Annotated in this window: 91 protein-coding genes, 1 pseudogene and 1 riboswitch (1 of these 93 running past the window's edge); of the genes and pseudogenes, 56 read left to right on the forward strand and 36 right to left on the reverse strand. The window is 67.7% G+C overall.

What is annotated here, in order from left to right; translation table 11 throughout:
* Positions 1-187 precede the first annotated feature (187 nt).
* The gene (locus IMX13_RS16235; protein ID WP_053518946.1) at positions 188-736 is read right to left on the reverse strand and encodes a Dps family protein; all 549 of its coding nucleotides are present in this window, start codon (positions 734-736) and stop codon (positions 188-190) included.
* Positions 737-823: 87 nt separating this feature from the next.
* Here IMX13_RS16235 and hrpA point away from each other — a divergent pair, with 87 nt between their 5' ends.
* Entirely contained in the window at positions 824-4906 is a 4083-nt protein-coding gene (hrpA, locus tag IMX13_RS16240; RefSeq protein WP_193396737.1) for an ATP-dependent RNA helicase HrpA, read from the forward strand.
* Between the two features lie 46 nt (positions 4907-4952).
* On the opposite strand, the gene IMX13_RS16245 is transcribed toward hrpA, so the two are convergent.
* Complete coding sequence (locus IMX13_RS16245; RefSeq protein WP_193396738.1) at positions 4953-5489, reverse strand: hypothetical protein; 537 nt, start codon at positions 5487-5489, stop codon at positions 4953-4955.
* A gap of 129 nt (positions 5490-5618) precedes the next feature.
* On the opposite strand from IMX13_RS16245, the gene IMX13_RS16250 reads away from it, so the two are divergent.
* From IMX13_RS16250 to tsaB, 8 genes are all read left to right on the forward strand, one after another.
* The gene (locus tag IMX13_RS16250) at positions 5619-7775 is read left to right on the forward strand and encodes a bifunctional (p)ppGpp synthetase/guanosine-3',5'-bis(diphosphate) 3'-pyrophosphohydrolase (RefSeq protein ID WP_193396739.1); all 2157 of its coding nucleotides are present in this window, start codon (positions 5619-5621) and stop codon (positions 7773-7775) included.
* Between the two features lie 30 nt (positions 7776-7805).
* Positions 7806-9377, forward strand: coding sequence for a hypothetical protein (locus IMX13_RS16255; protein ID WP_193396740.1), 1572 nt, complete (start codon positions 7806-7808; stop codon positions 9375-9377).
* Positions 9378-9445: 68 nt separating this feature from the next.
* Positions 9446-10438 carry a glycosyltransferase gene (locus tag IMX13_RS16260; protein ID WP_193396741.1) on the forward strand — a complete coding sequence of 331 codons (993 nt, stop codon included), beginning with the start codon at positions 9446-9448 and terminating at the stop codon, positions 10436-10438.
* The gene (locus IMX13_RS16265; RefSeq protein ID WP_074899585.1) at positions 10435-11379 is read left to right on the forward strand and encodes a glycosyltransferase family 2 protein; all 945 of its coding nucleotides are present in this window, start codon (positions 10435-10437) and stop codon (positions 11377-11379) included. Before IMX13_RS16260 ends, IMX13_RS16265 begins: the two co-directional genes overlap by 4 nt.
* Before the next feature lie 75 nt (positions 11380-11454).
* On the forward strand, positions 11455-13896 hold the full coding sequence (gene mrcB / locus IMX13_RS16270; RefSeq protein WP_065174782.1) for a penicillin-binding protein 1B: 2442 nt from the start codon (positions 11455-11457) through the stop codon (positions 13894-13896).
* Complete coding sequence (locus IMX13_RS16275) at positions 13893-14432, forward strand: hypothetical protein (protein ID WP_065174783.1); 540 nt, start codon at positions 13893-13895, stop codon at positions 14430-14432. Before mrcB ends, IMX13_RS16275 begins: the two co-directional genes overlap by 4 nt.
* Positions 14433-14634: 202 nt before the next feature.
* Complete coding sequence (locus tag IMX13_RS16280; protein WP_053518932.1) at positions 14635-16677, forward strand: ATP-dependent DNA helicase; 2043 nt, start codon at positions 14635-14637, stop codon at positions 16675-16677.
* Positions 16678-16686: 9 nt separating this feature from the next.
* Positions 16687-17400 carry a tRNA (adenosine(37)-N6)-threonylcarbamoyltransferase complex dimerization subunit type 1 TsaB gene (gene tsaB / locus IMX13_RS16285; protein WP_193396742.1) on the forward strand — a complete coding sequence of 238 codons (714 nt, stop codon included), beginning with the start codon at positions 16687-16689 and terminating at the stop codon, positions 17398-17400.
* A gap of 143 nt (positions 17401-17543) precedes the next feature.
* Here the strand turns inward: tsaB and IMX13_RS16290 are convergent, their stop codons facing one another.
* Positions 17544-18428 carry an energy transducer TonB gene (locus tag IMX13_RS16290; protein ID WP_193396743.1) on the reverse strand — a complete coding sequence of 295 codons (885 nt, stop codon included), beginning with the start codon at positions 18426-18428 and terminating at the stop codon, positions 17544-17546.
* Positions 18428-19375, reverse strand: a complete 948-nt coding sequence (gshB, locus tag IMX13_RS16295; protein ID WP_053518927.1) for a glutathione synthase — start codon at positions 19373-19375, stop codon at positions 18428-18430. Before gshB ends, IMX13_RS16290 begins: the two co-directional genes overlap by 1 nt.
* A gap of 241 nt (positions 19376-19616) precedes the next feature.
* Between gshB and pilG the strand changes: the two genes are divergently transcribed.
* From pilG to IMX13_RS16330, 7 genes are all read left to right on the forward strand, one after another.
* Positions 19617-20018, forward strand: a complete 402-nt coding sequence (pilG, locus tag IMX13_RS16300; RefSeq protein ID WP_005418455.1) for a twitching motility response regulator PilG — start codon at positions 19617-19619, stop codon at positions 20016-20018.
* A gap of 18 nt (positions 20019-20036) precedes the next feature.
* Positions 20037-20399 (forward strand): response regulator, encoded by a 363-nt coding sequence (locus IMX13_RS16305; protein WP_053518925.1) that lies wholly within the window; start codon positions 20037-20039, stop codon positions 20397-20399.
* Positions 20399-20929, forward strand: coding sequence for a chemotaxis protein CheW (locus IMX13_RS16310; protein ID WP_053518924.1), 531 nt, complete (start codon positions 20399-20401; stop codon positions 20927-20929). The genes IMX13_RS16305 and IMX13_RS16310 overlap by 1 nt, the downstream gene beginning before the upstream one ends.
* A 41-nt stretch (positions 20930-20970) precedes the next feature.
* The gene (locus IMX13_RS16315; protein WP_053518921.1) at positions 20971-23007 is read left to right on the forward strand and encodes a methyl-accepting chemotaxis protein; all 2037 of its coding nucleotides are present in this window, start codon (positions 20971-20973) and stop codon (positions 23005-23007) included.
* A 100-nt stretch (positions 23008-23107) separates the two neighbouring features.
* The gene (locus IMX13_RS16320; RefSeq protein ID WP_193396744.1) at positions 23108-29647 is read left to right on the forward strand and encodes an Hpt domain-containing protein; all 6540 of its coding nucleotides are present in this window, start codon (positions 23108-23110) and stop codon (positions 29645-29647) included.
* On the forward strand, positions 29634-30953 hold the full coding sequence (locus IMX13_RS16325; RefSeq protein WP_193396745.1) for a chemotaxis protein CheB: 1320 nt from the start codon (positions 29634-29636) through the stop codon (positions 30951-30953). The genes IMX13_RS16320 and IMX13_RS16325 overlap by 14 nt, the downstream gene beginning before the upstream one ends.
* Positions 30950-31414 carry a chemotaxis protein CheW gene (locus IMX13_RS16330; RefSeq protein ID WP_053518915.1) on the forward strand — a complete coding sequence of 155 codons (465 nt, stop codon included), beginning with the start codon at positions 30950-30952 and terminating at the stop codon, positions 31412-31414. The genes IMX13_RS16325 and IMX13_RS16330 overlap by 4 nt, the downstream gene beginning before the upstream one ends.
* A gap of 70 nt (positions 31415-31484) precedes the next feature.
* Here IMX13_RS16330 and IMX13_RS16335 read toward each other — a convergent pair whose 3' ends face one another.
* Both IMX13_RS16335 and bioA read right to left on the reverse strand, forming a co-directional pair.
* Complete coding sequence (locus tag IMX13_RS16335; protein ID WP_111186719.1) at positions 31485-32222, reverse strand: 16S rRNA (uracil(1498)-N(3))-methyltransferase; 738 nt, start codon at positions 32220-32222, stop codon at positions 31485-31487.
* A complete protein-coding gene (gene bioA, locus IMX13_RS16340; protein WP_065174790.1) occupies positions 32213-33604 on the reverse strand; it encodes an adenosylmethionine--8-amino-7-oxononanoate transaminase in 1392 nt (463 codons plus the stop codon). Before bioA ends, IMX13_RS16335 begins: the two co-directional genes overlap by 10 nt.
* Positions 33605-33681: 77 nt before the next feature.
* Between bioA and nudE the strand changes: the two genes are divergently transcribed.
* The 10 genes from nudE (at position 33682) to IMX13_RS16390 (ending at position 41032) form a co-directional block, all read left to right on the forward strand.
* Entirely contained in the window at positions 33682-34245 is a 564-nt protein-coding gene (gene nudE / locus IMX13_RS16345) for an ADP compounds hydrolase NudE (protein ID WP_053520252.1), read from the forward strand.
* A complete protein-coding gene (cysQ, locus tag IMX13_RS16350) occupies positions 34242-35045 on the forward strand; it encodes a 3'(2'),5'-bisphosphate nucleotidase CysQ (RefSeq protein WP_053520253.1) in 804 nt (267 codons plus the stop codon). The genes nudE and cysQ overlap by 4 nt, the downstream gene beginning before the upstream one ends.
* A gap of 12 nt (positions 35046-35057) precedes the next feature.
* Complete coding sequence (mazG, locus tag IMX13_RS16355; protein WP_053520254.1) at positions 35058-35897, forward strand: nucleoside triphosphate pyrophosphohydrolase; 840 nt, start codon at positions 35058-35060, stop codon at positions 35895-35897.
* On the forward strand, positions 35894-36220 hold the full coding sequence (locus IMX13_RS16360) for a YnfA family protein (protein ID WP_065182615.1): 327 nt from the start codon (positions 35894-35896) through the stop codon (positions 36218-36220). The genes mazG and IMX13_RS16360 overlap by 4 nt, the downstream gene beginning before the upstream one ends.
* A 68-nt stretch (positions 36221-36288) precedes the next feature.
* Positions 36289-36591: a DUF962 domain-containing protein gene (locus IMX13_RS16365; RefSeq protein WP_053520256.1), complete on the forward strand. Its 303-nt coding sequence runs from the start codon at positions 36289-36291 to the stop codon at positions 36589-36591.
* A gap of 66 nt (positions 36592-36657) precedes the next feature.
* A complete protein-coding gene (locus tag IMX13_RS16370; RefSeq protein WP_193396746.1) occupies positions 36658-37617 on the forward strand; it encodes an SPFH domain-containing protein in 960 nt (319 codons plus the stop codon).
* Between the two features lies 1 nt (position 37618).
* Positions 37619-38053 carry an NfeD family protein gene (locus tag IMX13_RS16375; RefSeq protein WP_053520258.1) on the forward strand — a complete coding sequence of 145 codons (435 nt, stop codon included), beginning with the start codon at positions 37619-37621 and terminating at the stop codon, positions 38051-38053.
* 102 nt (positions 38054-38155) lie between these two features.
* Positions 38156-39268, forward strand: coding sequence for a glycine cleavage system aminomethyltransferase GcvT (gene gcvT, locus IMX13_RS16380; RefSeq protein WP_193396747.1), 1113 nt, complete (start codon positions 38156-38158; stop codon positions 39266-39268).
* 93 nt (positions 39269-39361) lie between these two features.
* Positions 39362-39757, forward strand: a complete 396-nt coding sequence (gene gcvH / locus IMX13_RS16385) for a glycine cleavage system protein GcvH (RefSeq protein WP_053520260.1) — start codon at positions 39362-39364, stop codon at positions 39755-39757.
* A gap of 774 nt (positions 39758-40531) precedes the next feature.
* On the forward strand, positions 40532-41032 hold the full coding sequence (locus IMX13_RS16390) for a histone (protein ID WP_065174792.1): 501 nt from the start codon (positions 40532-40534) through the stop codon (positions 41030-41032).
* Between the two features lie 139 nt (positions 41033-41171).
* Here IMX13_RS16390 and IMX13_RS16395 read toward each other — a convergent pair whose 3' ends face one another.
* Entirely contained in the window at positions 41172-42572 is a 1401-nt protein-coding gene (locus IMX13_RS16395; RefSeq protein ID WP_053520262.1) for a serine hydrolase domain-containing protein, read from the reverse strand.
* 284 nt (positions 42573-42856) lie between these two features.
* Between IMX13_RS16395 and IMX13_RS16400 the strand changes: the two genes are divergently transcribed.
* Both IMX13_RS16400 and IMX13_RS16405 read left to right on the forward strand, forming a co-directional pair.
* Positions 42857-44185, forward strand: a complete 1329-nt coding sequence (locus IMX13_RS16400) for an MFS transporter (RefSeq protein ID WP_053520263.1) — start codon at positions 42857-42859, stop codon at positions 44183-44185.
* Positions 44186-44214: 29 nt separating this feature from the next.
* Positions 44215-44565: a DUF1304 domain-containing protein gene (locus tag IMX13_RS16405; protein WP_111186717.1), complete on the forward strand. Its 351-nt coding sequence runs from the start codon at positions 44215-44217 to the stop codon at positions 44563-44565.
* 474 nt (positions 44566-45039) lie between these two features.
* On the opposite strand, the gene IMX13_RS16410 is transcribed toward IMX13_RS16405, so the two are convergent.
* The 3 genes from IMX13_RS16410 to IMX13_RS16420 form a co-directional block, all read right to left on the reverse strand.
* Entirely contained in the window at positions 45040-45507 is a 468-nt protein-coding gene (locus IMX13_RS16410) for a hotdog fold domain-containing protein (RefSeq protein ID WP_065182618.1), read from the reverse strand.
* A 74-nt stretch (positions 45508-45581) separates the two neighbouring features.
* Positions 45582-48059: an acyl-CoA dehydrogenase gene (locus tag IMX13_RS16415; RefSeq protein ID WP_193396748.1), complete on the reverse strand. Its 2478-nt coding sequence runs from the start codon at positions 48057-48059 to the stop codon at positions 45582-45584.
* Entirely contained in the window at positions 48056-48973 is a 918-nt protein-coding gene (locus IMX13_RS16420; RefSeq protein WP_193396749.1) for an alpha/beta hydrolase, read from the reverse strand. The genes IMX13_RS16415 and IMX13_RS16420 overlap by 4 nt, the downstream gene beginning before the upstream one ends.
* 141 nt (positions 48974-49114) lie before the next feature.
* Here IMX13_RS16420 and IMX13_RS16425 point away from each other — a divergent pair, with 141 nt between their 5' ends.
* Positions 49115-49717 carry a TetR/AcrR family transcriptional regulator gene (locus IMX13_RS16425; protein WP_053520195.1) on the forward strand — a complete coding sequence of 201 codons (603 nt, stop codon included), beginning with the start codon at positions 49115-49117 and terminating at the stop codon, positions 49715-49717.
* Positions 49718-49856: 139 nt separating this feature from the next.
* On the opposite strand, the gene IMX13_RS16430 is transcribed toward IMX13_RS16425, so the two are convergent.
* The 3 genes from IMX13_RS16430 to IMX13_RS16440 form a co-directional block, all read right to left on the reverse strand.
* Positions 49857-52601 carry a TonB-dependent receptor gene (locus tag IMX13_RS16430; protein ID WP_065174797.1) on the reverse strand — a complete coding sequence of 915 codons (2745 nt, stop codon included), beginning with the start codon at positions 52599-52601 and terminating at the stop codon, positions 49857-49859.
* Between the two features lie 384 nt (positions 52602-52985).
* On the reverse strand, positions 52986-53834 hold the full coding sequence (locus tag IMX13_RS16435; protein ID WP_053520197.1) for a hypothetical protein: 849 nt from the start codon (positions 53832-53834) through the stop codon (positions 52986-52988).
* A 117-nt stretch (positions 53835-53951) separates the two neighbouring features.
* Positions 53952-54845 carry an Hsp33 family molecular chaperone HslO gene (locus tag IMX13_RS16440; protein WP_193396750.1) on the reverse strand — a complete coding sequence of 298 codons (894 nt, stop codon included), beginning with the start codon at positions 54843-54845 and terminating at the stop codon, positions 53952-53954.
* Positions 54846-54922: 77 nt separating this feature from the next.
* On the opposite strand from IMX13_RS16440, the gene mtgA reads away from it, so the two are divergent.
* From mtgA to IMX13_RS16455, 3 genes are read left to right on the forward strand one after another with little or no spacing between them, the layout of a single operon-like run.
* Entirely contained in the window at positions 54923-55672 is a 750-nt protein-coding gene (gene mtgA / locus IMX13_RS16445) for a monofunctional biosynthetic peptidoglycan transglycosylase (RefSeq protein ID WP_193396751.1), read from the forward strand.
* A gap of 45 nt (positions 55673-55717) precedes the next feature.
* Positions 55718-56737 (forward strand): glycosyltransferase family 2 protein, encoded by a 1020-nt coding sequence (locus IMX13_RS16450; protein ID WP_065174800.1) that lies wholly within the window; start codon positions 55718-55720, stop codon positions 56735-56737.
* Positions 56697-57128: a CBS domain-containing protein gene (locus IMX13_RS16455; RefSeq protein WP_053520201.1), complete on the forward strand. Its 432-nt coding sequence runs from the start codon at positions 56697-56699 to the stop codon at positions 57126-57128. Before IMX13_RS16450 ends, IMX13_RS16455 begins: the two co-directional genes overlap by 41 nt.
* Before the next feature lie 302 nt (positions 57129-57430).
* On the opposite strand, the gene IMX13_RS16460 is transcribed toward IMX13_RS16455, so the two are convergent.
* The 4 genes from IMX13_RS16460 to IMX13_RS16475 form a co-directional block, all read right to left on the reverse strand.
* A complete protein-coding gene (locus IMX13_RS16460) occupies positions 57431-59404 on the reverse strand; it encodes an AsmA family protein (protein WP_193396752.1) in 1974 nt (657 codons plus the stop codon).
* An 85-nt stretch (positions 59405-59489) separates the two neighbouring features.
* Complete coding sequence (locus IMX13_RS16465; RefSeq protein WP_053519889.1) at positions 59490-60128, reverse strand: hemolysin III family protein; 639 nt, start codon at positions 60126-60128, stop codon at positions 59490-59492.
* A 150-nt stretch (positions 60129-60278) separates the two neighbouring features.
* Positions 60279-61883: a peptide chain release factor 3 gene (locus IMX13_RS16470; RefSeq protein WP_164151560.1), complete on the reverse strand. Its 1605-nt coding sequence runs from the start codon at positions 61881-61883 to the stop codon at positions 60279-60281.
* Positions 61884-61949: 66 nt separating this feature from the next.
* Positions 61950-62834: a M23 family metallopeptidase gene (locus IMX13_RS16475; protein ID WP_053519887.1), complete on the reverse strand. Its 885-nt coding sequence runs from the start codon at positions 62832-62834 to the stop codon at positions 61950-61952.
* Between the two features lie 135 nt (positions 62835-62969).
* A riboswitch (SAM riboswitch) is annotated at positions 62970-63088 on the forward strand.
* A 77-nt stretch (positions 63089-63165) separates the two neighbouring features.
* On the opposite strand from IMX13_RS16475, the gene IMX13_RS16480 reads away from it, so the two are divergent.
* From IMX13_RS16480 to IMX13_RS16490, 3 genes are read left to right on the forward strand one after another with little or no spacing between them, the layout of a single operon-like run.
* Positions 63166-64197, forward strand: coding sequence for a homoserine O-succinyltransferase (locus IMX13_RS16480; protein WP_053519886.1), 1032 nt, complete (start codon positions 63166-63168; stop codon positions 64195-64197).
* Positions 64194-65429: an O-succinylhomoserine (thiol)-lyase gene (locus tag IMX13_RS16485; protein ID WP_053519885.1), complete on the forward strand. Its 1236-nt coding sequence runs from the start codon at positions 64194-64196 to the stop codon at positions 65427-65429. Before IMX13_RS16480 ends, IMX13_RS16485 begins: the two co-directional genes overlap by 4 nt.
* Positions 65426-66493 carry a homoserine dehydrogenase gene (locus IMX13_RS16490; RefSeq protein WP_180876616.1) on the forward strand — a complete coding sequence of 356 codons (1068 nt, stop codon included), beginning with the start codon at positions 65426-65428 and terminating at the stop codon, positions 66491-66493. Before IMX13_RS16485 ends, IMX13_RS16490 begins: the two co-directional genes overlap by 4 nt.
* 97 nt (positions 66494-66590) lie before the next feature.
* Here IMX13_RS16490 and IMX13_RS16495 read toward each other — a convergent pair whose 3' ends face one another.
* Complete coding sequence (locus tag IMX13_RS16495) at positions 66591-67586, reverse strand: alpha/beta hydrolase (RefSeq protein ID WP_065182623.1); 996 nt, start codon at positions 67584-67586, stop codon at positions 66591-66593.
* Positions 67587-67660: 74 nt separating this feature from the next.
* Positions 67661-69043, reverse strand: coding sequence for an L-serine ammonia-lyase (locus IMX13_RS16500; protein ID WP_053519882.1), 1383 nt, complete (start codon positions 69041-69043; stop codon positions 67661-67663).
* 141 nt (positions 69044-69184) lie between these two features.
* Between IMX13_RS16500 and IMX13_RS16505 the strand changes: the two genes are divergently transcribed.
* The gene (locus IMX13_RS16505) at positions 69185-69370 is read left to right on the forward strand and encodes a thioredoxin family protein (RefSeq protein WP_053519891.1); all 186 of its coding nucleotides are present in this window, start codon (positions 69185-69187) and stop codon (positions 69368-69370) included.
* A 69-nt stretch (positions 69371-69439) separates the two neighbouring features.
* Here the strand turns inward: IMX13_RS16505 and IMX13_RS16510 are convergent, their stop codons facing one another.
* Genes IMX13_RS16510 through IMX13_RS16520 form a run of 3 tightly spaced genes read right to left on the reverse strand, consistent with a single transcriptional unit; the run spans position 69440 to position 71229 of the window.
* Positions 69440-70012 carry a YceI family protein gene (locus IMX13_RS16510; protein WP_053519881.1) on the reverse strand — a complete coding sequence of 191 codons (573 nt, stop codon included), beginning with the start codon at positions 70010-70012 and terminating at the stop codon, positions 69440-69442.
* A gap of 3 nt (positions 70013-70015) precedes the next feature.
* A complete protein-coding gene (locus tag IMX13_RS16515; protein WP_053519880.1) occupies positions 70016-70588 on the reverse strand; it encodes a cytochrome b in 573 nt (190 codons plus the stop codon).
* Complete coding sequence (locus IMX13_RS16520; protein WP_053519879.1) at positions 70585-71229, reverse strand: YceI family protein; 645 nt, start codon at positions 71227-71229, stop codon at positions 70585-70587. The genes IMX13_RS16515 and IMX13_RS16520 overlap by 4 nt, the downstream gene beginning before the upstream one ends.
* A gap of 164 nt (positions 71230-71393) precedes the next feature.
* Here IMX13_RS16520 and IMX13_RS16525 point away from each other — a divergent pair, with 164 nt between their 5' ends.
* Both IMX13_RS16525 and IMX13_RS16530 read left to right on the forward strand, forming a co-directional pair.
* A complete protein-coding gene (locus tag IMX13_RS16525) occupies positions 71394-74942 on the forward strand; it encodes an ATP-binding protein (protein WP_193396753.1) in 3549 nt (1182 codons plus the stop codon).
* A gap of 97 nt (positions 74943-75039) precedes the next feature.
* The gene (locus IMX13_RS16530; protein ID WP_193396754.1) at positions 75040-78570 is read left to right on the forward strand and encodes a hybrid sensor histidine kinase/response regulator; all 3531 of its coding nucleotides are present in this window, start codon (positions 75040-75042) and stop codon (positions 78568-78570) included.
* 21 nt (positions 78571-78591) lie between these two features.
* Here the strand turns inward: IMX13_RS16530 and mdtD are convergent, their stop codons facing one another.
* The 5 genes from mdtD to IMX13_RS16555 all read right to left on the reverse strand — a co-directional run bounded on the left by mdtD (position 78592) and on the right by IMX13_RS16555 (position 83214).
* On the reverse strand, positions 78592-80001 hold the full coding sequence (mdtD, locus tag IMX13_RS16535; protein ID WP_065182627.1) for a multidrug transporter subunit MdtD: 1410 nt from the start codon (positions 79999-80001) through the stop codon (positions 78592-78594).
* A 91-nt stretch (positions 80002-80092) separates the two neighbouring features.
* Positions 80093-81166 (reverse strand): uroporphyrinogen decarboxylase, encoded by a 1074-nt coding sequence (hemE, locus tag IMX13_RS16540; RefSeq protein WP_193396755.1) that lies wholly within the window; start codon positions 81164-81166, stop codon positions 80093-80095.
* A 36-nt stretch (positions 81167-81202) separates the two neighbouring features.
* On the reverse strand, positions 81203-81442 hold the full coding sequence (locus tag IMX13_RS16545) for a WGR domain-containing protein (protein ID WP_053518663.1): 240 nt from the start codon (positions 81440-81442) through the stop codon (positions 81203-81205).
* 120 nt (positions 81443-81562) lie between these two features.
* The gene (aroB, locus tag IMX13_RS16550) at positions 81563-82675 is read right to left on the reverse strand and encodes a 3-dehydroquinate synthase (protein ID WP_193396756.1); all 1113 of its coding nucleotides are present in this window, start codon (positions 82673-82675) and stop codon (positions 81563-81565) included.
* Positions 82672-83214: a shikimate kinase gene (locus IMX13_RS16555; protein WP_065174808.1), complete on the reverse strand. Its 543-nt coding sequence runs from the start codon at positions 83212-83214 to the stop codon at positions 82672-82674. Before IMX13_RS16555 ends, aroB begins: the two co-directional genes overlap by 4 nt.
* A 98-nt stretch (positions 83215-83312) precedes the next feature.
* Here IMX13_RS16555 and IMX13_RS16560 point away from each other — a divergent pair, with 98 nt between their 5' ends.
* Positions 83313-83516 carry a dodecin family protein gene (locus IMX13_RS16560; protein ID WP_053518657.1) on the forward strand — a complete coding sequence of 68 codons (204 nt, stop codon included), beginning with the start codon at positions 83313-83315 and terminating at the stop codon, positions 83514-83516.
* Positions 83517-83522: 6 nt separating this feature from the next.
* Here the strand turns inward: IMX13_RS16560 and IMX13_RS16565 are convergent, their stop codons facing one another.
* Positions 83523-84350 (reverse strand): kinase, encoded by an 828-nt coding sequence (locus IMX13_RS16565; protein WP_193396757.1) that lies wholly within the window; start codon positions 84348-84350, stop codon positions 83523-83525.
* Positions 84351-84390: 40 nt separating this feature from the next.
* Between IMX13_RS16565 and pdxH the strand changes: the two genes are divergently transcribed.
* Both pdxH and aacA read left to right on the forward strand, forming a co-directional pair.
* Positions 84391-84990 (forward strand): pyridoxamine 5'-phosphate oxidase, encoded by a 600-nt coding sequence (pdxH, locus tag IMX13_RS16570; protein ID WP_193396758.1) that lies wholly within the window; start codon positions 84391-84393, stop codon positions 84988-84990.
* Positions 84987-85454: an aminoglycoside 6'-N-acetyltransferase gene (gene aacA, locus IMX13_RS16575; RefSeq protein ID WP_193396759.1), complete on the forward strand. Its 468-nt coding sequence runs from the start codon at positions 84987-84989 to the stop codon at positions 85452-85454. The genes pdxH and aacA overlap by 4 nt, the downstream gene beginning before the upstream one ends.
* A gap of 47 nt (positions 85455-85501) precedes the next feature.
* Here aacA and prpR read toward each other — a convergent pair whose 3' ends face one another.
* Positions 85502-87085, reverse strand: coding sequence for a propionate catabolism operon regulatory protein PrpR (prpR, locus tag IMX13_RS16580; RefSeq protein ID WP_193396775.1), 1584 nt, complete (start codon positions 87083-87085; stop codon positions 85502-85504).
* A 155-nt stretch (positions 87086-87240) separates the two neighbouring features.
* On the opposite strand from prpR, the gene prpB reads away from it, so the two are divergent.
* The 7 genes from prpB to pbpC all read left to right on the forward strand — a co-directional run bounded on the left by prpB (position 87241) and on the right by pbpC (position 102359).
* A complete protein-coding gene (gene prpB / locus IMX13_RS16585) occupies positions 87241-88134 on the forward strand; it encodes a methylisocitrate lyase (RefSeq protein WP_053518670.1) in 894 nt (297 codons plus the stop codon).
* Between the two features lie 36 nt (positions 88135-88170).
* The gene (gene prpC, locus IMX13_RS16590) at positions 88171-89328 is read left to right on the forward strand and encodes a 2-methylcitrate synthase (protein ID WP_053518648.1); all 1158 of its coding nucleotides are present in this window, start codon (positions 88171-88173) and stop codon (positions 89326-89328) included.
* Between the two features lie 98 nt (positions 89329-89426).
* Positions 89427-92045, forward strand: a complete 2619-nt coding sequence (gene acnD, locus IMX13_RS16595) for a Fe/S-dependent 2-methylisocitrate dehydratase AcnD (protein WP_193396760.1) — start codon at positions 89427-89429, stop codon at positions 92043-92045.
* Positions 92046-92096: 51 nt separating this feature from the next.
* The gene (prpF, locus tag IMX13_RS16600) at positions 92097-93281 is read left to right on the forward strand and encodes a 2-methylaconitate cis-trans isomerase PrpF (RefSeq protein WP_193396761.1); all 1185 of its coding nucleotides are present in this window, start codon (positions 92097-92099) and stop codon (positions 93279-93281) included.
* Between the two features lie 99 nt (positions 93282-93380).
* Positions 93381-94841, forward strand: a complete 1461-nt coding sequence (locus IMX13_RS16605) for a bifunctional 2-methylcitrate dehydratase/aconitate hydratase (RefSeq protein ID WP_193396762.1) — start codon at positions 93381-93383, stop codon at positions 94839-94841.
* Between the two features lie 179 nt (positions 94842-95020).
* Positions 95021-99928 carry an alpha-2-macroglobulin gene (locus IMX13_RS16610; protein ID WP_193396763.1) on the forward strand — a complete coding sequence of 1636 codons (4908 nt, stop codon included), beginning with the start codon at positions 95021-95023 and terminating at the stop codon, positions 99926-99928.
* 49 nt (positions 99929-99977) lie between these two features.
* A complete protein-coding gene (gene pbpC, locus IMX13_RS16615; protein ID WP_193396764.1) occupies positions 99978-102359 on the forward strand; it encodes a penicillin-binding protein 1C in 2382 nt (793 codons plus the stop codon).
* 43 nt (positions 102360-102402) lie between these two features.
* Here pbpC and IMX13_RS16620 read toward each other — a convergent pair whose 3' ends face one another.
* Positions 102403-102978, reverse strand: a complete 576-nt coding sequence (locus tag IMX13_RS16620; protein WP_193396765.1) for a ferritin-like domain-containing protein — start codon at positions 102976-102978, stop codon at positions 102403-102405.
* A gap of 29 nt (positions 102979-103007) precedes the next feature.
* On the reverse strand, positions 103008-103490 hold the full coding sequence (locus tag IMX13_RS16625) for a peroxiredoxin (RefSeq protein WP_065182640.1): 483 nt from the start codon (positions 103488-103490) through the stop codon (positions 103008-103010).
* A 261-nt stretch (positions 103491-103751) separates the two neighbouring features.
* On the opposite strand from IMX13_RS16625, the gene IMX13_RS16630 reads away from it, so the two are divergent.
* On the forward strand, positions 103752-104636 hold the full coding sequence (locus tag IMX13_RS16630) for a DnaJ C-terminal domain-containing protein (protein ID WP_053518631.1): 885 nt from the start codon (positions 103752-103754) through the stop codon (positions 104634-104636).
* A 118-nt stretch (positions 104637-104754) separates the two neighbouring features.
* Here IMX13_RS16630 and pilH read toward each other — a convergent pair whose 3' ends face one another.
* Positions 104755-105126, reverse strand: a complete 372-nt coding sequence (pilH, locus tag IMX13_RS16635) for a twitching motility response regulator PilH (RefSeq protein WP_053518630.1) — start codon at positions 105124-105126, stop codon at positions 104755-104757.
* A gap of 88 nt (positions 105127-105214) precedes the next feature.
* Complete coding sequence (locus IMX13_RS16640; RefSeq protein ID WP_065182641.1) at positions 105215-106210, reverse strand: YhdH/YhfP family quinone oxidoreductase; 996 nt, start codon at positions 106208-106210, stop codon at positions 105215-105217.
* A 151-nt stretch (positions 106211-106361) separates the two neighbouring features.
* Here IMX13_RS16640 and hflK point away from each other — a divergent pair, with 151 nt between their 5' ends.
* From hflK to IMX13_RS18940, 6 genes and pseudogenes are all read left to right on the forward strand, one after another.
* Positions 106362-107495, forward strand: coding sequence for an FtsH protease activity modulator HflK (hflK, locus tag IMX13_RS16645; RefSeq protein WP_065182642.1), 1134 nt, complete (start codon positions 106362-106364; stop codon positions 107493-107495).
* Positions 107492-108355 carry a protease modulator HflC gene (locus IMX13_RS16650; protein ID WP_053518623.1) on the forward strand — a complete coding sequence of 288 codons (864 nt, stop codon included), beginning with the start codon at positions 107492-107494 and terminating at the stop codon, positions 108353-108355. The genes hflK and IMX13_RS16650 overlap by 4 nt, the downstream gene beginning before the upstream one ends.
* 65 nt (positions 108356-108420) lie before the next feature.
* A complete protein-coding gene (locus IMX13_RS16655; RefSeq protein WP_193396766.1) occupies positions 108421-108606 on the forward strand; it encodes a DUF2065 family protein in 186 nt (61 codons plus the stop codon).
* A 276-nt stretch (positions 108607-108882) separates the two neighbouring features.
* The gene (locus tag IMX13_RS16660) at positions 108883-110175 is read left to right on the forward strand and encodes an adenylosuccinate synthase (RefSeq protein WP_053518619.1); all 1293 of its coding nucleotides are present in this window, start codon (positions 108883-108885) and stop codon (positions 110173-110175) included.
* Between the two features lie 150 nt (positions 110176-110325).
* Positions 110326-110682, forward strand: coding sequence for a hypothetical protein (locus tag IMX13_RS16665; RefSeq protein WP_053518618.1), 357 nt, complete (start codon positions 110326-110328; stop codon positions 110680-110682).
* A gap of 72 nt (positions 110683-110754) precedes the next feature.
* Positions 110755-111017 (forward strand): annotated as a pseudogene (locus tag IMX13_RS18940) (hypothetical protein); the annotation flags it as partial.
* Positions 111018-111123: 106 nt separating this feature from the next.
* On the opposite strand, the gene IMX13_RS16670 reads toward IMX13_RS18940, so the two are convergent.
* Positions 111124-111765, reverse strand: coding sequence for a M23 family metallopeptidase (locus IMX13_RS16670; RefSeq protein WP_193396767.1), 642 nt, complete (start codon positions 111763-111765; stop codon positions 111124-111126).
* 4 nt (positions 111766-111769) lie between these two features.
* Positions 111770-112729 carry a L,D-transpeptidase gene (locus IMX13_RS16675; RefSeq protein ID WP_193396768.1) on the reverse strand — a complete coding sequence of 320 codons (960 nt, stop codon included), beginning with the start codon at positions 112727-112729 and terminating at the stop codon, positions 111770-111772.
* Between the two features lie 235 nt (positions 112730-112964).
* Between IMX13_RS16675 and IMX13_RS16680 the strand changes: the two genes are divergently transcribed.
* The gene (locus IMX13_RS16680; protein WP_193396769.1) at positions 112965-115091 is read left to right on the forward strand and encodes a methyl-accepting chemotaxis protein; all 2127 of its coding nucleotides are present in this window, start codon (positions 112965-112967) and stop codon (positions 115089-115091) included.
* 55 nt (positions 115092-115146) lie between these two features.
* Here the strand turns inward: IMX13_RS16680 and IMX13_RS16685 are convergent, their stop codons facing one another.
* A protein-coding gene (locus IMX13_RS16685; protein ID WP_193396770.1) for a hypothetical protein crosses the window boundary here: on the reverse strand, positions 115147-115343 show its end. It continues 595 nt past the right edge of the window; the window shows 197 of its 792 coding nt (coding positions 596-792); its start codon lies beyond the right edge, outside the window — the gene reads right to left on this strand; it ends in the stop codon at positions 115147-115149.

Below are 115343 nucleotides of genomic sequence, written 5' to 3' on the forward strand. Positions count from 1 at the left end.
TGGGTCCGGTTGCGGGGGCGTGAGCGCCATGGATGGCGCGACCGAGCCTACAGGGACGTACTTGCGGCGTCCCCCGCAACCGGACCCACCCCGCCAACCCACAGGAAACCCGCTTTTGCTCCGGCCGTTGCCGTTGCAGTTGCTTCTGCGGGTGCAGGGCGCAGCCCTGCCGAACACCCCCCAACCCTTACTGCAGCAGGGAGCGCAGCATCCACGCATACTTCTCGTGGGTCTGCAGGCGCTGGGTCATCAGATCCTCGGTCGGGGCATCATCGCCCTTGGCCGCCACCTCCAGCACTTCACGCGCCGTACGGCAGACCGCTTCGTTGGCGACCACCAACTGGCGTACCATTTCCCGCCAGTCTGCACTGTCGGTCAGGCCCGGCTCCTCGGCGATCGAGGTCAGCGCAGCGAACTCCCGGTAGGAGCCCGGGGCATTGAAGCCCAGCGCGCGGATGCGCTCGGCCACATCGTCCAGGGCCGCCCATTGCTCGGTGTACTGTGTTTCAAACATGGTGTGCAGCGAGTTGAACATCGACCCGGTCACGTTCCAGTGGAAGTTGTGCGTCTTCAGGTAGAGCGTGAACGCGTCAGCCTGGAAGCGCGACAGACCGTCGGCGATCTTCTTGCGGTCGCCCTGGGTGATCCCGATATCGATATTGGGGGCCGACGGCGCCGCAGCGGCAAGCTTCTGCTTGCCGGTCTTGGCCTTGGTCGGGCTCTTGGTCTTCGCCATGGGGTTCCTCCTTTGTGGAATCGTTGGTCTTCACAATAAATCAGTCTTGACGACTGTTTGCTTTCAAAGTTTTAAACGAACCGATTGATGAACGCTATCGACAAAATGCCGCAGTCCCGCCTGCGCCAACAGCGCGCCGCCATCGACGGCGCAATGAGCCGCGACCGGGGCCGTTTGCTGGGGATGCTCTCGCGTTGCCAGGCCAAGCCACAGGATGCGGCACTGGCTGCTACCTTCGAGCAGGCCTTGCAGGCATCGGTGCAGCGCCGGCAGAAACGGGCGCAGCAGCAACCAGCCATTACTCTGGACCCCCAGCTGCCGATTGCGCGTGAAGCCGATGCCATCATCGCGCTGATCCGGGATCACCAGGTGGTGGTGATCGCGGGCGAAACGGGCTCGGGCAAGACCACCCAGCTGCCCAAGCTGTGCCTGGCCGCCGGCCGTGGCCAGGCCGGCATGATCGGTTGCACCCAGCCGCGCCGGATCGCCGCACGCGCGGTGGCCAGCCGCGTGGCACAGGAGCTGCAGAGCGAGCTGGGCCAGCTGGTCGGCTACCAGGTGCGCTTCAACGACAAGGTCAGCGAGGACAGCCGCATCAAGTTCATGACCGACGGCATCCTGCTGGCGGAGATCGCCAGCGACCGCTGGCTGTCGAACTACGACACGATCATCGTCGATGAAGCGCATGAACGCAGCCTCAACATCGACTTCCTGCTCGGCTATCTGAAGCAGCTGCTGCGCAAGCGGCCGGACCTGAAACTGATCGTCACCTCGGCCACCATCGACACCGACCGTTTCGCCCAGCATTTCGACGACGCGCCGGTGATCAGCGTGGAGGGCCGTACCTATCCGGTCGAGGTGCGCTACCGCGCGCTGGAAGGCGAGGGCGAGCAGGAGGGCGAACGCACCGTCAACGATGCGATCGTGTCGGCGATCGACGAGATCACGCGCCTGGACGCGCGGGGCGATGTGCTGATCTTCCTGCCGGGTGAACGTGAGATCCGCGACGCCCACCAGTCGCTGGAGCGACGCCGGTACCGCAATACCGAGGTGCTGCCGTTGTATGCACGGCTGTCCAACCAGGACCAGGACCGGGTGTTCAACCCCGGGCCGAACCGGCGCATCGTGCTGGCCACCAACGTTGCCGAGACCTCGCTGACGGTGCCGCGTATCCGTTATGTGGTCGATCCGGGCTTCGCCCGCGTCAAGCGTTACAGCCCGCGCAACAAGCTTGACCGCTTGCACATCGAGCCGATCTCGCAGGCCAGCGCCAACCAGCGCAAGGGCCGCTGCGGCCGTATCGCCGAGGGCATCTGCTATCGCCTGTATGCGGAGGCCGATTTCCAGGCCCGGCCGGAGTTCACCGATCCGGAAATCCGTCGCTCCAGCCTGGCCGGGGTGATCCTGCGCATGCTGCAGTTGGGTCTGGGCCGCATCGAGGATTTTCCTTTCCTGGAAGCACCGGACGAACGTGCGGTGGCCGATGGCTGGCAGCAGCTGACCGAGCTGGGCGCGATCGACAGCCAGCGGCGCATGACCGCGATCGGCAAGCAGATGGCGCGCCTGCCGGTGGATGTGAAGCTGGCACGCATGCTGGTGGCGGCACAGGCGGCCGGCTGCCTGCGGCCGATGCTGGTGATCGCCTCGTTCCTGGGCATCCAGGACCCGCGCGAGCGACCGGCCGAGGCACGGGGGGGCGCCGACACCGCGCATGCCCAGTTCGCCGACGGCCGCTCCGAGTTCGTCGGCGTGCTGCGCCTGTGGGATGCCTACCGGCAGGCCCATGAAGACCTGACCCAGTCCAAGCTGCGCGACTGGTGCGGGCGGCATTTCCTTGGATTCCTGCGCATGCGCGAGTGGCGCGAGCTGCATCGCCAACTACGCCTGCTGTGCGAGGAGCTGGGCTGGAAGGAAGAGCCCGTGGAAGCATCGATGGCACCGTTGCTGGCGGGCAGCAGTGCGCCGGCGGCCGCACGTGATGACGCGGCAGCGGTGAAAGCCACGCGGGGCCAGCTGCACCGCGCTGCCCGCCTGGCCCGCGAGGGCAAGGCAGACGCCGTGCCGGCGCCGGTGGCGGCGCGGGCGCAGAAAGAGCAGGCGCCTGCCGGCGGCGGCTTCAGTGAACGCGTGCGGGCTTCGGCCTATCAGACGCTGCATCGTGCACTGGTGGCGGGCCTGCCTACGCAGATCGGCCATCGCACCGAGAAGGGGGATTTCCTCGCGCCGCGCCAGCGCCGCTTCCTGCCGTTCCCCGGTTCCGTGCTGTCCAAGCGGCCACCCCCCTGGTTGCTGGTGGCCAACCTGCTCGACACGCAGAAGGTGTGGGGCATGACCCTGGCGGCGATCGAGCCGGACTGGGTGATTGCCGAGCTGCCGCACCTGCTCCTGCGCAAGCACTTCGACCCGCATTGGTCGCGTGCGCAGGGCCAGGTGCTGGCATCGGAACAGATCAGCCTGTTCGGTCTGGTGCTGGCGCCGAAGAAGCCGGTGCATTACGGACGCATCGCACCCGGCGAGGCGCACGACATCTTCGTGCGGCAGGCGCTGGTGACCGGCGAGATCAACACCCGCGCCAGCTTCGTGGCAGACAACCAGAAGGTGCTGGAGGTGGCGCGCGAGGAAGAAGCCAAGCTGCGCCGGGCCGGCATCGTTGCCGATGAAAACTGGCAGGCGCGCTGGTATCTGGACCGGGTTCCCCCCCACATCCATTCGGCATCCGGCCTGGACGCGTGGTGGAAGGAACTGCCGCCCGCACAGCGCAAGGGGCTGCACTGGACGCTGGCGGACCTGCTGCCGGGCGAAGGCAGCGAACAGGAGCGTTATCCGAAGTATCTGCCGCTGGGCCAGGCAAGGCTGCCGCTGCACTACCGTTTCGAGCCAGGTGCCGAAGATGATGGTGTCACCCTGGAGGTGCCGCTGCACCTGCTCAACGCGCTCGATCCAGTGCAGTTGGGCTGGCTGGCGCCAGGCTTCGTCGCCGACAAGGCGGCAGCGCTGATCCGCAGCCTGCCCAAGGCGATGCGCCGCAATTATGTGCCGGCCCCGGATTTCGGCCGTGCGTTCCATGAGGCGTTCCCCAATGCCAGTGCCGATGCGATCACCGGCGAACTGGCACGCTTCCTGTCGCGCGCGACCGGCGCCCCAGTCGCGGCGACTGATTTCGAGCCGGATTCCATCGAGCCGCATCTGCACATGAATCTGCGACTGCGCGACGAGCAGGGCAAGGTGCTGGCCACCTCACGTGACCTCGACGCGTTGCGGGCGCGATTCGGCGGCCGAGCCGGTGATGCCTTTGCCGCGCGTGCCGGTCGCGAGATGGCGGCCGATGGGCTGCGCACCTTCCCGGCTGCGCCGATTCCACTGCAGGTACCCGGTGAGGCGGGCGTGCCCGCCTATCCGGCGCTGCTGGACGAGGGTGACAGTGTGGCCCTGCGCATCTTCGCCGACCGCCAGCAGGCAGAGGAGGCCCACCCACTGGGCGTGCGCCGCCTGCTGGAGATCGCCCTGGCCGACAAGGTCAAGCAGGCCCGCAAGCAGCTGCCGGTCGGTGCCAAGACGGGCCTGTTGTATGCGGCGATCGAATCGCAGGAGCGCCTGCGAGGCGATCTGGTGGATGCGGCGATGAACGCCGTGCTGGCCGAAGGACTGGAAAGCATCCGCGATGCGGCGGCCTTCGAACAGCGCCGCGAGCATGCAGCCAAGGCCCTGTTCGGCGAGGCGATGTCGCGGCTGAAGCTGGCCGAGACCATCCTGGCGCTGGTGGCGGAACTGAAGCCGATGCTGGAAGCGCCGTTGATGGGCTGGGCACGGGGCAACCTGGACGACATGGAAGCGCAGCTGGCGGGACTGATCCACCCCGGCTTCCTGCGCGATACACCGGCTGATGCGCTGGCCCAGTATCCCCGTTACCTGAAGGCGATGATCCTTCGCACCGAACGTGCCAAGCGTGACCCGCCACGTGACCAGGCGCGCATGCTGGAACTGCATCCGTTCCTGGAGGCGCTGGCTGCCGGTGAACAGCAGGGCCTGCGCGAGCGGCCACAGTGGCAGGCGCTGCGCTGGGATCTGGAGGAGCTGCGGGTTTCGCTGTTCGCCCAGGAACTGGGGGCGCGCACTGGCATCTCGGCCAAGAAGCTGGCACAGCGGGTGGCGGCACTGCGCCAGGCATGAAGCGTGCAGCCGGGCAGTGCCCGGCTGCATTCGGACGGGTTGCGCGTTACTTGGTGCGACGGACCTTGGGCTGGGTATTGACGCCCTGGACCTTCAGGTACCACACACCCATCACGCCCGGGGTGATGCTGACCTTGGGCGATTGCCTGCGGACACCGGAAATTGACGTCGTGTCGGTCTGTTCCCATTGCTGGCCGTTGTCCAGCGAATAGACGCGGCCCTTGCCGAAGCCGCGGAACTCGCCCTGCAGCACACCGGTGATCGGCTCATTGCTGCCGAAGTCGAAGAAGCCACGGTTCTTGCGGATCACTTCCTGTCGCCCCTCCTCGCGCGCTTCCTCGCGCACGGCGGCGACCGCCTCGGTGGCAGCGGCTTCGACCTTGCCCTGCAGCCAGCGGTTGAGCGAGGCCAGTTCGGCGGCGCTGAGCTTGTCAAGGCCGGCGGCCTTGAACTCGGCCGGTGACATCTGCTGCTGCAGATCGCCCTCCACCACGCGCTGCGCCAGGGCGGGCGCGGACAGGGATAGCAGCACGGCGGCACAGGCCAGCAGCTGTGGACGGGCGCGCAGGACAATGGAAGGCATGACAGGTCTCTCCGGGGTTTGCCCGCGAGTGTAGCGGCATGTGCTCATGCCCGGCGATGCAGCGATGGCGATTGTCCCTGAACGGTGCCGGCGCTAGTGTAGGGGCCTCTGTCTTGCCTGCTCGATGCTGTGAACCGCGCTTCCGTCCCCGGCCTGGATGCCTTGTTGAACCGTCCCTCGGCAGCGGTGCTGCCCGCTCCGCTGCGCCAGGCCCTGCGTGAGTACTGGGAAGCTGCCGGGACTGACACGCAGATGCGCGCCAGCTGGTCGGTGCTGGGCGACACCCTCGATGCCCTGTCAATGCTCTCGGCGGACGAAGGCGCGGTGGTCGCGGCCCTGCTGTTCGACCTGCCCGGCCTGCGCGCCCACCTGGAGCAGTTGCCGCTTGGCAGCCACCGGGCGGCGGTGATCGGCCTGCTCGACGGCCAGGACGCGGCCGACCCGGTATGGGCGCTGCACGCCGGTCGCGAGGCAGGACGCAACAGTGAGGGCCTGCGCCGGCTGCTGCTGGCGATCATCCGCGACCTGCGGGTGGTGCCGATCCTGCTGGCGCGGCAGCTGGCGCGCATGCGCGCGGCCGACAGGCTGGAGGAGGAGCAGCGCCGCGCGCTGGCCCAGCTGACCCGCGACATCCATGCCCCGCTGGCCAACCGCCTGGGCATCTGGCAGCTGAAGTGGGAGCTGGAAGACCTGGCGTTCCGCCATCTGGAGCCGGACACCTACCGACGCATCGCCCGCGAGGTGGATGAAACGCGCATCGCCCGCGAGCGTTACGTCGAGAACGTCAAGAAGGTGCTCTCGCGCGAACTGTCGGCCCAGGGCATCAAGGCCGAGGTCAGCGGGCGGCCGAAGCACATCTACAGCATCTGGCGGAAGATGCAGAAGAAGCGGCTGGCGTTCGACCAGCTGTATGACATCCGTGCGGTGCGGGTGATGGTCGACGACGTCGCGGCCTGCTACGCCGTGCTGGGCGTGGTGCACGCGCTGTGGGCGCCGGTGCCGAGCGAGTTCGATGATTACATCGCCCGACCCAAGGCCAACGACTACCGTTCGCTGCACACCGCCGTCGTCGGCCCGGAAGGGCGCACCATCGAAGTGCAGATCCGCACCCACGAGATGCATGCGCAGGCCGAACTGGGCGTGGCTGCGCACTGGAAGTACAAGGAAGGTGGCAAGGGCGCCGAAAAGGCCTTCGACCGCAAGATCACCTGGATGCGCCAGCTGCTGGAGCAGGCGCAGGACGGGCAGGGCAATGAACTGGCCGGGGCACTGGATGCGGAGCTCACCGAGGACCGCGTCTATGCGCTGAGCCCGAAGGACGAAGTGCTGGATCTGCCGCAGGGGGCCACGCCACTGGACTTCGCCTACCAGGTGCACACCATGGTGGGACACCGCTGCCGCGGCGCCAAGGTGAACGGCCGCATCGTGCCGTTGACCTACCGCCTGCGCAGCGGCGACCGGGTGGAGATCCTTACCGGCAAGGAGGCCGATCCGCGCCGCGACTGGCTGATACCGGCCAACGGCTTCCTGGCCAGCAACCGCTCGCGCGAGAAGGTACGCAGCTGGTTCCACAAGCTCGACCGCGCGCGCAACGTGCAGGCCGGCCGCGAACTGCTGGAGCGCGAGCTCAAGCGGCTCGGGCTGCAGCATTCGGATCTGGCGGCCGCGGCGAAGAAGTTCCATGCCGACAGCGTCGACGACCTGTACATCCAGGTGGCGCTGGGCGATACCGGCCCCAACCAGATCAGCCGCGCGCTGCTGGAGGCCGAACGTGCGGCCAGCCAGCCAGCGCCGCCGCCGACCCTGCCACGCCCGACCGCACGGCGCGAGAACCTGGGCAAGTCCAAGTTCACCGTGCAGGGCGTGGGCAACCTGCTGGTGCAGCTGGCACGCTGCTGCCAGCCGGTGGCGGGCGAACCCATCGTCGGCTACCTGACCCGTAGCCGGGGTGTCACGGTGCATCGCGCAGACTGTGCAGCGCTGGCCCGCCTTGCCGCGGCCAGCCCGCAACGCATCCTGCCGGTGGAATGGGGGCAGGCGGGCGGCGGTTACGAAGTGGACGTGGTGGTCGATGCGGTCGATCGCCGCTGGCTGCTGAAGGACATCACCAACCTGATCGCCCAGGAAGACGCCTACGTGCTCGACATCCACAGCGACAACGTGCGCAACAGCGGCCGCGCCCACCTGCGCCTGCGGCTGAAGGTGAGCGATTACGGCCAGCTGTCGACGCTGCTGGGCAAGCTCGATGCCTTGCCCGGTGTCAGCGAGGCACGTCGCCTCGGCTGAGCTTCACGCCACCCCGGCTACCCTGCACGCATGGAACGCGAGCCTCCGCATCGCCCTCACGGCGCCGAACATCCTGCGCTGGACCGCGTCCGCCGTGAAGGACGTTGGTGGTGGCTGCAGGCGCGGCATGCGCGCCGGGTCTGGCGCTGGGCGCTGGTGGCGGCGATGGCGGTGTTCGTGCTGCTGGTGCTGCTGCGCAAGCCGCTGGCGGACTGGTTCTGGGACGAACCGCAGATCGAACAGCTGCTGGCCGAAGGTGATCGTGCGCTGGCGGCGGGACGGCTGACCGCCACCGATGGCAGTGGTGCGCGCGAGCGCTACCAGGCCGCGCTTGCGCTCGACGGCGATCGCCCGCAGGCGCGCGAGGGCCTGGCACGGACCGGTGCCGCTGCGTTGCAGCAGGCGCGGGACCGGCTGCAGGCCGGGGATCTGGACGCCAGTGCGCAGGCCTTGGCGCTGGCACGCGAGCTGCAGGTGCCGCAGAGCCAGACCGATGCGCTGGCGCGCCAGCTGCAGGCACGTCGCACGGCCGGGGCAGGGATTGGCGCGATGCTTGCGCAGGCGCGCAACGCACTCGCCGCCGGGCGCCTGGATGACGGCGACAGCAGCGCCCTGCCGATGTTCCAGCGCATTCTGGCCCTGCAGCCGGACAACCTATCGGCGCTGGAAGGTCGCGAGGATGCACTGAGTGACCTGCTGCAGCAGGCGCGTGCCCTGGCCGCGCGAGGTGATCTGGCCGACGCGGCCGCGGTGGTGCAGCGGGCACGTCAGTTCGATGCCGGGCACGCCGACCTGCCGGCCAGCCAGGAAGCATTGGCGCAGGCGATGGATCAGCGATTGCGGCAGGCGCAGCGTGCGTTGAAACGACAGCAGCTGGAAGCGGCGGCGGCGGGCTTCCAGGCGGTCCTGGCGGTGGCGGCCGACGATCCCAGTGCCCAGCGCGGCCGGGAGCAGACACTGCAGGCGGTCCTCGCACGCAGCCAGAAGCGGGCCGATGACTTCCAGTTCGAGGCGGCACAGCGCGATGCCGCATTGGCAGCGTCGCTGGGTGCCTCGGCAGCGGCCAGGCAGCAGCTCGAGCAGCGCCTGCAGCGTGCACGGCAGGCGCAGCAGGCCCTGCAGCAGCCATCGATCAGCAGCAGCCAGCGCGAGCGGCAGCTGCGTGATCACCTGCGCCAGGTCGAACGCGCCGAGCGTGCAGGGCAATGGATCAGTCCGCCCGGGCACAGCGCCTTCGATGCGCTGCGCGAAGCGCAGTCGCTGGCCCCACGCGACACCCGCGTGAAAGCAGCTGCCACGCGGCTGCTGCCGGCCAGCCGCCAGTGCTTCGACGACAACCTGCGGCAGAACCGCGTGCAGGCTGCCGGGGCCTGCCTGCAGGCGTGGCAGACGCTGGCGCCGACCGACGCCGGGTTGCCGCCCGCACGGCTGCGCCTGGCCCAGCGCTGGCTGGCGATAGGCAGCGAACGGCTTGGCAGTGGTGATCTGGCATTTGCCGTGCATGCCGCGGGGCAGGCGCGGCAGCTGCAACCGGACCTGGCCGAACTGCCGCCGTTCGAGGAGCGGCTGCGGCGCGCAGGTGGCGAGCCACAGCCGCACTGATGCGACGACCATTCGTGCCGGGGGTGCCAGTCGGGTATAGTCCAGCCGCTCCGGCCGCTCCCCAGAACATGTCCAGCGTCGCACCCACCGTCTCCGTTGCCTTGTGTACCTGGCAGGGTGAGCGCCATGTCGCCGCCCAACTGCGCAGCATCGCCGCGCAGAGCGTACTGCCGACACAGGTGGTGGTGGTCGACGATGCTTCTGTTGATGGTACCTGGGCCGTGCTCCTGCACGAGGCCGAAGCGCTGCGCGCGGCCGGCATCGAGGTGGTGCTGCGGCAGCAGGAGCAGAACGTCGGTTACGTGCGCAATTTCGAAACCGCGTTGTCGGCCTGCAGCGGCGACATCGTCTTCCTGTGCGACCAGGACGATGTGTGGCATGCCGACAAGGTCGCCACCTTCCTGCAGGCGTTCGCCGCGCGGCCCACGGTACAACTGATGCACAGCGATGCACGGCTGGTCGATGCGCAGGGCCGGCCGCTGCCGGCGACCCTGTTCCAGGCGCTGTCGATCAGCCGCCGCGACCTGGACCGTGAACACCGCGGTGAAGGCTTCGAGCTGCTGATGGGCCGCAATCTGGTGACCGGCGCCGTGACCGCGCTGCGGCGTGGCCTGATCACGCAGGCGCTGCCGGTGGCCAAGGGCTGGATCCACGACGAATGGCTGGCGCTGGTGGCGGCGGTAAGTGGTGGCCTGGACAGCATCGAAGCGATCACCACCGACTACCGGCAGCATGGCGACAACCAGGTGGGCGCGCGCCAGCGCGGGCTGCTGGAGCGGGCCGTGGGCAGTGGTTCCGCGCGCCGCACCTATCTCGCGGCGGCGTTGGCCCGCCTGCGCTCGTTGCAGGAGCAGGCGCGGCTGGGCCGGCCGGCACTGGATGCCGCACAGTTGGCGACACTGGACCAGCGTCTGCGCCATGCCGAGGCGCGGGCCTGCGCGCCAGCCCGGCTGCCGTCCCGCATGCTGCACATCGCCCGTGAGCTGGGCAGTGGCCGCTATCATCGCTTTTCCAATGGACTGCGTTCGGCAGCCAGCGACCTCGTGCAGGGAATCCAATGACTTCGCAGATGCCGGCAGCCCGTGCTGCCTTCGACGCGCACCGCGTCTGCGCCGTGATCGTCACTTATGGCCCCGATCCGGAGTTGCTGCGGCGGGTGGTCGACAGCGTGCTGCAGCAGGTCGGGCATCTGGTGGTGTTCGACAACGGCAGCCGAGGTGTGGATGTGCAAGCGCTGCTGGGCGCGGCGCCCGGCATCAGCCTGCTGGCTTCGCCGCACAACGTCGGGCTCGGCAGTGCGCTGAACCGGTCGTACGAGCAGGCGCAGTCGTTGGGGTTCGACTACGTGCTGCTGATGGACCAGGACAGTGTGCTGGAGCCAGGCATGGTCGACGTGCTGGGCACCGCGCTGGTCGAGCTGGCGGGCAATGAGCGGATCGCTGCGGTGGGACCGCAGTTCCGCGACGCACGCAGCGGCATGCTCGCCCCGTTCGTCCGCTTCGGCTTCCCCTTCAACCACAAGCTGCGTGGCGGCCCGGGCCAGCGCATCTCCTGCGACTTCCTCATCACGTCCGGATCGCTGGTGCCGATGTCGGCGCTGCGTGACATCGGTGCGATGGACGAAAGCCTGTTCATCGACAACCTGGACATGGACTGGTGCTTCCGCGCCAAACGCAGTGGCCACGCGCTGTACGGAATCTGCGATGCGCAGATGAGCCACAGCATCGGCGAGGAACTGCTGCCGTCGCGGGCGAAGCCGGACGGCGTGATCGTGCACAAGCCGTTCCGCCTGTATTTCATCATGCGCAACCGCGTGCTGCTCTACGGGCGCGCCTATACGCCGCGGGTCTGGATCGCGCAGGACGTGCCACGCCTGCTGCTGAAGCTGGTGGGCAACGGGCTGTTCCTGGCGCCGCGCTGGATTCGGTTGCGGTTCATGTTGAAGGGGCTGTGGGACGGCATCCGCGGCCGGGCCGGTCCGCTGCCGCCGGGCCATCGCTGAACGGACGACCGATCGAACCTGTCTTGGGGAAAGGGCTGGGGTAGACTCCGCTGACGCCCCTGCCATGCTTTTCCCGTGCCCCGACGCTACGATTCCGACGACCACGACGATTTCGACGACGACGACCAGGAGGGCGGCAGCTCGCCCTGGCGACGCAGGCTGATCACCTGGAGCATGGCAGCGGTCGCACTGGGACTGGGTTTCCTGATCCCGTACACCCTGTACCTCAACCAGCAGGTGACCCAGCGTTTCGGAGAGCTGCGCTGGCAGATCCCGACCCGTGTCTACGCCCGCCCGCTGGTGCTGACGCCCGGCAAGGCGATGGATGCGGCGACCCTGAAGACCGAACTGGCCGCGTCCGCCTACCGCGATGACGGCGAAGGCAGGGAGCCGGCCACCTACGCGGTGAAGGGTGGCCGCTTCGTCATTGCCAGCCGTGGCTACGCCGACGTCGATGGCCGGGTGGCCGCGCGTCGCGTCGAGCTGTCGCTCGCTGGCGGCACCGTCGCGTCGCTGCGCGATGCCGACAGCCGCAAGGCGCTCAAGGCCGCCCGCCTGGATCCGGCACGCATCGCCACGCTGTACGGCCAGAAGCAGGAAGAGCGTCGCCTGATCCGCATGGACGAGGCGCCGGACCTGCTGGTGACCGGCCTGCAGGCGGTGGAGGACAAGGACTTCAACCGCCATCACGGCATCGACCTGTCGGGCATCGCCCGTGCGGTCTGGGTGACCGTCCGTTCCGGCGGGCAGAGCCGGCAGGGTGCGTCCACGCTGACCCAGCAGCTGGCCCGCAGCGGCCTGCTCGGCATCGGCAAGGAGCAGACCCTCACCCGCAAGTTCAATGAAGTGCTGTATGCGTTGATCATGGAAGCGCGTTACGACAAGCGCACCATTTTCGAGGCGTATCTGAACCAGGTGTACCTGGGCCAGCGCGGCAGCCAGGCGATCCATGGCATGTCCTCCGGCGCCGAATTCTGGTTCGGCCGCGACCTGTCGTCGCTGGAAACCGAGCACATCGCGCTGTTGATCGGCCTGGTCAAGGGCCCGTCCTACTACGACCCGCGGCGCAACCCGGAACGGGCGCTGGATCGTCGCAACTTCGTGCTGGGCAAGCTGCGCGAAGCGGCGCTGATCGACGATGCCGAATACCAGCGGGCGCTGAAGGCTCCGCTGGGGGTGCCGAAGACACCGGGCCTGGTCGCCGCCAACCGCTTCCCGGCCTATGTCGATCTGGTCCGTCGCCAGCTCGGCCACGATTATCCCGAGTCCGCACTGCAGGGCGCGGGCCTGAGCGTCATGACCGGCATGTCGCCGTCCGCGCAGGCCTACGCCGAAGGCGCTGTGACCCGTACCATCAAGTCGCTGGAGAGCAAGCGCCGTCCCGAGCTGCAGGCCGGCATGGTGCTGACCGATGTGCATAACGGCGACGTGCTGGCAGTGATCGGCAGCCGCGAGGTCTCCGAGGTCGGCTTCAACCGCGCCATCGAGGCGCAGCGACCGGTCGGCTCGCTGCTCAAGCCGTTCGTATACCTGCTGGCGCTGGCCCAGCCAGACCGCTACTCGCTGGCGAGCTGGGTTGACGATTCGCCGGTGACCGTCCAGTTGAGCCGTGGCCGCAACTGGAGCCCGGGCAATGCGGACAACCGCAGCCATGGCACCGTGCGGCTGATCGATGCGCTGGCCAATTCCTACAACCAGGCCACGGTGCGGGTCGGCATGCAGGTCGGTCCAGAGCGTGTGACCCAGCTGATCCACGTACTGGCCGGCATCAAGGCCGAACCGAATCCGGCCGTGATTCTCGGCTCGACCGACCAGAGCCCGTATGCGATGGCGCAGCTGTACCAGTTCCTGGCCTCGGGCGGCGAGATCCAGCCGTTGCACGCGGTGCGTGGCGTGCTTGATCCGCAGGGCAAGCTGCTCAAGCGCTATGACAAGTCGCCTGCGCCGGCACAGGAAGGCGATTCGATCGCGGCCAACCTGATCAGCATCGGCCTGCAGCAGGTGGTTGCCAGCGGCACCGCGCAGCGCCTCAACGCAGACGGCCTGGGCCGCCTGCAGCCGGCCGGCAAGACCGGTACCACCAATGATGGCCGCGACAGCTGGTATGCCGGCTACACCGGCGACCACCTGGCGGTGATCTGGATGGGCAACGACCAGAACGAGCAGGCCGGGCTGTATGGCGCCACCGGTGCGATGCGCGTGTGGTCGGGCATCTTCCAGCGCCTGCCGAGCGCGCCGCTGCGGGTCAGCAACAAGGGGCTGGACTGGCAGCCGATCGCCGCCAGCGGCACCAACAGTACCGATGAGGGCTGTCCGGGCGCGCGGCGCTTCCCGTTCGTGGTCGGCTATGCGCCGGCATATGCGCCCTGCGCGCCGGCGGTTTCGCCCGAAGCCCAGGACGGCGCCGGCAGCGAAGGCGGTGGCTGGCGCAGCTGGTTCGGCCTGGATCGCAAGCCGGAACCGGCGGAAGAACCCGCAGCCGCGCCGGCGGCGACCACTCCTCCTCCGAGTCGATGAATCCGATGACGCTTCGAACTTTCCTGCATCCGCTCACCCTGGCCGGCCTCACTGTGGTGCTGGCCGCCTGTGTCAGCAGCGCGCCGCCGGTGGTCAAGCCGGTCGCCGCTACCACCACGCCGGTGCAGCGCCTGGCTGCGGTCGAAGCGGCGGCGGGACCGGATGACAAGGAACTGTCGGTGCAGCCGCTGCGCGATCCACAAGTTGAGGATCTGCGCCAGACCGCGCTGACGCAGCGCCAGGCCAACGATCTGCCGGCCGCCGCCGCCAGCCTGGACCAGGCGCTGCAGATCGTCGCCGCAGACCCCGCAGTGCTGCAGGAGCGGGCCGAAATCGCCCTGCTGCAGGGCAAGTGGTCGGAGGCGGAGACGTTCGCGCGCAAGGCCATCGATCTGGGGTCGAAGACCGGGCCGCTGTGCCGGCGCCACTGGGCGACGATCGAGCAGTCACGGCTGGCGCGCGGGGAGAAGGAGAACGCGGTGTCGGCGCATGCACAGCTGGAAGGGTGCACGGTACCGGGCATCAAGCGGTACTGAGGTATTCCCCTCCATCGGGCGCGTCACACGCCGCGCGGGCCGCGGGCGAGAACAGAAAGATCAGAAGCCGGTCGCGCGCTCGCGATGGGGTCAGAGCCGTTTTCCGAAAGGAAACGGCTCTGACCCCTTCCAGTTCAGTCGAGCAAGCTCGACGCTACAAACGGGTGCCGGGCAGCGCCCGGCCCGGTATCCTTTCCGTCTGATGTCCGACCTTGTCCACGCCAGCCGCGAAGCACTCAGCGCAGGCGGCGCGCTTGCCTCGCACCTGGATGCCTTCGTCCCGCGTCCGGCACAGCTGCGCCTGACCGAGGCCATCGCCGATGCGCTGCAGCAGCGCGACCTGCTGCTGGCCGAGGCCGGCACCGGCACCGGCAAGACCTTCGCCTACCTGGTGCCGGTGCTGCTGTCCGGCCTGCGCACGATCATTTCCACCGGTACCCGCGCGCTGCAGGACCAGCTCTACCATCGCGACCTGCCACGCGTGCGCCAGGCACTGGGGGTCGGCCTGCGCAGCGCGCTGCTGAAGGGGCGTAGCAATTACCTGTGCCGTTACCGCCTGCAGCAGGCGCGTGGCGAGCCACGCTTCTCCAGCCCGGAGCAGGCGGCGCAGTTCCAGCGCATCCTGGCCTGGTCCGGTCGTTCCGAACATGGCGACATCGCGGAACTGGAAGGCCTGGCCGATGACTCACCCTTGCTGCCGATGGTTACCTCCACCGTCGACAACTGCCTGGGCACCGAGTGTCCGTTCTGGGATGACTGCTTCGTGGTGCGCGCGCGGCAACGCGCACAGGCTGCGGACGTGGTGGTGGTCAACCATCATCTTCTGCTGGCCGATCTTGCGCTGAAGCAGGAGGGCTTCGGAGAGCTGCTGCCGGGCGCACAGGCCTTCGTCATCGATGAGGCGCACCAGTTGCCTGAACTGGCAGCGCAGTTCTTCGGTGAAGGCTTCGGCATGCGACCCTGGCAGGAGCTGGGCCGGGACTGTCTGGCCGAGGCGCGCGGTGTCGGTGGCGCACAGTCAGCGCTGCAGGCGCCGGTCGATCAGCTGCAGGAGGCACTGCGTGCGCTGCGCTCGGCCATGGATGGCCTGCCATCCCGTGGCACGCAGTGGCGCGCACTGGCGATGCCGCAGGTGCGCGATGGCTTTGATGCGGTGATGACCGGTCTGGTGAATCTGGAGCAGGCGCTGCAGCCGCTGCGCGAAGCCGCCGCAGGCCTCGATGCCTGCCACGCACGTGCGCGCGAGGCGGTATCGCGTCTGGGGCGCTGGCTGGGCGATGACGAACCGGCGCTTGATTTCGATGCCGACCCTGCGCAGGCGGCGAGCGCCGATGTGCTCTGGTACGAACTTACCCCGCGCGGATTCCGCTGCCAGCGCACGCCGATGGATGTGTCCGGTCCGCTGCGTGAGCATCGCGAGCGCAGTCGTGCCGCATGGATCTTCACGTCGGCGACGCTGACCGTCGGTGGTGGCTTCGATCACATCGCCCGCCGGCTCGGCCTGGATGATCCGCAGACACTGGTCCAGTCCAGTCCATTCAACTGGCCCGAGCAGGCACTGTGCTACCTGCCCGAAGGCCTGCCCGATCCCGCCGCGCGGGGGTTCGGCACCTCGCTCATCCAGGTCCTGCGGCCGGTGCTGCAGGCCTCGCAGGGCCGTGCATTCCTGCTGTTCGCCTCGCACCGGGCCCTGCGCGAAGCGGCCGAGGCGCTGCGCGATGGGCCGTGGCCGCTGTTCGTGCAGGGCGAGGCGCCGCGCGCCACCTTGCTGCAGCAGTTCCGCGATTCCGGCAACGGCGTGCTGCTGGGCTCGGCCAGTTTCCGCGAAGGGGTGGACGTGGTCGGCGAAGCATTGAGCGTCGTGGTGATCGACAAGCTGCCCTTTGCCGCGCCGGACGATCCGGTCTACGAGGCGCGGCTGGAGGCGATCCGCAGCCAGGGGGGCAATCCGTTCCGCGACGAGCAGCTGCCGCAGGCCGTGATCGCGCTGAAGCAGGGCGTCGGCCGGCTGATCCGCAGTGAGAGCGATCGCGGCGTGCTGGTGCTGTGCGACCCGCGTCTGCTCAACCGTGGCTATGGCCGGATCTTCCTCGATTCGCTGCCACCTTTCCGCCGTACCCGCAGTCTGGCCGATGTGCAGTCCTTCTTTGCGCCACAATGGCACCCCGCGACCGATGCTGGGGCGCCGGACGTCCCTGTGGCGGCCACGCACCCCGCCCCGGGTGGCACGTTCCCCCTGTTCTGATCCGACCCGATGAAACTGCTCGCCTTTGAAACCGCCACCGAAGCCTGTTCCGTTGCCCTGCACGTAGACGGGCAGGTCCTGGAACGCTTCGAGATCGCCCCGCGTCGGCATGCCGAGCTGAGCCTGCCGTGGGCCGACGCGCTGCTGGCCGAGGCCGGTATCAGCCGCCGCCAGCTCGATGGCATCGCACTCAGTCGTGGTCCGGGTGCCTTCACCGGGGTGCGCCTGGCGATCGCCCTTGCCCAGGGCATCGCACTGGCGTTGGACCGTCCGCTGCTGCCGGTATCGACCCTGCAGGTGCTGGCGCTGCGTGCGCCGGCAGAAGAAAGGCAGATCCTGTCGGCGATCGATGCACGGATGGGCGAACTCTACGTCGCGCGTTTCGAGCGCGTGGACGGCCTGCCGATGCCGTGCGATGCAGAGCGGGTGTGCGCACCGGCCGCAGTAGCGTTGCCGGACGATCTGTCGGTGTTCGGTGTCGGCACGGGATTCGGTGCGGCCGAGGGCGCGCTGGTCACGCAGTTGGGGGCGGGCCTGCGGGGGGTCGACGCCGCGGCGCTGCCGCGGGCATCGGACGTGCTGGCGTTGGCGGTGCCGGCCTTGGCACGTGGCGAGGGCATCGCGCCGGAGAGGGTGGAACCGGCCTACCTGCGCGACAACGTGGCCTTGACCCTGGTCGAGCAGCAGGCCGCGCGCGAGGCCAAGGCGAAGGCCAACGGCTGAGCCTGCACAGACGTACCTGCGGCGTCCCCACCGCCCGGCACCGCCCCGCCAGGCGTCACTACACTGACCGCCGCTTTTGCTGTTGCCGTTGCCGTTGCCGTTGCCTTCAGCGGGTCCCGGGCCGCAGGCCCGGGCAACACCCCCTACCGGTCGTCGCGCAGTTCGCCGCCGGGCAGGAACACCCACGTGCGGGTGACCTGCAGGATGTCGATTCCGTCCTCGGTACGCGGCAGCGGCGGGAACGGCTGTGCCAGCGTCACCACCCGCAGCGCGGCCTCATCCAGCAGCGGTGTTCCGCTTGAACGCAGGATGCGGCTGCTTTCCACACTGCCATCGCGACGCACGCCAACGCTGATGACCACCTGGCCGCCGAGACGGCGTTGCCGTGCCTCGTCCGGATAGTTCAGGTTGCCCACCTGCTCGGCGCGGTCGACCCAGGCGCGCAGGTAATTGGCATAGGCATACTCGCGCGTGCTGGCCGAGACGAATTTGCGGTTCGGTCGCTTGGCGTACTGCGCCGAGCGCAGGTGGACCTCGGCCGCCAGCCGCGCCATCTCCGCATCGCGCTTCTCGCGTGCGGTCATCGGTGCGTCCGGCACCGGTTCCAGTGGCGTTGGCTGGGCCTGCGCACGTGCCACCGTGTCCTGGCCATTGCGGCTGCTGACCACCCGGGCCTGCGGCGGTGGCACGGGCGCTGCGGATTGCTGCTGCTGTGGCACCGGGCTGACCCCGGCCTGGGCCTGCGGCACGATCCCGGCCTGGTTGTCGCGCGGACGCTGCGCGCGGTCGTGGTCACCGCCGCCTTCCTGGCTGGCGGCGGCCAGGAAGTCCGCCTGCTTCGGCGTCAGCGCGGTGCGGGTCTGGCTGAAGATCACTTCCAGCGTGGGCACCAGTGGGGCCTCGCCCTTCACGGCGAAACCCACCCCCAGGATCAGCAGGACGTGGACCAGCACCGACAGGGTGAGGGTGGCACCCAGCCGCTGCGCTTCGCGCGGCGGCGGTGGCAGGACGGCGGGTGCGGCGGGCATCAGCGCAGGCCGGCCTCGAGCGCGTCGAACAGCGTGCCGGCGATGTTCAGGCCGTACTGCGCGTCCAGTTCGCGCACGCAGGTGGGGCTGGTGACATTGACTTCGGTCAGGTAGTCGCCGATCACATCCAGGCCGACGAAGCGCATGCCGCGGCGCTTCATTTCCGGTCCCACCTGCGCGGCGATCCAGCGGTCGCGCTCGCTCAGCGGACGGCCTTCGCCGCGCCCGCCAGCGGCCAGGTTGCCGCGGAACTCGTCGCCCTGCGGAATGCGCGCCAGGCAGTAGTCGACCGGCTCGCCGTCAATCAGCAGGATGCGCTTGTCGCCGGCACTGATGTCCGGGATGAACTTCTGTGCCAGCGCCAGCCTGCGTCCGCCGTCGGTCAACGTTTCCAGAATCACGTTCAGGTTCGGGTCGCCCTGGCCGCTGCGGAAGATCGAGCGCCCTCCCATGCCATCCAGGGGCTTCAGCACGGCCTGCCCATGTTCCAGTGCGAAGGCCTTCAAGGCCTTGGCGTCGCGGCTGACCAGGGTCGGCGGACAGCACTGCGGGAACAGCAGCGCGGCCAGTTTCTCGTTGTAGTCGCGCAGGCCCTGCGGATTGTTGACCACGCAGGCGCCAGCCGCAGCGGCCACGTCCAGCACCTGGGTGTCGTAGACGTATTCGGCATCGACCGGCGGATCCTTGCGCATCAGCACGATCTGGCCGGGACCGAACTCGGTCCTGCTGAACCCGCCCAGCTCGTACCAGCCGGCGGGGTCGTCGCGGACCCGCAGCGGGGCGGTCTGGGCCACCGCCACGCCACCTTCCAGGGCCAGTCCGCCCGGCCGCACGTAGTGCAGGGCATGGCCGCGGCGCTGGGCTTCCAGCAGCATGGCGAAGGTGGTGTCCTTGGCGATCTTGATGTGGGCGATGGGGTCCATCACCACGATGACGTTCAACGGCATGGGCGCACCTGTCAGGCAAGGCGTTGATGGTAGCGGCAACGCCCGCCGTGCGCCTCCCTGCCGCGATGCAACGCTGCGTCCGTCCGCCGGGCCGCGCACCGTATGCGAACCCCGTCACGTTCAGCCCGGTAGCACGGCCCGCGTGATGGGCCGGCCTTGAAGCGGGCGCGGAAAGTGCGATATAGATACGCTTTCGTAGCGGCCCCCGCCTGAGACCGGGCCGTGCGCTTGGGGATAGGCAATGACTGAAAACACGACTGCGGGCGGGGAACTCGCAGGACTCCGGGTGATGGTCATCGATGATTCGAAGACCATCCGCAGGACTGCGGAAACGCTGCTCAAGCGCGAAGGCTGCGAGGTGGTCACGGCCACCGACGGCTTTGAAGCGCTGGCGAAGATTGCCGACCAGCAACCGCAGATCATCTTCGTCGACATCATGATGCCGCGTCTGGATGGCTATCAGACCTGCGCGCTGATCAAGGGAAACCAGCTGTTCAAGGCGACCCCGGTGATCATGCTGTCGTCCAAGGATGGCCTGTTCGACAAGGCGCGGGGGCGCATCGTCGGGTCGGAGCAGTACCTGACCAAGCCTTTTACGCGCGAAGAACTGCTGGGTGCCATCCGCACATACGTCAACGCCTGACCAGGGGGGAAAGGCACAATGGCTCGTATCGTCCTGATCGAGGATTCACCGACCGACCGCGCGGTGTTCACCCAGTGGCTGCGCCGTGCCGGCCACGAGGTGCTGGAAGCGGACAACGCCGAGGATGGCCTGCAGCTTGTCCGCGACCAGGTGCCGCAGCTGGTGCTGATGGACGTGGTCCTGCCGGGCATGAGCGGTTTCCAGGCCACCCGGGCGATGGCCCGCGACGCCGCGACCCGGCATATCCCGGTCATCATCGTCAGTACCAAGGCGATGGAGACCGACAAGGCGTGGGGGCTGCGCCAGGGTGCGGCCGACTACATCGTCAAGCCGCCGCGCGAGGATGAACTGATCGCGCGGATCAACGAACTGGTGGCCTGATGCGCTCGCCTTTCGACATTCTCGAAGCCTACGAACGGCGCAGCCTGGCCCATGCGGTGCAGCTGCCGGGCCGGCAATTCGTCCAGGACCTGTGGCGAGGCGTCGGCTACCGCGTCGGCCAGCGCCGGCTGGTGTCCGATTTCCGCGAAGTGGTGGAGATCGTGCCGATGCCGCCGGTCACGCCCGTGCCCTGCGCGCAGCCCTGGCTGCTGGGCGTGGGCAACCTGCGCGGCAACCTGTTCCCGGTGGTCGACCTGAAGTACTTCCTGGAAGGCACACGCACCGTGCAGCAGGAAGGGCAGCGCGTGCTGATCATGCGCCAGGCCGGCGGTGACGTCGCACTGACCATCGACGAACTGTTCGGCCAGCGCAGCTTCGAAGCCGACCAGCAGATCGAGGCCGGCAGCCTGGCCGAGGGTCGTTACGGGCACTTCGTCGAGCGCGGTTTCCATGCTGACGGCCAGGACTGGGGCGTGTTCTCGCTCTCGCTGCTGTCGCGCACTCCTGAATTCCGGCAAGCCGCGGCCTGAGGCCGGGCATCGCCCCCTGCACTGAAGATCGAGGTTGAACGATGAGTACTGCTTCGGACGCCACCAAGACCGGCAAGCTTCGGCTGGGCGGCAGCAACCTCTGGCTGGCCCTGCTGCTGGCATCGATGATCCTGTTCGGCGTCAATACCGGCGTAGCGACCTGGCAGGGCAGCCGCCTGGCCGATGCCGGTTCCAAGGCCGCGGACCTGCAGGTGCTGTCGCAGCAGCTGGCCAACCAGGGGCGTGACGCGGTGGGCGGCAATGCCCAGGCGTTCACTGCCTTCAAGGCCACCCGCAACGCGATCGAACAGAATGTCTCGACGCTGCAGGGGCGCTACGGCAAGGAACCGGGCGTGTCGCGGGCGATCTCGACGCTGGGTGAAACCTGGGCGCCGCTGGGCAAGCAGGCCGGGCAGCTGGTCGCCAGCGAGCCGGCGGTGCTGGCCCTGGCCGGCAATGCCAACAACTTCACTGGCGCGGTGCCGGGGCTGCAGGCGCAGCTGAACGAGGTGGTGCGCGCGATGTCGGCTTCGGGTGCACCGGCCGCGCAGGTATACAGCGCGCTGCAGCAGGTCGTGGTGGCCGGCTCGATGGCCCGACGGGTCACCGAAATGCGTGCGGGCGGCTCTTCGGCGGCCGCCGCGGGCGACGCACTGGCGCGTGACATCACCGTGTTCTCGCAGGTGCTCGACGGCCTGCGCAACGGCAACGAGGAACTGGGCATCACCGCAGTGCGTGGCCCGGCCGCCGTGGCCGCGCTGGAGCAGTCGCACACCCAGTGGCAGGCGATGAAGGCCGATGCCGATGCGATCCTGGCCAGCTCGCGCCAGCTGTTCGCCGCGCAGTCGGCGGCCACCGCGCTGGGCCAGGGCTCGGCGCACATGCTGGATGACAGCCGCAAGCTGTTCGAAGCCTTCTCTTCGTTCGGCTCGGTGTCCGATACCCGCCTGTTCCCGAACTTCTGGATCGGTGTAGCGTCCGGTGCGCTGTCGCTGATCGCGATCATCGGTTTCGTCTCCACCAACGTGCGCAGCCGCTCGCGTGAGCAGGAGCTGCGCTACCAGACCCAGGTGGAGTTCAACAGCCGCAACCAGCAGGCGATCATGCGCCTGCTGGACGAAATCTCCTCGCTGGGCGAGGGCGACCTGACCGTCAAGGCGTCGGTGACCGAGGACATGACTGGCGCCATCGCCGACGCGATCAACTACGCCGTCGACGAGCTGCGCCACCTGGTGACGACCATCAACGACACCTCGGCCAAGGTCGCGCTGTCCACCCAGGAAACCCAGGCGACGGCCATGCAGCTGGCAGAAGCAGCCGGCCACCAGGCCAACCAGATCACCTCGGCCTCGGACCGCATCGGCGAAATCGCAGCGAGCATCGAGCAGGTTTCGCGCAACTCGGCCGAATCGGCCGACGTGGCTCAGCGCTCGGTGGTGATTGCCGCCGAGGGTGCCGGCGTGGTCCGCGAGACCATCCAGGGCATGGACCAGATCCGCGACCAGATCCAGGAAACCTCCAAGCGCATCAAGCGCCTGGGTGAGTCGTCGCAGGAGATCGGCTCGATCGTGGAACTGATCAACGACATTTCCGAACAGACCAACATCCTGGCATTGAATGCAGCGGTGCAGGCCGCGTCGGCGGGCGAAGCGGGCCGCGGTTTCGCGGTCGTGGCCGACGAAGTGCAGCGCCTGGCAGAGCGCACATCGGGCGCCACGCGCCGTATCGAGAACCTGGTGCAGGCCATCCAGGCCGACACCAACGAGGCCGTCACCTCGATGGAGCAGACCACCGCCGAAGTGGTGTCCGGTGCACGTCTGGCCGAAGACGCCGGTACGGCACTGACCGAGATCGAGCGCGTGTCCAATGCGCTGAACACCCTCATCAAGAACATCTCCATCGCGGCCCAGCAGCAGTCCGCAGCCGCGTCGGACATCACCCGCACGATGGGCGTGATCCGCCAGATCACCGGCCAGACCTCACAGGGTGCCGGACAGACCGCGGAGTCGATCGGCCACCTCGCGCAGCTGGCTGCCGACCTGCGTCGTTCGGTCGCCGACTTCAAGCTGCCGGCGTGACGCGGGCAGGGCGAAGAGCAAGGAACCCGTCGATGAAGCATTTCCATTCCCCACGCCAGATCCAGCGCGGCCTTCGCGCGGCGGCGACCGGAGCCTGTCAATGAGCACTCTGCGCGATGCGATGAGCCACGCAGCGCTGGGTTGGGTCAAGCCCGAGCTGGACGAGACCCTGCGCCAGGTGCGCAACGAGGTCGAGTACTACGCCGAGGATCCGTCCGATGCCAGCCGCATGCGTATCTGCGCCGGCCACCTGCACCAGGTGCAGGGCACCCTGCGCATGGTCGAACTGTACGCCCCGGCAATGGTGGCCGAGGAGCTGGAGCAGCTGGCCAATGCGATCGGCAGCGGTCAGGCGTCTGATCGCGACGAGGCCTGCGCCACGCTGATGCGCGGCAGCGTGCTGCTGCCCGACTATCTGGAGCGCCTGCAGAACGGCCACCGCGACATTCCGATCGTGCTGCTGCCGCTGCTCAATGACATCCGCGCCGCGCGCGGTGCGGGCGGCATCAACGAGAGTGTCCTGTTCGCGTTCGCTCCCGACAGCGTCACCGCCACCGAAGCCGAGCTCGACCATGCGCGCGGCAGCCTGAGCGGGCGCAACCGCGAACTGCTCGATACGGTCGGCAGCGCGGTGAAGGAAGAGCTGCTGCGCATCAAGGATGCGCTGGACCTGCATCTGCGCACCGGCGGTGCAGCGGAACAGCTGCAGACGCAGGCCGACGAACTGGGGGCCGTGGCCGATACGCTGGGCATGATGGGCCTGGGCGTGGCCCGCGGCGTGGTCGTGCAGCAGCGCGACGCGCTGCGCGGCGTGGTCGAGGGCCGCCAGCAGATCGACGAGAACCTGTTGCTGGACATCGCCGGCGCGCTGCTCTACGTCGATGCGTCGCTGGATGACCAGGTTGCCCATCTGGGTGCGGATGGCAGCGGCGAGGATGACCCTGCCGCCGTGGAAAACCGCCGTACCGTCGAGGTGCTGGCACACGAGGCCATCGCCAATTTCGCTGCGGCCCGCGAGCACTTTGTCGCGTTCATCGAAACCAGCTGGAACCACGCGGAACTGCAGGACGTGCCGCGCCTGCTCGGCGACGTCGCCGGTGCACTGCGGATGCTCGACCTGGGGACTGCCGCCGACTACCTGCGCGGCGTGCAGCAGTACATCGACGCCGAGCTGATCGGTCGCCAGCGTGTGCCCAGCGGGCGCCAGCTGGATACGCTCGCCGACGCCATGGCCAGCCTGGAGTACTACCTCGAAGCCCTGCGTGATCGTCGCCCGGGCCGTGAGGACATTCTGGAGATCACCCGCAGCAGCCTGGAAGCGCTGCGCTACTGGCCGCTGCCGGAGCGCGCCGCGATCGACGAGGCGCCGCAGGGCGTGCAGGCGGTCGAGCGCGAGGCGGTTGACCTGCAGGTGATGCCATTGCAGCCCGGCCATGTCGACATCGATGTGAGCACGGCCGCGCCCGCCGTCGGCAGTGTGGCTGCCGCCCTGCCGGACTTCGTCTTCGATCCGCCGCCGGCACCGCCAGTGACCGACAACGGGCTGATGTTCGGTGGGTTGTCAGCACCGGTCGCGGTACCGGGGACGACGCCCGATGCGGGTGGCTCGCTGGTGTTCGCTGCGTCCAGCGCACCGGCCCCGGCCGTGCCGCAATGGGACCTGGCGGCTGTAGAGGTCGGTGCCACGCACGCGGATGATGCCCATGCGCCGGCCTTGGCCAGCGACGAAACGATCGATCCGGCACCAGCCGAGGCGCCGCAGTGGACGCTGTCCCAGGTGGACGACATGGCGGATGCACCGTCGGTCTCCGGCGACGACACGGTGGCGTTCGCGTCCGGAACCGGTACACCGGACATCATGTCGGCGCCGGTATTCGATCCGGTGGCCGCCGAGCATGGCGCCGCGGACGTGGCGGCTGATGAGGTCGTATTCCGTTTCGACGCCGGTGCACTGGACAACGCCGACGACGTGCTGTCCTTGCATGCGATGGAAACGCTGGTGCTGGAAGACGACGCAGACCTGCATCCGGTGCTGAACAGCGTTGATGCGGAGCCAACGGATCCGATCACGCTCGCCGCGGACGCATCGCCTGCCGCAGATGCAGCACCGGCGGTGGCCCTGATCGAGATCGACACCATCGCACCGATCGATTTCAGCGAGGCCGATGCCCGGTTCTTCGCTGAACTGAGCGCCGCCGCGGAGGACTTCAACCCGCGGGCGATGCCATCGGCCGCCGACGCGCCGGTCGCGATCACGGCTGCGTCCGAAGCGGGCTTCGATGCCGGCTTCGACGATGATGCGGAGAACATCGACGAGGACATCCGCGAGGTGTTCCTGGAAGAGTTCGACGACGAGCGTGCCAACCTCGGAACGCTGCTGCCGGCATGGCACGCGCAGCCGGACAATCTGGACCGGCTGCGGCCGATCCGCCGCATCTTCCACACCCTCAAGGGCAGCGGCCGCCTGGTCGGTGCGCGGACGCTGGGCGAGTTCGCGTGGAAGATCGAAGGCATGCTCAACCGTGTGCTTGACGGCAGCCGTCCGGCCACGCCGGCCGTGCTGGCGATGGTTGATCACGCGCATGCCGCCTTGCCGCAGCTGAGCGACGCACTGCGTCATGGCCAGCGCATCAGTGTCGATCTGCAGGCGATGCAGGCCGTCGCCGATCGCGTGGGTGCCGGCGAAGAGACGTTCTACGTGCCGCTGCCGGCTGCGGCGCCCGCACCGGTGGCGCCGGCGGCGGAAGAGGGCGAGGACGAGATCAGCCGCATTCTCGAAGCGGAAGTGGCGACGACAGCCGACGCCGGGAACGCGACCGCGGTCGAGGGGACTCCGGCCAATATCGACAGCGTGCTGCGCGAGATACTCGAAGCCGAGGTGGAGGTCCACCAGGCAACCCTGCAGGCGTGGCTGCGCTCGGCGCAGCAGGCACCACAGCCGGTGAGCGATGCGCTGCTGCGCGCCGTGCACACCATGAATGGCGCCTTCGCGATGACCGAGGTGCCGGAGATCACGGCGGTCACGGGCGGCGCCGAATCCTATATCAAGCGGGCCCTGGCTGCCGATGTGGTGCCGGGCGACGACGGTGTTGCTGCGCTCGATGCGACCGCGCAGGCCATTACCGCGACCATGGAAGCATTGCAGGCGGAGCAGCCGCGCATTGCGCCTCAGCCTGCGCTGGTACAGCGCCTGCAGGCCCTGGCCGGCGAACTGCCGGAAGCGCGCTGGCCGCTGGTGGGGCTGGATGACGAAGAGGCGCTCGCGACCGATGGAGAGCCTGCGCACGAGGTGGACGCGCAGCTTCCTGCCGATGCGCAGAGCGACATCGACGCCGAAATCAACGCCGGGATCGACAGTGCACCTGCTGACACCCATGACGTGCCCGCAGCCGATCCGGCGAAGGACGGACTGGACGTGGCCGAGCTCACGGCCAGTGATGACCTTTCGCGCTACTTCGACGCCGGCTGGCCGTCGCTGGGCGGTACCGGACAGGAGGCCGCAGCCACGCTGCCGCCGGTCGCGCTCGCTGCCGATGAATCCGCAGCGGAAGTGTCATCGGCGGTCGCCGATGCGCCCCCCGCGCTGGCCGAAGACGCTGCGCTGACAGGCGCGGACGACCTGTCGCCGTACCTGGACGCCAGTGCGCTGCCGGTCGACGACCGTGATGCGGATGAGGCGGCGGACGCCGCCGCGTTCACAGAAACGATCGACCTGAATACGTCATGGGATGACGTGGAAGGGTTCGATGCGGGTGATGACGCTGCTGCACTGCCACTCGACAGCACGCTGTCGAGCCTGCAGGATGACATGGCTGCGCCGGGTTTTGCGGAACCGGTCACATTGGAAGCTGCGCTCGAAGCCGGCCTGCATGTGATCGACGAAGAGCAGACTCCGGCCGACGACGGGCAGTGGTCCGTGCTCGGCCTGCAGGCCAGCGAACTCGCGCCGGGCGAGGCAGAGGCCTTTGCCGAGGATGCGGACGTCGGCGGGGAGACGGCGGTCGGTGAAGGAGAGAGCGCCGACCCGCCGTCCCCGGCGACGGTGAATGCCGGGGAGTCCCTTGCAGAGCCTGCGGTCGATCCGCAGCCGGCCGCCGCACCGCCGTCACCGTTCTTCGAGATGGAAGACGCGCCGGGCCAGGGCAGCGGCGCTGCCGGACCGGGCGGATCCACGCCGGTCGAGGGTCCGGCTGCCGAAGATGACGTGCCGGCGCACGAGCCGATCGAGCCGATCGAGCCGGAACAGGAACCGGAACCGGAAGGCAGCGTGGGCGAGGAGCCTGCCGATCTGCTTGACTTCACCGTGTATGACCGCGAGCTGGTCGACATCTTCGTCGAAGAAGGCAAGGACCTGCTTGATCACTGCGATGGCCTGATCAGCGAGCTGCGCGATGCGCCGCAGGACCGCGAAGTGCTTGCCGGCCTGCAGCGTGACCTGCATACGCTGAAGGGCGGCGCACGCATGGCCGGCATCAACGCCATCGGCGACCTCGGCCACAGCATCGAATCGCTGCTGGAGGTGGTCGCGGCGGGGCGCACCGAGATCGAGCGCCGCGACGTGCAGCTGCTCGAGCGCGGTTTCGATCGCCTGCACCAGTTGCTGACCCGTACCGGCGAGCATCGTGTGGTGGAACCGGCGCAGGACCTGGTCGATGCTTTCGAGGCACGTACCGCCACCGATCCGGCAGCGGCTGCCGCCGTCGGCACGGCTGGCCCGGTGGAGACTGAAACCACCGTCGTACCCGCGAACGTTGCCCTGGTCGATGCACCGCTGTCCGCGCCGTTGCCGGTCGAAAGCACGGTCGAGGACGATCCGCTGGCACGTCCCCAGCAGGAGCAGGTGCGCGTCCGCGCAGATCTGCTCGACCGGCTGGTCAATCACGCAGGTGAGGTGGCGATCTACCGGTCGCGCCTGGAGCAGCAGCTCGGTGCCTTCCGCGGCGCGATGGGCGAGCTCGAACGTACCAACGCGCGTCTGCGCGACCAGCTGCGTCGCCTCGACCTGGAGACCGAAGCGCAGATCGTTGCCCGCTACCAGCGTGAGCAGGACCAGGCCGACCAGAAGTTCGATCCGCTGGAACTGGACCGCTTCTCCACCCTGCAGCAGCTCAGCCGTGCGCTGAACGAGTCCGCCGCCGACCTGGGCGGCCTGCAGGGCGTGCTGGACGATCTCTCGCGGCAGTACGATGCCCTGCTGCAGCAGCAGTCGCGCGTCAGTTCGGAACTGCAGGATGGCCTGATGCGTGCACGGATGGTGCCGTTCGACGGCCTGGTGCCGCGTCTGCGCCGCGTGGTGCGCCAGGCCGGCATCGACACCGGCAAGCAGGTCCACCTGACCCTGGAAGGCACCCATGGCGAACTGGACCGCAACGTCCTCGACCGCATGGTCGCGCCGCTGGAACACATGCTGCGCAACTCGGTGGCCCATGGCCTGGAGGCGCCGGAGCAGCGCCGTGCCGCCGGCAAGCCGGAAGAGGGCGAGATTGCCATCCGCCTGCATCGCGAAGGCTCGGAAATCGTGCTGGACGTGGCCGATGACGGCGCCGGCCTGGATCGGGAGGCGATCCGTCGCCGCGCGATCGACCGTGGCCTGCTGGCCACCGACGCGCAGCCTGCCGATCATGAACTGGACAACCTGATCTTCGCATCGGGCTTCTCCACCGCCGACCAGGTCAGCCAGCTGGCAGGCCGCGGCGTGGGCATGGATGTGGTGCGCAATGAAGTGCGCCAGCTGGGTGGTTCGGTCGATATCCAGTCGGTGCGTGGCCAGGGCGTGCGTTTCACCCTGCGCCTGCCGCAGACGCTGGCCGTTACCCAGGCCGTGTTCGTGCAGATCGGCGAAACCACCTTTGCCGTGCCGGTGGCTTCGGTCAGCGGTATCGGCCGCCTCTCGCGCGAGCGCTTCGAGGCCGCCGACAGCAGCTATCGCTACAGCGGCGAAGACTATCCGCTGTACGACCTGGGCAGCCTGGTCGGCCAGGCCCCGGCACGTGCCGAGGGCCAGGCGCAGGTGCCGCTGCTGCTGGTCCGCGCCGGTGACCTGCGAGCTGCCGTGGCGATCGACCAGGTGCTGGGCAACCGCGAAATCGTGGTCAAGCCGGTCGGCCTGCAGATCGCGTCGGTACCGGGCATCTACGGTGCCACCATCACCGGCGATGGCCGTGTGGTGGTGATCCTGGACGTGGCGCCGCTGGTGCGTCGTTACCTGGCCAACCCGACGCCGCCGGTGCTGGTCAACGCGCCGCGTCAGGAACGGCAGGTGCCGCTGGTGATGGTGGTCGACGACTCGCTGACCATGCGCAAGGTCACCGGCCGCATCCTGGAGCGCCACAACTTCGAGGTCAGCGTCGCCCGCGATGGCGTGGAAGCGCTGGAGCGGCTGGAGGAGCGTGTTCCCGACCTGATGCTGCTGGATATCGAGATGCCGCGCATGGACGGCTACGAGCTGGCCACCGCGATGCGCGCCGACCCGCGTTACAGGGACGTTCCGATCGTGATGATCACCTCGCGCAGCGGCGACAAGCACCGGCAGCGCGCTTTCGAGATCGGCGTCCAGCGCTACCTGGGCAAGCCTTATCAGGAGCTGGACCTGATGCGTAACGTGTACGACCTGCTGGGGATCGCCCGTGTCCGAGAGTGAAGCCGCCAACCCGGCCGTCGCCCTGCTGGCCCGGCCTGGCGCGGCGCGTGAGCGCCTGCGCGAAGCGCTGGCGCACGCCGACGTGCAGATCGTGCTGGAAGACGATCCGAATGGCCTTGAACCGCAGGCGCTGCATGACGCGCGGCCGCAGTTCGTGGTGATCGCACTGGAAGCGGCGGTCGAGGACGCACTGGAACGCCTGGAGCCCGTGCTGTCGGCCCCCGGCCTGACCCTGGTGTTCGACGAAGCCGAGCTGGCCGCGCGCCGGAACGGCTGGGAGGCGCAGCGCTGGGGGCGTCACCTGGCCGCCAAGCTGCATGGACACCAGCAGGTGCTGCCGCCGGGCGCCGAGGACGAACCGGCCCTGCAGCTGGAGCCAGGCCGTCCTGCGCCGCCACCTGCGCCGCAGGAGGCAGCGCTGCAGACGCACCTGCAACAGGCACACCGCTGGGCCGACGACGTGCCAGCCGATGGCCTGTACGCACCGCCGGCGCAGCTGCATGAACCGGTCGCGTTCGAACACGCTCTGGCCGCGCTGCAGCCGATCGTGCCCGAACCGCCGGAAGCGCCGGTCGCACGGACAGAACCCCCCACGGCACCGTCGGTGACGTTCGATCACACCGCGTGGTCGCTGGTGGACGAGTCGGCCGATGCCGCCACCCCGGCGTACGCCGCAGCGGAGGTCGAGGCGCGCTCATCGTCGTTCGATACCGACCACCTGAGCCTGGTCGACCTGGATGCGGCCGCCCCGCCCGGCGCACGCGCGGGCGCGCTGCTGGTGCTGGCCGGGATCGGTGGCCCTGATGCGTTGCGTCGCCTGCTGGGCGCGCTGCCTTCGGCATTGGCGGTGCCGGTGCTGGTGCACATGCGCCTGGATGGGGGCCGCTACGGCAATCTCGTCAAGCAGATGGCGCGTGTCTCGCCGCTGCCGGTGCAGCTGGCCGAAGCCGGCCAGCGCGCCACGCCCGGGCAGGTGCATGTGCTGGCCGATGACATCGGCGTCCGCGCGGCCAGCGACGGCCTGCATTTCCTGACCGACGCGCAGGGCATCTCGATTGCCGCGTTGCCGGCCCAGTACACCGCACTGGTACTGCTCAGCGGTGCCGATCTGGGCCATGTCGGGCCGGCGCTGGACCTGGCTGCCGCGGGCGCGTGGGTGGCCGGGCAGGTGGGGGAGGGATGCTACGACCCGGCCGCCGCCACCGCCGTGGTCGCCGCCGGCATGGCCGCTGGCGAACCGCAGGAACTGGCGCAGATCATCGCCGCGCGCTGGGGCGAGGGTGACCACAACGGAGAAGCTCCATGAGTTACGCCAGCAACGATGAAATCCGTGGTGTCCTGATCCAGGCCGGCAACGAACGCGTGCTGCTGCCCAATGCCACGGTGGCTGAAATGATGTCGCGGGTGCCGGTGCAGCCGGTGGCCGACGCCCCCCGCTGGCTGGTCGGCGAGATCGCCTGGCATGGCTGGCAGGTGCCGCTGGTGTCATTCGCACGGCTTTCGGGGCTGGGGGACGAGGCAGCCGGTGTCCACAACAAGGTGGTGGTACTGAAGGCGCTCAGCGGCGATCAGCAGCGGCCGTATTACGCGTTGCTGACCCAGAACTTCCCGCAGTTGATCTCGGTGCCGCGCGATGGCCTGCTGGCCGATGCGTCGGAGGAGACCCTGCCGCAGATCGTGCACATGCGCGTACTGCTTGGTGAGCAGAGCGCGCTGCTGCCGAATCTGGACGCACTGGAAAGCGCGCTGGCTTCACTGGCGGCCTGAGGCCGCCCCCCGGACACAGGCCGCCGGGCATGGCCCGGCGCTACCGTTGGCGTGCAGGTTGCCGGTGGACCTAACCGAGATCACCCAGCCGCGCCTGCAACGCGGCGATCGCGGCCAGCCCGGCGGTTTCCGTGCGCAGGATGCGCGGGCCCAGCTGCAGGCCCTGGAAGCCGGCGGCGGCCAGCTGCTCGCGGTCGCGTGGCGACCAGCCGCCCTCCGGACCAATCGCGATCACGATGCCGCCCGCGGGCGCCGCTGCCAATGTCGACAGCCGGTGCGAACCCATCGGGTCCAGGGTCAACCGCAGCGTATCGGCGGGCAGCGCAGCGGTTGCCTGCGCCAGCGACAGCGGGGCACCCACCCGTGGAATGCGCGCGCGCCCGGACTGGCCACAGGCCGACTGCACGACGTTGTTCCAGTGCGCCACGCGCTTTTCCGCGCGGGCCGCGTCCAGCTTCACCTCGGTGCGTTCCGCGTTCACCGGCAGGATGCTGCTGACGCCGAGTTCGGTGGCCTTCTGCAGGATCAGGTCCATCTTTTCGCCGCGCGCGATGCCCTGCATCAGGGTGATGGCCAGCGGCGATTCGATGTCGATGGCCTGCACGCTGTCGATGCGTGCCTGCACTTCGCGCTTGCCGACCACGGTCAGCGTCGCAGCGTAGTCATGGCCATCGCCGTTGAACAGGACGCAGCCATCGCCTTCGCGCAGGCGCATCACCCGCACCAGGTGGTTGGCGGTCTCCTCGGGCAGGGTCACGGTCTGGCCGCTGTGCAGCGGCAGGTCGATGGGACAGCGGGTCACGCGCATGCAATCGCCTCGTCGATGGCGGCCAGCGTGGTATGCGCCAGCAGATCCAGTTGTTCGTCGTCCACGCAGTACGGTGGCATCCAGTACAGCACATCGCCCAGCGGGCGAAGGACCACGCCGCGCTTCAGTGCTGCCTTGTACGCGTGCAGGCCGAGCCGCAGTCCGGGGTCGAAGGGCGTGCGCCTGTCGCCGCCGCGCGACAGTTCGAATGCCACCACCATGCCGGCCTGGCGCACATCGGCCACATGCGGGTGGTCGGCAAACGGTGCCGCGAGGGTGCCCATCACCGATGCGGTGCCGCGGTTGCGCGCGATCACATCGTCGCTGCCGAAGATGTCCAGCGTCGCCAGCGCCGCAGCGCACGCCAGCGGATTGCCGGTATAGCTGTGCGAGTGCAGGAACGCACGCTCGCGGGAGTCGTCGAGAAAGGCGTCGTACAGGGCCTGCGTGGCCAGGACCGCGGCCAGCGGCAGGAACCCGCCGGTCAGGCCCTTGGACAGGCACATCAGGTCCGGCATCACCCCGGCCTGTTCGCAGGCGAACATCGTGCCGGTGCGACCGAAGCCGGTGGCGATCTCGTCGGCGATCATGAACGCACCGTGCGCGTCGCACAGCTCACGCACGCGCTGCAGATACACCGGATCATGCATGCGCATGCCACCGGCGCACTGCAGGCGGGGTTCCAGGATCACCGCGCATACTTCACCGGGGTGCTGGTCGAACAGCGTCGCCAGGCCATCGGCGGCCTGGCGCGCACGCTCGGCGGCGCTCTGCCCTGGCTCGGCCAGGTAGGCGTCGGGCGAGGGTGCGAACAGCCCTTCGGCCAGCAACGGCGCGTACACCCGCCGGTACAGTGGGATGTCGCCCAGCGCCAGCGCACCGAGCGTTTCACCGTGGTAGCCGTTTTCCAGCGCGATGAAACGCGTACGCCGGGTCTCGCCGCGGTTATGGAAGTAATGGAAGGCCATTTTCAGTGCCACTTCCACCCCGGCCGAGCCGTTGTCGGCGTAGAACACCTTGGCCAGCGGATCGCGCCCGGCCTGCCGCGGGGCCAGTGCCAGCAGGCGTTCGGCCAGGGTGATCGCCGGCTCATGGCTGAAGCCGGCCAGCATCACCTGTTCCAGCTGGCCGGCCTGGGCCGCGATGGCGCCGCCGATGCGGGGCTCGGCGTGGCCGAACAGATTCGTCCACCAGCTGCTGACGGCATCCAGATAGCGGTTGCCGTCATGGTCGATCAGCCACGCACCCTCGCCGCGCGCGATCGGCACCAGCGGCAGGGTGTCGGGATGCTCGCGCATCTGTGTGCACGGATGCCACAGCACCTGCAGGTCGCGTTGCCGCCAGTGCAGGGCCAGCGGGGAGGGGGTTGGGTCTGCTAGCATTTCGGGCTCATGAACATGTTGCTGCCTGCACATTCTATCGGCCCCGGCGCCCGCGTCGGCCGCCGCGGAGATTCCGCATGAACGATGACCGTGCCAGCCGTCGCCTGCCGATCATCCATCGGATCACCGATGAAGAGAACGGTCCCTTCCAGCGCCAGCATCTGGATCTGGAATTCTCCAATGGTGAACGCCGCCGCTTCGAGCGTCTGGTCAGTCGTGGCCACGGTGCGGTGGTGGTGGTGCCCATGCTCGACGACGAGACGGTGCTGCTGGTACGTGAATACGCCGCCGGGGTACATCGCTACGAGCTTGGCCTGGTCAAGGGCCGGATCGATGCCGGCGAGACCCCCGAGCAGGCCGCCGATCGCGAACTGAAGGAAGAGGCCGGCTATGGCGCGCATCGGGTCGATGTGCTGCGCGCCATGACGCTGGCGCCGACGTACATGAGCCACCAGTCGTGGCTGGTGGTGGCGCGCGACCTGTATCCGGAAAAGCTGATCGGTGACGAGCCCGAGGAGCTGGAGGTGGTGCCCTGGAAGCTGTCCGAGCTGGACCGGTTGATGCTGCGCGAGGACTTTTCCGAGGGCCGCTCGCTGGCGGCGTTGTTCATCGCCCGCCAGTGGCTGCAGGGAGCCCGATGATCAAGCTGACCACGGATCTGCGCGAGACCGCGATCGCCATCGCGCAGGAAGCCGGCCAGGCCATCATGCAGGTCTACGCCGAAGGATTCGACGTGCGGATCAAGGACGACAACAGTCCGGTGACCGCCGCTGACCTGGCCGCCAACCAGGTCATCGAGCAGGGTCTGCGGCAACTGACCCCGGATCTGCCCATCCTGTCTGAAGAGTCGGCCCAGGTGCCCTGGGAACTGCGCCGCCATTGGGGCGCCTACTGGCTGGTCGATCCGCTTGACGGTACCCGCGAGTTCGTCAAGCGCAACGGCGAATTCAGCGTCAACATCGCCCTGATCTACCAGGGTGCCCCGGCGTTTGGCGTCGTGCTGGCGCCGGTCACCGGCATTCTGTGGCACGCCATGCGCGGCGAACTGGCGTACCGCCGGCAGGGACTGCACGACACCGTGCTGCGCACGCGCAGCCCGGCGACCGCTCCGCTGCGGGTGGCGGCAAGCCGCTCCCACCGCTCGCCGGAAACCGAAGCGCTGCTGGCGCGCATGGGCCGCATCGAGACCATCGCCCAGGGCTCGTCGCTGAAGTTCTGCCGCATTGCCGAGGCGGGCCTGGATGTGTACCCGCGGCTCGGCCCGACCTCCGAATGGGATACCGCCGCCGGCCAGTGCGTGCTGCACGCGGCGGGCGGCGCGGTCCTCTCGGCGGCGACCGGCAAGCCCTTCCGCTACAACCGCCGCGAGACGCTGTTGAACGGCGATTTCATCGCCCTTGGCGATACCAGCCTGCCGTGGCGCGACTGGTTGTCCGACTGACCTGGAGGCCGCATGAGCGCGCATGACACCCCCACCGCCGGCAGTGCCGCCAGCACCGAACTGGAACGCCTGCTGGCGATCATGGCCCGCCTGCGTGATCCGCAGGGCGGCTGCCCATGGGACCTGGAGCAGGACTTTGCGACCATTGCCCCGTACACCATCGAGGAAGCCTACGAAGTCGCCGACGCGATCGATCGCGGTGACCTCGATGATCTCTGCGACGAGCTCGGCGACCTGCTGCTGCAGGTGGTATTCCATGCTCGCATGGCCGAAGAGCAGGGGGCGTTCGCTTTCGCAGAGGTTGCCCGCGCGATCAGCGACAAGATGCAGCGCCGCCATCCGCATGTCTTCGCCGATGTCAGCGTCGATGATGCCGATGGGGTCATGCGCAACTGGGATGCGATCAAGCGCGCGGAGCGGGCAGCCAAGGGCGAACAGGACCATTCCGCCCTGGCTGGAATCTCGCGGGGCCTGCCGGAGTGGCAACGCGCGGTGAAGCTGCAGTCGCGCGCGGCCAAGGTGGGCTTCGACTGGCCGGGCCCGCTGCCGGTCCTGGACAAGGCAGCCGAGGAACTGCAGGAACTGCGCGAGGAGTTCGAGCGCGGCGACATCGCCGGCAACAAGGCGCGGCTGCAGGAGGAACTGGGCGACCTGTTGTTCGTCTGCGCCAATCTGGCCCGCCACGCCGACATCGACCTGGGCGCCGCGCTGCGCGGTGCGAACCACAAGTTCGAGCGTCGCTTCCGGGCCATGGAGGCACAGGCCGAGGCACAGGGCACATCCCTCGCCTCGCTGGACCTGGACGCGCAGGAAGCGCTCTGGCAGCACGCCAAGGCCGCCGAGAAGGAATGAAGACACTCGGCCTGTTCCTGCTGACCGCGCTGGCCGAGATCGTCGGCTGCTACCTGCCGTGGCTGTGGCTGCGCAAAGGAGGCAGCGTCTGGCTGCTGCTGCCGGCGGCGGCCAGTCTGGCCCTGTTCGCCTGGCTGCTGACCCTGCATCCGACCGCCAGTGGCCGCGTCTATGCCGCTTACGGTGGCGTGTACATCGGCACCGCGCTGTTCTGGCTGTGGCTGGTCGATGGCGTCCGGCCCAGCCGCTGGGATCTGCTGGGTGCTGCACTGTGCCTGGCGGGCATGGCGGTGATCATGTTCGGGCCGCGCCAGCCGGGCTGACCGCCGGCAGTGCCAGGCCCGCCGGAAAGGGGCATGATGGGGCGGATCGTGGCGTTGGGAGTGCGCACATGTCCCGTTTCTCCAGCTTCCGTGACTTCTATCCGTTCTATCTCAGCGAGCACCGCCATCCGGTGTCGCGGCGCCTGCACTTCATCGGCAGCTGCGGCGTACTGCTGCTGGTCGCTGCGGCGATCCTGCGCGGCCAGCCGCTGCTGCTGTTGACGGCATTGGTCTGTGGGTACGGGTTCGCGTGGGTGGGGCACTTCTTCTTCGAGAAGAACCGCCCGGCCACGTTCCGCCATCCGCTGTACTCGTTCCTGGGAGACTGGGTGATGTTCATCGACATCCTGCGCGGGCGGGTGCGGTGGTGAGAACGTGTGCACGCCGCATTCACACGCTATGCTCGGGGTTGGACGTCTACCGATAAGGAAAGCCTGATGTTCCCGACCATGTTCTTTACCGTGGTACTGGCCTTCGTGGCCGTGGTCATCCTGTTCAAGGCCGTGTGCATGGTGCCGCAGGGATATGAATGGACTGTCGAGCGGTTCGGCCGCTACACCCACACCATGACCCCCGGCCTGCACTTCCTGATCCCGATCGTGTACGGCGTGGGGCGCAAGGTGAACATGATGGAGCAGGTGCTGGATGTACCCAGCCAGGAAGTGATCACCAAGGACAACGCCGCCGTGCGCGTCGACGGGGTGGTGTTCTTCCAGGTGCTGGACGCCGCCAAGGCCGCCTATGAGGTGGCCAACCTGGAAGTGGCCATGATCGCTCTGGTCCAGACCAACATCCGTACCGTGATCGGCTCGATGGACCTGGACGAATCGCTGAGCCAGCGCGAGGTGATCAATGCCCAGCTGCTCAGCGTGGTCGACCATGCCACCAACCCGTGGGGCGTGAAGGTGAACCGCATCGAGATCCGCGACATCCAGCCGCCCCGCGATCTGCTCGACGCGATGGCGCGGCAGATGAAGGCCGAGCGCGAGAAGCGTGCGCAGATCCTGGAGGCGGAAGGCTCGCGGCAGTCGGAGATCCTGCGCGCCGATGGCGAGAAGCAGGCCACGGTGCTGGAGGCGGAAGGGCGGCGCGAGGCAGCGTTCCGCGATGCGGAGGCACGCGAGCGCCTGGCGGAAGCCGAAGCGATGGCGACCAAGGTGGTGTCGGCGGCGATCGCCGAGGGCGATGTGCAGGCGATCAACTACTTCGTCGCCCAGAAGTACGTGGAAGCGTTCAAGGAACTGGCCAGCTCGCCGAACCAGAAGCTGGTGCTGATGCCGATGGAGGCCAGTGGTGTGATCGGCTCCATCGCCGGCGTGGCCGAGCTGGCCAAGCAGGCACTGGCCAGCCAGGACAACAAGGCGGCCGGCAAGCGACCGCCGCCGATCGGAGGCTGACATGCGCTGGGACGTCGTCGCCTGGGGGGCGCTGGCCCTGCTCCTGTTCGCTGCGGAGGCTCTGCTGCCCGGCGCGTTCATGCTGTGGATCGGCATCGGCGCTGCAGCGGTGTTCGTGCTGGTGGCGATCTTTGCCGGCATCCCGCTGCTGTGGCAGGTGGTCGCCTTCGTCGTGCTGAGCGTGCTTTCGATCCAGTGCTACCGGCGCTGGGGCAGGTCGCGGGCACGCGCCAGCGACAAGCCGTTGCTGAACCGCCGCGCCGAGCAGCTGATCGGTCGGGTGGTGCCATTGCAGCAGGGCATCACGGACGGGCAGGGTCGGGTCAGCATCGACGATGCGTACTGGCAGGTCAGCGGTCCGGAACTGCCGGCCGGGGCACGGGTGCGGGTGGTCGCGGTGCAGGGCAGCACGCTGGTGGTTGAAGCGGCCAGCTGAGCCTGCGGGCGGTACGTGCGCGAACCGCTGCGGTGCGGCACGCCCGTGGGCGATCGATCTGGGATAATGGGGGTTCTTGTTTCCTCTGCTGCCGGAACGGTCATGACCCAGAAGACGCTGCTCAACGATACCCACCGCGCCCTCGGCGCCAAGATGGTCGATTTCGGGGGTTGGGACATGCCCATCCACTACGGCTCGCAGCTGGACGAGCACCATCTGGTGCGTCGCGAGGCCGGCGTGTTCGACGTCAGCCACATGACCGTGGTGGACCTGCGCGGCGAGCAGGTCAAGCCGTTCCTGCGCCGCCTGCTGGCCAATTCCATCGACAAGCTGAAGGTGCCGGGCAAGGCGCTGTACTCGTGCATGCTCAATGCCGAAGGCGGCGTCATCGATGACCTCATCGTCTATTACCTGGGCGAGGACTTCTTCCGCATGGTGGTCAACGCCTCCACCCGCGAGAAGGATCTGGCATGGCTGCGTGCGCAGGCCGCTCCGTTCAACGTGTCCGTTGAGCAGCGCCCTGACCTGGCCATCCTCGCCGTGCAGGGGCCGCAGGCGCGCGAGCTCGTCATCGGCCTGGTCGGCGCCGCCGACCGCGAGGCGCTGGGCAAGCTCGGCCGCTTCGCCGCGCTGCAGGTGCGGTCCGATGAGGGCGTCGAACTGTTCGTTGCCCGTACCGGTTACACCGGTGAGGACGGTTTCGAGATCCTGCTGCCGCAGGAGGCCGTGGTCGGGTTCTGGAACCGCCTGCTGTCTGCAGGCGTGAAGCCGGCGGGCCTCGGTGCCCGCGACACCCTGCGCCTGGAGGCCGGCATGAATCTGTACGGCCAGGACATGGACGAAGCCATCAGCCCGTACGAAGCCGCACTGGCCTGGACGGTGTCGCTGGACGAAGGCCGTGACTTCATCGGTCGCGACGTGCTGGAAGCGCAGAAGGCCGCCGGCAATGCGCGGCAGATGATCGGCCTGGTGATGGACGAGAAGGGTGTCCTGCGCCACGGCCAGGTGGTCACCACGGCCGGCGGCCAGGGCGAAATCCTGTCCGGCACCTTCTCGCCGACGCTGGCCAAGGGCATCGCCTTTGCCCGCGTGCCGGCAGGTGACCTCGGCCAGGTCACGGTCGATATCCGTGGCCGGCAGGTGCCGGTGCGCGTGGTCAAGTTCCCCTTCGTGCGCGAAGGCCAGGCCCAGCCCGGCGTGCTCGCCGACGCCTGATCCGAACGTGCCGGACGTCACTGACAGCAGTGGCGGCCGGTTGGTTACACTAGCCCCGTTTTTTCCACCCCCTGCAAATCCTGGAGCAGTCCCATGAGCGAGATCCCCGGCGACCTCAAGTTCCTCAAGTCCCACGAGTGGGCCCGTGTCGAAGGCAATGGCCGCGTTACCGTCGGTATTTCCGACCACGCCCAGGGCCTGCTGGGTGACCTGGTCTACGTCGAACTGCCGGAGGTCGGCGCCGACGCCAAGGCCGGCGAGCAGATCGCTGTCGTCGAGTCGGTGAAGGCGGCCTCGGACGTCTACAGCCCGATCAGCGGCAAGGTCGTCGAGGTCAACTCGGCGCTGTCCGACAAGCCGGAAACCATCAACGAAGATGCCTACGGCGAGGGCTGGATGTTCGTGGTCGAACTGTCCAACGCCGAAGAGATCAACGAGCTGCTGGACCCGGACGCTTACGCCGAAGTCCTGGAGAACGACGACCACTGAGTCGTTGTTTCCTGGTTTGAAAACGGCCACCTTCGGGTGGCCGTTTTCGTTCCGGCGACCGCGCCGGACTCATGACGCCCGGTTCGCTGCACACCCACGACGCGGCATCAGACGCTTCGGAAGGGTGTCTTCGGACGCGCGCAGTTTTGCGCAAATCCGCGTTTCCACCCCGCGCCGGCGCGTTCGAATGTGAAAACTTTTCCTGCCTCGTTGCGGCCCCGTTGTGGTGGCGCGGCAGGCCGCTGCGATACGTAGCCCGGGTGCGCGCGCGAGGTGGCGCAGGAATGGCACGCATCTACGCAGAGTGCTTATTTCAAGTGTTTTTTCTTGAGCGCGCACGCACGCAGTGGCGCGCGTGGCGGTCGTGTTGCGCACGCCAGCGGTGTCTGCGGAAGCGAAACGAGGACGCTGGAGACGGTGTCCGGGACGGCGCCAATGTGAAAATTTTTCGCGGGGGTTGTTGACAGTAAAAAAAAGCGTGATTAGGTTTCGCCTCAGCAGACCTTGCCTGCCCAACCGAGTGCGCAGAATCAATCGTCCGATGCGAAGCAGCCCCTCGAAAGCCACCGCGATCCCCAAGACGGTGGACATGGCCCCGCTTCCCCCGGAGAAATGCAAGGCAACTCCCGTTCCGATGCCTGCTCCGCCGATCGAGGCAGACATTGCCGCATCCGTAACGGCGCGCCTGACGCGCCGGCGGTCCCCGCACGCAGCATCCGCGGGTTTGATCCACCTGGGCGTTTCAACTCCCTATCACTGACGAGGAGCCATCCCATGGCAACCAAGAAAGCTGCGAAGAAAAAGCCCGCCGCCAAGAAGGCGGTGAAGAAGGTCGCTAAGAAGGCCGCTGCCAAGAAGGCAGTGAAGAAGGTCGCAAAGAAGGCGACCGCCAAGAAGGCGGTGAAGAAGGCTGCGAAGAAGGTCGCCAAGAAGACCACTGCGAAGAAGGCAGTGAAGAAGGCGGCAAAGAAGGTAGCCAAGAAGCCGGCGAAGAAGACCGCGAAGAAGGCAGTGAAGAAGGTCGCCAAGAAGGCAGCGAAGAAGACTGCAAAGAAGGCCGCCAAGAAGACCACTGCCCGCAAGCCGGCCAAGAAGGTCGCCAAGAAGGCGACCAAGAAGGCCGTAAAGAAGGTTGCGAAGAAGGCGGCCAAGAAGGCGACCAAGAAGGCTGCCCCGAAGAAGGCAGCGAAGAAGGTCGCCAAGCGCAAGCCGGCCGCCCGCAAGAAGAAGGCCGCTCCGGTCGCTCTGCCGGCAACCCCGGCGCCGCTGATCTAAGTACTTCCCGATAGCCGTACCCTGAAACCCCTTCCTCGGCTGCCCAGCGAGGAGGGGGTTTTTTTATCCCCTGCCTGCAGCCCGCAAAAAAAAGGGCGACCGATGGGCCGCCCTTCCGGTGATGCCAGGGAGTGCCGGTTCAGCGCGGCGAGGCGACCGCGCGGTTGCTGGATGCACCCTTGCCCTTGCGCTTGTCCTGCTGCGCCGGGCTTGCGCCCTCGGCCATCAGGTTGTCGCTGCCGAAGTCGGTATCCACGTCCAGCCAGCGTTGCGAGGGAAGGCCAAGCGCGGAGTCGAGCACGGTCGGCAGCAGGCCGCTGGGCAGGCCGCTTTCGCCGTTCCACATGATCGCGATGCCGAGATCACGCTCCGGGACCAGAGCGACAAGGCCACGGTAGCCCTGCACGGCGCCGGCGTGGAACACCACGTCATGACCGGCGTAATCGAAGGTGCGCCAGCCGAGCGCGTAGCCGGCCGAATGCAGACGCTCGCGGCGCCAGCCCGACCGCATTTCGCCCGGCGTGTTGATCAGGCTCGAATGCAGGGTGGCCAGCAGCGGTGCCGGCAGCACGTCGGGGCGATGACCGGTGTGGGCCAGCAGCCACTGTGCCATGTCGCTGGCACTGGCGTTGACGCCGGCCGCCGGCGCGACCCGGTAGTAGGTCGGCTTCGGCGTCAGCGACACCCAGCCATTACGGCTGCGCACATGCGGACGTGCCCACCGCGAACTGGCCTGGATGCCGGCCAGGCCGAGGCTGGCATCGTTCATGCCCAGCGGCTTGAAGATGCGGCGCTCGACCGCCTGCTCGTAGAAGCTGCCGGAGGCGGCGTAGACGACGTCGCCGATCAGGCTGAAGGCCACGTTCTGGTAGGCGTAGCAGTCGCCTGGCAGGCACTTGAGGCTGGTGTTGGCCAGCTTCTGGGTCAGTGCGTAGTACTCGGCGTTGCCTTCGATGTCACGGTCGTAGGCGTTGTAGGGCAGGCCGACGCGGTGGCTGAGCACGTCGGCGACGGTCAGACGCTCGGTGGCTTCCGGCGAGTTGAGGCGGAAGCCGGGCACATAGTCGGTGACCTTGCTGTCCCAGCGCAGCGTGCCGTCATTGACCAGCAGGCCGGCCATGGTGCCCGCGAAGGCCTTGGACAGCGAGGCCAGCCGGAACACGGTATGGGCATCGACCGGCAGCGGATTGTTGACGTCGGTGACGCCGTAACCGCGCGCACTCAGCACGCGTCCGCCCTGCACGATCGCCACCGCCATGCCCGGCACGCGCTCGCCATAGGTGAGCTGCTGCGCCATCGATTCGATGTTGGCAACGTTGAAGCCGGGGGCGGGTGCCTGCACCTGCGGCATCAGGCCGGTACGGTAAGCGGCCGGCTGGGTATGCGCGACGGCCGGCGCGGCCGCGGTCTCGATGTTGGCCGGCATCGGCGGCAAGGCCGGCGGGGTCTGCGCGGTGGTGGACAAGGCAACGGGCATCAGCATGCCCAGCAAACCGGTGGCCGCCGAACGGATCGGACGACGCAGGCTGTTCTTTTTCATCGGTTGGACCCGTGCGCGACTGCTGATGGCGATTCTAGCGCCGCTTTTCGCCTGTGCACAAACAAAGCGAAGATGAATGCGCATCTCGTTGAAAAAGTTGGAATTTTGACGCTGCCGGATTGTGTATCCGAACGTGTCGGCGGTCGCCCGTGCGAGTCCCCTGCGGTGCCACCTGCGTGCCGCGCTGGCGATGTTGCAGTGCATTGGCTAACGTACGCGCTTTGCCGCCCCCCGGAGCCTGCCATGCTGCTGTCCAACCGCTGCCTGCTGGCGTGGGGCGCCGCATGAGTTCGGTGCAGGACGGGAGGCCGTTGCGCGGGCTGCTGGCAGCGCTGCGCGAGTCCCCGGCACTGTGGTGGTCGTTCCTCTACTTCTTCTGCCTGCTGAGCGGCTACTACGTGCTGCGACCGGTACGCGAGGCGATGGCGGCCTCGGCCGACCTGGAGACGGTGTTCCCGCCGGTGCTGATCGCCTGGTTCGCCAGCCACGGCATCGCACTGAAGGATTTCGTCCTGCAGTTCCTGTTTTCCTGCGTGTTCGTGATCATGCTGGTGCTGCAGCCGGTCTATGGCTGGCTGGTCAGCCGCTTTCCGCGGCGGGTATTCCTGCCGGCCGTGTATGGCTTCTTCATCGCGACCCTGCTGGGCTTCTACGCACTGTTCGATAGCGGCGTGCCGGGGCGGGGCATGGCCTTCTTCTTCTGGGTCATGGTGTTCAACCTGTTCGCCGTCGCCGTGTTCTGGAGCTTCATGGCGGATGTGTTCTCCAACGTGCAGGCCCGTGCGTACTACGGCTACATCGGCGCGGCCGGCACGCTCGGCGCGTTCCTCGGCCCGATCATCACCAGTGCGCTGGTGCAGCGGGTGGGTATCGCCAACCTGATGCTGGTCTCGGCCGGCTTCCTGATCGTGTGCCTGCTGTGCATCTGGCGCCTGCGGCACTGGGCGGTGCTGCGTGAACGCGAGCAGCAACTGGTCTCCGGCGAGCAGCCGATGGGCGGTAGCGTGCTCGATGGCCTGAAGCTGATCGCGCGCGAGCCCCTGCTGCGCTGGCTGGCCATCATGGTGGTGTTCGGCGTCGGCGTGGGAACGCTGCTGTACAACCAGCAGGCCAGCATCGTGCGCGCGTCGTTCACCGACCCTGCGGCGAGCACCGCATTTTTCTCGCGCATCGATCTGGCGGTGAACGCGCTGGCCCTGCTGATGCAGCTGGGCCTGACCCGCTGGCTGCTGTCGCGCCACGGCATCGCTCCGGCGCTGTTGATTCCCGGCTTCGCGATCCTGATCGGCTTCTCGGTGCTGGCGGCGTCGCCGATGCCGCTGATGGTGGCGGTGGTGCAGGTGATGACCCGGGCCAGCGAGTTCGCCCTGGCCAAGCCGGCACGCGAGACGATCTATACCCGTGTCGACCGGCAATGGCGCTACAAGGCCGGTGCGGCCATCGACACGGTGGTCTATCGTGGGGCCGACCTGAGCTTCACCTGGGTGCACAAGGGACTGGCATTGTTCGGTTCGCACGTGGTGTTCATCGGAGGCGTTGCGGTGGCCGCGTTCATGACGCTGGCCGCGTTCGGCGTGCTGCGCGAAGAGAAGAAGCTGCCCCGCGACCGCTGAGGTCGCCCCCCATTTGAGGAGAACCCACGATGTCATGGATCGCGTTGCTGCTGACGCTGCTGGTTGCCGCGCTGCATGTGTACTTCCTGGTGCTGGAGATGTTCCTGTGGACGCGGCCACTGGGGCTGAAGACGTTCCGCAACACGCCGGAGAAGGCGCAGACCACACAGGTGCTGGCGGCCAACCAGGGGCTGTACAACGGCTTCCTGGCGGCCGGCATCGTGGCGGGGCTGGTGATGGCACAGCCGGTGCTGGTGACGTTCTCGCTGGCCTGCGTGGTCGTGGCGGGGTGCTATGGCGCGTACAGCGTGAGCCGCCGGATCTTCATGATCCAGGCGCTGCCGGCGATCCTGGCGCTGGTGCTGCGCGCGCTGGTGTGAGTTCCGGCCAACGGCGCAGCCCCTCGTGGGTTGGCCGCGTAGAGCGTGTCATGGGTTTGGCCAGGCAGGTTGGGTTCGCGGGGGACGCCGCAAGTACGTCCCTGTAGGCTTGGCCGCGGCATCCATGCCGCGGACACCCCCGCGAACCCAACCCGCCCGGCCCCTGACAGTTTCCGCGGGCGTCCAGCCCACGGAGAAGGAAAAAAAAAGAGCAAACAGCAACAGCAACAGCAAAAGCGACCGATGGGCCGCTTTTGCTTCTGCTCTTCTTTTTTCTTCTGCGTGGGTTGGACGCCGCACAGATCTGTCAGAGGCCGGATGGGTCGGGCCGGGCGGGGTATCCGCGCCATGGATGGCGCGGCTAAGCCCCCAGGGATGGGTTCACGGCGTCCCCGCCTGGCTCGACCCATCCGGCCCAACCGATAACCGCATGCCGCGACCAACCCACGAGGGGCTGCGCCGTTGGCCGGAACCTCACTTGGCCGGCGACATCCACATGTCGATGACCGCGCTGAACACTTCGGTCCCTGCACGGTCGCGCACGCTCACCGTCACCGGCAGCGCATAGCCCTGGGCCGCGACCACGATCGGCTGCGCCGGCAGTGCCACCGCCTGCAGCGTGCCGCGTGCCTTGGCCAGGTACTGCACCTGCATGCCCTTGGGGATCCAGCGCATGCCCTTCGGCAGTGATGCATCAACCATCAGCCCGGCCGTGAGTTCGGCCAGATTGCACATCGCGATCGCGTGCACCGTGCCGATGTGGTTGCGCACCCTGCGCCGGTCCGCCAGCGTACCTTCGCAGCGGCCGTTTTCCAGGCGGGTGATGCGCGGCGCGATGCTGGCGAAGTAGGGCGCCTTGAAGCACACCGCGCGCGAGAACAGCCAGGTGCCGGCAGGCCAGCGCTGCAGGCGGTTGTAGAGCGAGAGCAGGGGCGTGGACATGGTGGGATTCCGTTGGGCGGATAAAGCGACGGCGGGCCGAGGCCCGCCGTCGAGGCAACGCGTGTCGCGGGCGATCAGGCGGCCTGCGAGTGCGGGTCCTTGTGCTGGCGGTCGTAGTAGCTGGCCGCGCGCAGTTCGTGAGTGTCGAAGTCGTCCACGGTGATGGTGTCCAGGGTCAGCGTGCGCAGCTCTTCCAGCAGCGTGCGCTCGTCCTGGGTGATCACACCTTCGGCCACGGCTTCGTCCAGCTGGCTCTGGAAGTCCAGCGCCTCGATGCCCTTGCTCTTCAGCGCCTTCAGGAACTTGCGCTCCACCGGCTCGGCCATGATGGCCTTGGCCAGATAGCTGTTGATGCGGCCGCCCGGGTTGTTCTCGCACGGGGTCAGGAACACACCCTGTGCCAAGCGGTCGCGCGCTTCGTTCGGCGCCATCAGCAGAGCGGCGACGCGACGGCTCAGGCGATCACCCGGTGCTTCGGCGCGGCGGCCCAGCGGGAAGATCAGTGCCCACATCAGCCAGCCGATCGGACGGATCGGGAAGTTGCGCAGGGCGGCCGACAGCGATTCTTCGATCTTGTGCACGCTGTCATGGAAGGCCCACGCCAGCAGCGGCTGGTCGGCCTGCGGTGCGCCCTCATCGTGGTAGCGCTTGAGCATGGCGCTGGTCATGTAGATGTGGCTCAGCACATCGCCCAGGCGGCCGGACAGCGATTCCTTGAACTTCAGCTTGCCGCCGAGCGTCATCATCGAGACGTCGGCCATCAGCGCCAGATTGGCCGAATAGCGGTCCAGCTTGCGGAAGTAACGGCGGGTGTAGGCATCGCCCGGGGCGGCACCGAAGCGGGCGCCGGTCAGGCCGAACCAGAACGAGCGCACGGCGTTGGAAATGCCGTAGCGGATGTGGCCGAACAGGCTGCGGTCGAATTCCTGCAGGCCGGCACGGGTATCCGGATCCTGTGCAGCCTTCATCTCCTTCAGCACCCACGGGTGGCAGAGAATCGCACCCTGGCCGAAGATCAGCAGGCTGCGGGTCATGATGTTGGCGCCTTCCACGGTGATCGCGATCGGCGCAGCCTGCCAGCTGCGGCCGGCGAAGTTGCGCGGGCCGAGGATGATGCCCTTGCCGCCGATGACATCCATCACGTCCGAGATCACCTCGCGGCTCATGCTGGTGCAGTGGTACTTGGCGATCGCCGACGGTACCGATGGCACGTCGCCGCGGTCGACGGCGGCAGCCGTGGCCTGCGACAGCGCGCTGATCTTGTAGGCCTTGCCGCCGATGCGGGCCAGTGCCTCCTCCACGCCTTCAAAGCGGCCGACCGACAGGCCGAACTGCTTGCGGATGCGCGCGTAGGCGCCGGTCACCGCAGCGCCGGCCTTGGCGCCACCGCTGGCGGTGGACGGCAGCGTGATCGAACGGCCCACGGCCAGGCATTCGTTGAGCATGTTCCAGCCCTTGCCGGCCATGGCAGCGCCGCCGATGAGCTGGGTCAGCGGGATGAACACGTCCTTGCCGCGGATCGGGCCGTTCTGGAAGGTCGAGTTCAGCGGGAAGTGGCGGCGGCCGATCTCGACGCCGGCGGTATCGCGCGGCAGCAGGCCCAGAGTGATGCCGATGTCGCGGGTCTCGCCGATCAGGCCATCCGGGTCGTACATGCGGAAGGCCAGACCGATCAGCGATGCGACCGGAGCCAGGGTGATGTAACGCTTGTCGAACGTCAGCCTGACGCCCAGCACCTGCTCGCCATTCCATTCGCCCCGGCAGACGATGCCGTAGTCGGGAATCGAGGTGGCATCGGAGCCGGCAAACGGGCCGGTCAGGCCGAAGCAGGGCACTTCACGACCGTCGGCCAGACGCGGCAGGTACTGGTCCTTCTGCTCCTGGGTGCCGTAATGCACCAGCAGTTCGCCCGGACCCAGCGAGTTCGGCACGCCGACGGTCGAGCTGACCACCGAGGATACCGAGGCCAGCTTCTGGATCACCTTGTGGTGGGCCAGCGCGGAGAAGCCCAGGCCGCCGTATTCCTTCGGGATGATCATGCCGAAGAACTTGTTCTTCTTGATGAAGGCCCACAGCTCCGGCGGCAGGTCGGCGTGGACGTGGGTGATCTCCCAGTCGTTGACCATCCGGCACAGCTCTTCCACCGGGCCGTCGAGGAAGGCCTGCTCCTCGGCGGTCAACTGCGGCTTGGGATAGTTGAGCAGGATGTTCCAGTCCGGATCGCCGGTGAACAGCTCGCCCTCGAAACCGACCGAGCCGGTTTCCAGTGCGATGCGCTCGGTCTGCGACAGCGGCGGCAGCACCTTGCGGAACACCTTCATCATCGGACCGGTCAGCAGCGGCTTGCGGATGAACGGCAGCAGCAGCGGTACGGCGATCACGGCCAGCACGGCGGCGGCGACGATCGTGGCGGTCTGGTTGACGTAGGGGATGAACCAGCAGGCGACCAGCAGCGCGGCGCTGATCAGCGTCCAGGTGACCAGCCGCATGCGGTGGTAGGCGGCGAATGCACCTGCCAGCAGCAGGGCAAGGAAGGGAAGAACGATGCTCATGAGCGTGCTCCGGTGACGTGCTCGTTTGTGACGGACGAAGCTGCGGCGTCCACCGCAGGCAACACGTCCAGATAGTCCAACACAGTAGCGGTAAAGGCGTCGTTGTCGTCGCCGGCGACCATGTGCGTGGCCTGCGGCAACTGCACGTGGCGCGCGTGCGGGGCCAGCGCCAGGAATTCGGCCACGGTCTGCGGCGTGACCAGGTCACTGCGACCCCCACTGACCAGCAGCATCGGGCACTTCACCTGCCGCGCGGCATCGGCCAGCGCATCCTGGTGCTGCTCGCTGTCGCGGGCCAGCTCGGCGACCAGGCGCGGATCCCAGTGCCAGCGCCAGCGGCCGTGACCATCCTCGCGCAGCAGCGCGCGCAGCGACTGCTCGGATTTGCGAGGCCGGTGCGGCATGTAAGCGGAAATCACGTCGGCGGCCTGGGCCAGCGAGGCGAAGCCATCGGGATGGGCGGTCATGAAGGCGAGGATGCGCTCCACGCCCGCGGTATCCCAGCGCGGGGTGATGTCCACCAGCACCATCGCCGAGAACAGGCCCGGCCAGCGCGATTCGGCCAGCAGGCCGAACAGGCCGCCCATCGAGGCGGCGACCAGCACCGGCGGGCGCGGCTGTTCGCCGGCCAGCACGATCAGGTCGTCGGCAAACTGCTCGCCGTGATAGGGCAGGTCGGCGGTATTCCAGTCCGAATCGCCGTGACCGCGGGCGTCGTAGGCCAGCGTCTGCAGGCCGGCAGCAGACAGCGCGCGGGCCGTGGCGTTCCAGGCATGCCGGGTCTGCCCGAAACCGTGGGCGAACAGCACCCGGCCGCGGCGGCCGTGATCGCTGGCCGTGGCGGCCAGCCGTGTGCCGTGCGCGGCTTCCAGACGCAGGTCGTGGAACGCAACGGGTGTGGGGGGAGTAACCATACTTGCTAGTATGGATCGGTTGCGGGGGATGTCAATACTGCATGGTATGGTGCGGCGCGTCAGGTGGCCGGTCTGCACAGCGGAGCCCTTCGGCTGCATCCGCGTACTGCAACGAACCCCGCCGTATGGTTAAATCACTCCATGAATCAACCTGACGCTTCTGCCGGCGAACCGCGCGCCGGCCGCAACAGCCGCCTGAGCGCCGAAGACTGGGCCCAGGCGGCCCTCGATCTGATTGCTGAACAAGGCGTGGGTGCCGTCGCGGTGGAACCGCTGGCGCGGCGCCTCGGCGTCACCAAGGGCAGCTTCTACTGGCATTTCCCCTCGCGCGACGCACTGCTGCAGGCGGCGTTGGAGCGGTGGGAGCTGTTCGAGCAGGAGCAGGTGTTCGGCAGCCTGGAAGACGTGCCGGATCCGCGCGCGCGCCTGCGTCAGCTGTTCCAGATGGTGGCGCACGAAGTGCAGCCGCACATCATCTACAGCGAGCTGCTGAAGGCGCTGGACCATCCGATGGTGCGGCCGGTGATCGACCGCGTTTCGCAGCGTCGCCTCGATTACCTGATCGCCTCGTTCCGTCAGGCAGGCCTGAGCTCCACCGACGCACGCCATCGTGCACGCCTGGCCTATGCGGCCTATGTGGGCTTCCTGCAGCTGTCGCTGCAGCTGCAGCAACCGAAGCAGGCGCGGGAGGATTTCGAGGCCTATGTCGAACACCTGATCGAGACGCTCATTCCGAACGGCTGACGGTTTCCGTTGCCCACGAGAAAGCCGCGACCTGATCGCGGCTTTTTTGTTGCCGGTGCAGGGTGGTACGCGCCGGCAGTGCAGAAAGAACAACGGCCCCTTGCGGGGCCGTTGCTGCAGTCATCGATCGATCAACCGATCAGAACTTCTGCTTGTACTGCATGTACATGTAGCGGCCCGGCAGGTCGTACTGCGGGTCGAACATGTTGTAGGACACCGTGTACGAGACCGGCGGATCCTTGTCCCACGCGTTGTTCAGGCCCAGCATGATGGTGCCCTTCCACGGGGTGTTGTAGCGCACCTGGATGTCGTGGTACGTGGTGGCACCAATGTGGTTCTTGCGACCTTCCGGATCCGAGCAGTAGGCACGGGTGGATGCGCCCAGCAGGCAGTCTTCGGTCATGCCCGACTTGTAGCGCAGGCCGTAGTTGACACCGAAGTCACCGTAGGACCAGTCGACGTACAGGTTGGAACGGACGCGCCAGTACGGATCCTGGTCCAGATAGCGGCCCTGACGGCCATCAACCGGAGCATCTTCGGTCGACTTGGTCTCCCACTTGCTCAGGTAGGTGCCGTCCAGGCTGACGGTGAACTGGCCGAACGAGGTTTCCGGCAGCTTGTACAGCACGCCCAGATCCCAGCCCTCCACCTTGTACGACGCCAGGTTCATCAGCGGCATGTCGACGTTGGTGATGGTGTAGCGCTCGTTGATGGTGCCGTAGTTCGGGTCACGCGTGATCAGACCGCAGTAGGCTGCCTGCTGCTGCGCGGTACCACCGTAGCAACGATCCATGATGTCGCCGATCGCCGGACGGGTGATGGCGTCTTCGATCTTGATCTGCCACCAGTCCAGGGTCACGTTCAGGCCGGAGACGAAGCTCGGGCTCCACACCAGGCCCAGCGTCTTGCTGGTCGAGGTTTCCGGCTTCAGATCCGGGTTCGACTTCCAGGTGAACGGCTCGACGGTCTGCAGCGGGCCAGACTCGCCATCGGTGTTCGGCTGGACGAAGTTCGCCGGAACGCCCTGGGCGATACACTGCGCCAGCACTGCGCCGGTCGGGTTGTTGGCCCGGGCACACGGGTCGGCGTAGGTCTCGAACGAATCGGTGTCGCCGCGGTACAGGTTGTTGATGCTCGGAGCGCGGAAGCCTTCGGAATAGTTACCACGCACCATCAGGTCTTCGATCGGCTTCCAGCGGAAACCGAACTTGTTGTTGGTGGTGTTACCGAAGTTGCTGTAGTCCGAGTAACGGGTCGCCACGCTGAAGTCCAGCAGCTGGGCGCCCGGCAGATCGGCCAGGACCGGGATCGACAGTTCCAGGTAGAACTCGTCCAGGTCGTAAGCACCCTTGGTCGGCGCAGCGCCGTTGCCGGTGCTCAGGCCCGCTGCGATGAAGGCGTCGGGGTCGAACTGGCCGCTTTCCCTGCGGTTCTCATAACCGGCAGCGAAGCCCAGCGCACCGGCCGGCAGCTGCACGATCTCACCGGAGATGTTGGCGTAGTAGCTCTTCGACACCAGGCTGGCCGAATCGTGCGCGGTGAACGAGGTGTAGTCGAGTGCCGCCTGCGAGATCGAACCTTCGCCACCCAGCGGATTGATCGGTGCGCAGCCCGGAATGACGGCTCCGCCTGCGGTCAGACAGACAGCCTGGCCATCGCGGAGCGCTGACGGACCATACGCCTCATCCAGACGCTGGATGTTGAACAGGCCGTAGGTCAGGTCGTTCTGGTCGGTCTTGTCGTAGCGGTAGCCGACATCCCAGTCGAAGTTGCGGTCGGCGAACTCGAAGAAGCCTTCAAAGCCACCGTAGAAGTGCCAGTTCTTGACGTTCTGGTTGAACGAACGGCCGCCGGTTTCATTGAAACGACGGTTCACGCCGGTCAGGTCCTGGCCGTACGGGTTGTACATGCTGTCCGCGCTGAGCGTCATGCCCGTCACCGGCATGGCCGCCAGCAGCTGCTCGGACTTGCGCTCGTTGTACATCGCCTCGGTGCGGAAGGAGATGTTGTCCGTGATGTTGTACGAACCCACAGCGAACAGCGAGGTGCGCTCGTTCGGGGTCAGCAGGTAGTTGTCCGGCGCGGTGTTGTAGCCGTGCACGTTGCTGACGAACGGGGTTTCCACGCCATTGATGATGACGTAGCGCTGATCATTGCGGACGTAGGAGCCCGGGATGCCGGTGCCGCTCTGGCCGCTGAAGAACGGCGGGCCGCCAGCGGAGATCTTGCGATTGCCGGCCATGACCTCCTTCTCGTTCACGTAGGACGCACCCAGCACCAGCGACGCACGGTCGGTGGTGGTGCCGATGGTGAAGTCATAGGCTTCACGATCGCCGTCGCCCTGGCTGTACTGGCCCTTGTAGAAGTTTGCCTCGGCGCCGTCGAAGTTCTGCTTGGTGATGATGTTCACCACGCCGGCGATGGCATCCGAACCGTAGATGGTCGAAGCGCCGTCCTTCAGGACGTCGATGCGCTCGATCATCGCGGTCGGGATGGTGTTCAGGTCGACGCTGCCGTCCAGACCGGTGGTCCAGCGACGGCCGTTGACCAGCACCAGGGTGCGCTCGGCGCCGAGGTTGCGCAGGCTGACGCCGGCCGAACCGTCACCACCGTTGTTGAAGGTGCGGTTCAGTGCGGCACCGTTGGCGGCGACGCGCTGCAGGATATCGGCAACCGAGGTCACACCCTGCTTTTCGATATCGGCGCGGGTCAGGCTCAGGACCGGCTGCGAGGTTTCGATGTCGGTGCTCTTGATGCGCGAACCGGTCACCGAAATGCGATCCAGGTTGGTCGCTTCCTGCGCCTGGGCGGTTACGGACGTGGCCGCACCCGCGATCAGCGCGACGACAACAGCGTCACGCAGCTTGTTGGACTGGAAATTCATTGGCTCTCTCTCTCCAAGAAATCTTGGCTGGGGTTATGCCCGGCGGGGAAGCGAAAGTGCGCTTCCAAATCGCGAGGCTGAGCCGATAGTAGCGGGCGCCTGCAAAGAATTAAAGCTGTGTTAATCAAAGCTGTGATTTGTGTAAATTCATGGAATGTCAATACTTTTCAACGGCTTGCAGTAGGGTTTGTGGCATGGTGCCTCGTTTGTTAAAAAAAAATGATGAAAAAAGTTTCCATTGATATGTATCGAAACATGTCGCGGCGGCGAGAAACGCACACATTGCGACAACGCCGGAGGGGCGCAGAGGGAGTGCGGCACACGCAAACGCAACGGGCGCCTTCCGGCGCCCGCGATGTCACTGCATGAGGGAGGTGCGAGCGGTCAGAGATCCTGCTCGTAACGCACATACGGCACGGTGCCGTCGTCGTTGCTCTCGTTGCGTGGAGAGAAGGGGTTCTTGCCGCGGCTGATCACGTTCTCGGCGCCGACGGTGAGCTGGCCGGACCACGGCGTCCGCCAGGTCAGGCCGATGCCCAGACCTTCCCACTTGCCAGGGCGGCCGGGCACGTCGACCACGCGGCCGATGATGCTGCCGGTGAAGTTGCCGTAACCGGCGCCGAGGCTGAGGCTCTTGCTGTCCCAGCGATCGACCAGCGCCGGCGAGGCATCGGCCAGCGGAACCAGGCGTGCCTTGGCGTAGGTGCCGGCGATGGACACGAATCCTTCGCGGCCGATGTTCTTCTGCGCGAACACGGTCAGGTCGTTCTGCTCGGCACGCAGGGACGGCGTCTTGTTCGGGCCGGCCAGCCAGGCGGGCAGTGTTTCGCGACCGGTACCGGCGGTGATGCCCAGGCGGCCGCTGCCCCGGTTCAGGGCAGCCGTGCCGGTGAAGCGGCGGCTGCTGAGGTCATCGTCGTCGCCCAGGCTGGCCAGCATGCAGTGGCTGGCCAGACCGCTGATGCTGGTACTGCTGCTGTTGCTGCAGAGCAGGCCCAGCGAGTCGCCCGACGACAAGCCAAAGGCCGCATCCAGCGAATTGCGGCCGAAATGCCAGCGGGCGCCGGCGGCCTGCTCACCGGTGGGTTCCAGGTAGAGCAGGGCTTCGACCTTGCCGCTGCCCTTGTTCCACACCGGCAGCACCGTGCGGGTGTCCTTGCTCTGCGCATGCGCGCCCGCGACCGCGCCAAGGGCGATCAGCAGGGCCAGCGGTAGACGCAGATAGGTACGCATCGGACCAGTTCAGACAGGGACAGACAACGGAAGTTCCCGCAGGGGCGGGGGCTCGATCCTAGGGCGTTTATGATTTCTTAACAAGCCTTGATCCTCCCCAGGTGCAAGACCGGCCGCTTACTGAAGGCGTTCAGGTGCCGGAACAGTCCCCTCGGCACCGCGGAACAGTATGCCGAACTCCGTCAACGGGAAGTGATACTCCCGTCCGCAGAATTCGCAACGGACTTCCACCTGGCCGGTGGCTTCGGCCGCCGCCCGTGCCTCTTCCTCGCCCAGCGACTGCAGCATCGAGGCGACCCGCTCGCGCGAGCAGGAGCAGGCAAAGGACAGTGGCTTGCTGCCCATCAACTCCGGGTTCTCCTCATGGAACAAGCGGTGCAGCAGCTGCTCGGCGGGAGTAGCGAGCAGTTCGGCCCTGCCCAGGGTCTCGAACAGGGCGCTGGCGCGTGACCAGCCATCTTCGTCGCCCTCGTCGCCGGGCAGTTTCTGCAGCAGAAGGCCGCTGGCCCCCGTGCGGTCGGCGGCCAGCAGCAGTCGCGTCGGCAACTGCTCGGACTGCCGGAAGTAGTCCTCGAAGGCCTCGTCCAGTTGCGCGGCGCTGAGCCCGACCAGGCTCTGGTAGCGCTGCGGTTCGCGCGGGTCCAGCCCGGGGTTCTCGATGGTGATGGCGAGGAGGGCGTCATCGCCCAGGCTGGACAGGTCGCGCGGCGCGTCGGCGCCCTCGCTGAGCTGGGCGATGCCGCGCAGGGTGCCGGCGGCGGTGCATTCGGCGAACAGCGTGCGCAGCGTGGTGCTGCTGCGCAGCTGGATGGACAGGCGGCCGTCGACCTTGGTGTGGCCGGTGAACAGCGCCGAGGCCACGCAGGCTTCGCCGAGCAGCTCGGCTGCGGCATCCGGGTAATAGGCATGGGACAGGATTTCCTGCCAGGTGGCCTGCAGGCGCACGTGTACGCCGCGGACACCCGCGTCGGGAAGCAGGAAGCGGATCAGGGAATCAGGTTGGGCGGTCATCGGCTCACATCGCGCGGAAACAGGGGTGGTTGCCGGATAATGCGCCGACAGCCAGGCAGAAGAAGGATGCACCACTAATGGGGGCAGGGGGAGAGCAGGACAAGGTGAAGGTGGCCGGGGACGTTCCGCGCCGCCGGCGTTGGCACTGGAAGCGGCTGCTGTGGCTGCCGGTGCTGTTCGTGGCCTTCAGCTTCCTGCAGGTGCTGGTGCTGCGCTTCGTGGATCCGCCCATTTCCAGCGTGATGCTGTGGCGCTACGGGGAGGCGCTGGGTGCGGGCGACTGGGCCTACCGGCTGCACTACCAGTGGCGGGATCTGGACCAGATGGCGCCGAGCCTGCCGATTTCGCTGGTGGCGGCCGAGGACCAGCGTTTCCCCGAACACAGTGGGTTCGATCTGCAGGCCATCGAGAAGGCGCGTGACCACAACGCGCGGGGCGGCCGGCTGCGCGGGGCCAGCACCATCAGCCAGCAGGTGGCCAAGAACCTGTTCCTCTGGCAGGGCCGCAGCTGGATCCGCAAGGGCCTGGAGGTCTGGTACACGGTGCTGATCGAAACGTTGTGGCCCAAGCAGCGGATCCTGGAGATGTACGCGAACATCGCCGAGTTCGGTGACGGCGTGTACGGTGCGCAGGCGGCGGCGAAGACCTTCTGGGGCAAGGACGCCGCGCGCCTCAGCCCGGCCGAGAGCGCACGGTTGGCGGCCGTGTTGCCGGCACCGCGGCGCTACAGCGCGGCCTCGCCCGGTCCCTACGTACAGCGTCGCGCCGCGTGGATCCAGCGCCAGGCCCGGCAGCTGGGCGGCGCTGCGTACCTGGCCGAGGACTGAGGCGGGCGTCTGCGCCGCTCCGCACTGGCGACGTACAATCCGGGCATGATCCGTGAACGCCTCACCGTCGTCATTGCCGCCTGCAACGAAGCTCTGGCGCTGCCGGTACTGCACCCGCGCCTGTGCGCGGTACTGGATGCGATGCCGGACATCGATGGCCACATCCTTTACGTTGACGACGGCAGCCAGGACGGAACCTGGGAGGTGATCGCCGCGCTGGCGCAGTCCGAGCCACGCGTGTCGGCGCTGAAGCTGTCGCGCAATTTCGGCAAGGAGGCCGCGCTGACCGCCGGGCTGGATCTCGTCCGCGAGGGTGCGGCGATGATTCTCGATGCCGACGGCCAGGATCCACCGGAGCTGCTGCCGCAGTTCGTGGCGCGGTGGCGCGAGGGCTATGACAACGTCTATGGCACGCGCCGGGCGCGCGCGGGCGAGAGCTGGGTCAAGCGTGCGACCGCGGCGATGTTCTACCGGGTGATCGGCCGCCTGTCGCGCACGCCGATTCCCGCCGATACCGGGGACTTCCGTCTGCTGTCGCCACGCGCGCTGAGCGCGTTGCGTGAAATGCGTGAGCGTCACCGTTTCATGAAGGGGCTTTTCAGCTGGGTTGGCTTCCGCCGGGTGGCGGTGCCGTACCAGCGCCACCCGCGGGTGGCCGGCAGCAGCAAGTTCAGCCTGTGGCGGCTGTGGAACTTCGCACTGGAAGGCATCACCGGTTTTTCCACCGTGCCGCTGCGCGCGGCCACCTATCTGGGCCTGGCCACTGCGGCGGTGGCCTTCGTGTTCGGTGTCTGGGTGATCGTGAAGGCCGCGATGTACGGCGACCGCGTGGCGGGCTGGCCGACGATGATGGCGGTGATCCTGTTCCTGGGCGGCGTGCAGCTGATCGCGCTGGGCCTGATCGGCGAGTACCTGGGGCGCCTGTATGAGGAGTCCAAGCAGCGTCCCCTGTACCTGGTTGACGCCTGGCTAGCATCGTCCGTGGCAGACTCCGTCGTGCAACCCACCCTGGGAGGGCAGGCAGATGACGTCGGTACGGCAACTGTTGGACGGCAAGTCCCCTGAAGTGCATGCGGTCGCGCCCGGCGCGGCGGTGATCGATGCGATCCGGCTGATGGCCGAAAAGGGCATCGGTGCGGTGCTGGTGATGGAAGGGCCGCGACTGGTCGGCATCCTGTCCGAACGTGATTACGCCCGCAAGATCGTGCTGCGCGATCGTTCCTCACGCGATACGGCGGTAGCCGAGATCATGACTGCGAAGGTGGTGACGGTGGCGCCCGGCGAACAGGTCGAACATTGCTTGCAGCTGGTCACCGATTACCGTATCCGCCATCTGCCGGTGGTGGAGGGGGGACAGGTGCTGGGCGTGATTTCCATCGGCGATCTCGTGAAGTCGGTGATCGATGCACAGCGCCGCGAGCTGGACCAGCTGCAGCAGTACATCGTGGCGGGATGAGTTTTCGCTGGCGGGCCTGCGGCCCGCCGGCCCGCTGTTCGGAGCCGAAGCCGAAGCCAAAGTCAAAGCCAAAGCGGCGCCTTGCTGATGCGCCCGAAGGCGGAGGGCATGGCCGTGCAGGACACGCCGTAAACCCTTCCATGGGGGCTCGATGGCGCCATCCATGGCGCCAACGGTCCTGCACGGCCATGCCCTCCGCTTCTGGATACATTGCTGGGAACGCGGTGGGTAGCGGCCAGCCTTGGTTGGCAACACCTTGTGGTTCCGCGCGTGCCCCTCAATTCGCGATCCAACAAACGCTACTACTTCGCGTACTGCCCGCCGCAGTCGGCGTCCTTGCCGGGGCCCAGTTCGATCGTGGCCAGTAGCGCGGCCGGTGGCGCGATGCTTCCCAGTGCCAGGGCGACCGCACCGCGGACGCCGAGCGCCTTGAAGTCCGGGCGGAACGAAGGATCCTTGAACGTTCCCGCGATGTGCAGCGGCGAGCGCAGCACGAGGATGCTGCGGTCCTTCGGCCGTGGCTTCAGCAGCAGGTCCAGCGACTCATCGCGCAGGCTGACGGTGCCTTCGCCGAGAATCAGCGTGTCGGTGGTATCGACGGCGAACGTGCGGCTGGTCATCAATCCCTCGCGTACGCCGAAGTCGGCAAAGGCGCAGCGCAGCGGAATCTGCTTGTCGCCGGTCACCAGGAACTTGACTGCCTCGGTGATGTCCAGCCCGGCCAGTTCCATCACCAGATTGCCGACGTGGCCACGTCCCATTGCCAGGCCCACATCGCCATTGCTGCTGCCCAGCATGGCGGCGATCGAGTTGCCGCGGCCGCTGAGGTCGATTTCGCCACCGATGCCGCCCTTGGCCTGCTCGGCCAGCTTCGCATCCGGGAACAGTTGTCCCAGCTGCACGCCGCGCACGCTGGCCTTGAGCGCGGTGGCGATCTGCGGCTGCCGCGCATCCATGCGGATCGTGCTGCGGATGTCACCACCGGCCACACCGAAGTTCAGCGGGTCCAGCCGCAGCACGCCATCGTCCAGCAGCAGATGCGCATCCATATCGTCAAGCGGCAGCGATGGTGCGTTGATGCGATGTGCCTTCCAGCGCACATCGGCATCCATCGCGCGCAGCTTGCCGAGATTGTACGGCGTGTCCGGCAGCACCCTGGTACGCGCCGCCACGCGTGCGGCCTCGGCCTTCTGCTCGGCGTTGGCGGTCTCGCCGCCACCGGTTCTGGGCGGGGCGCCGACAAAGCCGGCCAGGTCGTCGAAGTCCAGCCGGCGGGACTCCAGCGTGGCCGTCAGGCGCGGGCGCGCACCACCTGTTTCGAACTTCACATTGCCGCCGAGATCGCTGTCGCCGACCTTGCCGGTGAACTGCTCGTAGCGCCACACGTTATGGTCGCGCTTCAGGCGCCCCTCCAGGGCATAGGGCGGCGAAGGCGGAATGGCGATGCCCAGCAGGGGATACAGGTCGGCCAGATCCTGGCCACTGAGCGCGAAAGCGAGGTCGAGCACCTGCAGCTGGAAGGGATTGGTCAGGGTGCCATGGGCGACGGCATGGGTGGCACCTGCACGCCCATCAAGATGGATGCGGAAGGGATGATCGCTGTCGGTCAGTTCCAGCGGAGATTCGGTGCCGCCGCGAAGGGTGAAAGGATTGCCCTGCCAACGACCCTTGCCCTGCACCAGCAGGGGCGGCGCGGCATCCGCCTGCCTGGGCCGGCCACTACGCACATTGACATGGATGTCGGTGCGACCCGCCGCGTCGATGAACTGCAGGCGGCCGTCATCGATACGCAGCCGCTTGAGCTGGGGCGTGGCGCCGCCGCGGCTGTCACCCAGGAAATCCCAGTTGCCCGGCTCGCCCTTGCGTGGGGCGGTTTCCAGCAGCACGTCGGGACGGGTCAGGCGGATCTCGGGGAGCTGCACGCTGCCCCGCAGCAGGGGCCACACCCGCAGGTCGATTTCGACCCGGTCGGCACTGGCCATGTTCGGCTGCTTCGCCCATGACGCATTGGCGAACGTGACGGTGTCGGCGCGGATCGTGCTGGTACGGCCGAGGTCGACATCCAGGTGGCCGATCTGCAGCACGCGGCCGGTCCGCGCCTGTACCGCCCGCTCGACAGGCCCCTTGAACCAGTTCCAGTCCCAGAGCGCGATCAATACCAGGATGGCCGCCAGCAGGAACACCAGCACCGCCAGCCAGCGCTGGCCTCGCGGGCCAGGGCGGCGGAAGCGCCAGCGCGACGGACGCGGCGGAGCAGGGGAGGCAGTCGCATTCACGCTGCCATGGTTGCCCTGCGCGGGTGGACGCAGCGCGAAGCGTTCATGTGCGCGGTGTGCACAGGAACGCGTGTGGCACGGATATCTACAGCACCTGCATGGTCACCGCGACGAAGTGGCAGACACTGCCGCCGATCACGAACAGGTGCCAGATCGCATGCGAATAGGGGATCGATTCGCGGTGATAGAAGTAGGTTCCCAGCGTGTAGGAGATACCTCCGGCCAGCAGCCAGCCCAGCGTCCAGCCATCGATGGAGGCCAGCATGGGCTTGACCGCGACGATCACCAGCCAGCCCATGGCCACGTAGATGGCGGTGGACAGGCGCTTGAAGCGGCCGGTATAGAACAGCTTGAACACCACGCCGGCCAGGGCCAGCGTCCAGATCGCGGCGAACAGACCCCAGCCCCACGGGCCACGCAGGCCGATCAGCGTGAACGGCGTATAGGTACCGGCGATCAGTACATAGATCGCGCAGTGGTCGAAGACCTTCAGCCTGCCCTTGGCAACCGGATGCTGGATGGCGTGGTAGAGGGTGGAGGCGGTGTACAGCAGCAGCAGCGCGATGCCGAACACGATCGCACCTGCCAGTTGCCAGCCATCGCCGTAGATGGCGGCCAGGGTGATCAGCACGGCACCCGCACCGAGCGCCAGTACGGCGCCGAGACCGTGGGTCAGCGCACTGGCGATTTCTTCGCGGATCGAAGCAACGGAAGTCGAGGACATGGCGTAGGCATCATTCGCGGGGAGGGGGACCCGCGCCCCCCTATCATCGCCGCGATGGCGGGCGCATGCACGCCGGTCACCGTATGGTGGATGAATCCCTGGGTGCTGGGGTCAGAGCCCTTTCCTGCGGAAAGGGATCCGACCCCAGGCTCAGGCCACCGACACGGTGTGCGCGGCCTCGCGGGTGGCGGCAAAGCGCACGTCGGGCGCGCGCTCCTGTGCCAGCTGCAGGTTGACCCGGGTCGGCGCGAGATAGACCAGATGGCCGGCGGCGTCCAGCGCCAGGTTCAGTGCGTTCTTCTCGCGGAACTCTTCCAGCTTCTTCTCGTTGCTGCAGTGGATCCAGCGCGCCGTGGTGACGCTGACCGGCTCGAAGGTGGCTTCCACGCCGTACTCGTCCTTCAGGCGGTAAGCGGCCACGTCGAACTGCAGCACGCCCACCGCACCCAGGATCAGATCGTTGCTGGTCAGCGGCCGGAAGAACTGGGTCGCGCCCTCCTCGGAGAGCTGGGCCAGGCCCTTCTGCAGCTGCTTGAGCTTGAGAGGATCGCGCAGGCGCGCACGGCGGAACAGCTCCGGGGCGAAGTTGGGGATGCCGGTGAAGGTGACAGCCTCGCCTTCGGTGAAGGTATCGCCGATGGAAATGGTGCCGTGGTTGTGGATGCCGATCACATCGCCCGGCCAGGCCTCGGCGGCGATTTCACGGTCGCTGGCCATGAAGGTCAGGGCGTTGGCCAGCTTCATCTCCTTGCCGGTGCGCACGTGGAAGGTCTTCATGCCCGCGCTGAAGCGGCCCGAGCACACCCGCATGAAGGCGACGCGGTCGCGGTGCTGCGGGTCCATGTTGGCCTGGATCTTGAACACGAAGCCGGTCAGCTTGCTCTCTTCCGGGGCGATCTCGCGGCCGGTGGTGGCGCGTGCCTGCGGCGACGGCGCGTGCTCGACGAAGAAGTCCAGCAGGGGCTGCACGCCGAAGTTGTTCACGCCCGAACCGAAGAACACCGGCGTCTGCTTGCCCTCGCGATAGGCCTGCAGGTCGAACGGATGGCTGGCGCCCTGCACCAGCTCCAGTTCATCGCGCAGGTCGGCCAGCATCTGTGCGCCGATCTTCTCGGCCAGGCCGGGAGCGTCGATCGACGGGAAGATGGTCGAATCCTGGCGGGTGAAGTTGCGACCCGGTTCGTACAGGTGCACCTCGCCGGTCAGCAGGTGGACCACGCCCTTCAGGCGCTGGCCCATGCCGATCGGCCAGGTGACCGGCGCGCACTGGATGCCCAGCACGGTTTCCACTTCATCCAGCAGTTCGATCGGATCCTTGCCCTCGCGGTCCAGCTTGTTGATGAAGGTCATGATCGGGGTGTCGCGCAGGCGGCACACTTCCATCAGCTTGATGGTGCGCTCTTCCACACCCTTGGCCACGTCGATCACCATCAGTGCCGAGTCCACCGCGGTCAGCACGCGGTAGGTGTCCTCGCCGAAGTCGGCGTGGCCGGGGGTGTCGAGCAGGTTGACGATCTTGCCTTCGTACGGGAACTGCATCACCGAGGAGGTGACGGAGATGCCGCGTTCCTTCTCCAGCGCCATCCAGTCGGAGGTGGCATGGCGGGCCGCCTTGCGGCCCTTGACCGAACCGGCCATCTGGATCGCGCCTCCGAACAGCAGCAGCTTTTCGGTCAGCGTGGTCTTGCCGGCGTCAGGATGGGAGATGATGGCGAAGGTGCGGCGACGCGACGCTTCGGTGGCGACTTCGGACATGGCAGTGGCGCCCGCCCGGGGCGCTTTTCAAAGAGATAAGCGCCTGATTATACCGGCCGTGGCCGGTCAGCGCCCGGCCGCGCCCTCGGCATCACCCTGGCGGGCGAACTGCAGCTGTCCCTGGGAGGCGAAGATGCGCACGGGTACCGAGCGCAGCGCCATGCCGCGGTTGACCTGCACCACGAAATGCAGGTGCGGGGCGCTGCTGTAGCCGCTGTTGCCGGACAGGCCGATCGGCTGTCCGGCCTGCACGGCCTGGCCACGACGCACGCGCATGCCGCCTGCCTGCAGATGGCCGTACAGCGCCATGCTGCCGTCGCTGTGCAGGACACGGATGAAATTTGCCCTGCCGCCGTCGCGCTCGCGGTCCTGGCCGTTGCCGCGGAAGCCGTCCTGGATCTGCATCACGGTTCCCTCGCGCGCGGCCAGCACCAGCGTCGCCTCGGGCAGGGCGAAGTCCACGGCGTCGCGGTTCTCCTCGTCATCGTGGCTGAACCGGCCCTGCGGCGCCTGGTCCACGCGCAGGCGTGCGGCGTCGAACGGCAGGCGGTAGGCCACGTCTTCGGCGCGGGCGTCGGGACGACCCGGTACCGACTGCAGACGCACGTCGAGCGTGCTGCCGCCCACGGGCGAGGGCAGGTGACCGACCACGAAGCTGCTGTCGCCCTGCACCAGCGACCGTACCGGCAGGCCCTCGATGGGGCGCCCGGGGCCAGCGCGCAGTTCAACCTGTAATGGGCCGGCCAGGGTGTTGTCGATCCGGGCCTGCCAGTATTCGCCCACCTGCTGCAGCCGCAGCTGCGCCATGGGGACCGCCTGGCCGATGCCCTGCGTGCCGGGGGCGGGGGCCGGTGAGGGCACCAGGCCCCAGCCCTGCCGCCAGTCGGCAGCTCCGGCGGTGGTGCTGACCAGCAGCGGCAGCAGCAGGCAGGACAAGGGCAGGCGCGGCATCGGGCGTTCCGGACAGGGGGACCGCCGCGACTGTACCTGATCCGCGAAAGGTGGGCCGCAGCGATCGCTCCGGGCATTCATCGCTTTATCCGCATGAAGGGATTGACATGGGCGGAAAGCGATGGCATCGTGGCTCCACCATCGAGACCGGCAGAGGGACAGGCCCTTTGAAGCCGGGGCAGCCCGCAGGCGCGCAAGTGCCGGCGTAGGTGCCAAATCCTGCGGGGACCGTGGCGTCCACCGGAAGATGGTTCGAACCATGCACCGCAGGTGCATCTCGAACGCGAGCCCCGCGAAGGCTCGATGGCCGATTCCCCTAACGGATCCCGCCATGAGCTTCGCCCCCAGCACCACGCTTCGCCCCGAACCCTTTGTCCCCGTCAGCGTGCCGGTCGAAGACCGCGTGCACGCCGAGCGCGGCGAGTTCGCCGCGGTGCTGTCGATGCGCCACGCCGGCGCGTGCCCGGTACGCGTTCGCTACGAATGGGTGGGACCGGTCGATGCACCGGTGGTGGTACTGGCTGGCGGCATCTCCGCCCATCGCCATGTGGCGTCCAACGCGCAGTTCGCCGAGAAGGGCTGGGCCGAGGAACTGGTCGGCAGTGGCCGCACGCTCGATCCGCAGCAGCTGCGCGTTCTGGCGTTCGACTTCATCGGTGCGGATGGCGCGCTGGACGTGCCGATCGACACGGCCGACCAGGCCGACGCGCTGGCCCTGCTGCTGGATCACCTGGGCATCCGCACACTGAAGGCGTTTGTCGGCTACTCCTATGGCGCCCTGGTCGGGCAGCAGTTCGCTGTCCGCCATCGCGCCCGCGTGCGCCAGCTGGTGCTGGCCAGTGGTGCGCACCGTCCGCACCCCTATGCCGCGGCGTGGCGTGCGTTGCAGCGCCGGGCGGTCGCCCTGGGACAGCTGCAATGCGGTGAAGACCATGGCCTGGCACTGGCCAGGCAGTTCGCGATGCTCAGCTACCGCACGCCGGAAGAGTTCGGCGAGCGCTTCGACGCTCCGCCCGAGGTGGTCAACGGCCGCGTCCGTGTGGCCGCCGAGGACTACCTCGACGCGGCGGGCGCGCAGTACGTCGCGCGCACCCCGGTGACCGCCTACCTGCGCCTGTCCGAATCGATCGACCTGCATCGCGTGGATCCCACCGCCATCCTGCCGCCAACCGTGGTGGTGGCCGTGGAAGGCGATCGGCTGGTGCCGTTGGCCGACCTGGTCGGCCTGGTCGAGGGGCTGGGTCCGCGCGGCAGCCTGCGCGTGCTGCGCTCCCCATACGGCCACGACGCCTTCCTCAAAGAAACCGATCGCATCGACGCGATCCTCGCTACCGCCTTCCGCACTTCTGGAGAGTCCGCATGAGCCTGCACGCCGCCGAGCCGTCCTGTTGTCGCACCACTGCCGCCGTCCGCGCCGGCATCGATCGTGACACCGCCCATGGCGCGGTCACTCCACCGATCGTGCTGTCGTCGAACTTCAGCTTCGAAGGCTTCGGCAACAAGCGCCAGTACGACTACACGCGCAGTGGCAACCCGACGCGCGACCTGCTGGGCGAAGCACTGGCCGAACTGGAAGGCGGAGCCGGTGGCGTGGTCACCGCTACCGGCATGGGCGCCATCAACCTGGTGCTGAATGCCCTGCTGCAGCCGGGCGACACGCTGGTGGTACCGCACGATGCCTACGGCGGCAGCTGGCGCCTGTTCAACGCGTTGGCGAAGAAGGGGCATTTCGAACTGGTCACCGCCGACCTCACCGACCCGCGCACGCTGGCGCAGGCCCTGGCCACCCAGCCACGGCTGGTGCTGGTGGAAACCCCGTCCAACCCGCTGCTGCGCATCACCGACCTGCGCTTCGTCATCGAGGCGGCGCACAAGGCCGGGGCGCTGGTGGCGGTCGACAATACGTTCCTGTCGCCGGCGCTGCAGCAGCCGCTCTCCTTCGGTGCCGATCTGGTGCTGCATTCGACCACCAAGTACATCAACGGCCACAGCGATGTCGTCGGCGGTGCGGTGATCGCACGTGATCCCGCGCTGCACGAACAGCTGGTGTGGTGGGGCAACGCACTCGGGCTGACCGGCTCTCCCTTCGATGCTTTCCTGACCCTGCGCGGCCTGCGCACGCTGGATGCACGCCTGCGTGTGCACCAGGAGAACACGGCCTCGATCGTCGCGCTGCTGGACGCGCACCCCGCCGTGGCCCGGGTGTATTACCCCGGCCTGGCCGACCATCCCGGTCATGCCATCGCCGCACGCCAGCAGAGCGGCTTCGGCGCGATGCTGTCGTTCGAGCTGGCCGACTGCGCCGGCGAGGATCCGCACGCTGCCGTGCGCGCGTTTGTCGATGGACTGCGCTGCTTCACCCTGGCCGAATCGCTGGGCGGCGTGGAAAGCCTGGTCGCGCATCCGGCGACCATGACCCACGCAGCGATGAGCGTTGAGGCGCGTGCTGCCGCTGGCATCAGCGAAGGGCTGCTGCGCCTGTCGGTCGGCATCGAGGCCGAGCGCGACCTGCTGGCCGATCTGGGTGCGGCGCTGGCCCGCGCCGAAGCGGTGATCGACGCTGCCGCACGTCGCAAACAGGTGGTGGACGCATGAGCGCGCTGGCTGCCGAGATTCCGGCGCTGGGCGGCGGTCGCCTGGCACTGCTGGGCACCGGGACGGTGGGCTCTGCGTTCGTGCAGCGCTACCAGGCCCTGCAGGCGCGCGGCCTGGAACTGCCCAGCGTGCAGTGGCTGGCCAACTCGCGTACTGCGCTGGCCATTGACCGCGATCTGGCCCTGCCGCTCGAACTGGCGCGGCGCGCACCGCGTGGCGGCCAGAGCGCGCCACCGTGGGCCGGTGCCGAAGGGCTGGAGCGTGGCGATGTGGTGGTTGATGCCACCGCCAGCGAAGACGTGGCCGCCCGCCATGCGCAGTGGCTGGCGCGCGGGGTGCATGTAGTGACGGCCAACAAGCTGGGCCGGGGCGGGCAGCTGTCACGCGCGAAGGCCATCGCCGAGAGCTGCGCCGACAGCGGCGCCCGGTACGGCGACAGTGCCACCGTGGGGGCGGGACTGCCGCTGTTGAGCAGCCTGCGCGCGCTGGTGGCCGGGGGGGATCACATCCACGCGATCGAGGGGGTGTTGTCCGGTTCCCTGGCCTGGTTGTTCCATCGCTATGACGGCCGTTCGCCGTTCTCGGCTGCAGTGCGCGAGGCGCTGGCCGCGGGTTACACCGAACCGGATCCGCGCCTGGATCTGTCCGGCGAGGATGTGCGGCGCAAGCTGCTGATTCTGGCGCGCAGCAGCGGACTGGCGCTGGATGCCGCACAGGTGCACGTGGATTCACTGGTGCCTTCGGCGTTGGCTGCGCTGCCGCTGGACGACGCATTGGCCGAACTGGAGCAGCTGGACGCACCGCTGCAGGCGCGCTGGCAGCAGGCGACGGACAGCGGCCGTGTTCTGCGCTTCGTCGGCCGGGTCGACGCTGACGGCGCACAGGTGGGGCTGCGTGAACTGCCGGCCGATCATCCACTGGCGCAAGGGGCGGGCACCGACAACCGCGTCGCCATCCACAGCGACCGCTATCGCACCCAGCCGTTGCTGATCCAGGGACCGGGAGCGGGCGCGGAAGTCACTGCTGCCGCACTGCTGGATGACGTGCTGCGCATCGTGGGATGAGCAGGGTCCCGCTGCGCCCGCCGGGCATGGCCCGGCGCTACCTGCAATGTCGTGTTCGTCCCGGTAGCGCCGGGCCATGCCCGGCGGATCCGCAGTTTCAGCGCCCTTTCAACACCTTCAGCAGCGCGGCATTGAACTGCCTGGGGTCCTGTACCTGCGGCGAATGGCCCAGTTCGGCGAATTCGACCAGCGTCGCGCCGGCAATCGCCGCAGCGGCCGATTTGCCCAGCGCCGGATAGTTGCCTAACCGTGCCTTCACTTCTGCCGGTGCCAGGTCACGACCGATCGCGGTGCGGTCCTTCTGGCCGATGAACAGCGCGGTCGGCACCTTCAGATTCTTCAGCTCGTATACCACCGGCTGGTTGAACACCATGTCCGAGGCAAGTGCCTGGCTCCAGGCCACCGCCTGCCTGCCGTCGCCCTCGTACATGCCCGCTTGCATGCGTGCCCAGGTTTCATAGGCAGGCTTCCAGGTGCCGTCGTAGTACACGTCCAGCTGGTAGCGGCGGATGCTCTCGTAACTGGTTTTCAGCTCGCCGGCATACCAGGCATCGACGCTTCGCCACGGCACGCCCAGCGCCTTCCAGTCCTCCAGGCCGATCGGATTGACCAGCGACAGGCTGCGCAGGTCCTGCGGATAGGTCAGTGCATAGCGCACCGCCAGCATGCCCCCCATCGAATGGCCGACCAGGTGCACGGGCAGGCCGCCGAGCTGCAGCTGCTGCAGCAGTGCATGGGTGTTGGCGGCGAGCTGGCCGAATGAATACTGGTAGCGCTCGGGCTTGCTGGATTTGCAGAAGCCGACCTGGTCAGGTGCGATCACTCGGTAACCGGCGGCGAGCAGGGGAGGGATGGTTTCCTTCCAGGTCGCCGCGCAGAAATTCTTGCCATGCAGGAGCACCACCACGCCGATCGGCGCGGTCGTCGGCGCGATATCCAGATAGGCCATCTGCAGCGGTTGCTGCTGCGATTCCAGGGTGAAGGTCTGTACCGGATAGCCGTAATCGAAGCCCTCCAGCCGCGGCCCATAGGCGGGAGCGGCAGCGGCGGTGAGGGGCAGGCAGGCCAGCAGTGCGGCGGCGATCACGCGCATGGGACATTCCGTGACAGGGGATGCCCGAGCCTAACCGCAATGCGGTGACGGTGTCGTCCGCCAGATGCCCGTCATCAGCACTCGATGACATTCACCGCGAGGCCGCCGCGGCTGGTTTCCTTGTACTTGTCCTGCATGTCGCGGCCGGTGTCGCGCATGGTCTTGATGACCTTGTCCAGCGACACCTTGTGCTTGCCATCGCCGCGCATCGCCATGCGCGAGGCATTGATCGCCTTCACCGCGCCCATCGCGTTGCGCTCGATGCAGGGAATCTGCACCAGCCCACCGATCGGGTCGCAGGTCAGGCCGAGGTTGTGTTCCATGCCGATTTCCGCGGCATTCTCGATCTGGCTTGGATTGCCACCCAGCGCCGCAACCAGGCCGCCGGCCGCCATCGAGCAGGCCACGCCCACTTCGCCCTGGCAGCCCACTTCGGCACCGGAAATCGAAGCATTCTCCTTGTAGAGGATGCCGATCGCCGCCGAGGTCAGCAGGAAGTCGAACACGCGCTGCTCGTTCGCCCCCGGGCAGAACCGGTCGAAGTAATGCAGCACCGCGGGCAGCACGCCGGCCGCACCGTTGGTCGGCGCGGTCACCACGCGGCCACCTGCGGCGTTTTCCTCGTTCACGGCCAGCGCGTACAGATTGACCCAGTCCAGCGTGGTCAGCGGATCGCGCATCGCCGCTTCCGGCTTCGACGACAGCTCGCGGTACAGCGCCGGCGCGCGACGGCCGACCTTCAGGCCGCCCGGCAGCACGCCTTCCTCGCGGATGCCGCGCGTCACGCACGACTGCATCGCGCTCCAGATCTCGCGCAGCTGGGCGCGGATCTCGTCCTCGCTGCGCCAGCACTTCTCGTTCTCGAACATCAGCTGCGCGATGCTCAGGCCGCTGCGCGCGGTCTGCGCGAGCAGCTCGTCGCCGCTCTTGAACGGATAGGGCAGCGGGGTTTCGTCGGGCACGATGCGGTCATCGGCCGCGTCATCCTGGTTGACCACGAAGCCACCGCCAACGGAGTAATAGTCGCGCGTGGCGATCACTTCATCGTCGGCGTTGTACGCGGTGAAGCGCATGCCGTTGGTGTGGTACGGCAGCTTCTGCCGCTTGTTCATGCCGAGGTCGCGCTTCTCGTCGAAGGCGATCTCATGCTGGCCCATCAGCTGGATGCGCTTGCTGCTGCGGATGCGATCCAGCGTGGACGGAATGATGTCCGGATCGATCAGGTTGGGGCGCTGGCCTTCCAGGCCAAGCAGGATCGCCTTGTCGGTGCCATGGCCGCGACCGGTCAGCGCCAGCGAACCGTAGACGTCGGCGCGGATGCGTGCGACCTCGTGCAGGCGGCCGGGGTCGAGCAGCCAGCGATGGATGAACCGCTCGGCGGCCTTCATCGGTCCGACGGTGTGGGAAGAGCTCGGGCCAATGCCGATCTTGAAGACGTCGAACGTGCTGACAGCCATGGATGCCAAACTGCGGGTACCGGACAAGCGGCTATTCTAGCGGCTTGCCGGGCCCTCCGATGGCTGCGGCGCAGCATTTCCGCCAAGCGAGGCAAGCCGGTGTTGACCCTGTTCCAGCGTGACGACTGCCACCTGTGCGATATGGCCCTGGCCGAACTGGCCAAGGCACGCGCGCCCGAGTTCGAATCGGTGTTCCTGGATGACCATCCAGCGCTGGAGGCGCACTACGGCGCGCGGGTACCGGTGCTGCGCGACGAGGCGGGCGGCCGCGAACTGGACTGGCCCTTCGATGCGGCGCGGGTGCGGGCCTGGCTGGCTGCGGGGTGAAGCCGCCGGGCATGGCCCGGCGCTACCCTGTATCACCGTTCCAAGGTGGAGCCGGGCATGGCCCGTGGCTTACTTCGCGTCGAACTTCACGATCGTGCTGATCGCGGTTTCGTCGGGGATGGTCTTGGTGTCGGCCCAATCGCCGGCGCCGACGCTGAAGTCCAGGCGCTTGACGGTGGCCTTGCCGGTCAGCACCGGCTGCGTGCCCGGCTTCCAGGTGAAGGTGAGCGTCACCGGCTTGCTGACACCACGCAGCTCGAGCGTGCCATCGGCGGCGAACTGGTCATTGCCGATGGCGCGGAAGCCCTTCGCGGTGTAACGCGCGGTGGCGAACTTGCCGACATTGAAGAAGTCCGCGCTCTGCAGCGTCGAGTCACGATCGCTGTTGCCGCTCCTGGCGCCGGCCAGCGGAATCACGACGTCGAGTGAGCCGGCCGCCGGATTGGCGGGATCGAAGCTGAGCTTGGTGGCGAAGCCCGGGAAGCTGCCGGTGAACACTTCGCCGTCGTACTTGCTGGCAAATACCAGGATCGAGCCCGCGCCGGGAGCCTGTGCATAGTCCGCGGCCAACGCCGGGGCAGTGGCCAGCATGCCGGCCAGGGCAGCGGCCACGGCCGCCGGGGTGGTCAGTTTCAGATTCATCGGTCAGTCCTTCTGGGGAGAGGCAAGCCAGCCACGCGGCAGCATGCGGCTCAACGTCGCGTCGCGCTGGAACAGGTGGTGGTAAAGGGCAGCGCCGGCATGGGCCAGCACCACAGCGATCAGCAGCCAGAAGCCGTACTCATGGATCGCATGCGACACGGCGACGACCTGCGGATCCGGTCCGCTGAGCTTGGGCACATCGACCAGGCCGAACCAGCGGAAGGGCCGCAGCCCGCTGGCAGAGTCGTACAGCCAGCCCGAAAGCGGAATGGCGAACATCAGCACGTACAGCAGCACGTGGGTAGCGCTGGCGATGCGCTCCTGCCAGCTGGGCACACCCGGCACCGGCTTGGGCGCACCGGCGTAGAGGCGCCAGACCAGGCGCAGCAGCACCAGGGCCAGCACGGTGATGCCGATCGACTTGTGCGCGGTGTAGACCCAGAAGTATTTGGGCGTCCTGGGCAGTTCGCCCATGGTCAGGCCGACCACGCCAAGGGCGAGGATCAGTAGTGCGATCAACCAGTGCAGGGTCTGGCTGACACTGCCCCAGGCGGCAGGGGAGTTCTTGGCGGTCATGCGGGGTCCTTGGGGGCCGTCTTGCTGTCGGAGTGGGGAACCGGGGCAGGAGTTCCCGGCCTGTCGCTGCGGTCGAGGAAGGCCTCGGCCTCGATCCGTACCTGTACCGCGTCGCCGATCACCCCGGGCCAGGCGGTGATGCCGAACGCGCGGCGGCTCAACGTGGTGCTGGCGGAAAAACCGGCGGTGCGGCGGAACGGCGGCAACGGATAGCGTTTGATGGCATTGAGGGTCACATCCAGCGCGACCTCCTGGCTGACCCCGCGCAGGGTCAGCGTGCCGAACACACGGGCGTGGTTCGCATCGATCGGTTCGACCCGCGACGATACGAACCGGGCGCTGGGAAACCGCTCGCCATCAAGCAGGCTGCGGGCCAGCGTGGCCTGGTTCCATTTGGCATCTCCCAGATCCAGCCGGGCGACCGGCACATCGACCTGCAGGGTTGCCTCGCGCCAGTTGTCGGGATCGAACTGAAGGTGGCCCTCACTGCCCGATACCGTCCCCATGGCCTGCGAGTAGCCGGCATGATCGATCGTGAACAGCACCCGCGTGTGCACCGGATCCAGCCGGTAGGTATCGAGCTGTGCCCAGGCGGGCGCAGCGGCGAGCAGCAACGGCAGCAGGAGCAGGCGGGGTCGCATCGATGGCGGGCTCCGGGAGGGGACGCTGCGATCATACGCACAGCCCCCTGACAACGCTGCGTGCATGGCTGCAACAGTTCGTGGTGGCGATGCCACTGGAAACGGGCTGTTGCAGTCGTGAAGCCTGGGCTGTGTGACAATCGCGGCTGGATCGGGGGTTCAGGATGACGAGTGGCTGGCGTCTGTGGTGCCGAGGCATCGCAGTAACGGGTCTGCTGCTGCTGGCAAGCGCCACGGTGGCCGCGACTCTGGACATGGCTGGGGAGACACCACGACTGCGCCGCTTCGGCGCCGCCGAGGGCTTGCCGTCGCGCATGGTCGTGGCCCTGGCCGAGGACCGCCAGGGGTACATCTGGGCGGCCACCGATGGTGGGCTGGCCCGCTATGACGGCACGACGCTGCGGGTCTGGCAGCATGAACCGGAGCGGCCGGGTTCGCTGCCGGGCAACGAGATCGAGACCCTGCTGGTGGATCCGCTGGACCGGGTGTGGGTCGGCATCAACGGCAAGGGCATCGCCCGGCTGGACGCGGATCGCGAGCGTTTCTCCAGCTTCGCCGCGGTGAACAATGAATGCCAGAGCCAGTTCTGGACACTGGCCTATGCGGGCGATGCGCTGTGGATCGGCACCAGCGGCCATGGCGTGTGCCGCTTCGGCGAGGATGGCAGCCTGCGCTTCTTCCAGCATGATCCGCAGCGCCCCGGCGGCTTGCCCAGCAACACCATCTTCAGCAGCCTGGTCGACGCGCAGGGCCGCCTGTGGGTCGGTACCGAGGCCGGTGTCGCCCGCTGGAACGGCAACGGCTTCGAGGCCATCGCGCCGCGCGAGCTGGGCACGGTCAGCGTGCTGCGTCTCAGCCGCGACCCCGATGGATCGATCTGGGTCGGCAGCCAGAACGAAGGCCTGTTCCGCATCGATGCCCAGGACCGCGTCAGCCGTCCACGCTGGTCCGGCAGTGATCGCTTTCGCTCGGCACTGGTGCTGGCGGATCGGCAGGGAGGCTACTGGGCAGGTACCTCGGATGGGCTGCTGCGCGGTGATGCGCAGACACTGCGGCGCCTGGAGGGCGATCGCGGCAGCGGCTTCCTGACCGCCCACAGCGGCGTGCTCGATCTGCTGCAGGACCACGAAGGCGGGGTCTGGGTGGCCCTGCTGAGCCAGGGGTTGGCCTATCTGCCGCCGGACTGGCGCCGCTTCTCCACCTGGAACCAGCTCGACGGCAAACCGCTGGACAGCCAGTACCTGCTCAGTGCGGCCACCGATGGCCGGAATTACTACGTGAGTTCGGCACACGGCGTGTACCGGATCGATGCGCAGGGTGTGCTGAGTCTGCTTGCCAGTGATCGCGAGCTGGGCAGTGGCGCGGTCTGGTCGGTACTGCCGCGGCCGGACGGCCGCCTCTGGCTGGGCCGCGCCGGGCGCATCACCGTCTATGACCCGGGCACCCGCGCAACCCGGGAGTGGCGCATCGACGGCGGCTCCGACCTGCGCCAGCGCATCGACCTGATGCGGCAGGCGCCGGATGGCACCGCCTGGGTGTCGGTGATGAATGTCGGCGTGCAGCAGCGTCTGGACGATGGCCGGGTGCTGCGCAGCTTCCCCGTCGAGGGATTCCGCGGCCTGGGCGATGCGCCGATCGAGCAGATTCGATTCGATCCGCGCGGGCAGGCCTGGGTGATGGGGGACATGGGCCTCTGGCGCCAGCAGGGTGAGCGCTTCGAGGCGGTTCCTGGCGTCTCGCGGGGATCGATCTACGACCTGGTGTGGATCGATCCGCAGCAGCTGTGGCTCGCCCGCCAGGGCGCCTTCGAGCGCTACCAGTGGGACGGCATGAGCCTGCGCCTGGTGCAGCGCGTCGATGCTGCCGCCGGTGTGCCACCCCTGAGCATGGGTGGGCTGGCCTTGGCCGACGATGGCCGCCTGTGGGCCACCACGCCGCGCGGTCTGCTGCGCTGGGATCCGAAAACGAAGCGGCTGAGGCAGTTCACCGAGCGCGACGGACTGCCCGATGCCGAATTCACCGGCCGGCCGCCTGCGGTGAACGCCGATGGCCGCGTGCTCGCGGTGACCCAGACCGGCGCGGTCGGTTTCGACGTCAATGCCGCCGACACCCCACTGCCATCCTCCGCGCTGGTGATCGCGCAGGTGCGCGTACGTCGCGACGATGCGCGCGGCTGGCAACCCCTGCCGACCACCGGGGTGCTGCTGCTGGGTCCGGATGACCGTGATCTGCAGATCGACGCGCGGCTGCTCTCGTACGGCAACCCGCAGGGCAACCGCTATCGGTTCCGGGTGCAGGGCTATGACCAGAACTGGGTGGAGCAGGGCGGCGACGGCCAGCGCACGCTGTCGCGCCTCGCGCCCGGTGCCTACGTGATCGAAGTACAGGCGGCCACCGACAGTGGTCCGTGGACGCCGTCGCAGCAACTGCAGGTGAAGGTATTGCCGCCCTGGTGGCGCAGCGGCATGGCGATCTTCGGCTACCTGCTGCTGGGCTCGTTGCTGCTGCTGGTGCTGGCATGGGCGATCCGCAGCCGTCTGAGAAGGCGCCAGCAGTGGCAGCTGACCGTGCACAAGCAGCAGCTCGCCGAGCAGGCCTCGCAGGCCAAGAGCCACTTCCTGGCCACGCTGGGTCATGAGGTGCGCACGCCGATGACCGGCGTACTGGGCATGAGCGAACTGCTGCTGGCCACATCACTGGATCCGGTACAGCGCAGCTATGCCGGATCGATCCAGCAGGCGGGCAGCCATCTGCTGCGTCTGGTCAACGATGCCCTGGACCTGGCCCGGATCGAAGCCGGGCGGCTGGAGCTGGACCTGCGTCCGTTCGATCTTGCCGCGCTGTTGGACCAGGTGCAGATGCTGATGCGGCCGATGGCGCAGCAGCGCCAGCTCGATTTTGTACGCGAGGATGCCTTGCCCGGCCCGATCAGCGTCAGTGGCGATGAAATGCGCATCCGCCAGATCCTGCTGAACCTGCTCGGCAATGCCATCAAGTTCACCGAGCGCGGCCAGGTCGGCCTGGGCGTGCGGCTGCAGGAGGATGGCGGCGGGGTGTGCTTCGAGGTGTTCGATACCGGCCCCGGCATCAATGCCGAACAGCAGCAGCGTCTGTTCCATCGCTTCGAGCAGGCCGATGGCCCGCGGACAGCATCGCGCTATGGCGGCAGTGGGCTGGGCCTGGCGATCTGCCAGGAACTGGCCGTGGCGATGGGTGGGCGCATCGATGTCGACAGCCAGCCGGGCAGGGGCGCGCGGTTCCGCGTGCAGCTGCCGCTGCCGTGGACCCGCCAGGCTGCCCACAGTGGTTCCGACAGGGCGTCGCCACCGCCGCTGCCGCCGCTGCGCATCCTGCTGGTCGAAGATGACGCCACGGTAGCGGACGTCATCGCCGGCCTGCTGCGCGGTCGTGGCCACGACGTAGTGCACGTGCTGCACGGCCTGGGAGCCTTGTCGGAGATCGCGACCGAGGGGTTCGATGTCGGTCTGCTCGACCTGGATCTGCCGGCCCTGGACGGAACGGCGATCGCCCGTCAGCTGCGCGCCATGGGCTATGAGCTGCCACTGGTGGCGGTGACCGCGCGGTCCGATGCCTATGCGGAGGCGCAGGTGCTGGCCGCCGGTTTCGACGGCTTCCTGCGCAAGCCGGTCACGGGCGACATGCTGGTGGCGGCCATCGTGCAGGCTCGCAGCAAGCGCCAGGGTGAGGGCTGATTGCGCCGGCGCCGGGCGTGAACGGCGCGACTTTCGGTTTACCATGCCGACGCCCGCACGACGGGGCACCATCTGGGAACGCGTGAGGAGGCGATCAGTGGCGTATCTGCGGTCGGCGATGCTGCTGATGCTTCTGCTGTGCTGCCTGGCGCCCGCTGCCGCACAGCCGGTACCGCCCACGCCCCGGCAGGTGACGGTGTTCGATGGCCTGCCGTCCAACACCGTCAACCGCATGGCCGAGGACCGCTACGGCTACCTGTGGATCGCCACCAATGACGGGCTGGCACGATACGACGGCCGCAACTACCGGGTCTGGCGCTCCGAGGATGGCCTGCGCGACAACCGCATCTGGACCGTACTGGTCGATACCCGCAACCGCTTGTGGATCGGCACCGAGAATGCCGGCCTGGTAAGGATGTCGGCCGACCGCCGGCAGCTGCGGTTCTTCGACCGCAGCAGCCAGCCGCTGATGAGCACCAATACGATCTGGAGCCTGGCCGCCACCCCCGATGGCTCGATCTGGTTCGGTACCCACGAAGGCGGGCTGTACCGGGTGGATGGCAATGATCGGGTGCAGCGCTTCCTGCCCGAGGCGAACAATCCGCGCAGCCTGCCGGCCGCTGCGGTGCCCTATCTGGCCACGCTGCCCGACGGCAGCCTGTGGGTGGGCACCAAGCATGGCGTGGCGCGTTGGACCGGCAGCGATTTCGAGCGGGTCGGCGACGAGCAGGTGCCCGGCCAGCTGATCAACGGTCTGACCGCCGAGCCTGACGGCAGCCTGTGGATCAGTACGCTGGCCGGCGCATTCGTGCGCCGGCCGGATGGTCGCTTCGAGCGGCAACCCTGGTCGGTGCCGGCCGGCGACGAGGTGCTGGGCATGATGCTGCGCGATGAGCAGGGGGGCTACTGGCTGGACACCCGCAGCGGACTCGGTCGCGCGGTCGATGGCCAGTACCAGACGGTGCCGCTGTACAGCGCGATCGCGCGCGGCCAGGTGCGGCCGAACTGGACCGGCGCCTACGAGGATCGCGAGGGCGGCATCTGGCTGGCCAGCACCAATGCCGGTCTCTGGCATTTGTTGCCACGGTGGTGGCAGTTCTCGGTGTTCTCGCGTCTGGAGGACGATGCATCGTCACTGCGCAACGCCTATGTACTCGGCACCAGTGCGTCCAGCAACGGAGGTGTCTGGACGGTCGGCAGCCACGGCGCGCTGGATCGCTTCAATCCCCGTACCGGCCGGATCGAGCAGTTCCGGCGCGGCGTCAATGGCATCCACTGGCTGACCTCGGTTCGCGAGGACCGCCATGGCCGGGTCTGGATCGGTTCGTCCGGAGCGCTGCTGCGCTATGACCCGGCACGCGACGAGCTGCGCCGCTGGGGACGCGACGCGCCTGCCGATGCCGCGATGGAGGGCGATGTCGACGCACTGATGATCTGCGATAGCAACAGCCTGTGGTTGATGATGCCCGCCGGCCTGCAGCAGCGCGATCTGGAAGGTCGGCTGCTGCTCGAACTGGACAATGGCCAGAACGGACTGCAGACCGGCCAGCTGAACCAGGATCTGGTATGCGGTCCGCAGAACCAGCTGTGGCTGGCCAGCAGCCGCGGGCTGCTGCAGTGGCAGCCTGAGCAGCAGCGCTTCCAGCCGGTGCCCGGCGCGCCGGCAACGGCACTGTACGCGGCGTATACCGGCAGCGACGGCCAGGTGTGGCTGTCCGAGGACGGCCGGTTGTCGCGCTATCGATGGAGCCAGGGGCGTCTGGAGCGGCAGGGGGTCATTGGTGCCGAACAGGGATATCCGGCGGTTTCCGCCACCGGTCTGGTGGTCGATGCGCAGGGTGTGGCCTGGGCCACCAGCGCACGCGGCCTGGTGCGGGTCGGCGCGGACGGCCAGAGCGTGCGCCTGTATGGCGTGCACGATGGCCTGCCCAGCCAGGAGTTCCGCGCGCATACCTTGATCGCGACGTCTTCGGGACGGCTGGTGGCAGGCACGCCGGCCGGCGTGGTGGTGTTCGATCCGGAACAGGTGCGGCCTTCGGTGCGCCGCGCACCGCTGGTGATCGAGCGGGTGGAGGTGCGCCGCAACGAGCAGGTGCTGGACCTGACCCACGACGCACCGTTGCTGATCGCCGACGGCGACCGCGATCTGCGCATCGTGGCGCGCCTGCTGTCCTTCGCCGATTCGGCCTCCAATTCGTATCGCTACCGCCTGGCCGGCTATGACCCGGACTGGGTCGAGGTCGGGCCCGCCGGTGAACGCCTGTTCTCGCGGCTGCCGCCGGGCAGCTATCGGCTGGAAGTGCAGGCGCGCTCGGCCGATCACGTCTGGTCGCGGGTGCAGACCCTGGAGTTCCGCGTGCAGCCGCCGTGGTGGCGCAGCCTGTCGGGCCTGCTGGTGCTGACGTCGATCGCGTTGCTGCTGACCAGTTGGTTTGCATGGCTGTACCGTCGCCGCCTGCAGCGTCGCCACGCCTACCAGCTGGCGTTGCACAAGCAGGAACTGGCCGAGCAGGCCTCGGCGGCCAAGACACGCTTCCTGGCCAATCTGGGCCATGAGATCCGCACGCCGATGACCGGTGTGATGGGCATGAGCGAGCTGCTGTTGTCCTCGCCGCTGGATCCTCAGCAGCGCGGCTACACCCAGTCCATCCGCCAGGCGGGCGAGCATCTGCTGCATCTGGTCAACGATGCGCTGGACCTGGCGCGGATCGAATCGGGGCGCCTGGAACTGCAGTCCCGGCCGTTCGCGCTCCATTGCCTGCTGCAGGACCTGGCCGCGCTGATGGGGCCGCTGGCCGCGCAGAAGGGACTGCGTTTCGTCCTGGACAATCGCTTGCCGCCCGGCCTGCAGGCCACCGGCGATGCGATCCGGGTGCGGCAGATCCTGCTGAACCTGCTGTCCAACGCGGTGAAGTTCACCAGCCGTGGCACCATCACCCTGCATGCCCGGTGCGATGAGGCGATGCGTGCACTCCAGTTCGAAGTGCGTGACACCGGGCCGGGCATCAGCCAGGAACAGCAGCTGCGTCTGTTCCGCCGGTTCGAGCAGGCTGACGGTGCACGTACCGCGGCGCAGTATGGTGGCAGTGGCCTGGGGCTGGCGATCTGCCGCGAGCTGGCGCAGGCGATGCAGGGCCGGATCCAGGTCGAAAGCCAGTTGGGGCGCGGAACCTGCTTTGGAGTGATGCTGCCCCTGCCGCTGGAAGTGGACGCTGACGCCGATGCGGACAGCGCCGCGCGGAGCGAGGATGCAGTAGCGAACATGCCCCCCCTGCGCGTGCTGCTGGTGGAGGATGACGCGACGGTGGCTGATGTCGTGCAGGGTCTTCTGAGTGCGCGCGGCCATGAGGTGGTGCATGCCGGGCATGCGTTGGCGGCGCTGCGCGAGATCAGCGGGAGTGATTTCGATGTGGCCCTGCTTGACCTGGACCTGCCGGGCCTCAGCGGCTTCGAGCTGGCCGAGCATCTGCGCAACCAGGGGTACACGCTGCCGTTGCTGGCGGTGACCGCGCGCACGGACCCGGACCTGCAGAAGCAGGTGGAAGCGGCCGGGATCGGCGGTTTCCTGCGCAAGCCGGTCACGGGCGAGCTGCTGGTGGAGGCCATCGCCAAGGTGTTGGGGCGCTGAGGCCGGGCACAGTCCGGCAGGCTACTCCGCGACGTGTTCGACCTGGCGGGGTTCGGGCTTGGTGTCCGGCAACTGCCAGAAGATCATCGTCGAAGTCAGTGTGATCGCGCCCACGCACAGGAACGTGGCGTGCAACGCCGCCGTTGCGCCGTGGCCCTCCAGGTGCGTGCCGAAGGCGGCCAGCAGGCTGCCCGCCGCCGCCGCGCCGAAGCCGGCAGCCAGCATCATCACCATCGACAGCAGACTGTTGCCCGAACTGGCGAACTCCCGATCCAGATCGCGCAGGGTCACGGTGTTCATCACGGTGAACTGCAGCGAATTGACCGCACCGAAGAAGGCCAGCTGCAGCAGGCGCCAGCCCAGGTGCTGGCCCGGCGTCATCAGGATGAAGCTGGCCATGGCCAGGCCCACCAGCACGGTGTTGGTCATCAGCACGCGCCGATAGCCGTAGCGTTCGACCAGCTTCACCGCCAGCCGCTTGGAGACCATGCCGGCCGCGGCCACCGGTACCATCATCAGTCCGGCGTTCATCGGTCCCAGGCCAAGGCCCACCTGCAGCAGCAGCGGAATCAGCATCGGCATGGCGCTGCTGCCGATGCGTGAGAACAGGTTGCCGAGGATGCCGATGCGATAGCTGGGCACACGGAACAGCGCCAGCGAGAACAACGGCGCGGTCGAGTTGGCCGCGTGCAGCCAATAGCCCACCAGTGCGGCCAGCCCCGCCACGGTCATCAGCATCACCAGCGCGTGCGGCGTACCCAGCCCGGAGATGCCGTCCAGCGCCAGCGACAGCACCACCATCGCAAAGGCCAGCATGATGTAGCCGCGCAGGTCGAAGCGGGTGCGGTGGCTGGCGTAATGGTCCGGCATGATCTTCATCGCAGCGATGAAGCCGATCACGCCGATCGGAAGGTTGATCAGGAACACCCAGTGCCAGGAGGCGATCTCGACCAGCCAGCCGCCCAGCGTCGGGCCGATCAAGGGGCCGATCAGGGCGGGGATGGCGATGAAGCTCATCGCACGCAGGAAGTCCTCGCGCGGCACCGAACGCATCACCGCCAGGCGGCCGACCGGCAGCAGCATCGCACCGCCGATGCCCTGCAGCACGCGGGCACCCACCAGCTGATGCAGGTGCTGGGCCAGCGCGCAGGCCAGCGAGCCGAGGGTGAACAGGATGATCGCCACCAGGAAGGTGCGCCGGGTGCCGTAGCGGTCAGCGATCCAGCCGGAGGCGGGAATGAACGTGGCGACCGCCAGTGCATAGCTGAACACCACCGACTGCATCTGCAGCGGACTCTCGCCCAGGCTGGCCGCCATCGCCGGCAGCGCCGTGTTGACGATGGTCGAGTCCAGCATCTGCATGAAGATCGCCAGGGACACCAGCCACAGCAGGGGGCGCTGGCGGTTGTAGGTCGATGGCGATGTGGACATGGGTTGTGGCCGGTGCAACGTGGGGGCGCCATGATCGCGCACTGCGGGTCACGGCGCGATCAACACCGCGCCGCAACCGCATGCGCACTGCTCAGCGCTGGCTGTGCGCGTGCACCGCGTCGACCAGTACCTGCACGTGGGCCGGGTCCATGTCCGGTGACATGCCATGGCCCAGGTTGAACACGTGGCCCTCGCGCGACCCGCCATTGCCGGCGGCGTAGGTATCGAGCACGCGCGCGGCAGCGGTGGCGATCGCATCGGGCGAAGCGTACAGCGTGGTGGGGTCGAGGTTGCCCTGCAGGGCAACGCGACCACCGGTGCGGCGCAGCGCTTCGTCCAGGTCCAGCGTCCAGTCCAGGCCCAGTGCATCCGCACCGGTCTGCGACAGTGCTTCCAGGTGCAGGCCGGTGCCCTTGCCGAACAGGATCAGCGGCGTACGCTCGCTGGCTTCGCCACGGTCCAGGCCCTGGGCAATCCGCTGCAGGTAGCGCAGCGAGAATTCGCGGTACATCGCCGGCGACAGCACGCCGCCCCAGGTGTCGAAAACCTGCAGGGCCTGTGCGCCCGCGGCGCGTTGCGCGCCCAGGTAGGCGATGACCGCGTCGGTGGTGACCTCCAGCAGGCGGTGCAGCGCCTGCGGGTGGTTCAGCGCCATGGCCTTGATGCGCGAGAAATCCTTGCTGCCGCCGCCTTCCACCATGTAGCAGGCCAGTGTCCATGGGCTGCCGGAGAAACCGATCAGCGGCACCTGGCCATCCAGCTCGCGGCGGATCAGGCGCACCGCATCCATCACGTAGCCCAGATCCTGCTCCATGTCCGGCACCGCCAGCCTGGCGATGGCGGCTTCCTCACGCACCGGGTGGCGGAACTTGGGGCCTTCGCCTTCGACGAAGTACAACTCCAGCCCCATCGCGTCGGGGATGGTGAGGATGTCCGAGAACAGGATGGCGGCATCCAGTGGGAAACGCCGCAGCGGCTGCAGGGTGACTTCGCAGGCGATCTCCGGGTTCTTGGCCATCGCCAGGAAGCTGCCGGCCTTGGCCCGGGTCGCGCGGTACTCCGGCAGGTAGCGGCCGGCCTGGCGCATCAGCCAGACGGGCGTGCAATCCACCGGTTCGCGGCGCAGAGCGCGTAGCAGGCGATCATTGCGGAGAGGGCTGGTCACGTTGAACGTTCCTTGGATCGAAGGTGGGCAGCGGCGTCAGTCGCCGTGCGAAAGGATCTGGAAGCCACGATGCAGTTCGGCATCGCGCGCCTTCTCGAAGGCGTGGCGGGCTTCGTCGGCCTGCAGGAACAGCTCGCGGCGCAGCTGCGAGCGGCCACCGACGCGGCCGCTTTCGCGCAGCAGCTCCCAGCCGCCGAAAAGATCCGGCTGCAGGCTCAGGCGCAGGAACCGCGGTGCCTGCGCACCGGCCTCGGGATGTTGCAGGTAGACATGCATGGCGCGATTGTAGCGGGGCCAGGGTGACCCCGGCCGCAACGCGGTAGCGCCGGGCCATGCCCGGCGGACGCTCAGGAAACCCGGGTAGCGCCGGGCCATGCCCGGCGAACGCGGAAGCGATCAACCCTGGCCCAGCACCTTCAATACCGCTGCTTCATCCACGTCCGGCACCACCTCGGCCCGACCCATGCCGCGCCAGAGCACCAGGCGCAGTCGACCGGCCACGTTCTTCTTGTCCAGCCGCATGCGGCCGAGCAGGGCCTGCGGATCCAGGCCGGCCGGGATCGCGACCGGCAGCCCGAGCCTTTCCAGCAGCGCCTGCAGGCGCGCGCGGTCGGCATCGTCGGCCAGGCCGAGATCGGTGGACAGCCTGGCCGCCAGCACCATGCCCACTGCCACCGCCTCGCCATGGTTCAGCGCATCGCGGCCCGGCGCCGAATAGCCCTGTTCGGTTTCGATGGCATGGCCGAAGGTGTGGCCGAGGTTCAGCAGGGCACGCTCCCCCTTCTCGAACGGATCGCGCTCGACGATGGCGGCCTTGTGCCTGCAGCTGCGGGCGATGGCTTCGGCCAGCACCGCGTCCTCGCCAGCGGACAGCGCGTCGGCGTGGTGCTGCAGCCAGTCGAAGAAATCCGCATCGCCCAGTGCGCCGTACTTCACCACTTCGGCCAGCCCCGCGCGCAGCTCGCGCGGCGGCAGGGTGGCCAGCACCGCGGTATCGGCCACCACCGCGCGCGGCGGATGGAAGGCACCGACCAGATTCTTGCCGGCAGGAATGTCCACGGCAGTCTTGCCGCCCACCGACGAATCGACCATCGCCAGCAGCGTGGTCGGCAGCTGCACGCAGTCGATGCCCCGCATCCAGCAGGCTGCGGCGAAGCCGGCCAGGTCGCCGACGACACCCCCACCGAGCGCGAACACACAGGCATCGCGGGTGGCGCCCAGGGCTGCCAGCGCTTCAATGGCGCGGCCGAATTCAGCCAGGGTCTTGGAGGCTTCGCCGGCGGCCAGCACGTGTTCGCCGACGACCAGGTCCGGACGCGTGGCCAGCAGGGTCTGCTTCAGCCGCGCCAGGTACAGCGGGGCGACGTCGCTGTCGCTGAGCAGCAGGACGTGGCGCCCCCGCACGTGGCGGGCGAGGGCAGGGCCATTGCTCTGGACGCCGGCGCCGATGGAGATGGTGTAAGGGCGGTCACCGCCAACGGCGACCTGCAGCGGAGTGGGGGAAGTCATGCGATCAGGTCCTGGCGCTGCCATTGCGCGGCGAGCTTGACGACCAGCTGGGCGGTGGCGTCGGCAGCGGTGTACGGGTCGGTATCAAGGGTGAGGTCGGCCAGTTCGCGGTACAGCGGATCGCGATGGGCGGCCAGGTCATGCAGCACCTGCTCGCGGTCGGGGCGCTGCAGCAACGGCCGGGCCTTGTCGCGGGCCAGCCGTTCCAGTTGCGCGGTCACGCTGACGCGCAGGTAGACCACGAAGCCACGGCGGGCGATCAATGCCCGGTTGTCCGGGTCCAGTACCGCTCCGCCGCCGGTCGAGACCAGTTGGCCGTGGCCCTGCAGGAGGCGGGCCAGCGCGTCGCGCTCGAGGCTGCGGAAGCCGGTTTCGCCGGAGTGCTCGAAGATCGTGGGAATGCTGGCTCCGGCGGCGTCGACGATGGACTGGTCGACATCGACGAAGTCCAGCGTGAAGCGCTCGGCGAGGCGGCGGCCGATGCAGGTTTTGCCGGCGCCCATCGGGCCGATCAGGATCAGGTTCGGAGCAGGATTCATGCGCCCTGATGCTAACACCTCCGTGCCCCGGCCTTTACGTCCTTCACGTCAGGGTGGGACTTCCTGCGGGGATTCCCGCGTTCAACGGAGTACAGGCCATGTCGGTTGCCAAGGTCATCGAAATCACCGCCTCTTCGCCCACGAGCGTGGAGGATGCCGTGCGCAGCGGCCTGAAGAAGGTCTCCGGAACCGTGAAGGGCATCCAGGGGGCCTGGATCAACGAGACCAAGGTGGTCACCAATGGCAGCGGTGAGATCACCGAGTGGCGGGTCAATCTGCGGGTGACCTTCCTGGTGGAATGAGGGGCCTCAGCGCAGTGCCTGTACCTGGCGGTGCGCATCCAGCACCACCACCCGGTCGGCGAGGGCCGGCAGTGCATGCAGTGCCTGCCGGCTGACCCGCTCGAAGTACTGCACGAAGCGCTCCAGCTGCGGCCGGCTCATGCCATGCCGGCCGGGCTGGGCCGCCTGCAGGCTCTGCTCCTGCTGCCAGCGCCAGCGCGGTACTACCGAGAAGTCCGGCGGCTGCAGGAACCACAGGCGGTCACAGCGTTGCCACAATGCCGGGTAGTCGCGGCCCAGGGCCTGGTTGCACCAGTGGCGCCAGCGGCCATCGCTGTCGGCATCACGTTCAAGGGCGTTCAACGGCTGAGCCAGTTCGGATTCGTCCTGCGCCGGTGTGCCCAGGAACCAGCCTTCGAACACCAGCAGGTCCAGCGGCTTTTCCAGCCGTGGCCACTGCGCCTGTGGCAGGCGCTCGTCGGCCAGCTTGTCGAAGCGCGGCAGCGCCAGTGGTTCGCGCGCGGCGGCGGCATCGAGCAGCGCGTGGACCAGCGGCAGGTCGTGGGTGCCCGGCGGCCCCCGGGTGATCAACAGCGGATGGACCTGGCGTGCCAGCCGCTGCCGTTGCGCGCGCGTCAGATAGACATCATCGATGGACAGCGTCGCGGCGTTCAGGCCCCGGTTCCGGGCGCGCGCCACCACCTGCTCGGCCAGCGTCGATTTGCCGCTCCCCTGCAGCCCGCTGATCGCCAATACTGGAACCGCCGCGCCGCTGCCCAGCGCATCATCCAGTGCCTGCTCGGCCAATGTTTCGGGAAATCCTTTCACCTGGGGCATATACGCAGCAGCGACCATGCCGCCACAATAGATCAATCCGTGTGAGAAGAACGCAATCATGAGCGACCTGTACGCCGAAGCCCTGTCCACGTTTGCGGCCCTGTTCGACGAGGCCAAACAGAGCCGCGAGGTCGAGCCGAACGCGATGACCTTGGCCAGTGCCGACCTGCACGGTCGTCCATCGGCGCGCACCGTGCTGCTGAAGGCCTTCGATGAGCGTGGCTTCGTGTTCTATACCCACCTGGACAGCCACAAGGGCCAGGAGCTGCGGGCCAATCCGCAGGCGGCCCTGCTGTTCCTGTGGCGCAGCCTGCGCGAGGCCGGCATCCAGGTGCGCATCGAAGGCCGTGTCGAACAGGTGGCCGATGCGGAAGCAGACGCCTATTTCGCCAGCCGTCCGCGCATGAGCCAGATCGGCGCGTGGGCCTCGCAGCAGTCGAAGACGCTTGCAACGCGCGAAGAGTTCGATGCGCGCGTGGCCGAGGTCGAGGCACGTTTCGAGGGCAAGGACGTGCCGCGTCCGGACGGCTGGAGTGGCCTGCGCGTGGTGCCCGACCGCATCGAGTTCTGGTACGGCGCGCAGTTCCGCCTGCACGAGCGGTGGTGCTATGAAGCCGGCGCCGAGGGGCGCTGGAGCAAGCGCCTATTGTATCCGTGAGCGGCTGCGCTGCCACGATCCGCCAGGCCACACCGGCCGATGCCGCTGCATGGTCGCGGCTGCGCGTGGGCCTGTGGCCCGACGCCGATGATCCGCTGGAGGAGCTGGCGCAATCGCTGGCCGATCCGGAAGGTGCGGTGTTCCTGGCGTGCGCGGCTGATGGTGAGGCGGTCGGTTTCGCCGAGGTACGCCTGCGCCACGACTATGTGAACGGCACCGGTTCCTCGCCGGTCGGGTTCCTGGAAGGCTGGTATGTAACGCCGCAGTGGCAGGGCCGCGCTGTCGGCCGTGCCCTGCTGGCGGAAGTGCAGGCGTGGACGCGGGACGCGGGCTGCAGCGAGCTGGCCTCGGACAGCCGCCTGGAGGACGTAGAGGCGCACGCGGCACACCGCGCCTGTGGCTTTGTAGAGACCGAGCGGGTGGTCTATTTCCGCATGCCGCTGGACGCGGCCACGCGGGGGTAGTGCCAACCTTGGCTGGCGGCGCGCCGCGCGGTCCGCGCTGCGCCTGCCTACATTCCTTCCGCGCGCAGCCAGCGCCACAAGGTGGTGCGTGATACGCCGAGCACCTGGGCCATGCCTTCGCGGTCATTGCGGTGTTCCTGCAGCAGCGCCTGCAGCTGGGCCCGTGCCGGGCGCCTGCCATTGCTTTCCAGCCGCAGGGACGGGGTGCTTTCGCGCGCCAGTTCCGGCGCGAGCTGCAGCAGGCGCCCAGCGTCGATCATCCCGTCTGCCGGCTGCCAGTGGATGCGCAGGCGGTCGACCAGATTGCGCAGTTCTCTCACATTGCCCGGCCAGTCGGCGGCACCCAGCACTGCCATCGCGTCCTGGTCCAGGGGGGCGTCGATACCGCGCAGCTGGCGGAAGAAGTGCCGGGTCAGCAGCGGGATGTCAGCGCGCCGGGCACGCAGCGGGGGCAGTGCGATGCGCAGTGCCGCCAGCCGGTAGTAGAGGTCGCGCCTGAAGCTGCCGGCAGCTGCGCGATGCTCCAGCGACTGCAGCGTCGCGGCCACCACCCGCAGGTCCACGGGTGTTGGTTCGGTGGCGCCGACGCGCAGCACTTCACGTTCTTCCAGCACGCGCAGCAGGCGGGTCTGCAGCGGCAAGGGCAGCTCGCCGATCTCGTCAAGGAACAGTGTGCCGCCATCGGCCGCTTCGACCAGGCCGACCCGGCCGCCACGACGTGCGCCCGTGAAGGCGCCATCGCTGTAGCCGAACAGTTCGGCTTCCAGCAGCGATTCGCTGATCGCGCCGCAGTTCAGCGCGACGAAACGACCGCGCCGGCCGCTGGCGGCGTGCAGTTGCCGTGCCACCAGTTCCTTGCCGGTACCGGTCTCGCCGGTGACCAGCACGGTGCTGTCGTGCGGTGCATAGAGCGCGATCTGTGCGCGCACCTGCGCCATCGCCTCGCTGTCGCCGAGCAGCGCGTATGCATCGCCGCGCGGGGCGGCACTGCGCCGCGTGGTGGGGCGTGGACCCACCGAGCGTGCCAAGGTCTGGGTCAGTTCCAGCGCATGCTCGAAGGCCTGCCGTACCGAGTCGGCCGAATACAGCAGCACGCCCGGCAGCCCGGCCTGCTCGGCATGGTCGATGGCCATCCCGGTGCCGACGATCACTTCGATGCCGTTGGCACGCAGATCGGCGATGCAGTCGCGCGCATCTTCGCGGGTGACGAAGCGGCGGTGCTCGATATCCAGGCCGAAGCTCTGCTGGAAGCCGCTGAACACCGGCACGTCGCTGGCATGGGTGACCAGGCCGATGCGTGCGGCGATGCGGCGCGCGCGCGCCAGAGCCTCCATCAGGTCGAAGCCGTTGGCCTGGATCGGCACCAGCGGCAGGTCGAGCCGACTGCGCAGCCAGGCCGCGTTCGAGCCACCGGCAATCACCACGTCGCAGTGCTCGCGGCGCAGGCGTTGGCCGATCACCTCCACTGCCTCTTCGAAGCCGAGGTTGATCTGCTCGATGCGCGCGCGGCGGTCGAACTCGGGAATGACGTCACCCAGCAGGCCGGTCAGCCGCGAAACGCTGACCGTCCAGATCACCGGGCGACCGGGGTCGGCATCGGCATGGCGCAGGGGCGAGCGGGGCAGGTACATGGGGCGGACACCGGCACGGGAGTGTTTCATGATACATCTGTTTCAATGTTTCATATGTTTCATGGCTGTCAGCCGATCATGCCTTTGAAATCAATCGCTTGCAGCTTGGCATGGTGCTTGCGCCTGTCCACCTGTTCCTCAACATGGATTGCCGCATGACCGCTTCCGCCCCTTCTTCCGCCGGTGCCCGCTTCCGCGAGGCTCTGGCCGCCGAATCGCCGCTGCAGGTGATCGGTGCGATCAACGCCAACCACGCCCTGCTGGCCAAGCGCGCCGGCTTCCGCGCCATCTACCTGTCCGGCGGTGGTGTTGCCGCAGGCTCGCTGGGCCTGCCGGACCTGGGCATCAACACCCTGGAAGACGTGCTGGTGGACGTGCGCCGCATCACCGACGTCTGCGACCTGCCGCTGATGGTGGACATCGATACCGGCTTCGGACCCAGCGCGTTCAACATCGCGCGCACCGTGAAGTCGCTGATCAAGGCCGGCGCGGCCGCCTGCCACATCGAGGACCAGGTGGGCGCCAAGCGCTGTGGTCACCGTCCCGGCAAGGAGATCGTTTCGCAGGGTGAGATGGTCGACCGCGTGAAGGCCGCCGCTGATGCAAAGACCGATCCGGATTTCTTCCTGATCGCACGCACCGATGCCATCCAGGTGGACGGCGTGGACAAGGCCATCGAGCGCGCCATCGCCTGTGTCGAAGCGGGCGCTGATGGCATCTTCGCCGAGGCTGCCTACGATCTGGATACCTACCGCCGCTTCGTCGATGCAGTGAAGGTGCCGGTGCTGGCCAACATCACCGAATTCGGTGCGACGCCGCTGTTCAGCCGCGACGAGCTGGCCTCGGCCGGGGTCGCCATCCAGCTGTTCCCGCTGTCGGCGTTCCGCGCGGCGAACAAGGCGGCGGAGAACGTCTACCAGGCGGTGCGCCGCGACGGTCACCAGCGCAGCGTGGTCGACGCCATGCAGACCCGCGAAGAACTGTACGACCGCATCGGCTACCACGCGTTCGAGCAGCAGCTCGACGCACTGTTCGCCGCCAAGAAATAAGCAGTACCCTGCACCATCAAGTTTTCGGAGGGAAACATGAACGATACGACCGCAACCCCGACCTTCAAGCCGAAGAAATCCGTCGCCCTGTCCGGCACTGCCGCCGGCAACACCGCGCTGTGCAGCGTCGGTCGCAGCGGCAATGACCTGCACTACCGTGGCTACGACATCCTGGATCTGGCCAACACCAGCGAATTCGAGGAAATCGCGTACCTGCTGGTGCACGGCAAGCTGCCGACCCGCGCCGAGCTGGTTTCGTACAAGGCCAAGCTGAAGTCGCTGCGTGGCATCCCGGCCGCGGTGAAAGCCGCGCTGGAAGAACTGCCGCCGTCGGCACACCCGATGGATGTGATGCGCACCGGCGTGTCGGTGCTCGGCTGCGTGGCGCCGGAAAAGGATGACCACAACCATCCGGGTGCACGCGACATCGCCGACAAGCTGATGGCCTGCCTCGGCTCGATGCTGCTGTACTGGTACCACTGGAGCCACAACGGCCGCGCCATCGACGTGGAAACCGATGACGATTCCATCGGTGGCCACTTCCTGCACCTGCTGCATGGCGAGAAGCCACAGGATTCGTGGGTGAAGGCGATGCACACCTCGCTGATCCTGTACGCAGAGCACGAGTTCAATGCGTCCACCTTCACCTGCCGTGTCATCGCCGGTACCGGCAGCGACATGTACAGTGCGATCTGCGGTGGCATCGGCGCGCTGCGCGGCCCCAAGCACGGCGGTGCCAATGAAGTGGCCTTCGAGGTGCAGAAGCGCTACGACAGCCCGGATGAGGCCGAAGAGGACATCAAGGCCCGCGTCGAGCGCAAGGAAGTGGTGATCGGCTTCGGCCACCCGGTGTACACCGTGTCCGACCCGCGCAACAAGGTGATCAAGGACGTCGCCCGTGAGCTGTCCGAAGAACAGTCGAGCATGAAGATGTACGACATCGCCGAGCGCCTGGAGACGGTGATGTGGGACATCAAGAAAATGTTCCCGAACCTGGACTGGTTCAGCGCCGTCAGCTACCACATGATGGGCGTGCCGACCGCGATGTTCACCCCGCTGTTCGTCATCGCCCGCACCGCCGGCTGGAGCGCGCACATCGTCGAGCAGCGCATCGACGGCAAGATCATCCGTCCGAGCGCGAACTACATCGGCCCGGAAGATCGCGAGTTCGTGGCCATCGACAAGCGCGCCTGACCGCCGCGTGATCCATCCATCCGGTCGGCCAGGTGCCGGCCGGATGCCTTCATTGCCGCTCGCCGGCATCCGGCCCGCCCCAAGCATTCCGCCAGCCCATGAATACCGATTACCGCAAGACCCTCCCCGGCACCCCGCTGGACTACTTCGATGCGCGCGCTGCGGTCGATGCGATCCAGCCCGGCGCCTACGCCACGCTGCCGTATGTCTCGCGCGTGCTGGCCGAGAACCTGGTACGGCGTTGCGATCCGGCGATGCTCACCGCCTCGCTGACGCAGCTGATCGAACGTCGCCGCGACCTGGATTTTCCCTGGTTCCCGGCGCGCGTGGTGTGCCATGACATTCTCGGTCAGACCGCGCTGGTGGATCTCGCCGGCCTGCGCGATGCGATCGCCGACAAGGGCGGCGATCCGGCCAAGGTCAACCCGGTGGTGCCGGTACAGCTGATCGTTGATCACTCGCTGGCGGTGGAGTGCGGTGGTTTCGATCCGCAGGCATTCGAGAAGAACCGCGCCATCGAGGATCGCCGCAACGAGGATCGCTTCCATTTCATCGACTGGACCAAGCGGGCGTTCCAGAACGTGGATGTGATTCCGCCGGGCAACGGCATCATGCACCAGATCAACCTGGAGAAGATGTCGCCGGTGATCTACGTGCAGGACGGCGTGGCCTTCCCGGATACCTGCGTGGGCACCGACAGCCATACCCCGCACGTTGATGCGCTGGGCGTGATCGCCATCGGTGTCGGCGGCCTGGAGGCCGAGAACGTGATGCTCGGCCGCGCGTCGTGGATGCGCCTGCCCGACATCATCGGCGTGGAACTGACCGGTCGGCCGCAGCCAGGGATCACCGCCACCGACGTGGTGCTGGCCCTGACCGAGTTCCTGCGCAAGGAACGCGTGGTGGGCGCCTGGCTTGAATTCTTCGGCGAGGGTGCGGCCGCGCTGACCATCGGTGACCGTGCCACCATCTCCAACATGTGCCCGGAATACGGCGCGACCGCGGCGATGTTCTACATCGACGGGCAGACCATCGATTACCTGCGCCTGACCGGTCGCGAGGAATCGCAGGTGGCGCTGGTGGAGAACTACGCACGCAGCACCGGTCTGTGGGCCGATACGCTGGCCACGGCGCAGTACGAGCGCGTGCTGCGCTTCGACCTGTCCAGCGTGGTCCGCAACATGGCGGGCCCGAGCAATCCGCATCGCCGCCTGCCGGTGGCCGAGCTGGCCGAGCGCGGCATCGCCGACGCAGCCAAGCTCGATGCCGGCAAGGCCGAGCAGCTGCGGGGCCTGATGCCTGATGGCGCGGTGATCATCGCCGCCATTACCAGCTGCACCAACACCTCCAACCCGCGCAACGTGATCGCCGCCGGCCTGCTGGCGCGCAAGGCCAACGAGCGCGGCCTGCTGCGCAAGCCGTGGGTCAAGTCGTCGCTGGCCCCGGGTTCAAAGGCGGTGCAGCTGTATCTGGAAGAGGCCGGCCTGCTGCCGGAGCTGGAAAAGCTCGGCTTCGGCATCGTCGCGTTCGCCTGCACCACGTGCAACGGCATGAGCGGTGCGCTGGATCCGGCGATCCAGCAGGAAATCATCGACCGCGACCTGTATGCCACCGCCGTGCTGTCGGGTAACCGCAACTTCGATGGCCGCATCCATCCTTACGCAAAGCAGGCCTTCCTGGCATCGCCGCCACTGGTGATCGCCTATGCCATTGCCGGCACCATGCGCTTCGACATCGAGAAGGACGTGCTTGGCGTGGACGCCGACGGCAACGAGGTGCGCCTGAAGGACATCTGGCCGAGCGATGCCGAGATCGATGCAGTGGTGAAGGCGGCGGTGAAGCCCGAGCAGTTCCGCAGCGTCTACAACCCGATGTTCAACGTGCGCGTGGAGCAGGGGGCGGCGGTCAGTCCGGTGTATGACTGGCGCCCGCAGAGCACCTACATCCGCCGCCCGCCGTACTGGGAGGGGGCGCTGGCCGGTGAACGCACGCTGGCGGGCATGCGCGCGCTGGCGGTGCTGCCGGACAACATCACCACCGACCACCTGTCGCCGTCCAACGCAATCCTGGCCTCCAGTGCCGCCGGCGAATACCTGGCGAAGATGGGCCTGCCGGAAGAGGACTTCAATTCCTACGCAACCCACCGCGGCGACCACCTGACGGCGCAGCGCGCCACCTTCGCCAACCCGAAACTGTTCAACGAGATGGTGCGCAACGACGACGGCAGCGTGAAGCAGGGCTCGCTGGCGCGGGTGGAGCCGGAGGGCAAGGTGATGCGCATGTGGGAGGCGATCGAGACCTACATGGAGCGCAAGCAGCCGCTGATCATCATCGCCGGTGCCGACTACGGCCAGGGCAGCTCGCGTGACTGGGCGGCGAAGGGCGTGCGCCTGGCCGGCGTGGAAGCGATCGCGGCGGAAGGCTTCGAGCGCATCCACCGCACCAACCTGATCGGCATGGGCGTGCTGCCGCTGGAGTTCAAGCCGGGCACCACCCGGCTGACCCTGGGCATCGACGGTACCGAGACCTTCGACGTGGTGGGCGAGCGCACGCCGCGCGCCGACCTGACCCTGGTCATCCACCGCCGCGATGGGCAGGACATCATCGTGCCGGTCACCTGTCGCCTGGACAGCGACGAGGAAGTTGCGATCTACGAAGCGGGCGGTGTACTGCAGCGCTTCGCCCAGGATTTCCTCGAAGGTGCCCGGGTGGCATGAGACAACCGACGGCCCGGCAACGGGCCGTCTTTCATTGCAAGGAACCGTTCCATGAGCTTTCTTCCGCAACTCCGCATTGCCGCCACCTACATGCGCGGTGGCACCAGCAAGGGCGTGTTCTTCCGCCTGCAGGACCTGCCCGCAGCCGCACAGGTGCCGGGCCCGGCACGTGATGCGCTGCTGATGCGCGTGATCGGGTCGCCCGATCCCTATGGCAAGCACACCGATGGCATGGGCGGGGCCACGTCCAGCACCAGCAAGTGCGTGATCATCTCCAGTGCGTCCGTGCCCGATCACGATGTGGACTATCTGTACGGCCAGGTTTCGATCGACACCGCGTTCGTCGACTGGAGCGGCAACTGTGGCAACCTCAGCACTGCGGTGGGTCCGTTCGCCATCGCCAACGGCCTGATCGATCCGGCCCGGGTGCCGCGCGACGGCCTGTGCACCGTGCGCATCTGGCAAGCCAACATCGGCAAGACCATCATCGCCCACGTGCCGATGCGCAATGGCGAGGTGCAGGAGATCGGTGATTTCGAGCTGGATGGCGTGACCTTCCCGGCCGCCGAGATCCAGCTTGAGTTCATAGATCCCTCCGATGATGGCGACGCGGGCGCGATGTTCCCGACCGGCAACCTGGTCGATACCCTGGATGTGCCGGGCGTGGGCAGTTTCGAGGTGACGATGATCACCGCCGGCATCCCGACCATCTTCCTCAATGCGGCCGATCTGGGCTACAGCGGTACCGAGCTGCAGCCGGCGATCAACGACGACAAGGCTGCCCTGCAGAAGTTCGAGAGCATCCGTGCACACGGTGCGCTGCGCATGGGCCTGATCTCGACGCTGGAAGAGGCGGCGACCCGCCAGCACACGCCGAAAGTGGCGTTCGTGGCACCGGCACAGGACTATGTATCGTCCAGCGGCAAGGCAATCCCGGCATCGGCCATCGATCTGCATGCGCGTGCGCTGTCGATGGGCAAGCTGCACCACGCGATGATGGGCACTGCCGCTGTGGCGATCGGTACCGCTGCTGCGATTCCGGGCACGCTGGTCAACCGTGCCGCCGGCGGTGGCCAGCGCGAGGGGGTGACCTTCGGGCATCCGTCCGGCACGCTGCGCGTGGGCGCCCAGGCCGGTCTCGTTGACGGCCAGTGGACAGTGACCAAGGCCATCATGAGCCGCAGCGCCCGTGTATTGATGGAAGGCAGCGTGCGGGTACCGGCCGACACCTTGTAACGCGGGACCATGGCGGTAGCGCCGGGCCATGCCCGGCGAGCGCGGCAGGGCCCGCCCATGAACCGCCGGGCGTGGTCCGGCGTCAGCGGAGAACAGACGATGTCCGACAGCCACACCCCGTCCAACGAACGTGCCGCGTGGGATGCGCTGCTGGAGGACATCGTCGATTACGTGCGCGACGTGCGCATCGACTCGCCACTGGCATTCCAGACCGCGCATTACTGCCTGCTGGATACCCTCGGTTGCGGCCTGGAAGCGCTGTCCTTCCCGGCCTGCAGTAAGCTGCTCGGGCCCCTGGTGCCGGGCATCAGCGTGACCAACGGCGCGCGCGTGCCGGGAACGCACTACGTGCTGGATCCGGTGCAGGCGGCGTTCAATATCGGCGCGATGGTGCGCTGGCTCGACTTCAACGACACCTGGCTGGCCGCCGAGTGGGGTCATCCGTCGGATAATCTCGGCGGCATCCTGGCCGTCTGCGATTGGCTGGGCCGCAATGCCGCGGCCCTGCGTCGTCCACCGCCGACCGTGCACGATGTGCTGGTGGCGATGATCAAGGCGCACGAGATCCAGGGCGTGCTGGCCCTGGAGAATTCCTTCAACCGGGTCGGGCTGGACCACGTGGTGCTGGTGAAGGTCGCCACCACCGCCGTGGTCGCCCGCCTGCTTGGGCTGGATCGCGAGCGCATGCTCAATGCGCTGTCGCTGGCCTGGGTCGATGGCCAGGCGCTGCGGACCTACCGGCATGCGCCCAACACCGGTTCGCGCAAGAGCTGGGCCGCCGGCGATGCCACCAGTCGCGGCGTGCGCCTGGCGCTGATGGCGGCCAGCGGCGAGATGGGGTATCCCAGCGTGTTGAGCGCTCCCACCTGGGGCTTCGAAGCGGTCTCCATGCATGGTCAGGCGGTGACGCTGGGGCGGCCGCTGGGCAGCTACGTGATGGAGAACGTGCTGTTCAAGATCAGTTTTCCCGCCGAGTTCCACGGCCAGACCGCAGTGGAGGCCGCGGTCGCGCTGCACGCGCAGCTGCGGGCAGGCGGGCGCAGCGTCGATGACATCGCGCATATCGCCATCCGCACGCAGGAGGCCTGCATCCGCATCATCGACAAGCGCGGCCCGCTGCACAATCCGGCCGACCGCGACCACTGCGTGCAGTACATGGTCGCCATCGCGCTGCTGCATGGGCGGCTGGTGGCTGAGGACTACGAGGACGATGTCGCTGCTGACCCCCGCATCGATGCGCTGCGCGCGCGAATGACCTGCCACGAAGACCCGCAGCTCAGCGCGGATTACCTGGACCCGGACAAGCGCAGCATCGCCAACGGCCTGACCGTCCGCTTCAACGACGGCAGCGAACTGCCGGAGGTCCTGGTCGAGTACCCGCTCGGCCACGCCCGGCGACGCGACGAGGGCATGCCCCTGTTGATGGACAAGTTCCGGCGGCATCTGGCCCATCGGTTCCCCACCACCCAGCAGCAGCGCATCCTGGCGGCCTCGCTGGACCCGGTGGCGCTGGCGGCCATGCCGGTGACCGACTACGTGGATCTGTACCGGCCGGGGTAGGGCGCGCCTTGGTAGGTGCCAACCTTGGTTGGCACGGGCCCAACGCCAACCAAGGTTGGCCGCTACCGGGACCGCCGGGCATGGCCCGGTGCTACCGTTCCGATGTATTCCTGCCGGATCGGCGCCAACACCTTGACGCGGCGCGCCTATAATGGCCGCCTCGATCAAGGAGTGACGACATGAGCGGTCCGGCACGGCGCAAGCGGTGGGGATGGGCGGCGGCGGTACTGGCAGGAGGCCTGTTGCTGGGTCTGGCCGGTTGCCGCAACGACAGCGGGCAGCTGCCCAAGGCCAGTGGCGAGGCCATTGCCACCCAGGCCGAGCAGGTGAAGGATTTCACCCTGCTGCGCGCCTACCCGGACCAGAAGAATGACGGCCTGTCGCTGGCGCTGGAGTTCTCGCGCCCGCTGGTCGGCACGCAGGATTTCGACACGCTGGTGCGCTTCGAGGAGAAGGTCGGCACCGACGACAGCAGCTGGACCCTGTCCGATGACGGACTGACCCTGCGCTATCCGTTCGTCGAAGCCGGCAAGGAGTTCAGCCTGGTGGTATCGCCGGACCTGCTGGCCGCCGATGGCAGCCGGCTGGGCAAGGAGCTGAAGCAGAAGGTGTTCAGTGGCGAATTGAAGCCGGTGGCCGGCTTCGCCTCGCAGGGCAGCGTGCTGCCGGCCAAGGACAGCCGCGGCCTGCCGGTTGTCTCCGTGAATGTTCCCGAGGTCGACGTCGAATTCCTGCGCGTGCGCGAGAAGGATCTGCCGACCTTCTTCAGCCAGTACCAGCGCGGCGGCCGTCGTGGCAGCTGGGAACTGAGCAGCGACTACGAGCGCAGCCCGATCAATGCGTTGGCCGAGCCGGTCTACGTCAACCGCTTCATCCTCGGCGGCAAGCAGAACGAGCGGGTGCTGACCTACCTGCCAACCCAGGACATCAAGGAGCTGCAGGAGCCGGGCCTGTACTTCGCACTGCTCAAGCGCACGGGCGATTACGAGGGCGAGTTCGACACCGCGTTCTTCTCGGTCAGCGACATCGGCCTGCACACGCGCGCCTACAAGGACAAGCTGTTCGTCCACACCGCCGGACTGAAGGACGGAGCACCGCTGAAGAACGTCGAGCTGCGCGTGCTCGACGGCAAAGGCGAGGTGGTGCTCAAGGGCAGTACCGATGGCAACGGCAATGCGCTGCTGAACTACACGCTCGACGCCACCCACGTGCTGGTGGCCAGCAGTGGTCGCGACACCAGCTTCCTGCCCTTCAACCAGCCGGCCCTGGACCTGAGCGAGTTTGCCGTTGCCGGTCGTGACAATGCCTGGTTCGATGTCTACGCATGGTCCGGCCGCGACCTCTATCGGCCGGGCGAGACCGTGCGCCTGTCCGCGCTGCTGCGCGACAATGATGGCAAGCCGGTCAAGTCGCAGCCGGTGTTCCTGCGCCTGAAGCAGCCCGACGGCAAGACCTTCCGCGAGACCCGCCTGCAGCCGGGCGAGCAGGGCTACATCGCCTTCGAGCAGGTCATCCCGGCCGAGGCGCCGACAGGACGCTGGCAGGTGGAGTTCCGTACCGATCCGGCCAGCAAGGAAGCGATCCAGGGCATGACCCTGCGCATCGAAGAGTTCCTGCCCGAACGGATGAAGCTGGACCTGGACAGCCCGCAGAAGACGCTCAAGCCGGGTGAAGATCTTCGTCTGCAGGCCGATGGCGCGTATCTGTACGGCGCGCCGGCTGACGGCAACCGCTTCACCGCGCGCCTGGCCGTGGCAGCCGAACAGCAGCCGGTCGAGGGATTGCCGGGCTACTTCTTCGGCGACCCGACCCTGCAGCTGCCGCGCGAGGCCAAGGACGTGATCGACACGACGCTGCCGGCCAACGGCCAGCTGCGCGAGGACGTGACGCTGCCGGAAGAAGCGGCCAAGGCCAAGGCGCCGATCGCGGTGGTGCTGTCCGGCAGCCTGTACGAGACCGGTGGGCGGACCGTGACCCGCACCCTGAAGCGGGTGATGTGGCCGGCCAATGCACTGGTCGGCGTGCGTCCGCTGTTCAACCCCGACGATGGTGCCGACTCCAACAGCAACGCACGCTTCGAACTGGTGCGCGTGGACGCGGCCGGCCGGCCGCAGCCGGCCAAGGGCCTGAAGATCACCCTGGTGCGCGAGCTGCGTGACTATCACTGGACCTTCAACGACAACCGTTGGGACTACGATTTCACCCGTCGGTTCGAGAACAAGGAAACCCGCACGGTCGATGCCGGCAGCAGCGCGGTGGCGTTCGATGTCCCGGTCGAGTGGGGCGAGTACCGGGTGGACGTGTTCGATCCGGGCACCGGCCTGACCAGCCGCTATCCGTTCCGTGCCGGCTGGAGCTGGGGCGATGACAATCGCGGTCTCGATGCGCGTCCGGACAAGGTCAAGCTGGGCCTGGACAAGACCGGCTACAAGGCGGGCGATACGCTGCAGGTGACGGTGACGCCGCCGCATGCCGGCAAGGGCATCCTGATGGTCGAGACCGATCGCATGCTGTACGTGCAGGACATCGACGCCAAACCCGGTGCCACCTTCAACATCCCGGTCACCGCTGACTGGGAGCGCCACGATGTCTACATCACCGCGCTGGTGTTCCGGGGCGGCAGTGCGCCGAGCAAGATCACCCCGGCGCGCGCTGTCGGCGTGGTGCACGTACCGATGGACCGCAGGGGCCGCACCGTGGCCGTCGGCCTGGTGGCGCCGAAGCAGATGCGCCCGGAACAGGATCTGCCGGTGACGGTCAGCGCACCGCAGCTGGCCGGCAAGGCTGCGCACGTCACCGTGTCGGCGGTGGATGTGGGCATCCTCAACATCACCCGTTTCCCCGTGCCCGATGCCGGCGCGCACTTCTTCGCCCAGCGCCGCCTCGGCATCGATGCCTATGACATCTACAGCCGGGTGATCGAGAGCTTCGACGGCGGCGCCGGCAAGCTGAAGTTCGGCGGTGACATGGCGCTGCAGTCCCTGCCTCAGGCCAAGCGGCCGACCGCGCGCGTGCAGACCGTGGATCTGTTCTCCGGCCCGGTACAGCTTGATGCCAAGGGCAATGCCCGCATCCGCCTCAAGGTGCCGGACTTCAACGGCACGCTGCGCGTGTCGGCGCTGGTGTACAGCGATGACCAGTACGGCAAGCGCGACGTGGAAACGGTGGTGCGCGCACCGATCCTGGCCGAGGCCAGCATGCCGCGCGTGCTCGCCCCGGGCGACCGCAGCACCGTGACGCTGGACGTGCAGAACTTCACCGGCAAGCCCGGCCAGTTCAACGTGCGCGTGGACAGCGAGGGACCGCTGGCCCTTGGCGAGGGCAGCCGCAGCGTGCAGCTCAACGCCGATGCGAAGACCACGCTGAGCTTCCCGCTGTCGGCACGCGAAGGCCACAGCGTGGCCAAGGTGCGGGTGCGTGTGGAAGGCAATGGCTTCAAGGCCGACCGCCGCTACGACCTGCCGGTGCGTGCGGCATGGCCGCAGGTGCTGCGCTCGCAGGTACGCACGCTCGACCCGCTGGCGGCGGTCAGCCTCGACAGCGGTCTGGCCGATGGCCTGATGTCCGAGTCGGTCAATGCGCGCCTGCTGGTCAGCCCGCTGCCCCCGATTCCGTTTGCCAGTGCTCTGCAGGGCGCGCTGAATTACCCGTATGGCTGCGCCGAGCAGACCACCAGCAAGGGCTACGCTGCGCTGATCCTGGATCAGGCCACGTCGTCGATGCTCGGCGCAGACGGCCTGGATGCCAAGACCCGCCGCGAACGCATGGAGGGCGCGTTCGGCCGCCTGGCGTCGATGCAGGTGGCCAACGGCAACTTCTCGATGTGGGGCGACGATGGTTATGTGAACCCGTGGCTGACCCCGTACATCGCCGAGTTCCTGCTTGATGCCCGGGATGCCGGCTTCGCCGTACCGGACAACGTGCTGCAGAAGGCACTGAACCGTCTCAGCGAGGATCTGCTGTCCGGCGGCAACCCGTTCTACGGGCAGGACGAGCGCGAGAAACTGAAGTTCGCCAACCAGGCGTATTCCGGCTACGTGCTGGCCCGGGTCAACCGTGCGCCGCTGGGTACGCTGCGCACGCTGTACGACAACGAGCGCAGCAAGGCGGTTGGCGGCCTGTCGCTGGTCCACCTGGGCGTGGCGCTGTCGCTGCAGGGCGACGCCAAGCGAGGCCAGGCCGCGTTGGAAGCTGCCTTCGCCAAGTCCAGCAGCGAGCGCCCGTCGTACTTCGGCGACTACGGCAGCGCGATCCGTGATGATGCGCTGATGATCGCGCTGACCCACGAGAACAAGCTGGCGAAGCCGGCATGGGATGCGCGTGCGGTTGATCTCGGCCGCGGCCTGGATGCGCGCCGCAACGCCGGCTGGATGTGGCTGAGCACGCAGGAGCAGGTCGCCATTGCCCGCCTCGGCAAGGCGCTGGCGGCCAACCAGAAGGCACTGGTAGCCGGCGAGCTGGTGATCGGTGGCAACAGTGAATCGATCAGCGAGCGCAAGCTGTTCGGCCGCACCTTCAGCGCCAGCGAACTGGCCAGCGGAGTGCGCTTCACTCCGCAGGGCCAGCCCCCGATGTTCGCCAGCATCGATGTGGCGGGCATCCCGCGCAGTGCGCCCGCGCCGGACAACAGTGTGATCGGTGTCGAGCGCAGCTACTTCGGTACCGACGGCAAGCCGTGGTCGCCGCGCCCGCTGAAGGAAGGCGAAGCGCTGATCGTGCGGGTCACCGTCAGTGCCGACACCACCATGCCGGATGCGCTGCTGACCGACCTGCTGCCGGCCGGCCTGGAGATCGAGAACTTCAACCTGGGCGATGCCAAGCAGTGGGCGGACGTGGTCGTCGATGGCATCACCATCAGCGACCGCGGTGACGCGGCCGATACCAAGCATGAGGAGTTCCGCGACGACCGCTACGTGGCAGCGCTCAAGCTCTCGCGCGGCGGAAAGGCCAATGTGTTCTACCTGGTGCGTGCGGTGACCCCGGGCACCTACTCGGTGCCGCCGCCGCTGGTGGAAGACATGTACCGGCCGCAGCTGCGTGGCGTCGGCCGCAGCAACCCGACCACGATAACGGTGGTGCAGCCGTGACCGCGCGGACGGGCCGCGACGGCGCGGCCCGTCCTGCTGGCAACCTGCAATGAAGAACGCGATGACGACCCGGCGGGCGGACCTGCGCCGCCGGCTGCGGCCGCTGTGGCCGTGGCTGCGCTGGGGAACGGCGGGTCTGCTGACGCTGCTGCTGTTACTGGACGTCGTTTTCCCGCCGCCACTGCCGAAGCAGCGCGACACCAGCACCCTGGTGGTGGCTGCCGACGGCACGCCACTGCGTGCGTTCGCCGATGCCGAGGGCGTGTGGCGCTATCCGGCCTCGATCGACAGCGTCTCGCCGTTGTACCTGCAGGCGTTGTTGACCTACGAGGACCGCTGGTTCTGGCGCCATCCGGGCATCAACCCGCTGGCGATCCTGCGTGCCAGCGGCCAGCTGCTGCGCGGCGGCCGCATCGTTTCCGGTGGCTCGACCCTGACCATGCAGGTGGCACGCATCCTCGACCCGCATTCGCGTACCCCGTGGGGCAAGCTCAAGCAGGTGCTGCGGGCCCTGCAGCTGGAAATGCATCTTTCCAAGCGGGAGATCCTGGCCCTGTATCTGGAGCGTGCGCCCTACGGCGGCACCATCGAGGGCGTGGAGGCTGCCAGCTGGGCCTACCTGGGCAAGCCGGCCGCGCAGCTGTCACATGCCGAGGCCGCGTTGCTGGCGGTGCTGCCACAGGCACCCAGCCGCCTGCGCCCGGACCGCCATCCGGAAGCGGCGCAGAAGGCACGTGACAAGGTGCTGGCACGCATGGCCGAACGGGGGGCGTGGACACCGGATGAGGTGGAGGATGCACGCATCGAGAACGTGGTGGCGCGGTCGCTGCGACCGCCGCTGCATGCGGCATTGCTGGCGCAGCGGCTGCATGCGGCACACCCCGGCCAGGCGCGCATCCGGAGCAGCATCGACATCGGCCTGCAGCGTACACTGGAAGAGCGCGTGGCCAGCTATTTCTCGAGCCTGCCGGAGCGGACGTCGGCGGCATTGCTGGTGGTCGACAACCAGACCCTGCAGGCGCGCGCCTACGTGGGAACGCTGTCCTTCGGCGACCGCCAGCGCCTGGGCCACGTCGACATGGTGCAGGCCTGGCGCTCGCCGGGTTCAACCCTCAAGCCGTTCCTGTACGCGATGGCGCTGGATGACGGCCTGATCCACTCGGAGAGCCTGCTGGTGGACGCGCCGCAGAGCTTCGGCAGCTACCGCCCGGGCAACTTCGACATGGCGTTCAATGGCCCGATCGGCGCCTCCAGTGCGTTGCGTCTGTCGCTCAACGTACCCTCGGTGGACCTGCTGCAGCGGGTCGGCGCGGCGCGCTTTGCCGCGCGCCTGTCACACGCCGGCATCCAGCTGCGTTTTCCCGCGGGCAGCCCCCCCAATCTCTCGCTGATACTCGGTGGCACCGGGGCGAGGCTGGAAGATCTGGTCGGGGCATTCGCCGCACTGAACCGCAACGGTATCGCCGGCCGCGTGCGCTACACCGATGACGAGCCGATGATCGAGCGGCGGCTGGCGTCGCCGGGGGCGAGCTGGATCGTACGCGAGATGCTGGAGTCGAACCCGCGTCCGGGGTATGGCGTGGGCACCTTCGATGTGGGAGGGCGCCCCCGCGTTGCCTGGAAGACCGGGACCAGTTACGGCTACCGCGATGCCTGGGCCATCGGCAGCACGCGGCATTACACCGTGGGCGTATGGGTGGGACGGCCCGACGGCACGCCCCTGCCGGGCCAGTACGGCGCGGTCACCGCGCTGCCGCTGATGTTCGAGGTGGTCGACAGTCTGCCGCGCCAGCGTGGCGATTCGGCGGCCGCACCGATGCCGGCCAGCGTCAGCCAGGGCGACATCTGCTGGCCCACCGGTGAACGCGCCGAAGGATTGCCGCCGGCCGTGTGCCAGCGGCGGATGCCGGCGTACCTGCTCGACGGCGCCGTGCCGCTCACGTTCCCCGAGCGCGAAGCCCGGCGTTGGCAACCGGGCCGTCAGCGCTACCTGGCAGATGCACGCACCGGTCTGCGCGTCTCGGCCGATTGTCGTCTGCCCCATGAGGAGGTGGCGCGCGAGATCGCCCGTTGGCCGGCGCTGCTGTCGCCGTGGCTGCCGAAGGCGACCCGGGAGCTGTCGCAGCTGCCGGCGCTGTCACCGGACTGCCGCGACGATGGCCGTGAGGCCAGCGTGGCGCTGCACGTGGACGGTCTGAATGACGGGGCCACGCTGGCGCGCGCGCCCAATGCCGAACACGGCGTGCGCCTGCAGCTGCGCGCGCTGGGCAGCGAGCAGGCAGTGGACTGGCTGCTGGATGGCCGCTGGATCGCACAGACCCGGGGATCTCAGCTGATGCAGCGCGAGTTCGCCGAACCGGGCACCCATACGCTGACCGCGCTGGCTGCCGATGGCGCGTGGACGCAGGTGCGTTTCAACGTCCTCCGGTAGGTGCCGGCCCACGGCCGGCACGCGATATCCGATACGCGCAGCGCTATTCCCCGATCCACCCGTCCAGCAGGTCGGCGAACTCATCGGCGTGCTCTTCTTCCTGCGCCAGGATCTCCTCGAGGATGCGCTTGGTGGTCGTGTCGCGATCACCGATGAAGTCGATCATCTCGCGGTAGCTGTCGATGGCGATGCGTTCGGCGACCAGATTCTCGCGGACCATGTCACGCAGGTCGCTGCCCTCCTTGTACTCGGCATGCGAACGCGCGCTCAGCGTGTCCGGATTGAGGTCCGGCTCGCCGCCGAGCTGGACGATGCGCTCGGCCAGCTTGCCAGCATGCGCCTGTTCCTGCTGCGCATGCTCAAGGAACTCGGCCTTGACCGCATCGGCCAGCATCCCCTTGGCGGTGAAGTAATGCCGGTAGTAGCGCAGCACGCAGACATACTCGGTGGCGAGGGCGTCGTTGAGCAGCTTGATCACGGCCTTGCGGTCGGCACTGTAGCTTTCGGTGATCGCGCCATCTTCAAGATTGCGCCGCGCGCGTTCGCGCAGAGCCTTGCGGTCGCTGATGCCGGGAAGCGGGTGGGCAGACGTGGTGGCGTTGGCTGGCGTATTGGACATGGCTGGCCGTTTCCTCTTGCGGTGGAAGATCAGGTGGGCAGGTGCTCCAGCACGTACTCGGCCGAGGACACTTCGAACTGCCCGGGCTGCTCGATCCAGGCCGCGCGGACGACGCCGTCGTCCACGTACAGGGCAAACCGGCGCGAGCGGATGCCCATGCCCGAAGCACTGGCATCCAGTTCCAGGCCCAGCGCGCGGGTCAGTTCGGCATTGCCGTCGGACAGCATCAGCAGGCCCTCGGGTACGTGCTGGTCAGCGGCCCAGGCCTTCATCACGAACGGATCGTTGACCGCCATGCAGTAGACCTCGATGCCGCGCTGGCGGAACGCCTCGAACTTCTCGACGAAGCCGGGCAGGTGGCGGGCGGAGCAAGTGGGGGTGAAGGCGCCGGGCACGGCGAACAGCACCACTTTGCGGGCGTCGAACAGCGAGTGCGTATCGAGCGTCTCGATGCCCTCGCGGATGCGCTTGAGGGTCACTTCCGGAATGCGGTCGCCGACATGGATGGTCATGATGGACTCCTTGCTGGGGCAGGCTAGTGGGCGGGATGGGACAGGGGCGTCAAGACATTGGAAACCCCGCGTGCAGGCCCCATCTTCAGGGGGCACGCGCCAGGGTTCCAGCCACAGCGTGGCGCAGGCCGATGGCAGGCGCATTGCGCAGGATCAGTCGGCCTCACCGGGGCCGCACGAGGGGCGGCGTAGCATCGCCGGCGCGTAGAATGAACCCGGGGCGGCGCCACCGGCGCGGCCGAAGCGAATCGAGGTAGCTGGATGGAATTCAAGGATTACTACGCCACCCTGGGGGTGGAACCGAGTGCGGGTGATGCGGAGATCAAGACCGCATACCGCCGGCTGGCACGCAAGTACCACCCGGACGTCAGCAAGGAGGCCGGAGCCGAAGACAGGTTCAAGGCGGTCAATGAAGCCTATGAGGCGCTGCGCGATCCGGAAAAGCGCGCGGCCTATGACCAGCTGCGCGCGCAGGGCTACCGGCCGGGCGAGGAATTCAATGTGCCGCCGAACTACGGTGGTGGTGGCTTCAATTTCGAGGAAGTGTTCGGCGGCGGTGGCCCCAATGGCGGCTTCAGCGACTTCTTCGAGAGCCTGTTCGCCCGCCAGCGCGGTGGCCAGGGACCGGGCCCGGGATTCAGCAGCCAGGGGCATGCACCCAACCGCGATACCCGCGCCAAGCTGTCGGTGCCGCTGGAGGCTGCCTACAACGGCGACAGCCTGCGCATCACCGTCAACGGCAGGCAGCTGGATGTGCGCGTGCCCAAGGGCATCCGTCCCGGCCAGGTGATCCGTCTGGCGGGGCAGGGCAACCACGGTGGCAACCTGCTGCTGGAGGTGGAGTACGCCGCACACCCGCAGTTCGAGGTCGATGGCCGCAACATCCTGTATTCGTTGCAGGTCACGCCCTGGCAGGCAGCGCTGGGCACCAGCATCAGCGTGCCCACGCTGGGCGGCGCGGTGGAGCTGAAGATTCCGGCCGATTCCGAAGCCGGTCGCAAGCTTCGCCTGCGCGGCCGCGGCCTGCCGGGCAATCCCGACGGCGATCAGATCGTCGAGCTGGAGATCATTGCCCCGGCCGCCACCGACGAAGCGCAGAAGAAGGCATACCGCAACCTGGCCAAGGCCTTCGGCGAATCAATCTGACGCCCTGTGCAGCGCCCTCGGTGAATCAACCCAGGGGTAGCGCCGGGCCATGCCCGGCGAGCGCAGCGGGTCAGGAGCCGCCGGGCCTGGCCCGGCGCTACCCCCGCCTGCTGCGGCTTCAGCCCTGCCCGGCGAACACCCGCTCCAGCACCTCGGACAGCTCATCTTCCGAGAACGGTTTGGTGATGTAGGCCTTGGCGCCCTGGCGCATGCCCCACATACGGTCGGTGTCCTGGTCCTTGGTGGTCACCAGGATCACCGGGATGTGCCGGGTCGCCTCGTCGCGGGCGAGGGTGCGGGTCGCCTGGAAACCGTTGAGGTTGGGCATGACCACGTCCATCAGCACCAGATCGGGCAGCTCGGCACGGGCGGCTTCCACCCCGGCGGCGCCATCTGTGGCGGTCAGGATCTGGTGCCCGAGCTTCTCGACGATGCGCTGTATCCCCAACAGCTGCGACGGTGAGTCGTCGACGATCAGAATGCGTGCCATGTTGTTCCCCAGGTAATGCCCGCAGTGTAGTGCGGGCGGATTACCGGCGGGAGGGCGGCGCCTGCCGTCCGTCGCCTGCCTGCAACGTTCAGTCGATCCGTACCACCGTGCGTCCCAGCGAGCCGCCGGCCAGCATGCGCTCGAACACCTCCGGCAGCGCCTCCAGGCCGACTTCCGCCGTACAGATCTGCTGCAGATGCTGCGGCTTCCAGTCGTCGCCCAGCCGCGCCCAGACGGTTTCGCGCAGGGCGCGTGGCGCGTTGGCCGAAGAAACGCCCAACAGCGATACGCCACGCAGGATGAAGGGCATCACCGTCATGTCCAGCTTCGGGCTGGCGGCGAGGCCCGCGCTGACCACGCTGCCGTAGGGCACGGTCTGCGCCAGCAGGCTGGCCAGCATGTCGCCGCCGGCATTGTCCAGGCCCCCGCCGAAGCGCCCGGTCTGCAACGGGCCGGTATCGGCCAACGCCTCGCGTGGCAGAACCTCGCTGGCGCCGATGTCGCGCAGGAAGCGGGCCTGCTCCGGCTTGCCGCTGATGGCGTGCACGGTATAGCCGGCGCGGCTGAAGATCGACAGCGCCAGGGCACCCACGCCACCGCTGGCGCCGGTCACCGCCAGCGGGCCCAGATCCGGGGTCTGCCGATTGTCCTGCAGGCGCAGCAGCGCCAACGCGGCAGTGAAACCGGCCGTGCCCAGCACCATCGCCTCGCGCGGGCTGAGCCCGGGCGGCTGCGCGATCACCGCACTCGACTCCAGCCGCACGTACTGGCTGTAGCCGCCGTCGCGGGTTTCGCTCAGGCCGCAGCCGGTGGCCAGCACGGCGTCGCCCTCGCGCCAGGCGGGGTCGGTGGAGGCCACGACCGTGCCGGCCACATCGATGCCGCCCACCAGCGGGAAGCGGCGCAGGATCCGGCCCTTGCCGGTGCCGGCCAGGGCGTCCTTGTAATTGACCGAGGACCACCGGGCGCGGATCAGCACCTGCCCGGGGTTGAGGTCGTCGACCCCCAGCCGGGTCAGGCCGCTGCGGTAGCCGGCGTCGTCGCTCTCGATGCGGAAGGCGGTGAACGGGGTGGTGGGGACCATCGGCGTGCCTGACTTCGAGGAAAACGCCACCTTACCCCGTTCGCCCCCTTTCGATCCTGCCGATCCGCCCCATCTTGTATGATCGGTGATGGTTCACGGCTGGCGCCGCGGGAAGGGCCCGCGCCGCAGCCCATATCTTGATGGAGCGTGCATGGCCTGGAATACACCCGGCGGCAACAAGGGCGGACAAGGCCCCGAGGACAATCGACGCGGGCCGTTCGGGTCGCGCGGCGGTGGCAATGGTGGTGGCTGGGGCGGGCTGCCCGGGCCGTTGAAGGATCTGTTCGATGGCGGCATCGTCCGCTGGGTGGTGGCAGCCCTGGTGCTGCTGGTGCTGTTCTCCAGCTTCCAGCTGATCGGCGAGCAGCAGCGTGGCGTGGTGCTGCGCTTCGGCCAGTTCTCGCGCATCCTGCAGCCCGGACCGAACTTCAAGCTGCCGTGGCCGATCGAGTCGGTCACCAAGGTCAACGCGACCGAGATCAAGACCTTCTCGATCCAGGTTCCGGTGCTGACCCGCGACGAGAACATCGTCAACGTGTCGTTGAACGTCCAGTACCGCATCGATGATCCGCAGCAGTACCTGTTCGGCACGGTCGATGCCAACCAGGTGCTGGAACAGTCGGCCCAGAGTGCCGTGCGCGAGGAAGTCGGCCGTGCCGATCTGAACGCCGTGCTGAACAACCGTGGCCCGCTGGCCGCGGCTGCCGAGGAGCGCCTGCAGGCGCTGCTGCGCGCGTTCAAGACCGGCCTGACCGTCACTGGCCTGACCCTGCAGGACGCCCGTCCGCCGGAGGAAGTGAAGCCGGCCTTCGACGAGGTCAACGGTGCGCAGCAGGTCAAGGAACGCCTGATCAACGAAGCCCAGGCCTACGCCGCCAAGGTCGTGCCGGAAGCACGAGGCCAGGCCTCGCGCGCCCGTACCACCGCCGAAGGCTACAAGCAGGCCGTGGTGTCCAAGGCCGAGGGTGATGCACAGCGCTTCAGCCTGCTGCAGGCCCAGTACAAGGATGCGCCGGACGTGACCCGCAAGCGCCTGTGGCTGGAAACGGTGCAGCAGGTGCTGAGCGAGAACCGCAAGGTGATCGGCGGCGATGGCCGCCAGCTGATCTACGTGCCGATGACCGGCGATACCCGTCCTGCGACGTCGGCCGCCGGCGTGCCGAATCCGGACGTGGTGATGCCTTCGTTGCCGGGTACCACGGCGGCGGAACCTTCCCGTGACCCGGGCCGGCCCACGGGCCGCCCGACCGGGCGACCGAGCGGCCGTGAGGAGGGCAGCCGATGAAGAGTCCAATCTGGATCGCCGTGATCGTGGCGGTGGTGCTGGGCCTGCTGGGCTCGGTGTACGTGGTCCGCGAGGACCAGACCGCCATGGTCCTGAACCTGGGCAAGGTAGTGCGCTCGGACATCAAGCCGGGCCTGCACTTCAAGCTGCCGATCGTGGAAACGGTGAAGGTCTTCGACCGCCGCTTCCAGGTGCTTGATACCGCCCCTGCGCGTTACTTCACCGCCGAGCAGAAGGACGTCAGCGTCGACTTCTTCGCGATCGGCTACATCTCCAACGTGGGTGACTACTTCCGTGCCACCGGCGGCGATCCGCGCATCGCCAATGCCCGCCTGGCACCGATCATCACCGACTCGCTGCGCAACCAGATCAACTCGCGCACCCTGCAGCAGCTGGTGTCCGGCGACCGCAGCGAGCTGATCGCCGAGCAGCTGAAGGGCATCAACGAGGCGGTGGCGGGGCTGGGCATGCAGATGATCGATCTGCGCATCAAGCAGGTCGATCTGCCGACCGACAGCCAGGTCATCAACGACGTGTATGAGCGCATGCGCGCCCAGCGCAAGCAGGAGGCTGCCAAGCTGCGCGCCGAAGGCGAGGAACAGTCCCTGACGATCCGCGCCCAGGCCGACCGCGACAGCACCGTGCTGATCGCCGAAGCCGAGCGTGATGCCCAGCGCCTGCGCGGTGAAGGTGATGCCGATGCCGCGCGCATCTATGGCAAGGCCGGTTCTGCCGATCCGGCGTTCTACGCCTTCTACCGCAGCCTGGAGGCCTACCGTGGCTCCATGACCGATGGCAACGGCGTGATCGTGCTCGACAAGAACGACCCGTTCCTGCAGTACCTCAAGAGCGATCGCTGAGGTCGCACGCACTACCCACGGGGCCCGGCCAGATGCCGGGCCCCGTGCCATTTCTGGAGTTCCCGATGAAAGACCTGTTCGCGGCCGTGTGCCTGGTCGCGGTGCTGGAAGGCCTGTTCCTGTTCGCGGCCCCGCTGGCCTGGAAGCGCATGGCCGAGCGCCTGCTGGACCTGCCTGGACCGGCCCTGCGCAGCTTTGGCGGCCTGATCCTGCTGGCCGGCCTGACCCTGCTGTGGTGGGCACGGCATTAGCAGCGGGTCATATTCCTTTCCGCAGGAAAGGGATCTGACCCCGTTTCGGGCCCCTGACCGCTGGGTGAAGCCGTCCGTCGGAAAGGTGGCACCCGACCCCGGAAACCCGGATAATGCACAAAAGCCGGACGGGCCTCCCCCGTTCGGCTTTTTCCGTGTCTGGGCCATCCATCGCCGGCCGCTCCCCGTTTGGAGCCGCCATGACCGCGCTGGCCACCCCCGCCACGGTTTACCCGTCCGCGGCCCCGATGGCCGCAACAAATCGAGGAGCCCGTCATGGGTCAGTCTGTCGTAGTGTTGGGTGCCCAGTGGGGCGATGAAGGCAAGGGCAAGATCGTCGATCTGCTCACTGAGGAAATCGGCGCGGTCGTGCGCTTCCAGGGCGGCCACAATGCCGGCCACACGCTGGTCATCAACGGCAAGAAGACCGTCCTGCACCTGATCCCGTCCGGCATCCTGCGCGACGACGCACTGTGCCTGATCGGCAACGGCGTGGTGATCTCGCCGGCCGCGCTGCAGAAGGAAATCGCCGAGCTGGAAACCTCCGGCGTGGAAGTGCGTTCGCGCCTGAAGATCTCCCCGGCCGCGCCGCTGATCATGCCTTACCACATCGCCCTGGACCAGGCGCGCGAACGCGCTGCCGGCGGCAAGGCGATCGGCACCACCGGGCGTGGCATCGGCCCGGCCTACGAAGACAAGGTGGCACGTCGCGGCATCCGCATCGCCGACCTGCATTACCCCAAGCAGCTGGAAGAACTCCTGCGCACCGCGCTGGATTACCACAACTTCGTGCTGACCAAGTACCTCAACACCGACGCGATCGACTTCCAGAAGACCTACGACGAGGCACTTGCCTTCGGCGAGTACGTCGAGCCGATGAAGTCCGACGTCGCCGGCATCCTGCACGACCTGCGCAAGCAGGGTAAGCGCGTGCTGTTCGAAGGCGCGCAGGGCGCGCTGCTGGACATCGACCACGGCACCTATCCGTACGTCACCAGCTCCAACACCACCGTCGGCGGCGCACTGGCCGGCGCCGGCGTGGGTGCCGATGCGATCGACTACGTGCTGGGCATCGCCAAGGCCTATGCCACCCGCGTCGGCGGCGGTCCGTTCCCGACCGAACTGGACGATGAGATCGGCCAGGGCATCCGCGACCGCGGTGCCGAGTACGGCGCCTCGACCGGCCGTCCGCGTCGCTGCGGCTGGATGGATATCGTCGCGCTCAAGCGCGCCGTGGCCATCAACGGCATCAGCGGCCTGTGCATCACCAAGCTGGACGTGCTGGACGGCATGGAGAAGCTGAAGGTCTGCATCGCCTACGAATACCGCGGCAAGCGTACCGAGTACGCGCCGCTGGACGCGCAGGGCTGGGAAGAGTGCACCCCGGTGTACCTGGAGTTCCCGGGCTGGAGCGAGAACACCCACGGCATCACCCAATGGGATGACCTGCCGCCGGCCGCGCGCGCCTACCTGCGTTCGCTGGAGGAGCTGGCGGGCTGCCCGATCAGCATCGTCTCGACCGGCCCCGATCGCGACCACACCATGGTCCTGCAGGATCCGTTCGCCTGAGGTAGCGCCGGGCCATGTCCGGCGTGGTGGTAACGCTGTTCAATTGAAAAAAGAGCGCCGCGACTCCCTGTGGGGTCGCGGCGCTTCAGTTTGGGCCGGTTTCATCTGTCGGCGGTTGCGCTGTCAAGTGCAGCCACGGAAGCCGACACCATGACCGCTCGCAAGACCCCGCCGTTCCATGTTGTTGAGCCCATCAACGACGACGCCAATCCCGCCGACGATCTCAGCACGTTCCAGGGCTGCCTCACCCGCATCCGTGATGGCGAGGGCTCCGATGGCATGTTGTGGCCGGAGGAGAACCTGTCCGACGGACGACGTCAGTCCTTGGCGCGGATCGACCGTGCGGCCGTGGGCATCCTCACCGCGGTGGAGATGCTGCATGCGGCCAACCGTTGCGCCACCACGGCGACGCCGCGCAGGCACCTGGACGAAGGTGGGGTGGAAGGGCTGTTCTTCGCCTGCCGCGAACTTGCCGAGCCGGTCTGCAGAGAAGTCAGGCCGGCCTGACGCCCTTCCGCATGTGCGATGCCTGGCCTCGCCATCTGGCGAGGTATCGGGTGGGTTCACGCGCTTCAGACTGACTTCCGCGCTGGCGCGCGTTCGGGCGTGCCAGGCTCCGGCATCACCCGCGCGCTGGAATCGGTTGAGTCCGCTGGAATTGCCGCCTCGTACTTCGGCTATGGGCGCGGCGACGCACGTCCGCGCGGGCGTTCCTGGCTGCGGCTGACCGTGCTGGAGGTCTGTGGCCGTTCTTCTTCTGGCAGCCCCTGGCACTGCTGTTACTGCTTGCTGGTGGCGGGCTGGCGACCGCCAGCATCTCGCTGCGGCGGTGGCGACGCCGGCAGCGCCGGGCCATGCCCGGCGGGGTACTTGTCAGATACCCAATACGGCTAGGATCGTGCCCAAATCGGGCATCACTGCGACTGGCTCTGCCACGCGGCACACGCGCTACCCTCCCCCCTGCAACAGCGGGTACGGATTGATCGATTCCCCCTTCCACCACTGCTTCTCCGGCCCCAGCACGTGCACTTCGAAATGCAGGTGCGGGGCCTCGGCGCTGGCGTTGCCGGTGCTGCCTACGTAGCCAATCACCTCGCCACGCTTGATCACCTGCTTTTCGGCCAGGCCATCGGCATAGCGTTGCAGGTGGGCGTAGTAGTAGCACCAGTGCCCGCTCGGCTCGAACTGGTAGATCGTCAGCCCCCCACGCTTGCTGTCGAACAGCTTTTCCACCGTCCCATCGGCCACTGCCAGCACCGGTGTTCCTGCGTCGGCCATGATGTCGATTGCATCATGCACGCGCCCTTCGCTGCGGGCATCGGTGAAGGTATCGCGCAGCTGCGAAGGCAGTACGCCCTGCACCGGCAGCAGCAGGCCGCTTGGCGCATCGGTGGCGCTGGACGGCGGCACCGCCGTGGGAGCCGCAGCGCCCACACGCGGCGTCGCAGCCGCAACCTCCGGCGCCGCAGCCACCGCAGGTGGTGCTGCAGGCCGGGCAACCGCTACTGGCTCACCCGCATCGCGGCGCAGCCACCAGCCCATTCCCACACCCACCAGCACGCCCAGCACGATCAACTGCGAAAGTCGCATCGGCTCACTCCTGCATAACCACGGGGACGGAGGTATCCACCGCATCGGCCACGCGCAGTGCATCCCAGTTGGTCATGCGCACGCAGCCATGCGATTCGGTCTTGCCGACATGCCCGGGTACCGGCGTTCCGTGCAGGCCATAGTGGGGTTTGGACAGATCGATCCAGACCCGGCCGACCGGATTGTTCGGACCGGGCGGCAGCGTGGCCTTCTTCTCGCCTTTGCGCGCATCCCAGAACAGCTTGGGGTTGTAGTGGAACGGCGGGTCGCGATGGACGCCGAGAATCTTCCATTCACCGATCGGCAGCGGATCGTGCTGGCTGCCGGACGAAACCGGCACCTGTGCGATCACCTTGCCCTGCGCATCCAGCAACTGAAGAGTGGAATCGGACTTGTCGACCACGATCTTCGCCGCCTTCGGCAATGTCGCGGGGGCGATGTTGGGCACCTGGATACGGCTGCCGGCCTTGGCCAGATCGACGCCGGGGTTGAGCAACTTCAGAAGGGCAGGGGACGCGTGGAAGCGTTCACCGAGCGCTTCCTCGACGCTGCTGTAACCCAGCGACTTCAGCTTTGCCTGTGCGGCGGGTTTCTTGGGAATGGACTGGAACGGACCGGCAACATCCTCGGCCGTCAGCGTGTAGCTGGCCAGCGGCGCGATCGTCTCGGCCTGGAGAGCCTCCCAGGTGCTGTCGTCCAGCTCTCCGCTCACCGTCAGGCCGTGTGCCGCCTGGAAGCCGGCCACGGCCCGATGCTGGTTGCTGCCGACTTCACCGTCGATCTCGCCCGGGGAGAAATTGGCGCGATCCAGCAACACTTGGGCGTGCAGCGGCGAGCGGGCTGCTGTATCGGGTCCGGCCTTCTCGGCAATGGGCTCCGGCAGCTGGGCCGGCGGCGGTACCTGCGCGAAGGCGGGCGACACCAGCAAGGACAGGGCGAGCAGGGCGGGGCGGTACACGGGCATGAAGATCTCCGGCAGATGGCAGCTCCACCCTGCCCGCAGAGGCTGCGCAGCCTCCGTGAAAGCAACCTGATGCCGGCATGAGCAGGGCAGCCCCGGCGTGGCTCAGGCCCTTGTCGCAGAAGTACGGGGCGGGGCCTCACCAAGGTGAACGGCTGCCGACGCCCGTGCTTGTTGCCGATCAAGATTGCCGGTGGCGCGGCCGATACGGGCGCATCCCCCCGTTTTGGATGTACCCATGGATTACTTGAGGAATGTCAGGGTTGCCTGGCGTCTTGGGCTGGGCTTTGGCCTGTTGCTGCTGCTGGTCGCGGCCGTGGTGGCCACCGGCGCCACCGCCAGTGTCGTGCAGAAGCGCGCGATGCAGCAGGTGGTCGACGTCAGTGTGGCCAAGGTACGCCTGCTGTCGCAGATGCTCGATGCCAACAACCAGATGATGGTAGTGCGCCGCGAAATGCTGATCCGCCAGGGCGAAGACCGCGGCAGCGACGAGAAGCGCATTGCCGACCTGGTCAAGCGCTACGAGGCGGATTGGTCCGCCTATCAGGCACTGCCGGGCGATGCAGAGGGCAAGGCCATCGCTGAAACCATCGCGGCCAAGCGCGCCCTTGCGCGCCCGCTCAACAAGCAGACCAGCGAACTGATGGAGCAGGGCGACTACCCCGCTGCCGTGGCACTGACCCTGGGGCCGGTGCAGGAAGCGGCCAACGGCTGGAACAAGGCGTTGTCCGAGGGAGTCGACTTCGAAGAGAAGGAAAGCCGCGAGGCCGCCGCCGAGGCGATCCGCCTGGGTGAACGCAGTCTGCTGCAGTTGCTGGTGCTGGGAGGCGTGGCCCTGCTGGTCGGCATTGCCGCCTCGGTGATGATCGGTCGCAGCCTGACCGGTCCGCTGGCACGCGCGGTGAACCTGGCCGAGCGCCTGTCCAAGGGCCAGCTGGACCAGGAATTCCGCCTCGGCGGCCGTGACGAGCTGACCCGGCTGGGCGAGGCGATGGCCAGCGTGCGGCAGAGCGTGCAGGCCGCCATCGGGGCGCAGATGCACATGGCCGAGCAGCACGAGGCGGGTGCGATCCGCTACCGCATGGACGCCAGCGCGTTTCCAGGCGATTTCGGGCGCATGGTGCAGGCCACCAACAGCCTGGTGGAATCACACGTGCAGGTGGAACTGCTGATGGCCGAGGTCATGCAGCGCTATGCCATCGGCGACCTCAGCCGCGACCTTCCGGACTATCCCGGCGAGAAGGGTACGCTGACCCGCACCCTGGCCGCAGTGAAACAGAGCCTGCTGGCGGTCAACACCCAGATTGACGACCTGGTCCGCGCGGCGCGCGCCGGAGATTTCAGCGTGCGTGGGGATGCCAGTGCGTTCCAGTATCAGTTCAGGGCGATGGTCGAGCAGCTCAACGGCATGATGGCCAGTTCGCAGGCCAGCATCGCCGACGTCTCCGATGTGCTGCGCGCGATCTCCGGGGGCGACCTCACTGCGCGCATGGACGGTCACTACGATGGCGTATTCGCCCGCATGCGCGACGATGCCAACACCACCACGGCCCAGCTGACCGGCATCGTGCGTGGCATCCAGGATGCTGCCGACAGTATCAACACTGCCGCGCAGGAGCTCGCCGCCGGCAACAGCGACCTGTCCCGCCGTACCGAACAGCAGGCCGCCAACCTGGAAGAAGCGGCGGCATCGATGGAAGAACTCACCTCGACCGTCCGCCAGAATGCTGAGCTGGCCCGCCAGGCCGACAGCGAGGCACACGCTGCCGGCGCGGCGGTGCGGGCCACCGAACAGGCAATGGCACAGATGGCGTCTGTGATGGGAGAGATCGATCAGTCCTCGGCGCGCATCTCGGAAATCTCCACGGTCATCGATGGCATCGCCTTCCAGACCAACATCCTGGCCTTGAACGCTGCGGTGGAAGCTGCCCGCGCGGGTGAGCAGGGCCGCGGCTTTGCCGTGGTCGCCAGTGAAGTGCGCACGCTGGCGCAGCGTGCGGGCATCGCCGCCAGGGAGATCAAGGAACTCATCGAAGAGGCGGCAGGCAAGGTGCAGAGCGGTCTGGCGGTCACGGTCGAGTCGGAAGCGGCCATTGCCCGCTTGGCACAGGCCAGCGCACGCACCAACCAGCTGATGAGTGACATCGCTGCGGCGAGCAAGGAACAGGCGGCCGGCATCGAACAGGTCAATCAGGTGGTGGTGCAGATGGATCAGGTGACCCAGCAGAATGCCGCACTGGTGGAAGAAGCCACTGCCGCCAGCCGCGCGCTGGAAGAGCAGGCCAATGCGCTGACCGCGTCGGTCGCGGTGTTCCATATCGAGCAGAGCGGTGCAGCCCGCACGGTGGCAGCACGCGCGGCCTGACCGTCGGCAGCCGCCTGCAGGCACGGGCCGCCACGTGTTCGCGCGTGGTGGCCGGTCAGTCCTGCATGCGGCGGATGCGGCCGTCCTCGATCTTCCAGATCACGTCCTTACCCGTGGAGACGTACAGCGGCGAGCGGGCCCACAGGCTCCAGAACACATGGATCTCGGTCGGTGTCGGGTCCTGCAGATGGGTGATGAACATCGCCGCACCGGGTGGCGCACGCTTCAGCTGGATGCAGCTGTGGGTGAAGG

The organism is Stenotrophomonas sp. B2 (assembly GCF_014947095.1).
GTDB lineage: Bacteria > Pseudomonadota > Gammaproteobacteria > Xanthomonadales > Xanthomonadaceae > Stenotrophomonas > Stenotrophomonas maltophilia_P.

What these genes read in the sequence shown, in the direction of transcription:
- IMX13_RS16455 (WP_053520201.1), top strand. Translation starts at nt 56,697, where the DNA reads ATGACGTCGGTACGGCAACTGTTGGACGGCAAGTCCCCTGAAGTGCAT.
- IMX13_RS16435 (WP_053520197.1), bottom strand. Translation starts at nt 53,834, where the DNA reads ATGCGTACCTATCTGCGTCTACCGCTGGCCCTGCTGATCGCCCTTGGC.
- IMX13_RS16475 (WP_053519887.1), bottom strand. Translation starts at nt 62,834, where the DNA reads ATGCCGCGCCTGCCCTTGTCCTGCCTGCTGCTGCCGCTGCTGGTCAGC.
- IMX13_RS16275 (WP_065174783.1), top strand. Translation starts at nt 13,893, where the DNA reads ATGAATCCGATGACGCTTCGAACTTTCCTGCATCCGCTCACCCTGGCC.
- hrpA (WP_193396737.1), top strand. Translation starts at nt 824, where the DNA reads ATGAACGCTATCGACAAAATGCCGCAGTCCCGCCTGCGCCAACAGCGC.
- IMX13_RS16510 (WP_053519881.1), bottom strand. Translation starts at nt 70,012, where the DNA reads ATGAATCTGAAACTGACCACCCCGGCGGCCGTGGCCGCTGCCCTGGCC.
- IMX13_RS16245 (WP_193396738.1), bottom strand. Translation starts at nt 5,489, where the DNA reads ATGCCTTCCATTGTCCTGCGCGCCCGTCCACAGCTGCTGGCCTGTGCC.
- IMX13_RS16555 (WP_065174808.1), bottom strand. Translation starts at nt 83,214, where the DNA reads ATGAATCCTGCTCCGAACCTGATCCTGATCGGCCCGATGGGCGCCGGC.
- cysQ (WP_053520253.1), top strand. Translation starts at nt 34,242, where the DNA reads ATGATCAAGCTGACCACGGATCTGCGCGAGACCGCGATCGCCATCGCG.
- IMX13_RS16280 (WP_053518932.1), top strand. Translation starts at nt 14,635, where the DNA reads ATGTCCGACCTTGTCCACGCCAGCCGCGAAGCACTCAGCGCAGGCGGC.
- IMX13_RS16420 (WP_193396749.1), bottom strand. Translation starts at nt 48,973, where the DNA reads ATGGTTACTCCCCCCACACCCGTTGCGTTCCACGACCTGCGTCTGGAA.
- IMX13_RS16265 (WP_074899585.1), top strand. Translation starts at nt 10,435, where the DNA reads ATGACTTCGCAGATGCCGGCAGCCCGTGCTGCCTTCGACGCGCACCGC.
- mtgA (WP_193396751.1), top strand. Translation starts at nt 54,923, where the DNA reads ATGGGGGCAGGGGGAGAGCAGGACAAGGTGAAGGTGGCCGGGGACGTT.
- nudE (WP_053520252.1), top strand. Translation starts at nt 33,682, where the DNA reads ATGAACGATGACCGTGCCAGCCGTCGCCTGCCGATCATCCATCGGATC.
- prpC (WP_053518648.1), top strand. Translation starts at nt 88,171, where the DNA reads ATGAACGATACGACCGCAACCCCGACCTTCAAGCCGAAGAAATCCGTC.
- IMX13_RS16430 (WP_065174797.1), bottom strand. Translation starts at nt 52,601, where the DNA reads ATGAATTTCCAGTCCAACAAGCTGCGTGACGCTGTTGTCGTCGCGCTG.
- IMX13_RS16620 (WP_193396765.1), bottom strand. Translation starts at nt 102,978, where the DNA reads ATGTCCAATACGCCAGCCAACGCCACCACGTCTGCCCACCCGCTTCCC.
- IMX13_RS16675 (WP_193396768.1), bottom strand. Translation starts at nt 112,729, where the DNA reads ATGCCCGTGTACCGCCCCGCCCTGCTCGCCCTGTCCTTGCTGGTGTCG.
- IMX13_RS16610 (WP_193396763.1), top strand. Translation starts at nt 95,021, where the DNA reads ATGAGCGGTCCGGCACGGCGCAAGCGGTGGGGATGGGCGGCGGCGGTA.
- IMX13_RS16625 (WP_065182640.1), bottom strand. Translation starts at nt 103,490, where the DNA reads ATGACCATCCATGTCGGCGACCGCATTCCGGAAGTGACCCTCAAGCGC.
- IMX13_RS16360 (WP_065182615.1), top strand. Translation starts at nt 35,894, where the DNA reads ATGAAGACACTCGGCCTGTTCCTGCTGACCGCGCTGGCCGAGATCGTC.
- IMX13_RS16305 (WP_053518925.1), top strand. Translation starts at nt 20,037, where the DNA reads ATGGCTCGTATCGTCCTGATCGAGGATTCACCGACCGACCGCGCGGTG.
- IMX13_RS16465 (WP_053519889.1), bottom strand. Translation starts at nt 60,128, where the DNA reads ATGTCCTCGACTTCCGTTGCTTCGATCCGCGAAGAAATCGCCAGTGCG.
- IMX13_RS16320 (WP_193396744.1), top strand. Translation starts at nt 23,108, where the DNA reads ATGAGCACTCTGCGCGATGCGATGAGCCACGCAGCGCTGGGTTGGGTC.
- aroB (WP_193396756.1), bottom strand. Translation starts at nt 82,675, where the DNA reads ATGACTTCCCCCACTCCGCTGCAGGTCGCCGTTGGCGGTGACCGCCCT.
- IMX13_RS16410 (WP_065182618.1), bottom strand. Translation starts at nt 45,507, where the DNA reads ATGTCCACGCCCCTGCTCTCGCTCTACAACCGCCTGCAGCGCTGGCCT.
- IMX13_RS16515 (WP_053519880.1), bottom strand. Translation starts at nt 70,588, where the DNA reads ATGACCGCCAAGAACTCCCCTGCCGCCTGGGGCAGTGTCAGCCAGACC.
- IMX13_RS16365 (WP_053520256.1), top strand. Translation starts at nt 36,289, where the DNA reads ATGTCCCGTTTCTCCAGCTTCCGTGACTTCTATCCGTTCTATCTCAGC.
- prpR (WP_193396775.1), bottom strand. Translation starts at nt 87,085, where the DNA reads ATGTACCTGCCCCGCTCGCCCCTGCGCCATGCCGATGCCGACCCCGGT.
- gcvT (WP_193396747.1), top strand. Translation starts at nt 38,156, where the DNA reads ATGACCCAGAAGACGCTGCTCAACGATACCCACCGCGCCCTCGGCGCC.
- IMX13_RS16310 (WP_053518924.1), top strand. Translation starts at nt 20,399, where the DNA reads ATGCGCTCGCCTTTCGACATTCTCGAAGCCTACGAACGGCGCAGCCTG.
- prpB (WP_053518670.1), top strand. Translation starts at nt 87,241, where the DNA reads ATGACCGCTTCCGCCCCTTCTTCCGCCGGTGCCCGCTTCCGCGAGGCT.
- IMX13_RS16470 (WP_164151560.1), bottom strand. Translation starts at nt 61,883, where the DNA reads ATGTCCGAAGTCGCCACCGAAGCGTCGCGTCGCCGCACCTTCGCCATC.
- IMX13_RS16565 (WP_193396757.1), bottom strand. Translation starts at nt 84,350, where the DNA reads ATGGTCGCTGCTGCGTATATGCCCCAGGTGAAAGGATTTCCCGAAACA.
- IMX13_RS16500 (WP_053519882.1), bottom strand. Translation starts at nt 69,043, where the DNA reads ATGGCTGTCAGCACGTTCGACGTCTTCAAGATCGGCATTGGCCCGAGC.
- IMX13_RS16525 (WP_193396753.1), top strand. Translation starts at nt 71,394, where the DNA reads ATGACGAGTGGCTGGCGTCTGTGGTGCCGAGGCATCGCAGTAACGGGT.
- IMX13_RS16425 (WP_053520195.1), top strand. Translation starts at nt 49,115, where the DNA reads ATGAATCAACCTGACGCTTCTGCCGGCGAACCGCGCGCCGGCCGCAAC.
- IMX13_RS16480 (WP_053519886.1), top strand. Translation starts at nt 63,166, where the DNA reads ATGAGCTTCGCCCCCAGCACCACGCTTCGCCCCGAACCCTTTGTCCCC.
- prpF (WP_193396761.1), top strand. Translation starts at nt 92,097, where the DNA reads ATGAGCTTTCTTCCGCAACTCCGCATTGCCGCCACCTACATGCGCGGT.
- IMX13_RS16655 (WP_193396766.1), top strand. Translation starts at nt 108,421, where the DNA reads ATGAAAGACCTGTTCGCGGCCGTGTGCCTGGTCGCGGTGCTGGAAGGC.
- pilH (WP_053518630.1), bottom strand. Translation starts at nt 105,126, where the DNA reads ATGGCACGCATTCTGATCGTCGACGACTCACCGTCGCAGCTGTTGGGG.
- IMX13_RS16400 (WP_053520263.1), top strand. Translation starts at nt 42,857, where the DNA reads ATGAGTTCGGTGCAGGACGGGAGGCCGTTGCGCGGGCTGCTGGCAGCG.
- IMX13_RS16680 (WP_193396769.1), top strand. Translation starts at nt 112,965, where the DNA reads ATGGATTACTTGAGGAATGTCAGGGTTGCCTGGCGTCTTGGGCTGGGC.
- bioA (WP_065174790.1), bottom strand. Translation starts at nt 33,604, where the DNA reads ATGCTAGCAGACCCAACCCCCTCCCCGCTGGCCCTGCACTGGCGGCAA.
- IMX13_RS16490 (WP_180876616.1), top strand. Translation starts at nt 65,426, where the DNA reads ATGAGCGCGCTGGCTGCCGAGATTCCGGCGCTGGGCGGCGGTCGCCTG.
- IMX13_RS16255 (WP_193396740.1), top strand. Translation starts at nt 7,806, where the DNA reads ATGGAACGCGAGCCTCCGCATCGCCCTCACGGCGCCGAACATCCTGCG.
- IMX13_RS16450 (WP_065174800.1), top strand. Translation starts at nt 55,718, where the DNA reads ATGATCCGTGAACGCCTCACCGTCGTCATTGCCGCCTGCAACGAAGCT.
- IMX13_RS16630 (WP_053518631.1), top strand. Translation starts at nt 103,752, where the DNA reads ATGGAATTCAAGGATTACTACGCCACCCTGGGGGTGGAACCGAGTGCG.
- pilG (WP_005418455.1), top strand. Translation starts at nt 19,617, where the DNA reads ATGACTGAAAACACGACTGCGGGCGGGGAACTCGCAGGACTCCGGGTG.
- IMX13_RS16375 (WP_053520258.1), top strand. Translation starts at nt 37,619, where the DNA reads ATGCGCTGGGACGTCGTCGCCTGGGGGGCGCTGGCCCTGCTCCTGTTC.
- IMX13_RS16415 (WP_193396748.1), bottom strand. Translation starts at nt 48,059, where the DNA reads ATGAGCATCGTTCTTCCCTTCCTTGCCCTGCTGCTGGCAGGTGCATTC.
- mazG (WP_053520254.1), top strand. Translation starts at nt 35,058, where the DNA reads ATGAGCGCGCATGACACCCCCACCGCCGGCAGTGCCGCCAGCACCGAA.
- IMX13_RS16440 (WP_193396750.1), bottom strand. Translation starts at nt 54,845, where the DNA reads ATGACCGCCCAACCTGATTCCCTGATCCGCTTCCTGCTTCCCGACGCG.
- IMX13_RS16370 (WP_193396746.1), top strand. Translation starts at nt 36,658, where the DNA reads ATGTTCCCGACCATGTTCTTTACCGTGGTACTGGCCTTCGTGGCCGTG.
- IMX13_RS16390 (WP_065174792.1), top strand. Translation starts at nt 40,532, where the DNA reads ATGGCAACCAAGAAAGCTGCGAAGAAAAAGCCCGCCGCCAAGAAGGCG.
- IMX13_RS16235 (WP_053518946.1), bottom strand. Translation starts at nt 736, where the DNA reads ATGGCGAAGACCAAGAGCCCGACCAAGGCCAAGACCGGCAAGCAGAAG.
- tsaB (WP_193396742.1), top strand. Translation starts at nt 16,687, where the DNA reads ATGAAACTGCTCGCCTTTGAAACCGCCACCGAAGCCTGTTCCGTTGCC.
- IMX13_RS16560 (WP_053518657.1), top strand. Translation starts at nt 83,313, where the DNA reads ATGTCGGTTGCCAAGGTCATCGAAATCACCGCCTCTTCGCCCACGAGC.
- acnD (WP_193396760.1), top strand. Translation starts at nt 89,427, where the DNA reads ATGAATACCGATTACCGCAAGACCCTCCCCGGCACCCCGCTGGACTAC.
- hflK (WP_065182642.1), top strand. Translation starts at nt 106,362, where the DNA reads ATGGCCTGGAATACACCCGGCGGCAACAAGGGCGGACAAGGCCCCGAG.
- pdxH (WP_193396758.1), top strand. Translation starts at nt 84,391, where the DNA reads ATGAGCGACCTGTACGCCGAAGCCCTGTCCACGTTTGCGGCCCTGTTC.
- gcvH (WP_053520260.1), top strand. Translation starts at nt 39,362, where the DNA reads ATGAGCGAGATCCCCGGCGACCTCAAGTTCCTCAAGTCCCACGAGTGG.
- IMX13_RS16605 (WP_193396762.1), top strand. Translation starts at nt 93,381, where the DNA reads ATGTCCGACAGCCACACCCCGTCCAACGAACGTGCCGCGTGGGATGCG.
- IMX13_RS16315 (WP_053518921.1), top strand. Translation starts at nt 20,971, where the DNA reads ATGAGTACTGCTTCGGACGCCACCAAGACCGGCAAGCTTCGGCTGGGC.
- pbpC (WP_193396764.1), top strand. Translation starts at nt 99,978, where the DNA reads ATGAAGAACGCGATGACGACCCGGCGGGCGGACCTGCGCCGCCGGCTG.
- IMX13_RS16335 (WP_111186719.1), bottom strand. Translation starts at nt 32,222, where the DNA reads ATGCGCGTGACCCGCTGTCCCATCGACCTGCCGCTGCACAGCGGCCAG.
- IMX13_RS16670 (WP_193396767.1), bottom strand. Translation starts at nt 111,765, where the DNA reads ATGCGACTTTCGCAGTTGATCGTGCTGGGCGTGCTGGTGGGTGTGGGA.
- IMX13_RS16330 (WP_053518915.1), top strand. Translation starts at nt 30,950, where the DNA reads ATGAGTTACGCCAGCAACGATGAAATCCGTGGTGTCCTGATCCAGGCC.
- IMX13_RS16545 (WP_053518663.1), bottom strand. Translation starts at nt 81,442, where the DNA reads ATGCATGTCTACCTGCAACATCCCGAGGCCGGTGCGCAGGCACCGCGG.
- IMX13_RS16520 (WP_053519879.1), bottom strand. Translation starts at nt 71,229, where the DNA reads ATGCGACCCCGCCTGCTCCTGCTGCCGTTGCTGCTCGCCGCTGCGCCC.
- IMX13_RS16395 (WP_053520262.1), bottom strand. Translation starts at nt 42,572, where the DNA reads ATGAAAAAGAACAGCCTGCGTCGTCCGATCCGTTCGGCGGCCACCGGT.
- IMX13_RS16640 (WP_065182641.1), bottom strand. Translation starts at nt 106,210, where the DNA reads ATGGTCCCCACCACCCCGTTCACCGCCTTCCGCATCGAGAGCGACGAC.
- IMX13_RS16660 (WP_053518619.1), top strand. Translation starts at nt 108,883, where the DNA reads ATGGGTCAGTCTGTCGTAGTGTTGGGTGCCCAGTGGGGCGATGAAGGC.
- IMX13_RS16405 (WP_111186717.1), top strand. Translation starts at nt 44,215, where the DNA reads ATGTCATGGATCGCGTTGCTGCTGACGCTGCTGGTTGCCGCGCTGCAT.
- IMX13_RS16650 (WP_053518623.1), top strand. Translation starts at nt 107,492, where the DNA reads ATGAAGAGTCCAATCTGGATCGCCGTGATCGTGGCGGTGGTGCTGGGC.
- IMX13_RS16665 (WP_053518618.1), top strand. Translation starts at nt 110,326, where the DNA reads ATGACCGCTCGCAAGACCCCGCCGTTCCATGTTGTTGAGCCCATCAAC.
- IMX13_RS16260 (WP_193396741.1), top strand. Translation starts at nt 9,446, where the DNA reads ATGTCCAGCGTCGCACCCACCGTCTCCGTTGCCTTGTGTACCTGGCAG.
- gshB (WP_053518927.1), bottom strand. Translation starts at nt 19,375, where the DNA reads ATGCCGTTGAACGTCATCGTGGTGATGGACCCCATCGCCCACATCAAG.
- mdtD (WP_065182627.1), bottom strand. Translation starts at nt 80,001, where the DNA reads ATGTCCACATCGCCATCGACCTACAACCGCCAGCGCCCCCTGCTGTGG.
- IMX13_RS16505 (WP_053519891.1), top strand. Translation starts at nt 69,185, where the DNA reads ATGGCCCTGGCCGAACTGGCCAAGGCACGCGCGCCCGAGTTCGAATCG.
- IMX13_RS16290 (WP_193396743.1), bottom strand. Translation starts at nt 18,428, where the DNA reads ATGCCCGCCGCACCCGCCGTCCTGCCACCGCCGCCGCGCGAAGCGCAG.
- IMX13_RS16495 (WP_065182623.1), bottom strand. Translation starts at nt 67,586, where the DNA reads ATGCGCGTGATCGCCGCCGCACTGCTGGCCTGCCTGCCCCTCACCGCC.
- IMX13_RS16485 (WP_053519885.1), top strand. Translation starts at nt 64,194, where the DNA reads ATGAGCCTGCACGCCGCCGAGCCGTCCTGTTGTCGCACCACTGCCGCC.